The organism is Brucella tritici, assembly GCF_902825325.1.
Taxonomy (GTDB): domain Bacteria; phylum Pseudomonadota; class Alphaproteobacteria; order Rhizobiales; family Rhizobiaceae; genus Brucella.
In genome coordinates this window covers 1-115,343 of record NZ_CADEAR010000004.1, presented here as the reverse complement: position 1 = coordinate 115,343, position 115,343 = coordinate 1, and the positions used below count along the sequence as shown (strand labels likewise).

Below are 115,343 nucleotides of genomic sequence, written 5' to 3'. Positions count from 1 at the left end.
GATGAGAAGGAAATCGAATATCTGCTGACTGCGGTGAACCGCTATTTCAAGGAAAAGCTCAGGCGCGAAGACGTGCTGCATTCCTTCTCCGGTGTTCGCCCGCTGTTCGACGACGGCAAGGGCAACCCTTCCGCCGTCACCCGCGATTATGTCTTCGACCTCGACGAAACCAACGACGCGCCGCTGCTCAACGTCTTTGGCGGCAAGATCACCACGTTCCGCGAGCTGGCGGAGCGCGGCATGCATCGCCTCAAGCACATCTTCCCGAAAATGGGCGGCGACTGGACGCATGGCGCACCGCTTCCGGGCGGCGAAATCGCCAATGCCGATTATGAAACCTTCGCCAATAGCTTGCGCGACACCTATCCGTGGATGCCGCGCACACTCGTCCATCATTATGGCCGCCTCTACGGTGCGCGCACGAAAGAAGTGGTTGCAGGCGCGCAAAACCTCGAAGGTCTCGGTCGCCATTTCGGCAGCAGCTTCTATGAGGCGGAAGTGCGCTATCTGGTAGCGAATGAATGGGCGAAGACGGCAGAGGACATTCTCTATCGCCGTACCAAGCATTACCTGCACCTGACCGAAGCCGAACGTACCGCATTCATCGCATGGTTCGACAACGCAAATTTTACTGCCTGAGGAAGCCATGGCTCTGACGCTTTCGCTGAACACCAATCCACTGGTCAACCGCTTTGCAGAGCCGGACGACCTGATCGAAACCGTGGCGCGCGACCTGCGCCTGCGTGACCTCCAACTCACCCACGAGTTCATCAATCCAAGCTGGCAGGCTTCGACCATTCGCCGCCTGACGCGCGACATGGACAAGGCACTGCAGCGCACCGGCGTTCGTGTCACCTCCGGCATGACCGGCCCCTATGGCCGTCTCAATCACTTCGGCCATCCGGACGCAGAAGTGCGCCGCTATTATATCGACTGGTTCAAGACCTTTGCCGACATTATCGGCGATCTTGGCGGCAAGTCGGTCGGCACGCAGTTTGCGATCTTCACCTACAAGGATTTCGATGACGCTTCGCGCCGCGAAGAGCTTATCAAGATTGCGATCGATTGCTGGGCGGAAGTCGCCGAACATGCGAGCAGTGCCGGTCTCGACTATGTCTTCTGGGAGCCGATGAGCATCGGGCGTGAATTTGGCGAGACGATTGCCGAATGCATGAAGCTTCAGGACCGCCTCACCGCTGCCGACATGGCAATTCCGATGTGGATGATGGCTGATATCGACCATGGCGATGTGACTTCCGCCAATCCGGACGATTTCGATCCCTACGCCTGGGCACGCGCCGTGCCGAAAGTCTCACCGATCATTCACATCAAGCAGAGCCTGATGGACAAGGGCGGACATCGTCCGTTCACCGCCGCGTTCAATGCCAAGGGACGCATCCAGCCAGAACCACTTCTGAAAGCCTTTGCCGAAGGCGGTGCGGTGGACAATGAAATCTGCCTTGAGCTGTCGTTCAAGGAACGCGAGCCGAACGACCGTGAAGTCATTCCGCAGATTGCGGAAAGTGTGGCTTTCTGGGCTCCGCACATTGACACCGGCGCTAAGGACTTGAAGATATAGACAATTTAAGGAACCGGACCGCTTTCAATGGCAGATGCTGACGATTCACTGGCGCTGCGCGCTGCATGGCTTCACTTCGTGGCGGGCATGACCCAGTCAGCCGTTGCGAAGCGCCTTGGTCTGCCGTCCGTGAAAGCGCATCGCCTTATTGCCAAAGCCGTCGCGGACGGTGCGGTGAAGGTCAGTATCGACGGTGACATAACCGAATGTATCGACCTCGAAAACCGCCTCGCCGATATGTACGGCCTCGATTATTGCGAAGTTGCCCCTGACATTGGCGAGGAGGGCCTGCCGCTCATGGCGCTTGGTCATGCGGGTGCGGATTTTCTGCGGCGCGAGATCGAGCATGGCGACCATGAAGTCATCGGCATCGGCCATGGCCGCACGCTTTCGGCCGCAGTCAACTATATGCCCCGCGTGGTAGCCAACGACCTGCGTTTCGTGTCGCTGCTCGGCGGCCTGACACGCAATTTTGCCGCCAACCCGCATGATGTGATGCACCGCATCGCCGAAAAGACAGGTATGCCCGCTTATGTGATGCCGGTGCCCTTCTTCGCCAACACGGCAGAAGACCGCGAAGTGCTGCTCGCACAACGCGGTGTCACCACCGTTTTCGACATGGGTTGCCAAGCTGAACTGAAGATCGTCGGCATCGGCACAGTCGATGCGCAGGCGCAGCTTGTCACATCCGGCATGATAGAACTGGCTGAAGTCGAAGAGATCGCCAGCCTCGGCGGTGTTGGCGAAATGCTCGGCCATTTCTTTGACGCCAATGGCCAGCGCCTCGAAACAGCGCTGACCGCCCGCACCATCGCTGCATCGGTCGAAAACGCGGATATGAGCCGAATTGTGGGCCTTGCCGGTGGAATTTCCAAGGTGGAAGCCATCCGCGCCGTGCTGAAAAGCGGTCGTCTTTACGGCCTCATCACCGATGAGCGCACGGCAAAAGCGCTCGTTGAACAGCCGAACGGAAAATAACATAATAACATTTTTATAATAGATTTTTTTGTGATTTTGTGATCTAACTTCACGCGATAAATGTTCCGCCAATGAGATCGGACGAGAGCGTGAAGCGCGACGACAGAAGACAGGCGATAATAAACCTTCTGATCGAAAATCAGGCCGTCGATCTCGACGATCTGGCGGATCGGTTTGCCGTTTCCAAAATGACGATCCATCGCGATCTGGATTCGCTGGAACATACCGGCGTGCTGCGCAAGGTACGCGGCGGAGCGACGATCGATACCGGTACACAATTTGAAAGCGATTTCCGCTTCCGCGAACGGCAGGACGGCGAAGCGAAGCAGAAGATGGCCCGTACCGCGCTCCAACTTGTCGAGCCGGGTATGACGGTGATGATCAACGACGGCTCCATGGCCGCAGTTCTCGGCGGTTTGCTTCTGGAAAAACGCCCGCTGACGGTCATCACCAACAACGCCGTCATCATTGATGAGCTGAAGGGTGAAAGCGGAATCAATCTCATCGCGCTCGGTGGAACCTATTCAGCCAAGTTCAATGCGTTTTTCGGCATTCTGACAGAAAGCGCCCTGTCACATCTGAGTGCCGATATCGCCTTCATTTCCTCGCCTGCAGTCAATGGCAAGCTCGTCTATCACATGGATGAGAATGTGGTGCGTACAAAGCGCGCCATGACGGCGTCCGCCGCCCGCACCTGTCTTCTGGTCAATCACCAGCGGTTCGGACGCCCCGCACTGCATGTCATGGCTGATCTTTCCGATTTCGACGCGATCATAACCGATGCCTCCCCCGACGCGACTGTACTGGCCGATCTCGAACAGGCTGGCATTGCACTGACCATCGCTGACGACTGCGCATAAACCTAAAGGACGAAAATTGAGCATGACCAAATTCTGGATTGGCACGAGCTGGAAGATGAACAAGACGCTGGCTGAAGCCCGCGTTTTCGCCGAAGCGCTGAAAACTGCCGATGCGAGCCGGTCGTCGGACATCCAGCGCTTCGTCATACCGCCCTTTACCGCCGTGCGCGAAGTGAAGGAAATTCTCTCCGGCACATCCGTCAAGGTGGGCGCGCAGAACATGCATTGGGCCGATCAGGGTGCATGGACCGGCGAGATTTCGCCGCTGATGCTCAAGGATTGTAATCTCGATATTGTCGAACTCGGCCACTCGGAGCGCCGCGAACATTTCGGCGAAACCAACGAAACTATTGGCCTGAAAGTGGAAGCCGCCGTGCGTTACGGTCTGATCCCGCTCATCTGCATCGGTGAGACACTGGAAGACCGTGAAAGCGGACGCGCGGCGCAAGTGCTTGAAGAAGAAGTACGCGGTGCGCTTTCCAAGCTCTCCGATGCGCAGAAGCAGGCCGAAATCCTGTTTGCCTATGAACCGGTCTGGGCCATCGGCGAAAATGGCATCCCGGCATCGGCGGACTATGCAGATGCGCGACAGGCGGAAATCATTGCGGTTGCAGAAAGCGTGCTTGGTCGCCGCTTGCCTTGCCTTTATGGCGGCTCGGTCAATCCGGGCAATTGCGAAGAGCTGATCGCCTGCCCGCATATCGACGGTCTTTTCATCGGTCGCTCGGCATGGAACGTCGAAGGCTATCTCGACATTCTGGCCAAATGCGCCAACAAAATTGCATCCAAATAAGGAGTAACGTCATGAAAGTAGCAGTAGCAGGCGACAGCGCCGGCGAAGGTCTGGCCAAGGTTCTCGCTGATCATCTCAAGGATCGCTTCGAGGTTTCGGAAATCTCACGCACGGACGCTGGCGCAGATGCATTCTACGCCAACCTCTCCGACCGCGTGGCTTCCGCGGTGCTCGATGGCACCTATGATCGCGCCATCCTCGTTTGCGGCACCGGCATCGGTGTATGCATCGCGGCCAACAAAGTTCCCGGCATCCGCGCCGCGTTGACGCACGATACCTATTCGGCAGAGCGCGCAGCGCTTTCCAACAATGCCCAGATCATCACCATGGGCGCCCGCGTCATCGGCTCGGAAGTGGCCAAGACCATTGCCGACGCCTTCCTCGCTGAGACCTTTGACGAAAATGGCCGTTCGGCTGGCAATGTCAACGCGATCAACGAAGTCGACGCAAAATACAACGCACGTTGATCTTCAACGCATGAAACAAAAAAGCGGAGGGTTTCCCCTCCGCTTTTCTTTTGCCGTATCGACAGAATTTAGCTGAACTTCGGATCCAGCGAACCATCGCGATAGCGCTTTGCCATTTCGGAAAGCGGGATCGGACGGATCGAGGCAGCATGACCGGCAGTGCCGAACTGCTCGAAGCGCTCCTTGCAGAGCTTGGTCATCGCGGCCATCGCAGGCTTCAGGTATTTGCGCGGATCGAACTCGCTCGGATCTTCCTGCAGGACGCGGCGGATCTGGCCGGTCAGCGCCATGCGGTTGTCCGTGTCGATGTTGATCTTGCGCACGCCATGCTTGATGCCACGCTGGATTTCCTCAACCGGAACGCCCCAGGTCGGCTTCATCTTGCCGCCATACTTGTTGATGATTTCCTGCAGCTCTTCCGGCACAGAAGACGAACCATGCATGACAAGATGCGTGTTCGGCAGCTTGCGATGGATTTCCTCGATCACATTCATGGCGAGGACGGAACCGTCCGGCTTGCGGCTGAACTTGTAGGCGCCATGCGACGTGCCCATGGCGATTGCCAGTGCATCGACCTTGGTTTCGCGCACGAATTTCACAGCTTCATCCGGATCGGTCAGAAGCTGGTCGTGCGACAGTACGCCTTCCGCGCCGTGGCCGTCTTCTGCATCGCCCATGCCGGTTTCGAGCGAACCCAGAACGCCGAGTTCCCCTTCCACCGAGATGCCGCCAAGATGCGACATCTCGCTGACCTGACGCGTGACGGAAACATTGTAGTCCCAGTCGGCAGGCGTCTTGCCGTCAGCCTTGAGCGAGCCGTCCATCATGACGGAGGTGAAGCCCGCCTGGATGGCGGTCATGCAGGTGGCGGCTTCGTTGCCATGGTCGAGATGCACGCAGACCGGAATATGCGGATAGATTTCCGTTACCGCATCCATCATGTGACGGAGCATGATGTCGTTTGCATAGGAACGCGCACCGCGCGAAGCCTGCAGGATCACCGGCGCATCGGCGGCATCCGCCGCTTCCATGATGGCAAGCGCCTGTTCCATGTTATTGATGTTGAATGCCGGGACGCCGTAACCCTGTTCAGCGGCGTGATCGAGCAATTGCCGCAGCGTAATGCGCGCCATTTCTAGCCTCCTAGAGCGCATCCCGAAAAGTGTGAAACGGTTTTCGGAACAAGATGCGCGTAAAAACAAATGGATGGAGCATTTCCAATGCTCCAGACGATGTCAGATCAGGTTATTTCGCGAAATATTCGCCGAGGATATCCACCTCTTCGGCCACGCCGAACACCAGCGCACTGCGCTCGTGATAGGTTTGCGGGACAATATCGAGAATGGATCTCGAACCGTCGGTCGCCTTGCCACCCGCCTCACGGGCGAGGAAAGCAATGGGATTGGCTTCGTAGACGAGCCGCAAGCGGCCCTTCTCATAGCCGGGGCGGCTGTCATTCACATAGAAGAACAGGCCGCCGCGCTGCATGATGCGGTGCATGTCGCCCACCGCAGCACCGAGCCAGCGCATGTTGAAGTTACGCCCGCGCGGACCATCCTTGCCAAGGAATGCATCGTTGACATAGGCTTGCATGCCAGCGGACAAATGCCGCTGGACGGATGCGTTGAACGCCAGATCGGACGTGTGTTCCGGCAGCGTCACATTGCGGCGCGTGATATGGAAAATCCCGCTTGCCGGATCGAATGTCGCGAAAATCACGCCCTCGCCGACCGAAAAGCCGAGATCGACCGAATTGCCGTAGGAAACATAACCGGCTGCAATCTGGCGGTTGCCGGGCTGCAAAAACGGCTCCGCCGTATCTGCCGGGAAAATCGAGAAAATCGTGCCAAGCGGGGCACCTAGGCCCACATTGCCCGAGCCATCGAGCGGATCGATGGCGACAGCGATCAGCCCATCGGCCTTGCCTGCTACGGGAAGATCCGCTTCCTCCGAAAGAATGGAGGCCGCACCTCCCGCGATCAGCAGCTCAACGAACAGATTGTGCGAACCGACATCGATGCACTTCTGCTGGTCCTGATCGCTATTGACGCCGACAAGCTTGCCCGGATCGCCAGGAAGCGAACCGCGTGCGATGCGACCGGCAAGCCGCGCTGCGCCAGCCAGAATAGCCTTGATTGCATCGGCGGTCGCAAGGCGCAGCGCGTCCTTGCCAGCCCAGTTGTCGAGATAAGCGCCGACAGCTTCGGCTTCCACGCGATCGCTATCGCCAACAAGAACCAGCGGAGAAAAATTGCCAGCCACCGTCATTTGCCCTGCTCCAGCAAGAATTTGGCGCGGGCGATAATCGCCTCGGCCGTGATGCCGAATTTTTCATAGAGCACCTCGGCAGGTGCCGAAGCGCCGAAGCCATCCATGCCGATCACATCGTCTTCGCTGTCGACATAACGCGTCCAGCCGAACTTGCCTGCGGCCTCGACGGCGATGCGCGGCGCATCGCCCAGAACGCCCTTGCGGTATTCCTTGCTCTGCTTTTCGAACAGATCCCAGCTCGGCATGGAGACGACCGCTGTTGCGATGCCTTCTTCAGCAAGCTTTTCGGCAGCCTTCACAGCGAGCGACACTTCCGTGCCCGTGGCAAGCAATGTGATCTGGCGTTCGCCTTTTGCTTCACGCAGTACATAGGCGCCACGCGCGGAGAGGTTCTCGCCATTGTCGGTGCGCAACTGCGGCACGTTCTGGCGCGAAAGGGCCAGCACCGAAGGCGTATGCGGATCGGAAACCGCCACAGCCCAGCATTCCAGCGTCTCAATCGTGTCTGCCGGGCGGAAGACGTGAAGGTTCGGCATGGCGCGCAAGCTGGCCAGATGTTCGACCGGCTGGTGCGTCGGACCGTCTTCGCCGAGACCGATGGAGTCATGCGTCAGCACATGGATGACACGCACACCCATCAGCGCCGAAAGGCGGATGGCGTTGCGGGCGTAATCGGAGAACACCATGAAGGTGCCGCCGTAAGGGATGAAGCCGCCATGGACCGCGATACCGTTCATGGCTGCGCCCATCGCAAATTCACGCACGCCGTAGCTGACATAGCGACCGCTGTTTTCCGGCGTGAAATCGCTGTCGACGGCAGGAACGCGGGTGAGGTTCGAATGGGTAAGGTCAGCCGAGCCGCCGATCATTTCCGGCAGGGCTGCCGTCAGGCTTTCAAGCGCGATCTGGCTTGCCTTGCGGGTCGCAACATTCTGCGGCTTGTCGAGGAGACGTTGCTTGGCATCGCCGACGACCGCTGCAAAGCCTTCCGGCAGAACGCCAGCAATACGACGGTCGAATTCGGCGCGTTCGGTTGCAGGCAGCGCATCGACGCGCTTTTGCCACGCTTCACGCTCCAAAACGCCACGCGCACCGGCTTCACGCCAGGCATTGAGCAAGGGGCCGGGAATTTCGAAAGCTTCCGCCGTCCAGCCGAGCGCTGCCTTGGTGGCGGCATTTTCAGCGGCACCCAGCGGCGCGCCATGCACGCCGCTCGTACCGGCGCGATTTGGCGAACCATAGCCGATGACAGTCTTGAGCGCGATCAGCGTCGGGCGGTCGGCTTGAGCCTTGGCGCGCGTCAGCGCCGCATCGATGGCATGATGATCGTGACCGTCGACCTTCTCAACATTCCAGCCACAAGCTTTGAACTTGGCTGGAATATCGTCGGTGAAGGCAATTTCCGTGCTGCCGTCGATGGTGATGCCGTTATCATCATAGAGCAGGATCAGCTTGCCGAGGCGAAGGTGACCGGCAAGCGAGATCGCTTCCTGTCCCACGCCTTCCATGAGGCAGCCGTCGCCGCAGAACACATAAGTGCGGTGATCGACAATATCCTTGCCGAACTGGCCGGCGAGCGCGCGTTCGGCGATTGCCATGCCGACCGAGCTGGCGAGACCCTGACCGAGCGGGCCGGTGGTCAGCTCAACGCCTTCTGTATGACCATATTCCGGATGACCGGCGGTCTTCGAACCCCACTGGCGGAAGTTCTTCAGCTCATCGATGGACACGTCCTTGTAGCCCGCCAGATAGAGCGCACTGTAAAGCAGCATCGAGCCATGGCCGTTGGAGAGCACGAAACGGTCACGGTCCGCCCAGTTCGGCGTCGACGCATCGAATTTCAGGTGCTTCGAGAACAAAACGGCTGCGGCGTCAGCCATGCCGAGCGGCATTCCCGGATGGCCGGAATTGGCAGCATCGACGGCATCGATCGAGAGAGCGCGAATGCAGTTGGCGAGTTGCAGCATATCTGATACGGGCGGGGCGAAATTCATCGGCGGCAACCTCCTTGCCAAAAGCAAAGCCTTGAGCATGTCCGGCAAACGAAACCCGGTTCGGTGCCGATATGCGTAAAACAACTAAGCCAGAGCGCATTGCGCTCGTGCTGCCTGAGATTTCGCAGTCCTTTTAAGGCCAGCCTCTCAGGCACCAATTGCGGTAACACCGTTTCAAAAGCATAACAATATGGCCATAACATTATAACGATTTAAATGTGATATTGAGTGTGATTTTTCTTTCCACACCCTTGTTTTTGGCCGTTTAGAAAGGGCGAATCGCAGCTTCAGCGCCGCGACTCACCTCCCAAAACGCAAAAAAGCAATCCGTGGATGACCACGGACTGCTCCTTATAATAGTATCGAGATGAGGCGGATTACGCACCGGCCATGCGCTGGCGCCGCTCACGCAAAAGCATCGGACCGTATTCGAGAACATAAAGCCCGAAAGCGCCCATCCAGAGCAAAGCCGATGCGGCGAGGATGGTATGGAAGAAATTCGGCATGACTTCCGCCAGCGGGCGGATCAGCGCGGCGGCGACCAGGCACAGATAGGCAATCTGCGTGACGGGCGAGGCCGTCAGCTCGCGTCCGGTATGGCCTCGCGTCGCCCGCGTCATGACCGCCAGCATCATGCAGCCGATTGCGCCGACAGTCACGACATGCAAGGCGGAATAGGGGTTGAGGCGATCAATGGCGGAAAGACCGATGGCGATGAAACCGAGCGGGATGAAGGCATAGGCGACATGAAGAACCAGCAGCAGCTTTTCCCTCGCCACAGACCATCCCCGCCAGCGGTAAAGCCGCACGATGTGAAACAGGGCTGCGATCCACGCCAGCACCGCCGTTATCGTCTGATCAGGAGCGGCGATCCAGCCGATGCAGGCAGCCACCCCGACAAGAATGCTGAAACCATCATAGCGGTTGAACGGCACCGGAAAGCGTATCCGCCCCATCTTGTTGAGCCAGTTGCGGGTGAAGCTTGGCACAATGCGCCCACCGATCACCATGACCAGCAGGACATAGGCACTGACACCAATGCGGTTGGCCAATGCCACGTCGCCATCGGTCAGGATCAGATAATGAAAGACGAGATTGGCAACCATCACCGTTGCCACGCCGACCAAAACCTTCAGGTTTTTCCACTGGCGCCCGGCAATGATTTCCCGCGCGCAGATGAAAAGCAGCAAGGGCAGAAACAGGCCTTCGACCGCAACGGCGAACCGTATATCGACAAGATCAGGCTCCAGAAACACGAGCCTGCCCGCAATCCACACCCCGAAGAGAACCGCAAGCGGCATCCCCGACACCGGCAGACCGCCGGTCCAGTTCGGAATGGCTGTCAGCAGGAACCCTGCCAAAACGGCGGAGGAGAAGCCAAACACCATTTCATGGGCATGCCAGTTCAGCCCGCCATAGGAACCGCCGAGCGGCATTCCAAGCGTCAGCGACAATATCCAGAAAAGCATGGCCAGAACGGCCCATATGGCTCCGCCCAGAAAAAATGGGCGGAAGCCATAGCTGAGGAGGACGGGACCAGTCATTTTCAGTCCACGCGGCATACCTTTTTGATCGGATGGCATCGCAGCAGGTACTGCCTGCAGGCTTGGCTGTCTGGTCATGATGTCCTCGTCATGTAGCCGGTTCAAGTTCGGCTCATCGAGAGTTTTCGGTCAATCTTATTTGGCGCTGGCGATGACCTTATCCAGCCGCTCCTGAACGATCTTCGGCTTCTTGGCAGAAACGATCTGGTCGAGATTGGCCGGGTTGTCACCGACAGCGATGAGCGCGATCATGCCCATGGCATAATGCGGTGTGCACTTTACCATATATGCGCCGGGATGGGTAACCGTCAGCACATAGTTCTCATTGATCTTGCTTTTGAATTTTTCGGCACCTTCGGGGATCATGTCCTTGATGGACTCGACATTGTGCCCTTTGTCGATCGGTATGAAAGTGATCGTGTCACCGGGATTGGCCTTGATATAGGCGGGTTCGAAAACCATGGCGCCTTCGGCACCCTTGTTGAGCATGTGAACTTCGATATTTTCGGCAAGGGCTGGGGCCGCCAGCACCGAAAGAATGCCTGCTGCAGCAAATTTGATCGCGAGGTTACGCATTTTCGTCCTGATCTCCATCGATTGGCGCACCTGCCGTCTCGGCTTTGACACGCCACGTCACGGGATGTAGACCTGTCGTCTGCCAACCTCTTTGATCTGGATCAAACAGGTGAAGTTATTCCTGATAATGACGCTCAAATTACAATAGAAGCCAAAAGGAGCGCCTCAGCGCTCCCTTCGACTATGGTTTCAGTTCTTGGCCGCAACGACCACGACTTCGATCAATCGCTTCGGGTCGCCCAGATCGGCGATGCCAATCGTGGCGCGGGCGGGAAGGTCGTCCCCATCCAGCCATTCGAGCCAGGCTTCGTTCATCTCTTCCTTCTTCGACATGTCGCTGATGTAGATGCGTGCCGAGACGAGCTGTGTCTTGTCCGAGCCGCATTCGGCAAGCACGTCGTCCAGTTTGGCGCAGACTTGCTGCGTCTGTTCCTTCATGCCGAGCGAAATATCGGACGCCGCATGTCCACCGACGAAAATGAGACCGTTATGCTCCACTGCCGCATGCATGATGCGATGCTTCCGGTAACGCGTTACCATAATTATACCTCTCTTACAGAATTGAATTTCAAATGAGATGACCCGTCACGCAGGCGCGTAACGAGAAAGATCGACGGCGAGCGGCGCGTCGGTCAGAAGGTCGGCCAGCAGTCTGCCTGCGAAAGGTCCGATGGTGAGCCCGGCTGCGCCGAGCCCGTTTCCGACGGTCAGACCCGAGACGCCCGGCACACGGCCCAGGATGGGCTTCATGCTCCGGGATGCCGGACGGAAGCCAATGCGTGTTTCGATGTGGGTCGCGTTTGCAAGGCCAGGAGCCACTGCCAGCCCCGCATTCAGTACTTCAGCCTCCCCACCTGCCGTTACGCGATAATCAAAGCCTGAATTATCTTCGCGAGTAGCGCCGATCACCACGCGGGAATCGTCGAATGCCAACAAATAATGGCTGCCCATGGGCAGGAGCACCGGCCAGTTCGAAGTCTGGACACCCGGCAGACGAAGATGAATGATCTGCCCCTTCTGCGGTTCAACCGGATGATCGAGACCCAGCGGATCAAGTATCTGCGAAGCCCAGGCACCGGCGATCACGACGATTTCGTCTGCCTCAACCACAGTACCGTCGCCTGCAGAGCAAACCGGCTTGCCGTCCTTCAAAACGAGTGAAACCCGATCCTGTCGCACTTTCGCACCAAGAGAGGCCGCAGCGCGCAACATGGCTGCTGCAAGCAGCCGTGCATCGACGCGAGCTGCACCCGGAATGAAGATCGCTTCCATATCGTCGCGCAGTGGCGGAAATTTCTCGCGCGCCGCTGCTGCGCTCAGATGCTCGACCGTGCCTGCCTCCGGAACATTGGCGACCCGACGCGCTACTCGCTCGGCGGCAGCTTCGAATTCCTGCCTGTCTTCGGCGACGACCAGACCGCCGACCTTGCCATAACCGAGATCGGTTTCGCCGAATGATTTGAGCCCTTCCACCAGCGCCGCATAATAGGCCGCGCCTGCGGCATACATATCGTAAAAGGGACCATCCTCAAGTTTGGTTGCCCACGGACATACGATACCGGCACCGGCGAGCGTGGCCTTGCCTTCATGCTGGGCGTCGACGATTTCGACGTCGATGCCCTTGCGGGCGAGATGGTAGGCCGTGCTTGCACCAAGTATGCCCGCACCGATAATCAGGACTTTCATATCTGCTCCCGTATCTGCTCTCATGCGAATGCGCAGTTTGAGGCGGCCCCCAGCGAAACGTGTCGGGAACTGCCTGACTATTCAACTATTCCACGGTGACACCGGAGAACCGGCTCGTCCCGAAAATTGCGGGCTCGAAACCCTTCACATTTTTGGCAACCGTCGTCAGCGTGTCGGCACCGCCGAGAATGACCGCAGGCGCTTCCTCGTAGAAACGTCTTTGCGCCTTCTCATAGAGCTCGATGCGCTTCTCCTTGTCTGTAACGCGGCCGGCCTCATTCATCAGGCTGATAAATTCCTTGTCGCACCACGCGCCCACATTGGACGGACTTGGCTTGCCCTCGGAATCGCAGATGAAATAATTGTTGGGAATCTGGCTCGGGTCGGGGAAATCATAAATACCGCCAAACATCGCGACCGGCGCTTCGCCAGCCCGCGCGCGCTGGATATATTCACCCCATTCAAAAGAGACGATTTCCGCCTTCACACCGATCTTGGCCCAGTCGGCTTGGATCATTTCCGCAGCACGGCGACCATTCGGCATATAGGGCCGATAGACCGGAACGGCCCAGACCTGCGTTGAAAAACCGTCTGGATAACCGGCTTCCGCCAGAAGCGCCTTGGCCTTTTCAGGATTATATTCGTGTGGTGGCAGATCCTTGGCATGTCCCCAGAGGACCGGCGGGATCAGCGCTCCCGTGGATACACCCATGCCGCTATAAACCGCTTCAACCAGCGCGGGGACATTGATTGCTTCAGCAAGAGCAGTTCGCACGCGCTTGTCCTGAAACTTCTCGTCACGGAAGTTGAAATCGATAAAGCCGGTCGAGGCCACCGGTGTCTGCTCGAGTTCAAGCGTTTCGCTCTTCTCGATCGTCGCGCGATCCGCAAGATTGGGGTAAAGCGCAATCTGGCACTCGCCTGCAAGTGCACGTTGCAGGCGCACCGACGCATCCGTGCTGATCGCCATAATGAGTGCGTCGACCATCGGTGTGCGGCTTTTGTCACCGATAGCCGCCCCCCAGGTTTCCTTGAACGGCGCAAGCCGCACGATGGCATCCTGCTGATAGGCCTGCAAGGCGAAAGGGCCTGTCCCGATGGGGTCCATATCGAAAGTCTGCGGCGTTCCAGCCTTCAGGAGAACATCGGCATATTCCGCCGAGGTGATAGCGAGCGACTGGTGCGCCACAACGCCGACAAAAGGTGCCAAAGGCTCCTTCAAGGTGAAGGCGACAGTGTAGTCGTCGATCTTCCTTACCGATTGCAGAGTGTTGGCAAGCTTGGTGTTGAATGTGACGTAGTTGCCGCCATTGATTTTGGCGTAGGGGTTCTCCGGACTCATCATCCGGTCGAAAGTGAAAACCACATCATCCGCGTTGAAATCCCGACTTGGCGTGAACTGCGCATTGGACTGCCATTTGACACCCTTGCGCAGCTTGAACGTGTAGGTACGACCGTCATCCGAAATCGTCCAGCTTTCGGCAAGCGAGGGTTCCAGATCGGAACTGTTCGCCTTCACCGAGACGAGATTGTCGTAAATATTGCCAAGAACGTTCGATGTGGTGCCGTTGCTGCTTAGCTGCGGATTGAAGATTTCCGGCGATCCCTCGACGCAAACCGACAATATTCCCGCATGAGCGGGAGCTGACAGCGACAGGGCCAGCATCGCCGACCCCAATGTGGAAGCAAAGGCCGATGGACGGGCCAGTCTCATGCGCATTCCCCTTTTTATGAAACGAACCGCCTGGCGGCCCGTCGTGCTTTCTTGCAGGGAGAAAAGCGAGACAGGGTATAATTGTCAAATATCAAATTATCCTATCATTATAACCAAACCTCATATTGTCGATTCCAGACGAAAGCGCCTGCATGAACATCCGCCAACTCGAAGCATTTCACAACACGATAGAAACCGGGTCGGTTACGCTTGCTGCCGAACGGATGCGGATTTCGCAACCAGCTGTCAGCAAGCTCCTGCGCAGTTTTTCCGATACCTGCGGTTTCCAGCTTTTCATTCGCTCCGGCGGGCGCCTGACACCAACGCTCGAAGCACGCATGCTCGCTGTCGAGGTCGCCAAGATGTTTTCCGGTACGGCGCGGGTGGCGCGGCTGGCCGATGCTGTGCGAAATCAGGAGTGGGGCGAGATAACGCTCGTCGCGCCGCCGGCGCTCACCACGCGGTTTCTGGCGCAATCGCTCGCGCCGCTCCTCGCCGACCAGCCGGATATCCATTTCACCATGCGCAGCCTGCCCTCCCCACGCATCATCGATCTCGTTGCCGCACAACAGGTTGATATCGGCCTCAGCGTGCTGCCATTTGAACACCCGAATGTCGAGACTGAACGCCTCATGCGGTTTGAAATGGTCTGCGTGCTGCCAGCCGGTCATCCGCTTGCCGACAAGGCCGTCATCGATCTGGAAGACCTCGGCAGCGACCCCTTTGTGTCGCTGGCCCGAGACGATTGTTCGTTGATGACCATCGACCGCGCCTTCCAGATCAAGGGCGTGCAGAAGAGAAACCGCATAGAAGTTCCACTTTCCGAGACGGCCTGTTGCTTCGTGGCCAATGGCGTGGGTGTTTCCATCGTCCCTTCCTTTGTTGGCCTCGATTTTGGTCCCGATATGCTGATCAGGCGACGCATCGTGCCAGAAACGACCATCGATCTCTGGCTGCTTACATCCAAAAATCATCCACGCTCGCTCGCGGCCAACAAACTGATTGATTTTCTTCGCCAGGCTGTCGCACCATTTGATGCACGGCGGTAAGGAGACCGCCCCTTCCACGCCAGCCCTTTTGCCGCAGTCTCCGCCCCGCCTGTGCGGCATGACAACCCTGCATGCATCTTGTATGCATTTAACGAACGATATTCGCCTACACTCGGCCCACCCCTAAGAACTGCGTCCAAAGAATTGCGCCCAAGAATTGGATAGGAATGACAGAATGAGCGACACCATTTCGATTTCGACAGAAGAACTCGCCAAGCTTGTGCGAGAAATCCTGCACAGAACGGGTTTCAGCGCCGATCATGCCGCAGCCATTGCCAAGACGATTGTGGCGGGTGAACGCGACGGCTGCAAATCGCATGGTGTCTACCGTATCGAAGGCTGCCTGCGCACGCTGAAGAGCGGCAAGGTTGTCGCCGATGCCGTCCCGGTCGTCACGACCGACGACAGCGCCGTCGTCCGCGTTGATGCCAAGGGCGGCTTTGCCAATCTAGCATTCGAGCGCGGCACGCCTGCCCTCGTCGAGAAGGCACGCAAGCTCGGTATCGCAGCGCTGGCGATCAACGACTGCACCCATTTCGCAGCCTTGTGGCCTGAAGTCGAAGCACTTGCCGAACAGGGCCTTGCGGCAATGGCCATGTGCCCGAGCTATGCCACCGTGGCGCCAGCAGGCGGAACGAAGCCGCTTCTCGGCACCAACCCATTCGCCTTCGGCTGGCCTCGCTCCGGCGATTACCCTTATGTGTTCGACTTTGCCACCAGCGTTGCCGCGCGTGGCGAACTGGAACTTTACCGTCGTGCCGGAAAGCAGCTACCCGAAGGATGGGCCGTCGATGCGGACGGTAATCCGACGACCGATCCTGAAGCCGCCCTTGCAGGAGCAATGCTGCCGTTTGGCGGGCACAAGGGATCGGCCATCTCCACGATGATCGAGCTTTTGGCCGGTGTGATGATCGGTGATTTCACCAGCCCCGAGGCGCTGGACTTCCTTGGCACGACGACGCTTGCGCCGCGCCACGGCGAACTCATCATCGCCTTCGACCCTGCCCGCATGGCAGGTGGCCGCGGCAACCCGCAGGAGCGTGGCGAAATCCTGATCGAAGCGATTGCCGGACAGGGCGCACGCCTGCCGTCACAGCGCCGCTTTGCCGCCCGTCGCGATTCACTGGCCAAGGGCATTGCGCTCACCGCAGCCGAGATCGCGTTGTTGGAAAAACTGAAGGAAAAGGGTCTCGACGCAGTGTCATGATCCCAAACAAAAAGGCGCCGGAATTCGGCGCCTTTTTGTTTTATCTGTGAAGGGTCAGGACCTAGATTTCAGGCGGCGTATTTCGCCGCTGCGCCGCCCTGCTTGTTCCAGTCGGCATACCAGGTCTGGAAGAGCTTCAACTGGGTTTCGCAATAGCCGCGCTGGCTATCGGACAGCTTGTCCGTCTCGTTGAAATGCAGTTCATATTCCGGATTGCCGGTCAGAACCATCATATGCTTGTAGAAGAGAACGAGGTCCGGGCCTTCATCGAAGGATGACAGTACGTCCAGTGCGGCTTCCAGTTCCAGCGCCAGCTTGCGCGCCGCGACATCGCCTGTGGCGGCCGCCTTCGACAATGCCACGAGATGCTGGACTTCCTTCGGCAGCACATTGCCGATGCCGGTGATGGCACCGGTTGCACCGCAATTGACGAAACCGTGGAAAACGCCGGTATCGACACCGACCATCAGGGTTACATTGTCATCGGCGCTCGTGATGTTTTCGGCTGCGTAACGCATGGCTTCCGCACCGCCGAATTCCTTGAAGCCAATGAGGTTCGGATGTTCCGCACGCAGTGCGAAGAAAAGGTCGGCGCGGGTCGCAAAGCCGTAATACGGGCTGTTGTAGATAACGGCTGGCAGATCAGGAGCTGCCGCAAGGATCGCCTTGAAATGGGCCTTCTGCGCCGAGATCGACGACCCACGCGAGAGAACGCGCGGAATGACCATCAGGCCCTTCGCGCCAACTTTCTGCGCATGGGCCGCGTGGGCGGCGGCGATCTTCGTGTTGACAGCGCCGGTGCCGACGACGACGGGCACGCCTGCCTTGGCAAGCGCTTCGACGCCAGCCATGCGTTCCTCGTCCGAGAGAAGCGGCCAGTCACCCATGGAACCGCAATAGACAACCGCAGACATGCCCTTCGCGATCAGTTCCTTGCCTTTGCGGACCAGCGCATCGAAATCCGGCGTGCGGTCGGGCTTGCAGGGGGTCATGAGGGCCGGAATGCAACCGGAGAAAATGTTAGAGGTCATAGCGTCGTTCCTTGGACGTTTTTCCTTGAGCGTTCTTCACGCGGGCTGGATCTACAATCGGTCTGCCGAACCTTGTATTGAAATCAAATATACACTTTGTATTTTTCTTGTCGACCAAAATTTTTGTTTGAGGTAGGATTGCTTGACTGGATGCGCATTTCCAGCAAAAGTGCGAAGCGGTTTTGCGTTGGATAATGCGTAAAAACAAATGGATAGAGCATTTCCCACGCTTCAGAGGATAGGAAGCGCTCTATGCTGAAACTGGTGTTTGGAGCGCAGTTTGCCGCGCCGTACCTATTTTCGGGTCGCCAAAACATCACGACTGAGGACAGACAAGATCATGGACAAAGACGACGCAAACCAGACAGCCGACCGGAAGAAGGGTTCAGGTGTCAAACTGGTTTACGACGTGCTGCGCGACGAGATTATCGATCTTTCGCTTGCGCCGGGTAGCCCCATTGATGAAAACCAGTTGGCCGAACGCTTTTCCATGTCGCGCACGCCTATACGTGAGGCTTTGGTGCGGCTGGCAAGCGACGGCTTCGTAACCACGCTGCCCAATCGCTCGACCGTTGTGTCCAATATCGACTTTCTGAGCCTCCCCGCATTTTTCGACGCGGTAACGCTGATGTACCGCGTAACGACGCGGCTTGCCGCCCGCAACCGGACCGACAGGGACCTTGAAAACATCCGCGCGCATCAGGAAGCTTTTGCCCGCGCCGTCCGCTCACAAAACGCGCTGGAAATGATCGCGACCAACCGCGATTTTCATGCGGCTATTGCGGAAGCGGGGCGCAATCCCTTCTACACCACCTTCTTTTCGCGGCTTCTCGATGAAGGGCGCAGGCTGTTGCGCCTCTATTACCAGTCTTTCGCCGACCGCCTGCCCGAGCGTTACGTCACTGAGCATGAAGACATGATCCGCGCCATTGAAGAACGGGACGTGGATACCGCCGACCTGCTTGGCAAGGCGCATGGAGACCAGATCGTCTATCAGATCCGCAAGCTGATTGCGGAAGACCGTCGCGATCAGCTCGATTTATAGAGCAGCAATTCCGGCGGAAAGACCGCCGTCAAACGGCTTCCGGCAATTGCCGTAATTCCGTCAGCCGGTCGAACCACCCAAGCGTTGCCTTGCTATCCGCCGCCAGAAGGATACCGCAGTCACCGGCAAAGTCGTTCCATCCGTCGACATAGGTTTCCCGCACCACCGTCAGCACCGGAATCTGGCGCGCATATGCCGTTTCGATGATGGCGCGGAAACCGTGCCCTTCCGTCTCGCCCTTGCCGAAACGGTTGAGGATCAGAACATCGGCGCCGTCATCCAGTTCCGCCAGAAGCGAGCCTGCTACATCGGCAAGGGCCGCCGGGTCGAGGCGGCATCCCTTCGAACCCGAGCCGAGCGACTGCGAGATGATCTGCGTCACGCCGGTGCCTATATGCTTGATCTCGATATCGCGACAGCATTCATCCGTGTTCTTTTCGCGGTGCTGAAGAAAGCCCACAACGTGCAGTCCAGCCTGTCTGGCCCGATGTGCCACGCCTGCCAGAAGCTGGTCAACCGGCTCGTCCTTCGCGGCCCGGATGGCCGCAAGCGTCGGTACACCGCTCATCCATCCGCTCCCTCATTCGAAAGCAGATCGATACCAGTGATATCGGCATCTGCTGCGAGGATCGCGATATATTGCGACACGGCCTTCGACCAGGTGGAGGCTTCCAGCCACCCGGCAATCCTGTCGGCAACATAGTCGAACGGGAGCTCTTCGCCTTCGATGCGGCGATCAAGGCGCACAATGTGAAAGCCAAAGCGGCTTTCAATAGGCGCTGGCGTTATTTCGCCGGGCGTGAGGCGCTCCAGCGCCCGTTCGAATTCAGGCACTGTGCTGCCGCGTGTGAGCTGGCCGAGATTGCCGCCTTGCGCGCCCGAAGGGCAGGACGAGTATTCATGGGCGACCGAAGCGAAGGTGGCAGGCTCGGTAATCACCGAGGTAGCCAGATAGGATGCCGTCGTGCGGGCCTTCTCACGCTCGCGCTGGTCGGTCGGATCGGCGGCGATCAGGATGTGACTTGCCTCCAGAATGGGCGCACTGGTGAAGCGATGGCGGTTTTTTTCGTAGAAGCGCAAGGCTTCCTCGCGCGTGGCGGAAGGCACCTCGACCTCCCGTTCAATCACCATGCGCACGAGGGCATCTTCATCAGTCTCGCTGCGCCCCTCCGCATCTTTCTCGCTTTCTGGCACGATGCCGGTTTCCCTTGCGCGCTGCAGAAGAAGTTCACGCACGGCAAGCGCCCGGGCGGCAGCAAGCAGTGCCGCGCCGGGATTTTCCGACGGATGGTTTTGTGCCTCCGTCAGAATGTCGGTTTCGTTGATCGCCACGCCATTGACGGACACTGCATCGAAAACCGGGCGTGGTTTTGGCGGCACCCGCGTATCCGGCTCCTGATAGGTCGTGTAACCGGTGTTATGATCATGGGCGTGGGCGTGGGCGCCCTGATGCTGTTCAGACGGCTGTTTCCGGTCAAAAAGTGTCACCATGAGCCTTACTCCGCAGGAATACGCATATGCGAGGGCTGAGCCGTATGGTTGCGCTCACGCACGACCTGATAGCCCGGACGCCAGATGTAGCGGACCGGCGCACTCAGCATATGCACAAGCCGCGTGAACGGGAACAGCAGGAAGATGGTCAGCCCCAGGAAGATATGCATCTTGAAGATGAACGACGCATTGGCGATGTAGCTGGATGCCGCCGGATTGAAGGTGAAGATACCTTGTGCCCAGTTCATGAATGTCACCATTTCGCCGCCGTCGATATGCTGCAACGAGATCGGGATGGTGCCGAGCCCCAGCAGAAGCTGCAACCACAACAGAATGATAATCAGCGTGTCGGATGGCCGCGAGGACGCACGAACGCGCGGATCGAATACACGGCGATGCACAAGCATGCTGGCGCCAACGATTGCCATCATACCGGCGATGCCACCCGCCACAACGGCGAGAATCTGCTTTGCCTCATGACTGACGCCGAGCATGTCGAAAACCCAGATCGGCGTCAGCAGGCCGACCAGATGGCCAGCGAAGATAAACAGCACGCCGAGATGGAACAGAACCGACCCCCACATGAGCTGCTTGCGCCGCAAAAGCTGGCTTGAGCCGGAACGCCAGGTATAGGGCTCGCGGTCATAGCGGAAGATCGAGCCGAGCACGAGCACGCTCAGTGCGATGTAGGGATAGATGCCGAAAAGAAACGTATGGAGGTAAGCCATCTTCCGTCTCCTATATATGTGATGGGTTGGACGGGTTGCCGGGCTTGCGCTGTGCTGCACGCATCTGCATGCGCAACCGGTCCGGGCCGCAGGAATTTTCGCCTGCATTGCCGCCAAACGTTACCGCTTCTTCTTCCCATATGCGGTCGAGCGCGGCCAGATCGTTCGGATCATCTTCTTCTTGCCGCAGCAACTCCCCGACGAGATTCTTGTCCGGCTTGGCATTGGCTACATGAAGCAGCGCCGCAAAGGCGTTGGCATAAGGCGACTGGCGCTTGCGCAGACGCTCACCGATGGCCGCTGTAATATGGCCGGTCTGAGTGAGAAGATCGTGGATTTCCTCTGGCGAGCGTGTCGACAGGAATTCGAGGAACAACGGCAGATAGTCCGGCAGTTCCTTGGCATCGACGACAAAGCCATTCTCGTCATACATCTTCATGAGATCGACCATAGCCTGGCCGCGGTCGCGGCTTTCACCATGCACATGCTCGAAAAGATGCAGCGACAGCGAGCGCGTGCGGTCAAAAAGGTGCACGTAACGTTCCTGCGCCTCGTAGAGATCGCAGTCGCAGACATAATCGACAAGGCTGTCGAGCAGCCTGCGGATGCCGGGGGAAAGCTTTTCCCCGGCCAGTGCTTTTTTCAGTTCCTCGCCGCCGAGTTGCAACTCTGCGGTCGGATAGGAAAGCAGCAGCGAAATGATTTTCAGGGTCTTGTTCATTACACCTGCTCCCGGAAAATATCCGTTGGTGTCTGGACGACCTTCTGGCGCTTGGAGCCGAACAGGTCTTCGGTCGACGTTCCACCCGAACAGCCATTGCCGAAAGTGAAGCCGCAGGAGCCGCGCACGTCATAGGCATCCTCGGTGATTTCACGATGCGTGGTCGGGATGACGAAGCGGTCCTCGTAATTGGCAATCGCCATGATGTGGTACATTTCCTCGATCATCGCACCGCTCATGCCGACGCGATCGGCAATCGCCTCATCGATAACGCCATCAACAGTCTTGGCGCGCATATAGGCACGCATGGCGAGCATGCGTTCCAGCGCCGAGATGACCGGCTCTTCCTTGCCTGCTGTCAGAAGATTGGCAAGGTAGCGGACCGGAATGCGCATGGAACGGACATCCGGCAGCGGACCATCCATGCCGAGCTTGCCAGATGCAGCAGCAGACTGGAGCGGCGAGAGCGGCGGTACGTACCAGACCATCGGTAGAGTGCGATATTCAGGATGAAGCGGGAAGGCGATCTTCCAGTCCATCGCCATCTTGTAGACCGGCGAATGTTTCGCCGCTTCCAGCCATGCTTCCGGCACGCCGTCCTTGCGCGCCTGCTCGATCACGGCAGGATCGTTCGGATCGAGGAAGATATTGAGCTGTTCTTCGTAGAGATCCTGCTCATTAGCCGTGGACGCAGCCTCCGAAATGCGGTCGGCATCATAGAGCATCACGCCCAGATAACGGATGCGGCCCACGCAGGTTTCCGAACATACGGTCGGCTGACCGGCTTCAATGCGCGGATAGCAGAAGATGCACTTCTCGGACTTGCCTGAACTCCAGTTGTAATAAATCTTCTTGTAGGGGCAACCGGAGACGCACATGCGCCAGCCGCGGCACTTTTCCTGATCGATCAGGACGATGCCGTCATCCTCGCGCTTGTAGATCGCACCCGACGGGCAGGCCGCAACGCAGGTCGGGTTGAGGCAGTGCTCGCACAGGCGCGGCAGATACATCATGAAGGTGTTTTCGAACTGGCCGTAGATTTCCTTCTCCACGCCTTCGAAATTGTAGTCCTTCGAGCGCTTGGCGAACTCGCCGCCGAGAATTTCTTCCCAGTTCGGCCCCCATTCGATCTTTTCCATCCGCTCGCCGGAAATCAGCGAGCGCGGGCGGGCGGTCGGCATGGTCTTGCTTTCGCCTGCCGTCTGGAGATGGCCGTAATCGAAGTCGAACGGCTCGTAATAGTCGTCGATTTCAGGCAGGTCCGGATTGGCGAAAATCTTGGCGAGGATGCGCCACTTGGAGCCCATCTTCGGCTCGATCTTGCCGTTTTTCTTGCGGACCCAGCCGCCGTTCCACTTCTTCTGGTTTTCCCATTCCTTCGGGAAACCGATGCCGGGCTTGGTCTCGACATTGTTGAACCAGGCATATTCCACGCCTTCACGGTTGGTCCAGACGTTCTTGCACGTCACGGAGCAGGTGTGGCAGCCGATGCACTTGTCGAGATTGAGCACCATTCCAATTTGCGCACGGATTTTCATTCTGCTGCCTCCTTCGCTGCGGAGCTCTGGTTGCCTTCTTCAAGCGGACCTTCCATCCAGTCCACTTTCTCAAGCTTGCGCACGACCACGAACTCGTCGCGGTTGGCACCAACGGTTCCGTAATAGTTGAAACCATAGGACTGGTGGGCATAGCCGCCGATCATATGCGTCGGCTTGGTGATGATGCGGGTGACGGAGTTGTGAATGCCGCCGCGCTGGCCGGTGAGCGGCGAGCCGGGCGTGTTTACGATCTTCTCCTGCGCATGATACATGAAGACGGTTCCGTCCTTCATGCGCTGGGAGACGACCGCACGGGCCACAATGGCGCCATTGGCGTTGTAGACTTCCACCCAGTCATTATCGACGAGGCCTGCCCTTGCGGCATCAGGCTCCGAAATCCAGACAACCGGCCCGCCGCGATTGAGCGTCAGCATCAGGAGATTGTCCGTATAGGTGGAGTGGATGCCCCATTTCTGGTGCGGCGTGATGAAGTTCAGCACCAGATGCGGCTTGCCGTCCGCCTTTTCACGGATTGCCGGGTTGACCGTCTTGGTATCGATCGGCGGGCGATAGACGCAGAAGCCTTCGCCAAATGCACGCATCCACAGGTGATCCTGATAGAGCTGCTGACGACCGGTCAGCGTGCGCCACGGGATCAGCTCATGGACGTTAGTATAGCCTGCATTGTAGCAGACGGTTTCGGATTCGATGCCCGACCAGGTTGGCGAGGAGATGATTTTGCGCGGCTGCGCAACAATATCGCGATAGCGGATCTTCTCGTCTTCCTTGGGGATAGCGAGATGCGAATGGTCGCGTCCTGTGAACTTCGACAGCGCTTCCCATGCCTTGACCGCCACTTCGCCGTTGGTTTCCGGCGCGAGCGACAGAATGACCTCGGTTGCGTCGACGTCGGTATAGATGCGCGGACGTCCCTCGCTTGCCCCTGGCTCATGAACCTTGCCGTTCAGATTAGCGAGCAGCTCGACCTCGTGTTGGGTATTCCATGAAATGCCCTTGCCGCCATTGCCCAGCTTGTCGAGAAGCGGTCCGACGGAGGTATAGCGCTTGTAGAGGTTCGGATAATCGCGCTCCACAACCACGACCGATGGCATCGTCTTGCCGGGAATCGGCTCGACTTCACCCTTCTTCCAGTCAAGAACATCCTTCGGCTGCGCCAGTTCGCCCGCCGTGTCATGCAGGGTCGGCACAAGAACGATGTCCTTCTCGACGCCCAGCACTTCCGGTGCCACTTCCGAGAACTTCCGGGCGATACCCTTGAAGATTTCCCAGTCGCTGCGCGCTTCCCATGCCGGGTCGGCTGCGCTCGACAGCGGATGGATGAAGGGATGCATGTCGGAAGTATTGAGGTCGTTCTTCTCGTACCAGGTGGCAGTCGGCAGAACGATATCGGAATAGACGCAAGTTGTGGACATACGGAAATCGAGCGTGACCAGAAGGTCGAGCTTTCCTTCTGGAGCATTCTCATGCCACACGGCCTCGCGGCTTTCCTGTGCGCCTTCCTGACCCAGATCCTTGCCGAGCAGGCCGTTCGAGGTACCGAGCAGATGCTTCAGGAAATACTCATGCCCCTTGCCCGACGAACCGAGCAGGTTCGAACGCCAGACGAACATGTTGCGCGGCCAGTTGGCCTCATGGTCCGGGTCTTCGCAGGACATCGTGACGGTGCCGTTCTTCAGCGCATTCGCGATAAAGTCCTTTGGCTCCTTGCCCAATGCGGCGGCCTCTTTGGCGAGTTCCAGCGGGTTCGTCTGGAGCTGCGGAGCGGAAGGCAGCCAGCCCATGCGTTCGGCGCGGATGTTATAGTCCATCATCGTGCCGTCCCATGCACCCTCGGGGGCCGTAGGCGAGAGGATGTCCTGCACCTTTACCGTCTCGTAGCGCCACTGGTCGGTATGCGCATAGAAGAACGAGGTGGAGTTCATGTGGCGCGGCGGACGGTTCCAGTCGAGCGCGAAGGCAAGCGCTGTCCAGCCGGTCTGCGGACGCAGCTTTTCCTGCCCCACATAATGGCTCCAGCCGCCGCCGGACTGACCGACGCAACCGCACATCACCAGCATGTTGATGATGCCGCGATAATTCATGTCCATATGGTACCAGTGGTTGAGACCGGCACCGAGGATAACCATCGAACGACCGTTGGTCTTTTCGGCATTGGTTGCGAATTCGCGGGCGACCGCGATGATCTGGTCGCGCGGGACGCCCGTGATTTTTTCAGCCCAGGCCGGAGTGTATGGCAGGCCCTCGTCATAGGACTTGGCGGAGTTCTCGTCGCCAAGCCCGCGATCAAGCCCGTAATTGGCGGCAAACAGGTCGAACACTGTCGCTACCATGACGTCGCCGCCCTTGATCTTCAGCTTGCGGGCCGGAACCTTGCGCACCAGCACACTGTCATGGTCCGTGCCTTCAAAGTAATCGTGCTCGCGATTACCGAAATATGGAAAGGCCACATCGGCAACGGCATCATGGCTGTCCTTGTCGATGAAGCTCTTGGCAAGTTCCACATCCTTGCCCTTGCCGTCCTTTTCTTCAAGGTTCCACTGGCCGTCGTCACCCCAGCGGAAACCGATGGAACCCTGCGGCGCGACATAGGCGCCCGACTTTGTGTCGAAGGCGACCGTCTTCCAGTCGGGATTGTTGCCTTCGCCGAGATCGCCCTTGAAGTCGGACGCGCGCAGGAACCGATCCGGCACATAGCGGCCGTCCTTCTTCGAGAGCATGACCAGCATCGGGAAATCGGAATATTTACGGCAGTAATTCTCGAAATAGGGTACCTGCCGGTCAATGTGATATTCGCGCAGGATGACATGGCCGAGCGCCATGGCCAGCGCGGCATCGGTGCCCTGCTTGGGATGCAGCCACAGATCGGAAAACTTTGCGGCTTCCGAATAATCCGGCGAGACCACGACCGACTTGGTGCCCTTGTAACGCACTTCCGTATAGAAATGCGCATCCGGCGTGCGGGTCTGCGGTACGTTGGAACCCCAGAGCATCAGAAAACCGGCATTATACCAGTCAGCCGATTCCGGCACGTCGGTCTGCTCGCCCCAGGTTTGCGGCGAAGCGGGCGGCAGGTCGCAATACCAGTCATAGAACGACATGCAGACGCCGCCGAGCAGCGACAGGTAACGAGAACCGGCCGCATAGGAAACCATCGACATGGCCGGGATCGGCGAGAAGCCGATGACGCGATCCGGTCCGTAAGTTTTGGCCGTATAGGCATTGGCCGCAGCGATAATCTCGTTGACTTCGTCCCAGGTTGCGCGAACGAAGCCGCCGAGACCGCGTACCTTCATATAGTCGGCGCGCTTGGCAGGGTCCTGCTGAATTGCGGCCCAGGCTGCGACTGGCGTTTTCACCGCACGTTCCTTGCGCCACAGCTTCAGGAGGCGGGAGCGGATCAGCGGATATTTCACGCGGTTGGCCGAATAGACATACCAGCTATAGCTTGCCCCGCGCGAACAGCCGCGCGGTTCATGGTTCGGCAGGTCGGCGCGCGTGCGCGGATAATCCGTCTGCTGGGTTTCCCAGGTGATGATGCCGCCCTTGACATAAACTTTCCACGAGCAAGAGCCGGTGCAATTCACGCCATGGGTGGAGCGGACAATCTTGTCGTGCTGCCAGCGCTTGCGATAGGCCTCTTCCCAGTCACGGTTTTCATTGGTCGTGACGCCATAGCCTTCCGAGAAGGTGCCGACATTCTTGCGCGCGAGAAAATTCAGGCGGTCGAGGAGTAGACTCATGATTTTATCCTCACTTTATTTCTTCAGGCAGCAGCAGCGGCTGTCTTGTTGCGGCGCTCGACGTCATAAAGCAGACCGCCTTTTCGGGTGTAGACGCCCCAGGTGATAATGAGACAGGTCACGTAGAAGATCAGGAAGGCCCAGAGTGCTGCTTCCGGTCCGCCGGTCATGCTGATCGAGGTGCCGTAGCCCTTCGGGATGAAGAAGGCGCCGAAGGCAGCAATGGCCGAGGTGAAGCCGGTGATGGCCGCAGATTCCTTGTCCGCTTCATGACGGCGTTCTTCCGGGCTGGCATTAGGCATCAGCCGCACCATTTCCTTCGACATGATCGCCGGGATCATCTGGAAGGTGGAGGCATTGCCGATACCGGTTGCGAAGAACAGCAGCACGAAGGAAGCAAAGAAGCCCCAGAAAGCATTCGGCTGATCCTTGATACCGACGAAATACAGCACGCCTGCCACGCCGATCATCATCAGGACGAAGGCCCAGATGGTCACGCGCCCGCCGCCGTATTTATCGGCAAGCCAGCCCGAACCCGACCGCGACAGCGCGCCGACCAAAGGTCCAAGGAAGGCGAACTGAAGCGCATTGACCTCGGGGAACAGGATGTTGGTGAGCAGCGGGAAGCCAGCCGAATAGCCGATGAACGAACCGAACGTGCCGGTGTAAAGCCAGCACATAATCCAGTTGTGCTTGCGGCGGAAAATCACGGCCTGATCGGCAAACGATGCTTTGGCCGAGGCGATATCGTTCATGCCGAACCAGTTGGCGAAAGCAGTGATGACGATGAACGGCACGAAGATGAAGCCGGCGTTCTGGAGCCAGAGCGGGGCTTCGCCTGATGCGGTCGCGACCATTGCCGGATCACCGCCAAGCTTGCCGAAGATACCGGCAGTGATGACGAGCGGAACGACGAACTGCACGACGCTGACGCCGAGATTGCCGAGGCCAGCATTGAGCGCCGCCGCATTGCCCTTCTCATGCTTCGGGAAGAAGAACGAGATGTTGGACATGGAGGAGGCAAAGTTGCCGCCACCGAAGCCACAGCAGAGCGCCAACAGCAGGAAGATGAAGTAAGGCGTATTCGGATTCTGCACGGCATAGCCGATACCGATGGCCGGAATGACCAGCGACCAGGTGGTCAGTGTGGTCCAAAGGCGGCCGCCGAAGATCGGCACCATGAAGGAATAGAAGATGCGGAAGGTCGCGCCCGAGATGCCGGGGAGCGCCGCCAGCCAGAATAGCTGGTCGGTCGTGAACTGGTAACCCACCAGCGGCAGCTTTGCCACCACCACGGACCAGACCTGCCAGATGGCGAAGGATAGGAGAAGTGCCGGGATCGAAAGCCACAGGTTGCGCTTGGCGATCTTCCTTCCCTTCTGTTCCCAGAAGGTCGGATCGTCCGGACGCCAGTCGGTGAGAACAGAATCGCCCTTTGCAGGTTTGACTTCGGCCTTCTTGAGCCCCTGCAGTTCGGCAAAGGGCGGAAGCTCTTCCGTCGTCTTGCCTTCGGCTGCACGCTCCATCTGGCGGATCGAGACATGCATCCACGCAAAGGAAACCGCGACGATGACGAAGAGCAGCATGAAGCAGCTTGTCCAGAGGCCGGTCTGGTCCAGAAGCACGCCGAACAGGATCGGCAGGATGAAGCCGCCAAGACCGCCGATCATGCCCACCAGACCGCCGACGGAGCCGACATTGCCCGGATAATAGACCGGAATATGCTTGAAGACGGCGGCCTTGCCCAAGGCCATGAAGAAGCCGAGAATGAAGACGGTGATGGTGAAGCCGATCACACCCATTTCGGCATGGAAAGCAAGCGGACCGTTATCGCTCTGGATGACGTAATCCGTTGGTGGATAGGACAATACGAATGTCGCGACCAGCGAAACGGCGAAGGTCCAGTACATGACCCGGCGCGCGCCATAGACATCCGAAAGATGCCCGCCATAGGCGCGGAAAAGGCTGGCCGGGACAGAGAAGAACGCCGCGATGATGCCCGCCAGACGGATATCGACGCCATAGACATGGATCAGATACTGCGGCAGCCACAACGCGAGAGCCACGAAAGCGCCGAAGACGAAGAAATAGTAAAGCGAGAAACGCCAGACCTGCACGTTCTTGAGCGGTTCCAGCTCCATCAACGTGCTGGCTGGCTTTTCACCTGTGCGCCGACGCTCGACCAGAACCGGATCGTCGCTCGTGGTGAAGTAGAAGATCAGTGCCATGACGACCATCGCGGCCGCCCAGATTTCGGCAACCGCATGCCAGCCGAATGCGACCATGACCATTGGCGCAAAAAACTTCGTCACCGCCGAGCCAACATTGCCCGCGCCGAAAATGCCGAGCGCCACGCCCTGCTTTTCAGGCGGATACCAGCGCGAGACATAGGCAACACCGACCGAGAACGACCCGCCCGCCACGCCGACGCCGAGTGCTGCAATCAGCATCTGCGGGTAGGTGGTGGCATAGGTCAGAAGCCAGGTGGCAACCGCCGAGACCAGCATGGTCAGCGTGAAGATGGCGCGGCCACCATAGCGATCCGCCCAGATGCCCAGGATGACACGGATCAGCGACCCGGTCAGAATAGGCGTACCGACGAGCAGGCCGAACTGCGTTTCGCTCAGGCCAAGCTCGGATCGAATTTCAATGCCGATGATTGCGAAGATGGTCCAGACCGCAAAACAGACTGTGAATGCGGTCGTACTCATCGCCAGCGCGGTAGTCTGCGCCCTGGGATTTTCCCCTGCGACATGTTGCATAGGCGTACTCCGAATTGAATACCATGGAAGGTTTCGCTTGCACTTATGCGTCGACTTTCAGATGAATACATTGATTAAGATCAATATCGCCGGACTATTCAAGTTGAATTTAGGATATTCGTGAGTTAACGCCAAAAATAGATTTAGTTTGTCTGAAGTATTGATTAATACGCATTGCCTAATTGATATTAATCAAGCATAATAGGCCAACAAAAACTTGATCCTAAGAGGGAGGTTTAATGCGGAAGGAAGATATCGACGCGCTGAGAAATCTGCCGCTTTTCATGGATATGGCAGATGCCACATTCGAGCGGATCATGCGTCCGAGCTTCGTGCAGTCATTTCCACCGCGCACGACCTTGATCAAGGAGGACGAGCCTGCGGACTTTCTGTTCGCGATCCTCGATGGCCTCGTGCTGATGTCGGCGAAATCGGATGACGGCGAAACCGCGCTGGAGATATTGCGCAACGACGATATTTTCATTCTCGCCGCGGTTCTCAATGACGACGTGTGCCTGCAGACTGCGCAGACACTGACGCCCACCCGCGTGTTGATGGTGCCCTCCAGCCTTGTCCGGGATTTGATGAGCGAGGATCTAGGCTTCATGCGCGCCGTCGTTTTTGAAACCGCACGCTCCTATCGCCGTCTGGTCAAGGAACTGAAGGCACAGAAGCTTCGAAGCAGTGTGCAGCGCCTCGCCAACTGGATCGTCAAGGAATCGCTGTTGAACAACGGCGCGGAGGTCGTGATGATCCCTTATGAAAAACGGACGCTTGCCGCTTATCTCGGCATGACGCCGGAAAACCTGTCGCGCAATTTTGCGACGCTTGGCTCGCATGGCGTCAGCGTGCAGGCCTCCGCGATCAAGATCACGAACAAGAACAGGCTGCTGCAATTTGCTGCCCCTTCCCATCTGATCGACAGGGAAGAACCGACACGCACCGCCGACAGGGTATGAGACCGGCTTTCATCGTCCTGTCAAACAGAACAGCTATCCGGTGACTTTCCTGATCGAACGGATATCCGTCATGAAAGCACCTTTTGTTGCACTGTTTCTTGCCCTCGCCACCAGCGCCTCAGCACAGGAAATGCAGAAGCCGGAACTTATCGGCGCTATCACGCTGCCGACCGGCTTAAAAATTGGCGGCATTGAATTCGGTGGAATTTCCGGCCTCGATTACGATCCGCGAGAGGATGTCTATTACGCCATTTCCGACGACCGCTCGGAAAACGCACCTGCGCGCTTCTACAAGCTCAAGCTCGCCATCGACGGTTCCGGCGTGCAAAGCCTTGATATTCTGGAAACTGTCACGCTTCTGGACAAGGCCGGCAAACCATTTGGACTGAAGGATGTGGACCCTGAAAGCATCCGTTTCAACGGGGAGACAGGCACGCTCTACTGGTCGAGCGAAGGCGATAGGAATGGCAGGCCTTTTATCGGCGAAGCAAAGACCAACGGCAGCTTCATTCGCGAATTTGCTTTGCCGGAAGCCTACATCCCCGACGAGAGCAAGACACGCGGCATCCGCAACAATCTGTCTTTTGAAAGCCTGACCATCACACCGGACGGAAAGACGCTTCTGGCGGGAACGGAAAACGCCCTGATACAGGATGGAGACAAGGCGACGCTCGACCACGGCAGCCGTTCACGCATCATCGCCTTTGACCTTGCCTCGAGCAATGTGACGGCAGAATTTGCCTATGACACCGACCCGATCTTCACCAAGGCGACGCTGCCGCCCTTCTGGAACGATAACGGCCTGTCGGAATTCATTGCCGACGGAAACGATCTCCTCACTGTCGAGCGCTCCTTCGCCATGGGCGTGGGCAATCGCATTTCGCTTTACCGCGCATCCTTCGACTGCACCAGCAATGTGAAGAATGTGCCCTCACTGGCCAATCAGTCGGTGGCACCGCTCGGCAAGAAACTTCTCCTCCAGCTCAACGAAGGCGATTTCGGCCTCGACATCGACAATATCGAGGCCGTCACCTTCGGGCCGATGGTTGACGGCAAGAAAACGCTGATCCTCGCTTCCGACAACAACTTCAACCACAGTCAGGTTTCGCAGTTCATCACTTTGAAACTCCCCTGACAGGACATCGTCTCACGTCCAGAAGTAACGCACGATGTGAAAGAAGACAGGCGCCGAAAAAACGAGGCTGTCGGCACGGTCAAGCATCCCGCCATGTCCTTCAATCATGTGTCCCCAGTCCTTCACGCCGCGATCACGCTTGATGGCGGAAGCGACCAGCCCGCCGAAAAAGCCCATGATGCAGGAAGTTGCAGCAAGTGCACCCGCCTGAACCGGCGAAAACGGCGTCAGCCATGCAAGACCTGCCCCCAGAAGTGAGGCTGCAGCCACTCCGCCCACAAACCCTTCCCATGTCTTGGATGGCGATATACTGGGCGCGATCCGATATTTTCCGAACAGCTTTCCGAAAATATATTGCAGCACATCGCTGCCCTGCACCGTGGCCACCAGAAACGCGATCAGCAGCAGCTTCTTGCCATCGAAACCGGGAATATCCAGCGTCATCAGCGCGGGCACATGGCTGATGCAATAGACCGAGAGCATGATGCCCCACTGCTGTTCGCTGATGCGCTCCAGAAAGCGCGACGTGTCACCGGAAAGTGCTGTCAGAACCGGCATGGCGAGGAAGCAATAAACCGGGATGAAGATGGAATAGAGCCCGTACCAGTCGATCCAGATCAGATAATATTGCACCGGGATAACCAGCAGGAACATGCCGAGCAGCACGTGATGGTCGGCGCGGCGTGTTTGCGTCAGCGTTGCATATTCACGCAACGCAGCAAACGAGATCAGCGCAAACAGCACGATCACGCCGCCCTTGCCGAACAGGAAGGCGATGCACATGGCGCCAACCATGATCCACCATGCCTTGATGCGGGCATTGAGATTGACCAGCGTGGATGACAGCGGCTTCGGGGCGCGCCAAGAAAGAACACCGGCAACGGCGCTTGCCGTTATCAGAACGCCCATGAGGCCAAGGAATAATCGGGTTGTTTCACTCATGAGTGATTACCATTCTGAGGCTGAATATCGAGAAGGCTCTGGCGAGCGCGGGCGAGAAATTCCTTGCGGTCCTCGCCGTCGCGAAGCTGCACCGGCGCACCAAAAATCACGCGACACAGCAGCGGCACCGGCAGCATTGCGCCCTTGGGCAACACACGCGACATGTTTTCGATCCAGCAGGGCACCAGCTCGACATCAGGACGCGACAGCGCCAGATTATAGATGCCGGAACGAAAGCGCAGCAGCGCTTCATCGGTCATGTTGCGTGTGCCTTCGGGAAAGATGATGAGCGAATGGCCATCGGCCAGCGCTTTCAGCATCACTTCCATCGGGTCTTGCGTGCGTTCCACCCAGTTGCGCTCGACAAGCACGGTGCGCAACAGAACTTCCGCCATGAACTGGCGCACGCGGTTGCCCCGCCAATAATCGGCACCAGCGACAGCACGGGTGCGCGCGCGTTCTTCCTGATCGAGACAGGAGGAAAGCAGGATAAAATCGCCGTGGCTTGTATGGTTGGCAAAATAGATACGCTGATTGCGCGACGGACCAGTGCCGCTCCAGATTGGTCGCACGCCGGTTATCCCGCGCGACAGGATTGCCAGAAACGAACCGAAAATCGATTGCACCTGATGGCGAACCAGTTCCCGCATGTCACAGCCCCCATCCTAATGGCTGCCCCAATGGCACTGTGGCCAGCAGAATGAAAAGCACAATACCAAGCCCCATGAAGAAACACAGACGCCCCATGATCCGTCGCGAGCCTTCCATCCTTTTCGCAAGTGGACGGACCGTGCCGTCATTGGAGCGCAAACCCATGCGCTCAAGAATGCTATCTACCTCACCCAATCCCGTTTCACCGGAACCGGCGATCAGCTTGAAAAGCGCAGCATCGAACAGAAGATGCGCTGCAATACCCAGCACGATCAATGCGCTCGCCAACAGCAGCGGCCAGATCAGCCAGAAAGCCAGATCATGCACCGGGCGCATGAAGGGCCCGGCCGCAAGCAGCACGACGGCGACCGCGATGCCGAGAACGGCATTGCGGCGCAACACAATCGCGATGGACGTTGCCGGAGAATTCATGCCACCCCCTCGGCACGATGCAGATGGACAGGCCAGCCCTTGGAGCGGATCAGCGTTTCGGCCTCACGCACACTGGCGACGCGGCCAGTAGAGACGAGCCACGCGACTGCAACCGCGGCGCTGCGCTGAAAACCAAGCGCACAACAGATGAGCACCGGACCATGATGGCGCGCAGCTTCAACGGCATCGGATGCCAGTCGCACTGTTTCGGATGACGGCGCGACCAGATCAAGCGCGCCAAAGCTTTTCCATTCAATTGAATGACTTGGCAAATGGCGTGGCGGCACCATTTCAGCGGCAAGATCAACGACGGCAGCAAAGGGGGAAAGCTCCGCTGGTTTTGGATACCGTCCAAGAAACACTCCGTCGGCAAGTTCGACATGCGGCGGCAGCTTGCGTGTCCAGAACCGCACGTTCAGTCGGGCAAAAAGCCGGTAGGGCCAAAGCAGCCAGCGGCTTGCGAGGCTGACCGATCCATCTGTCTGTTTCTGGAAAATGCCGGCACCGGCACCGAGATAGCCAAGAGCGACGACGGCAAGTGCCGTCGCGGGCCAGAGCCAGAAAATCGCATAACCAGTGATGGACAAGCCGTGGATTGCCAGAGCCAGAAACGGGACTGCACCCGCCAGATAACAAAAACCGATTCGTTTGGCTCTCGTATCAAAGTTGAAACGAAAGCCCGCGAGCGGCGAAGGACCGCTGCGCGGAAAAAGCCATAGGGCAAACAGGCCAAGCAACGCGCCTGCCGGAATATCGACCGCGTGGTGCTGATAGGTGGTGAGCACCGACAGACCGATCAGCAGACACCAGACATGCCAGACCACGCGCATGGCGTCGCCCATTATGCGGCGCATCTGGTCCCAGATGATAATCAAGAGCGCAATATGCAGCGATGGCGCCTGATTGAAGGGTTTGTCGAAGCCGCCAAGCACATCGAACATGAAACCCGGAAGCCCGGCTGTTGCCGGTTTTACGAAAGTTGCGGTCAACGGAAAAGCGACAAAGCAGAGAACAGCGACGATCTGCGCGGTGAGATAGCGCTTTGCCAGCCGGTCGACCTGTTCCGGGCTGTCATTGACGAACAGCGCAATCGCATAGAACAGATTGACCGACCAATAGGGAATGATGCTCCACGCGATGAAGGGAACATGGTGTTCCCACTCGAAAGCAAGGTTCGGTACGTGACTTTGCTGCGATGCGAACCAGTTCGCCGTACCGTAGGTCAGATAGAAAAAGGGGCCAAGAAACAGAAGCCAAAGGACCGCGCGGCGGATCACTGACCACCGTGAAGATCCATCCACTTCCGTTAATTGCGTGGTCACGCTTCGCCGTCTCCAACGCGTTCTGCAATCGATACGGAAAAAATGCCCCACTGATCGACGCGCTGTTCGAGCTTGCGATAGCCTGCCTTCTCGACAAGCTGGTCCATTTCGCCCTGCGTGCGGCGGCGCATCACCCATGCCTCGCCACCGCGATGCGAGGTCAGTGCCCGCGCGATCATTTCAAGCTGCGGATGCCATGGCTGGTTGGTGTAAATCAGCAATGAGCCGGGTCTCTGCACGCGGGCAAGCCCCGACAGCGAACGATTGATCAGCGCATTATCGGGGAAGAGTTCATAAAGACCGGACACGATGGCGAGGTCCGGCTTAGGCGTGACCGCCGCGAGGGTTTCCGCATTGAAAGCGTCGCCCTCTTCCATATGAGCGATGGATTCCAGCCCGCGATCCCTGATGAGCTTGTTGCCTGCCAGCACATTGATCGGCGAATAATCCCGCAGGTGAATGCTGTCCGGCATTTCGTCAGCACGCACCACCGCATCGATGACATAACGGCCATGGCCGCAGGCAATGTCGAGAATATTGGTCGAGCGGCCCTCGCTTTTGAGCCGTTTGATCGCCGCACCGATCAGTTCCTCCAGATGCACCTTGCGCTGCCGGATGCCTTGCCAGCCGATGGCTTCCAGAAACTGCTTGTCGATAAGCTTGCCGCCCGGCCCGAGGCCCCGCGCTTCATTCTCATAAACGTAATCGAGCGTGGAACCGGAATCGAAGCCCGTGCGCTTGCCGACTTTCAACCCTTCCGAAAACAATGCGCCGAAGGCTATCGAAGCGCGTGTCGACGCCCAGTAAAGCCCCTGCGCGGTCAGAAGCGGCAGCGGGCTGGACAGCCGGTCAGCCTCGTCGCGCGTGTGGCCAGCAATATGCGCTTCGGTCAGATCAGCGCGCTGCGGCTTTTCTGCAAAACGAGCCTCGATGAAATCATGGATGCGTTCGATGGCCGGCTTGCGATCCCGCTCGCCCAGCGTGTCGTGGTAGAAGCCTTTCAGCACATGCCGCTCCTTGATGCGGCTGCCGAGATTCTCGAAGAAGCGATGTTGCGGTGCGGTACGCACGACAAAATCGCTACCGGAAATGAGCAGTTGCGTCGGAACGGTGATCGCCCGCGCATCGTCCACCACGCGCTTTGCCGCCTCATAAAGCTGAAGCAAGATATGCGATGCGATGGGCCGCGTGATCAGCGGATCGGTGCGATAGGATTCGATGCGTTCCGGATCATGAGTTAAAAACTGTGGTTTGACGTAGGAATTGACGTAGAACGTGCCCTTCAGCTTCTGCCACAGGCCGATGCCCTCCTTGGCGAAGGGCACATAGAGCTTGATGTCGAAGGCAGGTGAAGCCAGCACCAGCGCCCGAATATTCGGCGCATAATCATGCACCCAGGCAGCGGCCAGCACCGCGCCAACACTCTGCGCGATAATCGCCACATCTTCGATGGCGGTGCCGGTTTCCTGTCGGATATGGGTTACGAAACTATCCAGGTCACGGATCGACGCACCGAATGAGGGCGAGAAGCCACGCACGCCCGGCGACTGGCCGTGGCCGCGCGCATCCCATGCGTAGAAGGCGTAGTCGTCCAGCCCCAGCTCATCAACGAGGTGCGCGACGCGTCCGCTGTGTTCATGACCGCGATGCAGGAGGACAATCACGCCTTTCGGCTTGTCGGAGAGTGATGGCCAGAAACGGTAGAATAGCGACGTGCCGTCATGGGTGACGAACTGGCTTTCCTGCGCCGCGCGATGCCGGTTTGTAGCGTGCTCGTTCATGCCATCCCCTCTCCAGATGTTTCCTCATGGGACAATTGCCCCCAATTTCTATTGAGTGAAACCAAATGTTTGAATAAACGAGCTGGAGCGAACCGCAAATAGCTGTTCAATACTTATTCTTCGTTTCCCAAGAGATTCTTGATGTCGGTTTATCAACTCAAGTCGCGTTTCCAGAATTTACTGCGGCCTCTTGTCGTGCGACTTGCCGAAGGCGGTGTAACGGCCAATCAGGTTACAGTCGCTGCCGCGCTCGTCTCGGTCATACTTGGCGCTTTTCTGGCGTGGAGTGGAAAGGCGGCATGGTTTGCACTCGTCCCGATCTGGCTGTTCCTGCGCATGGCGCTGAACGCCGTCGACGGAATGCTGGCGCGTGAACATGGGCAGAAATCGACGCTCGGTGCCTATCTCAACGAGATTGGCGATGTCGTCTCCGATGCCGCGCTGTACGCACCGTTTGCGATCATCGCACCTTTGTCAGCGCCCTGGATTTTTGCGATTATACTGCTGGCCACCCTGACGGAGTTTACAGGCGTTACCGGTGCGTCCGTGGGTGCGAGCCGCCGCTATGACGGTCCGATGGGCAAGAGCGACCGCGCCGTCGTCTTCGGCGTACTCGGCGCCTGGATCGCTATTGACGGCGGCCTCCCGGACTGGATTTTCTGGCTGCAGCCGTTCCTTTGCCTGCTTCTGGTCGTAACCACTGCCAAGCGCATCGCAAACGGCATAAACGAGACAAAAACCTGGTAAAAGAGGTTAAATCCAGCCTTCCGGCACTGGTATTGACGCAATTGGGGCCTATGTTGGTCCATTCAATTCCAGCTCAATCGGAGGCCATGCCAATGAAGAAAGCTAACGCTGCTTTTCTGCTTGCGGGCATATTCGCATTCTCATCCACGTTCAGCCCGGCGCTGGCTGCCAGCAATGGCAGTTCGAAGCAACGGGCGAAGGAAGTCACCGCTGTCGTCAATGCCGTCGCGCAGAAAATGCCCGACCAGCCGATCAATACGGTGATGTATATCCGCTCCAATAATTTCGAGGTTCTGGCCGGCGACTGCACCGTGCGTGCGCACATCGTCTCATCGGACCACAAGGCGAAAAGTACCTCTCCCGACAGGATCAAGGTCCGGCTCAACAAGCGGCGCTGCGCGCGCTAACTATTCTGGCTCCAGAGTTTGGCAAAGCGATATTCTATGCCGAAGGGAAAGCCGCACATTTGCGCGGGTGGTTTGGGTTATGTGACAGCGTTAGCAACCGTCAGCTATAGCGCTGAGCAGATCGTGCGGAAGCAATTTGAGACAGCGTGGGATCGGCGTGGGCGGCCTTGTTATCGCCTCCGCTGAACGCCCGTTCGGTTAAGAACGCCCGATTAAACTGTCACCCAAACGGTCCCACTCATTCTCCTTTCCGGTTGGAATGATCACTCTCCAGAGGATCACGTATCGAATGTCGCCAGCGTGCGTAACAGGGTTGAGAAAGTGAGGGAGCGGTTCGCGTCAGACTGGCTGTCGCTGATGCCGTCGTTTCGCGACAGCGACTTGCGGACATTGCTCGGACTGTAGCCAAAATGCTGCGTGAATGCCCGCGTGAAATTGGCTGCCGTATCGAAGCCAAACAGCTGCGCTATGTCGGACACCCTGCGGTTTTCGGATGCATCCGCAAGCATCTCATGTGCTGCAAGCAAACGCTTCTGGCGAATATAGTTGAGCACCCCGCCCGAGCCTTCGAACAGCTGATAGAGATGTGTGCGTGAGATGGCGAGCTCCTTGCTCAGTGCATCGGGCGTGAGTTCACGGGAGGTGAGATTTTTCTGGATGAAGCGTCTGGCCTTGGTCATCAACCCCAGAGAGGCCCCGAGAGACGCATTGTGTTCGCTCGCATCGTTTTCCTTTACCAAAGGGGCGATCGTGTCAAATACGATCTGGCGCAGGGCGTCGCGCAGCTCCGGCAGGTCTTCGCTTCTGATATGGTCAAGTCCCGCCTGGATCGTCGATACGAAATCGATCAGCAGCTTGGCGCGATAGCCTCCGAGCGTCGCATTGTTGCACGCTTCCGGCATACCGCCCAGACCGGCGAAATGATCGACCGGAATGATCAGCAGCACCACGTCCGTTGCCAGCGCACGACCGCGAAACGGATAGCCAAACGAACGGATATTGATCATGCCGGGCTCGTTTTCCGCCACACGATCATCCACCGCCGTCCATGTGCGACCGCTTCGCAGAAAACTGATCTGCCAGTGATCAATCGGGCTGAAACGAACCTTTTCCGCTGTACGTTCATAGCTGAATGGAGGAACAGTCTGTTCTATCAGCAGCATGCCGCGCAGATCCCAGACTTTCTGGGTAACGGCAAAACCGTCTTCGGCGTTCACACCATCCGGCATCCGCACATCATAGAGGGGAGCCACGTGCTGTTGCCATGTGGGAAACTGTGCGCAGGGTTCCAGCTCTTCGGTCGTAAAGACCAGCGGGGTCAGAATATTGGTGCTTCGGGCATCTTCTCCAAGGGGCGCGAGTGGAACGCGCACTGACTGGCGGCGCTCCACAAAATCGGGCTTCAGATCACGCGAGGCCTTGTCGCTCGGGGATGTCACGGCAACTCCCTAAACCAACCCGGAGGCTCGAGGCGCGGTAATGGCGAACCAAGCCCTGCGTCGATAGTAGCATTTGCACGTATAAAATCAAAATAAGCTGGAACACTATCAGCCACGTAACCGTTCAGACCGGTAGCCGACGTTTCCACTTACGCGCCGACAACCCCGCTTTCCCGGCCTCTTCCCAGATTTGACCGGAAGTGTCGGAGCGCGCAAAACGGTCTCTGAAATGAGTTGATTGCATCCCATTTGATGAAAATTTTCATGAAAATCCGGCCAGAATATTAAAACGCATCCGATAGAAAGCACGGTAATAACAACCGGAGGCAATCGCATGAACAATGTATTTGCATATGCCGTACGTCGCGAAGGCTTGAAATGGGCTGCCGCTATCATCGTTGGACTGTCCGCTTCATTTTGCCTGACGGCAGGTGCAGAAGCCAAGGACACACGCAAGCAGAAAAGCGCAACAGTTTCCGTTTATCTCGCCAAGTTCGAGGTTGGCAGTCAAGCTCGCTTCAACAAGCCCGCATCCGCGAAAGTCATCAAGGTTTCCGCATCGCAATATGCGACCGGCACGTCCTATGTGTGCACGCCAAGCGGCTTCGGGCAGAAATCTCGCTGCTTCATCCGTGACTAGAGCGCGATCCGGCCGGCGTGGAACGGCTTCCGGGAGGCGCTCCAAGGCATACCGGCTCGCCAGAACTCGATACTGATCAGCGAGCCGGCATGCGTGCCCGGCGATCATCTCGCCTTGGCTTTCATGATTGCCAGCCCCTTGCTGATACGGTCACCGCGCAGGAGCTTGGCTGCCTCATCGGTCGGGCGTGGGGGATTGTTGCGAAAGACATACCAGCTACCGCCCAGCGAGCGCTTCTGATAGATGACGCCGTCCTGCTCGCGGTGGAGGAAGCAGGTCGTATCGCTGCTGCTCCCCGTCTTGCTGACCCAATAGGCCTGAAGACAGAGCTTGCCGCTGTCGGTGGCATACCAGCGCCCCTGTGCGTAGGACCAGGCCCTGCCCTTCTGCGACCAGGCGATGAAACGATGTCTGTCGGCTGAGAAATAGCCACCTCCATCCTTCCATTTCCATGTTCTGCCGGAGTAAAGCGCCTCAAGCGCCTTGGCTGAGAGCGGTGACGCCGCAGCAGCCTTGATGGCAACCGGATCTTCGGTCTTCGGCTTCGGCGCCGCATCGGCGGCGCCTGCCAGAAGAAGCACGGACAGCGCCGCAGTGACGGTTCTCAAACGGATCGAAAACATTGTCGTATTCCTGTTCAGACGTTAGAGCATGATTAAAATGGAACGGACTCGCATCTCCGGATTAATCAAGCGGATGGTTCGCAACCCGCCAGTCAGGCCGCCCGACACCACGTGGCCACGGATAGACTTCGCGGTCATTGAAGTAGACGGCCGCTGTAAGTTTCGGGAATTCGGGCTGCGGCTTGTTGGTCTCCTGTGCCCAGGCGCGGACATAGGTATCGCTTCCCTCATAGCCGAGTTCGGCGATGACAATCGGCTTCTTGAAGCCTGCGACCCGGTCATATCCGGGCTTAGCCCGTTCGACGAAGGTGGATGCGCGTCCGAGTTCCAGCATATCGTAGGTTTCGTAGCCGAACACCGACAGACCGATCACATCGACATAACCATCGCCCGGATAATAGGCCTCAAGCCCCTCTTCGCCCTTCGGCGACCACATATATTTGGCGTGCGGCAGTGACTTGCGGCAGACGCTGACGACATGCTGATAGGCGCGGATATAACCCTGTGCCGGCCAGTAGGACCAGGTGAACTGGCCAGCCTTGTCCTCCATTTCCTGCGCCCAGCGAATGGTGACCGGGCTCTTCAGCTTGGAAGCGGCAGAGCAGACGGCCGCCATGTTTGAATCGTAGCGGCCACGCACGATTCCGCTCAGAAGATCATCCGGCGCAACGCGCCAGTCGCGAGCCCATGACCAGGGTTCGATGGTGATCAGCAATTCGCGGCCCCGTTCCTGCGCATAGGCATCGGCGGTCGACAGGCTGGTCAGGTCCACATCTTCCCAGGGCAGGAACAGATGCTCGATACGGGAATTGGGATCGTTGGTGAAATCCCCGTGCGGATCATAAGCCCCGAACGTGATGGATTGCGGGGTTATGACCGGGCGCTTGTCATGGAACATGTTACGGGTATCGACATTGGCGCCCGAGACACCGCTTGCCGCGTAAACAGCGGTTGAAAGCATCCCACCGCAAAGAATGGCCGTTGCTATTTTATATGAGGTTTTCATCGCCGCCTCCTTTATTGCGTTGGCGATTGCGCGACGGGCAGCGCCAGATTCAGCGCTTCCGTTTTTGGCGTTATTGTTTCGATGGAGACGAGCTTGCGCGCTTCGTCATCCTTGTTTCCGCCAGCGTGGCGGAAGACATACCAGACACCGTCCGGTTCGCGTTTCTGATAGATCGTCCCATCGGCAATGCGGTGGGAGAAACAGGTCTTGTTCGGGAAGACGCCTTGATCCAGATGCCATTTCGCATCGAAGCACATCTGGCCCGACCAGGTGATCCGCCAGCGGCCTTCAGCCCAGGCCTTGCCCTTGTCGCCATCGACGCGGGCGGTGAATCGGCGGTTCTGGCTTTCCATCCGGCCAGCGCCATCGGCCCATTGCCAGTTCTTGTCACGATAGAGCACGTAAAGCTCTGCAGGTGTCATCACACGGGCGTCCTCGGGCAAGCCATCCGCCGTAGCCGTTGCTGCACCGGCTGGCGTGCCGAGCCCGGCCAGCAGGACAAAGAGCGTGAGAACGCCTCTGCTCCTGTCCGTGCGCCAGCCATACCGGGACCGTTGGCCTTCAAACATCGAATGTTTCATTTGAACCTCCCACGACCTTCAGGTTGCGCGCACCCGCCAAGGGTTCTTGCGATTGACGGATGCGCGCGTGCGGCAGAACGTTTGTTGGTCTTGTTTCCTGCCGCTGTTGAACGGGACGACCGATCGTCGAAATCCGGAAGCCCAGATTCTCGGCAATTGTCGGTGAAAAGACATTACGCAGATCGACGAGCACCGTGTCCTGCATGACCTGTTTCATCCGAACGAGATCAAGCTTGCGAATGCTGTCCCATTCAGTCACGACCACCGCCGCATCGGCTGTGTTCAGACATTCATAGGGATCGTCGCAAAACTCGACATCGCTGAGAAGACAGCGCGCATTCTCCATTCCAGCCGGATCAAAGGCCCGAATTCTGGCGCCGAAACGCTGCAAGGTTTCGATAAGCGGAATGGACGGTGCGTCACGCATATCGTCCGTATCGGGCTTGAACGTCAGACCGAGAACGGCAATCGTCCGGCCTTCGACACTACCGCCGAGCGCATCCAGCACCTTCAGCGCCATGCGACGCTTGCGCGCCTCATTGACGGTAACCGTTTCCTCGACCAGCCGCAGGGCGACCCCGTGATCCTGGGCAGTGCGCAACAGCGCAATCGTATCCTTTGGGAAGCAGGAGCCGCCATAGCCAGGCCCCGCATTGAGAAAGCTGGTGCCAATACGCTTGTCCAGCCCCATGCCGAGCGCCAGCTCGGTGACATCGCTGCCGACTTCCTCGCACAGATCCGCCAGTTCATTGATGAAGGTGATCTTGGTGGCGAGAAAAGCGTTGGCCGCATACTTTATCAGCTCCGATGTCCGGCGCTGCGTAATCACGATTGGCGTCTTTCCAGCTTCGAGCGGCGGAGCATAAAGGGCGACAAGCACGGAACGTGCGCGCTCGTCCTCCACGCCGATGACGACGCGATCAGGCTCAAGAAAATCGCGGATAGCCACACCCTCGCGCAAGAACTCCGGATTGGACGCAACGGAGAATGTGCCGGGTCGGCGAACCGAGCCGATGATCTTTTGCACCACATCGCCTGTGCCGACCGGAACGGTGGACTTGACCACAACGACGCTATAGTCGTCGATCAATGGTGCAAGCTCGCGAGCCGCCATATAGACAAAGGACAGGTCCGCATCGCCGTGTCCCGCACGCGCTGGTGTACCGACTGCGATGAAGACAAGCTCCGCGCCCTTGACCGCTTCCGCCAGATTGGTCGTGAAGCTGAGTCGGCCAAAGGCGAAGTTGCGTTCCACCAGCTCATCCAGCCCCGGCTCGTAGATCGGCACAATGCCGCGCTCCAGCCGGGCGATCTTCTGGGCGTCCTTGTCGACACAGACGACCTCGTGTCCCCATGCTGCGAAACACGTGCCACTGACCAATCCGACATATCCCGTACCGATAACAGCGATCTTCATAATCGTCGCGCCTCTTTCGCCTAGTTCTCTGTGCTGGCAGTATCCGTACGCCAGCGTGGATTGAAAATTGTCCGGTGGAGATCGCGTCCGCCCACACCGGCACCGGCGACCGAGAAGCGATCGTCAAATATCGTGAAGCTTTTCGTGCCCCAGCTCAGCGCCTCGATACCGTCGCGTCCACGTTCAACAGTCGTGAAGCCGGTCAGTGCCACCAGCGCGGTAAAGCTGCATGCCAACACCGGTCGATAGAGGCGGCTCGTCATCCGCACCTGATTTTCGCGGGTGTGCTGAATCACGATCATCGCCAACAGGAACAGGTAGGAACACGCATTGACGATGGCGAAAATGAAGAAGCCCCGCGTTTCATGGGCATCCCTGACGACGAACACCGGCAGGATGGAGAGACCGGAGATCAGCGCATAGGGAGCAATCACCCGCAGCGGCACCGGATCCACCTCGGATGAGCCTTTGGGCGTGACACGAAAATCGACAAAGGAACCGGTCAGCCAGTCGCGGAAGGCTGCGAAGGTGCCAGCCAGAGCCCAGGGCCACCGTGCCAGCAGGAACAGCATCGCTTCCCAACTGAAAATCCTGCCGTCGACCGGACGGAATGTCTTGCTCGACCGCCACCAGAATGCCAGCGCCAAAGTCACGAGCGATAGTGGCAAGAAGTGCATAAGGAAGGCGGGATAGGTAACGCTGACGAAATTATCGCCATAAGCCAGAATGACTATCGGCAGAACGAATGCCAGCGCCAGAAAGAATGCATAGAGAGGATACCAGAGCTGCGAGAACAGGAACTGGAGCTTCAGGCGCAGCGGCAGCCGCCCGATCAGCTTCGGCGTATATTGCAGCAGAATCATCACAAGGCTGCGCGACCACTGGAACTCCTGCGTCACGAGATCGGCGAAGGTGCGCGGGCCGTCACCATGGGCGATGGCGTCCAGCGCATGAACACCACGCCAGCCATACGCGTTCATGAACAGGGTCGTGGAATGATCCTCGGCCAGTTCCGGCCCAAGTCCGCCGATTTCCTTCAGCGCTGCCGTCCGCACGGCATAGTGCGAACCGATGCAGAGCGGGGCAAAGCCGCCATTGTAACCGGCCTGCAGCGAGCCATGCATGCTGGCTTCCACATAGAGACGTCCGCGCGCCGACCAGCTTTCATGCGCATTGCGATCACAAATGCTCGGTGCGGAAACATAACCGACAGCCGGATCGGCAAAAGGCCGCAGGATATTGAAGAGATAGCCCGGTTCAGGCACATGGTCGGCGTCGAGCTGCGAGACGAAATCATAGCGCTCATAGCCATAGTGATCGTAGAAGAAAGCAAGATTGCCTTCCTTGCACCGGGTACGGCGCGGCCAGATCTGCCGATGATAGTCGGCGCGGCCCTTGCGCGTGGAAACGAACACGCCATGCTCACGACACCAGGCAAGCGTCGAGGGCGAAGGGTCCTCATCGGCAAGCCAGGTATCGTGCGGCACATCCTGCGCCAGCATGGCGCGCAACGTTTCAGCCACCACCTCGAAGGGCTCTGACGGAGCCTTGGTGACGACCATGGCGACGCGGCTTCCGGCAGGAATGCGAAGCGGGCCGGTCGGGCGCGCTGCATGGAAGAAAACCGTGATGAAGTAAAGCGGCAGGATCGTGATCCACGCCAAGAGTGCCGTCACCAGAATGGAGCCGAGTAGATGATTGTGCTTTGCGCTGATGAACCACCATTGCCAGAAATAGGCGATGGCGAGGGCCCACAGGACAATGCCCACCACATATTCCGCCCGCTCGCGGCCAGTGAAGATGGGGGCCAGCAATGGTTCCGTTTCGCCTGTATCGCCATCAACGGCTGGATGAAGCTCGCGCCGTGTCATGTTCGTATCTCCAGACCAAAGAAGGGCGCGGCAGTGCGGATGATCGTATCGAGATCGGAATGGAGCGTGCGAAAGCCAAGCTTTGCTGCAGCTTCTGCCGGATCGGCATAAAGCACCGGCGGATCGCCTGCCCGGCGCGCACGCATTTCGACAGGCACCGTGCGTCCGGTCAGCCGGTCTATCGCATCCACGATTTCCTTGATGGATGTTCCGCGCCCGGTTCCCAGATTAAGGATGAGATTGTCGCCGCCATTCAGAAGATGCTCGACTGCAAGCACATGTGCCCGCGCCAGATCGACCACATGGATATAATCGCGGATGCAGGTGCCATCCGGCGTATCATAATCGTCGCCGAACACTTCGAGACAGTCCGCCCTCCCCGCCGCAGCCAGCATGGCGCGCGGTATCAGATGGGTTTCGGGATCGTGCTTTTCGCCCAGTTCGCCATCCAGATCGGCACCGCAGGCATTGAAGTAGCGCAACGCCGCATAGGGCATGCCATAGGCGGCCGAATAATCGGCCAGCATATGTTCCGCGATCAGCTTTGTGCGGCCATAGGGATTGATCGGATTTTGCGTTTCGCCTTCGCGGATCGGCAGCACATCAGGAATACCGTAGGTGGCACAGCTCGATGAGAAGATGACCGGGCGCCCGCCTGTCAGGCGACTGGCTTCCAGAACGGATTGGATGCCGCCGACATTGTTGCGATAATATTTTGCCGGATCCGTGACGGATTCACCCACATAGGCCGAGGCCGCAAAGTGGATGATGGCTGCCGGATCAAAGGTCCTGATTGCAGCAATGAGCTGCTCCTGCGAAAGCGTATCGCCTTCGACAAAATCACCCCAGCGCACGGAAGACCTGTGACCGGTCGACAGGTTGTCATAGACGACCGGGGAAAATCCGCTCCTATGCAGAAGCTTGGCCGTATGGCTGCCAATGAAGCCCGCGCCACCGGTAACGAGTATGTTCTGCCGGGTCATCTTGCCACCTCGAAAAGCTCACCAGAGGGTCTGGCCAACTGGCGTTCGAAATAGGCGATCGTCTGCTTCAGCCCTTCGACAAGTGCTATCTGTGGTTCCCAGCCAAGCTCGCGCTTTGCCAGCATGATGTCCGGACGCCGCTGGCGCGGATCGTCGGTGGGCAGCGGACGATAGACAATGCGCGACGCCGAACCGGTCAGCGCAATGATCTGTTCGGCCAGCTCGCGGACAGTGAATTCTCCCGGATTGCCGAGATTGACGGGCTTCTGAATCTGGCTGTTCATCAACCGGCTGAAACCTTCGATAAGATCTTCGACATAGCAGAAGGAACGGGTCTGCGAGCCGTCGCCATAGATGGTGATTTCTTCGCCCTTGAGGGCCTGTACGATGAAGTTCGACACGACACGGCCATCGTCGGGCCGCATGCGCGGGCCATAGGTATTGAAGATGCGCACGATACGGATATCGACGCCATACTGCTTGTGAAAATCGTAAAACAGCGTTTCGGCTGAGCGCTTGCCTTCGTCGTAGCATGACCGGGGACCGAAGGAGTTTACATTACCCCAATAGGCTTCCGGTTGCGGATGCGTTTGCGGATCGCCATACACTTCCGACGTCGAAGCCTGGAAAATCCGGGCCTGATAATGCGCTGCCAGCTCAAGCAGATTGAGCGAGCCCATGACGCTCGTCTTCATCGTGTGAACCGGATCGGCCTGATAGTGCGGCGGCGATGCCGGGCAGGCCAGATTGTAGATCTCGTCTACAGGCAGATCGATCGGATGGACAATATCGTGGCGCACAAAGCTGAACGTGTCATAACGCAGCAGATTGCGGATGTTCTCGAGCCGTCCCGTCGAAAAATTATCGACACAGATGACAAAGTTTCCTTCGTTCAGAAGACGCTCGCAAAGATGAGAACCGAGAAATCCTGCACCGCCTGCTACGAGAATACGCCGTGTTGCCATGCGATCCGCAGATATACACAATGATCTAAAGTTTATACTCACGAGATCCTCCAACGCTATTACTTCACTTGCGCTATCTGGTAAAATGCAAAGCAATTCCGTCCGCGCGTTCGAATTGAAGCGCACTGGTCAATGTTTCTTTGCTTGCTTTACTAGATGATTGAAGATAGCGGCGCCGGAGACATGAGTCGTTAGCGTAGAATCCGGAATCTTATCCTTGCGTCCATTTTTGACGCCATGCAGTACCGCTCGCTGACGAACCTATTCACAAGGTTTGATATGGATTAGCTTTTCCGCGGCCTTGCCCAGCTCGATACATTTTTGCCCTGAGCAGAACGTCCAGCCCCCGCCTGTCTTGCCGGAGGCGGCGAGGACGATTTCCCGGCGTGGAGGAATGGCTGGGTGATAAACATACCAGCCATTCTTGAGAACAGCATCTGCAGGCGGGTCCATGCCAGCGCCGGAGCCTTTGATGCGCGCCTCGGACAAGACCAGTCCCTGCGACGTAACATTCCAGGACTCCTGCCACGGCACTTTCTCAACGCTGTGCGTCCATGAGAGCAGAAAGCTTGTGGCGGCGATTTTGAGTGCGCCGCCAGCCGTTGCAATGCAGACTGCCATCAACCTGATGACGCGACGACGGAAGGTCGCGATCTCCAGAAATGCCAGACAAGAAAGGCCGCACAGGCCGCAAAGCCGAGCTCATCGCTAAAGGGATAGGTGGCGAGCATCAGAGCAATGGCAACGAAAGCCCATATGCGTTCCCACATCTTCAACGGTGTTCGAAGATGGCCGATGGCGGCCGCTCCCCAAAGCAGAATGCTGAGCAGCGCCTTGATGAACATATAGACGAAGGCGGGCCAGAAACCGAATTTTTCGGAAAGAGGCCCGCCCTCCTGAAGCATGATAACCGGCTCGTACACTGCCATGAAGGGCACTGCAAAACCCGCAACCGCGATCCGGATCGCCTGCATGCCGATCTTCATGCCGGACTCTCGCGCAATCGGCGCCGCTGCAAAAGCTGCGAGCGCGACAGGCGGAGTGAGGTCGGCCATGATGCCAAAATAAAAGACGAACATATGCGACACCAGCAGCGGCACTTCGAGGTGAAGGAGCGCCGGTCCAGCTATCGAGGATGTGATGATGTAATTTGGAATGGTCGGAATGCCCATACCGAGCACGAGACAGGCCAGCATGGTCAATACCAGCGAGAAGAAGAGCGAGTTTTCTCCTACACTGACGATCACGCGTGCGAAAGTTGATCCGGCACCAGTCAGCGCCAGAATGCCGATGATGACGCCAACCAGCGCACAGGCGATGCCCACAGGCAGCGCATTCTTGGCACCTTCCGCGAGGCTTTCGAGGCAAAGGTTCAGCGTTGCACGTCCGCCGCGCACCAGAAAATTTATCGCGACCAACAGCGCAACGAGGCAGATGATCAGTGTGATGCCGCGCAGGACATAGCCGAATATATTGAAGGTGGTGCCGAAAGCCGCAGCCGACATGACGCCGAGCGCGACCCAGAACAGCACGCGCAGCGGCATCGACATGGAGCCGGAAACCGGCACACCGAGGATGATGAGCGCGGTCAGGCTGAGGCCAACCGTGCCTGCAAAAAGTGGCGTATAGCCCGAGAAAAGCAGCCATACCAATGCGACCAGCGGCAGAACCAGAAACCAGCGCTTTCGGATTGCTTCAAGCGCGCTTGGCATTTCGCTTTTATTGAGGCCCTTCATCTTGAGACGACGCGCTTCAAGATCAACCATCACGAAGACAGTTATGAAGTAGAGAATTGCGGGAACGATTGCCGCCTTGACGATCTCGACATAGGGCAGGCCGAGCGTTTCAGCCATGATAAAGGCAACCGCGCCCATGACCGGCGGCATGATCTGGCCGCCCATCGAGGCCACTGCTTCGACACCACCGGCAAAGGCCGGGCGAAAGCCGGAACGCTTCATGAGTGGAATGGTGAACGCGCCTGTCGTTACCACATTGGCGACACCGGAACCGTTGATCGTCCCCATGAGTGCGGACGAGATTACCGAAACTTTTGCTGGCCCGCCCCGCGACGCGCCGACCGTTCCCATGGCAATGTCGTTGAAGAGTTGGATCATGCCAGCGCGTTCGAGAAATGCCCCGAACAGGATGAAAAGGAAAATATAACTCGATGAGACATAGATCGGCGTGCCGTAAATTCCCTCTGTTCCCAGAAAGAGAACCTCGACCACCTGCTCGAAATCATATCCGCGATGATTGAATGGATGCGGCAGATATTGCCCGAACAGACCGTAAGCCAAAAAGATCGCGCAGATGAGCGGCAAGGTCCAGCCCATCATCTTTTTGCCCGCCCAGAAGACGAGACCGACCACAAGAATGCCTATCACGATATCGAGCGTATTGGGTTCGCCAGCCCGGATCACCAGATCTTCGTAGAAAATCCAATGGTAAAGACTGAGCGCGAAAGCGACAATGGCAGCCAGCCAGAACGCCGCTCGCTTGGCAGCGACCGTACTCGCATTGGCATAGAGGCCGAAGAGAAGCAGAAGCAGAAATCCGACATGGATGGAGCGGACCACCTGACTTGGCAATGGTGAATAGGCAGAAGTCCAAAGCTGGAAAACCGAAAAAGCCACGGCGATGGCAAACAGGATTTTTGCGCCTGCGCCGACACCCCAGGCGGGAATATGCTCAGCCGATTCAACGGCGCTGTTCTCGCTCTGCGTCATGAACGAACCTTCATCAGATTATGCAAGTTGAAATGAACAGTTACGGGAGCGATCCGATTGACAGGGATCGAGCGCCGTCGGCCGGAAAAGGACGATACCTGTGAAATGTCACTCGGATATCGTCCACTGGGCAGGACTGCTGCCAGCCTATTCGATGCCTTTTTCCTTATAGTAACGCAACGCGCCGGGATGAACCGGGACAGGTGACACTATGGTGTTTTTGTCGAGCTTGATTGCCTTTGCCGATGAATGGGCGGCAGTCAACTGGTCAAGATTCTCGAACAGCCCCTTGGTCATCTGGTAGACTAGTTCCTCATCCATATCGGGACGAACGATCAGATAGTTGATTACGGAGGCCGTTACGACATCCTTATCCTGCCCGCTGTAGGTATCCGCCGGGATCGTGTTGACCTGATAGGGCGCGCCGATCTTCTCGATGACGTCTGCCGGAACCTCGACAACGTTGATGTCTACCGAATTGGCAAGATCACGCAGCGAGGCAACGCCAAGCCCGGAGGATTGCAAGGTTGCATCCAGTTGGCGATTTTTCATGAGTTCGACCGATTCTGCAAAGGGCAGATACTCGATCTTGCCCAGGTCGTCATAGGAAAGTCCGGCTGCCTCTAGAATGGTTCGTGCATTCAGTTCGGTCCCGGATTTCGGTGCTCCGACGGAAAGCCGCTTTCCCTTGAGATCGGCCAATGTCTTGATGCCGGATTCCTTGGAGGCGACGATCTGAACATAATTCGGATAGATCGCTGCAAGGGTGCTCAGATTGGTGAGCTTCTTTTTAAAACCGGCTGCTTCATTTCCTTCATAGGCATCGCGCAGGGAATCGCCCAGCGTGAACGCAACTTCGCCGCGACCGCTGTTGATGAGATTGATATTCTCAATGGATGCTTTTGTTGCCTGCACCGAAGGGCGCACGTCGGGAATGCCCGAATAGATTTTTTCCATCGCAACGCCCAGCGGATAGTAGACACCGCTGGTTCCGCCAGTCAGAATATTTACAAATTCCTCGGCTTTCGCTTGCGCCGCGCCCCAAACCAGCCCTAGCGCAGTCGCCAGAGAAACAGTTGTTTTCCGATTAAAGATTTGCATATTTCCTCCTCACTCCAATAGATTTTGCCATGGCGCCATGGCCGAGCGGGAAGTTCTTGCAGGTTACTCCCCCACTGTATTTCATCACGTCCTCCCACGGGACTGTGGAAACGCTAACGCATTCTGGATAAAATCCCAAATGTTTTTGGTCGCTTTTTACGGCGAATTTAGTTTTCAATATTTATTGCGTCCAACTGCGGAAGAAAGAGTTTATTTCTGCTGTGCCAAAGAACGAAATAAAAAGAAAAAATCTATGGCCAGCCCGATCCTTAGAATTACACTGTGAATTTCTCTCATCCTAAAATTTAATTATGGAAAAATCATCGGTAAGCTTGCGCGATACTATCAAAGAACCTCACCAGATAGAAAACCATATAGGCTTGGCCACGGCACCGGAAGCCGCAGCCAATATCTCACATACAGACTTCAGACACCTTCTTTTAGTGAACAAACGGCAAGTCCACTTCGCATAGGCGAAAGCCCATTCACTCAAGCCTCAACCCTATACGGCCATTTCCAGTTACGGATTTCAGGCATATCCTCACCATGTTCTCTCACGTATTTTTTGTGAAGCGTCAGTTTGTCTACAAATCTGGCGATCAAAGGTTCTGCGACATCGCCACCGAGTGGCAGTCGCCTGATGGCCTCAATGGCTAGATGAAACCGATCCAGCTCATTCAAGACCGTCATATCAAAGGGCGTGGTCGTCGTCCCTTGTTCGATAAAGCCGCGCACATGGAAATTCGGGTGATTCCTACGCTTATAAACGAGCCGATGAATGAGATATGGATAGCCGTGATAAGCGAAGATCACCGGCCGGTTGGTCGTGAAAATCCGATCAAACTCCTCGTCAGCAATGCCATGGGGATGCTGTTGTGGCGACTGAAGAACCATTAAATCCACGACATTGACTACCCGGATACGCAGATGCGGCAACGACTGCCGCAGAAGATCGACTGCCGCAAGCGTTTCCATCGTCGGAACATCGCCCGCACATGCCATCACGATATCGGGTTCCAGACCATCCTCAGTTCCGGCCCAGCTCCATATGCCGAGACCGGCTTCGCAATGGCGGATGGCTTCATCCATTGACAGCCACTGAGGCTCCGGCTGCTTTCCCGCAACAATTACGTTCACGCGATTCCAGGTTTTCAGGCAATGATCGCCGACCCACAGCAGCGTATTGGCATCGGGTGGAAAATAGGCACGGATGATATCGGCGCTTTTATTGGCCACTAGATCGACAAAACCAGGATCCTGATGGGAGAAGCCATTATGATCCTGACGCCACACGTGCGACGTCAGAAGATAGTTGAGGGAAGAGACAGGCTTTCGCCATTTCAGCTCCCGGGCAACCTGCAGCCATTTTGCGTGCTGATTAAACATGGAATCAACGATATGGATGAAAGCTTCGTAGCAGGAGAAGAAACCATGCCTGCCGGTTAGCAGGTATCCCTCCAACCAGCCTTGGCATAAATTCTCGCTCAACACCTCCATCACGCGACCATCCGCAGAAAGATGATCGTCTATGTCGAGCGTTTCAGCCATCCACACACGGTCACTGGCATCGAAAACCGCACTGAGGCGGTTCGACGCGGTCTCGTCCGGGCCGAACACGCGAAAATTTTTCTCGGGCTCATTCAGCTTGAGCACGTCCCGCAAGTATTCACCAAGTATCTTGGTCGATTGCGCGTCGATGGCGCCCGGTTCATTGACGTCAACGGCGTATTGACGGAAGTCAGGTGTGTGAAGTTCTTTACGCAGCAATCCGCCATTTGCATGTGGATTAGCGCCCATGCGCAGTTCGCCTTTCGGCGCAAGTGCACGCAGTTCTGATTTTAACGCGCCATTTGTGTCAAACAAATCCTCCGGATCATAGCTCCTCATCCATTCTTCGAGAATCTTGCGATGCGCATCATTCTCACGGCAGTTAGCGACAGGCACCTGGTGCGAACGCCAATAGTTCTCGACGATGAGCCCATCAACTTTTTTCGGACCGGTCCAGCCTTTTGGACTTCTGAGGATGACCATCGGCCATCGCGGCCGTTCAGGAGACTTCAGATCAGCGTTTTTCTTAATTTGCTCGATCCTAGCGAAGATCGTATCGAGCGTCGCCGCCATTTTCTGATGCATAGCCTTCGGCTCGCTACCCTCAACGAAGAACGGTTCATAACCATAGCCCTTGAATAGATCGGCCAGATCATTGTCAGAAAGGCGGGCAAGGACAGTGGGGTTTGCGATTTTATAGCCGTTCAGGTGCAGGATCGGCAGAACAACACCGTCACGCACGGGGTTGAGAAATTTGTTCGAATGCCATGAGGTGGCAAGCGTTCCTGTTTCTGCTTCTCCATCACCAACCACGCAGGCGACAACCAGGTCCGGATTATCGAATGCAGCGCCATAGGCGTGTACCAAAGCATAACCAAGTTCTCCGCCTTCATGGATCGAACCAGGTGTTTCCGGCGCGACATGGCTCGGTATACCACCAGGAAAGGAAAACTGCCGGAACAGCTTGCGCATACCCGTTTCGTCTTCGCTAACCTCGGGATATATTTCGGAATAAGAGCCTTCGAGATAAGTGTTCGCAACCATGCCCGGCCCGCCATGGCCGGGGCCGCAAACGTAAATTACATTGGCATCTCGATCCTGAATGATGCGATTGAGATGAGCATAAATAAAATTGAGGCCAGGCGTCGTGCCCCAATGGCCAAGTAATCTTGGCTTGATGTGCTCCGGTTCAAGTGGTTTGCGCAGTAAGGGATTTTCCATCAGATAGATCTGGCCGACGGAGAGATAATTCGCCGCTCGCCAGTAGCGGTCGATCAATGAGAGTTGCTTTGGGGCCAAGGGGTCATGGCCAGTCACGTTGTTCATGTCCTGTCTCCAGCACTAATTGTTAAGCCGTCACATTGACAGCGGCTGCGGCGATGTTCTGGATGACCTCGAGTGTTTCCGAGGCGATGACTTGCTCTTCGTCAGTGGGAAGCATAAACGCGGCTGTACGGCTCGCCTTGTTCGTAATCCTAAACGCATTGTCGCTGTTGGCAGCTGCATCGATTTCAATACCGAGCCATGCGAGACGCTGACAAACCGCTGCACGGATTTCCGGCTGATACTCCCCGATTCCGGCAGTAAAGATAAGCGCGTCGATGCCGCCAAGCGTGGATGCAAGACGGCAAATTTCGCCAGCGATACGCAGAGCAAAAATTTCAAGTGCCTCTCGAGCCTGCATCGTGTCACTTGCGAGCAAATCACGTGTATCGCCACTTTGTCCCGAAATTCCTAGAAGACCTGAGCGATGATAAAGCATATCGGACAACAGATCGGCCTGCATGGCTTCCTGTTGTATCAAATGCATAAGCACCCCAGGATCGACGGCTCCGCAGCGTGTCGCCATCGGTATCCCGTCGAGCGTCGAAAAACTCATACTGGTGTCGACGCTTTTGCCGTCAGCTATGGCACATAAGCTCGCCCCACTTCCCAGATGGGCTGCGACGACTTTGCCGTTGGCAAGCTGCGATTCCCACTGGCTGAAATTCCCGATGATCGATTTGTAGGAGAGACCATGAAAGCCATACCGCTTTATCCCACGTTCATGAAGATCGCGTGGAAGTGCAAAACGCCGGACAGTATCCGGGATGGTCTGATGAAAGGCGGTATCAAAGGACGCTGTTTGCATAAGATGCGGAAAGAGTTTCCGGATAGCTTTTATCAACGCGATGCTTTTCGGCTGATGGAGAGGTGCAAAAACGGACAGACGGTTGATAGCTTCGATATGTTCGTCGTCTATCAATACCGGCTTCGCAAATTGGTCCCCTCCGAAAACCACACGATGCCCGACGGCCTGAATCTGTGTCGGATCGACATGCTCAGCTAACTTCGCAAACAATTCTTCGAGAATGGTCGCAATATCGTCAGTGCCTACGGCAGACAGTGCGATGTCCAGATTTTCTGTCTCACCATGCAGCCGAAGATTCAGAGGAGTTTCGTTCAAGTCGATCACACCCCGCGAAACTTTTCGAATCTGTTGCTCGTCGTAAGCGAACACACCGATTTTCACCGTAGAAGAACCGGCATTGAACGTAACAAGCTGCTTGCCCACACGACAGCTCCCTGTGTTCGTGGCTGATGTATTACAACATAGAGAACTATTCCAAGCTGACGATATGCACAGTGCAGATAATCAATCTTTGATCGAGGATGCTCGGTATCCAGTTCTCCTTATATAAGTATAGAGCACCAAGTTCGGCCGCCGGGCACATACATGCATTGTCTCAAATCAACCAATGCTCTTTTTCAAATATCTCCCTCCTCAAAAAGTGATCATAACAGCCATCAGGAAGGCCAGATCCGCTCTCAATGAGTTTAATTGCCGACGAATTGATTTGTGGTAGCGTGATTGGAGCAGTTGTTGGCGTCTCCGTTCGTGAACAGGAGCCTACGGTGAAGCGTTGGGTTGTCCGCTGTCTTGCACTATTGCTGATTGTTTATGCCGCTTATGTCGGCTGGCAACGTCTTACTCCAAAAGACCCTGCTCTATTCCCCACCGATCAAAGCGAGGCCAAGCGGGGAGGAGGCCGTAACACCAACCTCGAACATGCGGTCAAAACCACGGTTGCAAAATCAGGATCGCTGCCAGTACTGCGCAATACAATCGGCACTATAGTGGCTGTGGCATCAACAGCAGTGAATAGTCCGGAGGCGGGTAATGTTGCAGCATTGAACGTCAAGGATGGCGCGATTGTCAAAGCAGGCGATCTTATTGCTCAGCTTGATGACCAGGCGATCCGTGCAAACCTCAGGAAGGATGCCGCTTCCGTTGCCAAGTCTCGCGCCACGCTGAACGATGCCGAAATTCAGCTGAAGCGCACGCAGGATCTGGTACAAAAAGGAGTCAGTACATCGCAGAGCGGTGACGATGCACTGGCCGCGCTGAAGGTTGCGCAAGCGCAACTACAAGTCGATCAGGCGCAACTTGCAGCTGACCAGGTAACGCTTTCACATATGGGCATTATTGCACCTTTCGACGGACAATTGGGTGTCGTTCAGGTTTCCGTGGGTGCCTATCTCGCAGCAGGAGCGCCTGTTGCAACGATTACGCAGATGACGCCAGTTTATGCAGAATTCACGCTTCCCGAAACCGATCTCGCACGTATTCGTTCGACAATGACTGCCGGAATGTTGAAGGCCGATGTGACTGCGATCTCCGCAGATGGAAGGAGCGTCACCGAAAGTGGCCCCGTCAATTTCATCGATAACGCGATTGATCCGAGCAGCGGTACCGTGCGTTTGCGAGCCACGCTAGACAATCATTCCGGCAACTTTTGGCCGGGGCAGTCCTTGCGTGTCTCTGTCGATGCGGGGCAGATCGATGATCTGGTGCTGGTCCCCGATGTTGCTGTCCAACCGCAGGAAAATGGCTCCATAAGCTATGTGGTCAAACCCGACAATTCCGTTGAAATACGACCGGTGACGGTCACTTTGCGTGCCAACGGCATGGCGGGCTTGAGCGCGGGAATTCAGCCCGGCGAAAGAGTGGTTACGGAAGGCCAAAGCGCGCTCTCTAATGGCACCAAGGTAAAATTGGCCGACGCAGAACCGGATACCAAGGTTTCATCCGACTGAACCGAATGAAGGTAGACTGGCAATGAATATTTCCGAGGTCTTCATTCGTCGCCCGGTAGCGACCATTCTTCTGATGATTGGCGGGTTGATAGGCGGGGTTGCAGCTTACTATCAGCTACCAGTCGCGGCATTGCCTGAAGCGGACTTTCCGACCATCAACGTCTCCGCGCAACTCGCTGGCGCATCGCCTGACACAATGGCCTCTTCCGTCGCAACGCCGCTTATCAAGCAGTTTGAGACGATTGCAGGTATCGATACGATCAGCGCCACATCATCGCTTGGAAACACATCGATTACGTTGCAGTTCGACCTGACGCGCAATATCGATGCAGCAGCAGCAGATGTGCAGGCGGCCATTACGCGTGCGCAACGGCAACTGCCGGATAATCTCACCACGCCACCGAGCTATCGCAAGGCAAACCCCGCTGACGCGCCCGTTATCATTCTGGCCCTAACAAGCGACGGCGCGCGGCTGACCCAGATGGATGATATAGCGCAGAACATTATCTCCCCAGCCTTGTCGACTATCTCGGGCGTGGCACAGGCGCAAGTTTATGGTTCGAAGACCTACGCGGTCCGCGTGGAAGTGGATCCTGACAAACTGGATAGCCGAAATCTGTCGCTATCGGGCCTCGGCGATACCATTGCTGCAGCGAATGACCAGACCCCCGTCGGAACGCTGCAGAACAGTTCGCAGGCACTGACGGTTAACGCGAAAACCCAGCGCACGAATGCGGCGGAGTTCAAGGACTTGATCGTTGCAGGCAGTGGTAACCGTATCGTCCGACTGTCCGATGTAGCCACGGTGCTGGATAGCGTGGATAACGTCAATCAGGGTAGCTGGCTGGATGGGAAACAAACGATCGCTCTGGCTGTTCAGCGTCAGCCCGGTTCGAATACTGTGGCTGTTGTCGATGCGATCCGCGCCAAGCTTCCCGAAATCGAGACGGCGCTGCCTGCACAGATGCATATCGCGGTCGTCAACGATGCTTCAGCATCTATCCGTGCAGCAGTGGCAGATGTTCAAACGACACTGGCCATAACCATCGGCCTTGTGGTGCTGGTGATCTTCCTGTTTCTGGGGCAGTTCTGGGTGACAATGATCCCAGGGCTTGCGGTCCCGCTTTCTCTAGTCACGACATTTGCAGCGATGTATGCCCTCGGTTTTTCCATCGACAATATTTCGCTATTGGCACTGACATTGGCAGTGGGATTGGTCGTCGACGATGCCATCGTGATGCTTGAGAATATCGTCCGTCACGTGGAGGAGGGACTAACCCCTTTTCAGGCAGCTGTTGTCGGTAGTCAGGAAGTGACAGGTACAATAATTTCCATGTCGCTGTCACTGGTTGCCGTCTTTCTGCCGATCCTTCTGATGGGCGGTATCGTCGGACGGGTGTTGAACGAATTCGGCATGGTGGTCACGCTGGCAATTCTGTCTTCGGCGCTGGTCTCGCTGACGGTCACGCCCATGCTTGCTGCCCGTCTGCCGCACACGCAGGCAGAACCTGGACGCATTGCGCAAATGTTGGACCGGGTGACGGCAGGTTACGGACGCGCTGTCGGCTGGTGTCTCCGACATCGACTTCTGGTGATGTTGCTTTTCGTGCTGAGTTTCTTTGGTTCGGTATGGTCGTTCATGACATTGCCACGCAGCTTCTTCCCACAGGAAGATACGGGACTGGTGACCATCTCAACCCAGGCCAGACAGGACATCTCCTATCAGGGCATGAGCGAATTGCAGAAGCAGGCGGCCGCCATCGTTTCTGACAATCCTGCGGTTGAGCATGTTACGGCGTCACTTGGAAGTGGGCCGGGTGGTTCGACATTCAATACAGGCTCCATGTTTGTACAGCTTAAAGCGCGAGATGCGCGCCCGCCGCTGGACCTGACGCTGAGTGAACTTCGGAAGAAACTTGCCGGACTTCCGGGGCTGACTGCATATCTCACCCCAGTACAGAGCTTGCGCTTTGGCGGCCGTAGCACGCAAAGCCAGTATCAGATCGTTTTGCAATCGCTAGATGCCAACGAAGCACGCTCCTGGTCGCAAAAGCTTGGCGACGCGATGAAAGCAGAGCCGAACACTTTCGTTGATGTCGCTTCCGACCTGCAGGACAATGCGTTACAGGCCCACATTGATATTGACGACGACAAGGCGGGAAGCCTCGGCATAACGTCGGAAGCAATCCGCAAGACGCTGGAAGCAGCTTATGGGACACTCACGGTGTCGCAGATACAGACGACTGGCAATAGTTATGATGTCATCATCGAACTTGACCAGAGCAGGCCTTGGGATGAGACGATGCTGGGCGCACTTCGTGTTCCATCCGCGTCAGGCGTGCTTGTTCCGCTCGCAAGTTTTGCGACGATCTCCCGGACGAATGGTCCGGTAACGGTCAATCAGTCCGGTCAGCTCGCTTCTGTCACGCTCTCCTACAACCTGCCAGCAGGTGTTTCTCTTGGCACAGCGACAGATCGTCTGGAAAGCCTGCGCAACGAGATCGGCATGCCGGTTTCCGTTACAATGCGTGCGTCCGGTGCGGCGCAGATTTTTGCTCAATCGACCGGAAACATGGGGCTTCTCATCTTCGCGGCGATCGCAACGATCTATATCGTTCTGGGTGTTCTTTACGAAAGTTTCGCCCACCCGCTGACAATCCTGTCCGGTCTGCCATCGGCGGCTTTCGGCGCGCTGGCGACATTGCAGCTTTTCGGGTTCGACCTTTCGATCATAGCGCTTATAGGTCTTCTCATGCTGATCGGCATCGTGAAGAAAAACGCGATCATGATGGTGGACGTCGCCTTGACATTGAAACGGGATGAAAATCGTGCACCGGACGACGCCATCCATCTTGCCGCCATTCGACGGTTTCGTCCGATCATGATGACGACTTTCTGTGCGCTTCTTGCGGCGGTACCCGTTGCACTCGGTCATGGACAGGGTTCCGAACTGCGCCAGCCGCTTGGGATTGCGGTTATGGGCGGTCTGATCTTAAGTCAGGTGCTGACGCTGTTTATCACACCGGTCATTTTTGTGGAGATTGACCGACTGGCAAGCAGTCGTTGGTTTAGGCGGAAGAAAACTTCAACTAAACAAACGTCAAATACAAATGCCTTCAGGTGAATGGGCCTACAAATCCAGTCAGTTTTGAGGTGCGGGAGCAGCAGTGACTAGCGAGTAAGCCCAGATTACACAAATTCAGTTTAAGTTTAACAGTTAGAACTGCCCTGCAACAAAACCTGCGTAACCGTCGTCCAGCGTCTTGGACAAGATCGCCGAATAGTCGGCGAAGGACCGATCATCGAGGCGTATGCGCCCGAATGAGGGATCTGCGAACTGTTTTATCGGAACAAGCGCAAGCGGCGTTGAAACCGGTGTCAGATGTGCACCTTGCCCGGCACGCAATGTCGTCAGGATACCAAACATTTCACCTGTAATGCTTGGGCGGGAGAGCACGGCCATGCGGTACTGACCGGATGTATTCGTGACGAGATAGATGTGCCCTGAAAGATGCGGAACGGAGACTGTACCCTGTTGCGAGAATGAAACATCGGAACGTTCCCGCTCACAAAAATTGAGATGCCCGACATCGAAATCCCAACCGATTTCCGTGGTGTAAGCGAAGATGGCCTTGTCCTCGCCAAAGGACGGACGCAAGGTCAGGTAATCGCCTTCAAGCCATGAAACCGAGGCGCGCGAATAGGCGCCCAATTCTTCCGCTGCGTGGCTGTTGCCGTTCCTGGCCAACGAGACGGGAGTATCACCTGCCTGTTCGCGCAGGGCGACACCCATTGCCTGTTCAAGCCGGATGATCGTTGCAAGTGTGAAGGGCCTGTGGCCCGACAGCGCTTTTTCCAAAGTCGAAAGACTGATCCGCGCTTCATCGGCCAGAAGCTGGCGCGAAATTCGCCGCCGGGCAATTTCCTCACGAACCCGTACGGCAACGCGGGCATTGAGCTGGTCGGGAAGGTGAGAGTCCTGATCGGACATGGCATATCCTGAATTGCGTACTTTTCTTCACAATTCCACACATATGCGTAACCGGCAAGGCGGTTTGCGGAAAGTGACGGCTGAAACTTGGCAAAGCTTACGCTGGAGTGGAAACAGTGGCTCCAGCGACAATGGCTCCAGTTCTTCGAGGTGAACAAGGAGCACGTCATGTTACCCGCGATAAGTCTTACAAATCATAACAATAGGCGCCGGATACTCTCCCGCTTCTGCTCATTCGTCTGGTTCTGCAACATGGCGCTACTGCCTGCGCTAGCCGTCATCTTCTGCCTGTTGCAGATTGTGCAGGCTCGTGCAGAAACACCCGCTCTCGTCACGCCGAACGAGGTTCAATCCGGCAGTCTTTTGCTTGAGACAAGCGAAGCCGAGCGTTATGTCGAAGCGCCTCGGATCGCAACGGACGTCAATCTCGATGTGAGTGGGCCGACGGCCCGAGCCCGGCTGACGCAGGCATTCGAGAACCCGACCGATGGTTTCGTTGAAGCCCTGTATGTTTTCCCATTGCCGGAAGAAAGTGCGGTCTATTCGCTGAAGATGGTCATCGGCGATCGCGTGATTGTCGCTGAAATCAAGGAGAAGCAGGCAGCGCGCGCAATATATGAACAGGCGAAAAGCGAAGGCAAAAAGGCCACGCTGATCGAACAGCAGCGGCCCAACGTGTTTACCAATGCGGTTGCCAATATCGGCCCGCATGAAAAAGTCGTCATCCAGATCGAGTATCAGCAGGCGGTGCGGCTTTCCGATGATCGTTTCTCGCTGCGTGTGCCTTTGGTCGTCGCACCACGTTACAATCCGGACAATGCCTCACCCGTTGTCCAGGAAGTCGAAATGAAAAACGGTTGGGGCAAGTCGAGCGATAGTGGCAAGCCCGATACTTACAATTCGCCGCTTAGAACGCCTTTGGCCCCACCGGCTGCCTTGCGAACCAATCCTGTGACCATCTCAGTCAATCTGAAGGCAGGCTTCCCGCTTGGAAAGGTCGAAAGCCTTTACCACAGGATCAGGATCGACGCGACGAACGACACGACACGAGAAATCACGTTGGACGGAACGGCTGCTGCTGATCGTGATTTCGTTCTGGAATGGAGCGCTGTCGCAAGTGATGCACCGCAGGTCGGGCTGTTTCGCGAAAATATCGGCAAGGACGATTATGTGCTTGCCTATGTTACGCCACCGGCTGTTGCCAACGCAAAAAAGGTCCAGCGTGAGGTTATCTTCGTGATCGATAATTCCGGATCGATGGGCGGCACTTCCATTGAACAGGCAAAGGCCAGCCTGGATTATGCACTGTCGCATCTCCAGCCCGGAGATCGGTTCAATGTGATCCGCTTTGACGACACATTGACCAAGTTCTTCGAAGATTCTGTCGATGCCAATCAGCAGAATATCGCGTCCGCCCGCCGTTTCGTAACGAACCTTGAAGCGCAAGGCGGTACGGAAATGCTGCCTGCCCTTCATGCAGCGCTTGATGACAGCCACCAGGGAAATGGATTGCGCCAGATCGTGTTTTTGACCGACGGCGAGATCAGTAATGAGCAGCAATTATTGGGTGCCGTTGCGGCACGTCGGGGGCGCTCGCGTATTTTCATGGTCGGCATCGGCTCTGCCCCGAATTCCTATCTGATGAACCGTGCGGCAGAACTTGGACGCGGAACCTTCACCCATATCGGGTCGGCGGCTGAAGTGGACGAACGCATGCGGGCTCTGTTCGACAAGCTTGAAAACCCGGCTGTTACCGATCTGAAGGCCAATTTTTCGGAAAAGAATGTGAGCATGACACCCTCCCTTCTGCCCGATCTTTATCGTGGTGAACCGCTTGTCATCGCCGCACGAATGGGCAAGGCGACCGGAAGCCTTGTTATCGAAGGCCAGATTGATGGCCGTCCGTGGACAGTCAATCTGCCGCTCGACCAGGCAATGAATGCTGAAGGCATCTCAAAATTGTGGGCACGTCGCAAGATTGACGATGCGGAAGTAGACCTTACCCTTGGCAAAATTACTCAGGACGCAGCCGATGCGCGCATTCTTCGCCTGGCACTGGAGCATCATCTGGTCAGCCGGCTGACGAGCCTTGTGGCTGTCGACAAGACACCGTCGCGACCGGCCAATGCACCGCTGACCCGCGCCGATATTCCACTGCAACTGCCTGCCGGGTGGGATTATGACACGCTGTTCGGCATCCGCGCGGACCGCAATGTCGGGGATCACGCAAGCATGGACATAAATGGGGTGAGCGACGCTGTTCGCAGCCATGAAAGCCCTGCCTCACCATCATCGCCATCGCAGTCGATCCCGCTGCCGCAGACGGCAACGCCAGCGACACTGCTGCTTTTGCAAGGCTTGGGTTTGATGCTGGTTGGACTGTTCGTCTTCTGGTTCTTCCGTCGCAAGGAGAATGTGTGATGCCTATCAATCAGCTTGTTACGGGGAGCGCGCTGAAGCGCTCCCTTCTCCCCGCGCTTGGTATGGTGCTGATTGCGATGGGGCTGGCAATTGCCGGTCAGGGAATCTGGATCCATGCGAAAGCGTTTGCGGCTCAGATCCTGTTGGAAAAGGCCTTTTCCGAAAGCATTGAAACGGGCGCTCCGGTTAAACCCTGGAACTGGGCCGATACATGGCCGGTTGCCCGCATCGAAGCCCCAAGGCTCAATGAATCAGCCATTGCCCTGAAAGGTGCCAGCGGACAGGCATTGGCTTTCGGTCCCGCTCATCTGGACAATACGCCGATGGCCGGCGAACGCGGAACGGCCATCTATGCGGCGCATCGCGATACGCATTTCGCATTTTTGAAGAATATCGAAAAGAACGACCAGATACTTGTCACCCGCAGCGACGGAAAGAAGGTCTCCTATCGCGTCAGCTATATGACCGTGGCGCGGTGGGATGAGGCTAATATCGCTCCAGATAGCGAAGGCCACCACCTCGTGCTGGCGACCTGCTACCCATTTGATGCGATTACACCTGGTCCGCTTCGCTATCTGGTCCATGCGGATATGGAGGAGCCGCATTAGCTAGCACCAACTATTGTTTTTACGAAGACAGATGGCGTGATCGAAGCCCAGATGCGCGCTTCTTCCTGAAACTAAAGGTGGCAAGTAAGTCTAACGCCAGAACTGTGAGTCCCAACGACCACGATCACGGATGTCGTCACCGATATCAAATTTCGGAATCCAATAACGCCGTCATCGAGCTAGAATTAACACCCATTCAACCCCGCCGAGCTTTGGCAGAGAAATGCACAGAGCATCGGCATTAGTAAATCAATTACAGTGCGTATTATGGCTATCCAGACGCCAGATGATAGGCCTGACCGCATAAATATAATGACAGAAAAAAGAAGAATTTCTTCCACAAATACTGACACAGTTATGACAACTGGATCAAAATGTCAGACGAAATAATCATTGGGAGAAAGCTACTTTGGCGTCGACTTCTAAATAAGCCAATGCAAACGGCAAGACCAGCCAAGAAGCAGAAAATTCCTATTTAATATTAGCTCATTGCTGAGGCACCCACAAGACAGCGTCTGGATTGATCCCCAATAGCAGTCCCTGTGCAATTGCTCGCGCCTTCACCTCTCCACTTGCCTCGGGCTCGCGCGAAAGTACCCAGAAATAGCTCCGCGTGGACCCGACAATGATCGACCACTGATAATCGTCTTCATCTATATCAACGACATTATAGCCGCCATAGAAAGGTCCGAAGAACGAAACTTTCAGCGCGCCTTCGTCGGTGGATCGCACAAAACGGGCGGTTCCTGTGGCTTGCGTCCAGCGCGCTTTCCACGGATCAAAGCCGCGATTGACCACTTTTACGGTTTGATCGGAGTTCAATGAATATTCTGCTGTCGTCCGGATCAGGCCGCGCTCGAAACGATTTTCGAGGCGGCCGACCTCGTACCAACGGCCCAGATAGCGCGTGAGATCGAAGGGTTTTACCGGCACGATACCCTTTGGAATCTGCGGCGAGCTTGCCCGCGTCAGTGCATATCCCACCGCCAGCCCTGTCAGACCGAGAGCAAGCGTTCCAAATCTCATCCTCTTCCCTTCCTTTGTTGCATGAAGAGACAAACCGATGTGATGGCGATTGGTTCCGAACCGCAAACAGCGCAGGCTTTCGCAGCGTCATCCAACTGTCATGCAATCAGAATAGAAGCTCCCAATCTATTTGGATTGTGGAAAAATGTTGCATTCCTCGAATATTAAAGCGGATATCGCCGTTCGGGCTGAAGGGCTGAATCTGGCCTTTGGTCCGGCCACTATATTGAAGAATATCGATCTTTCACTGCCGAAGGGACAGACGCTCGCTTTGCTCGGGCCATCCGGTTGCGGCAAGACGACCTTGCTCCGTCTCGTGGCTGGCCTTCTCGCCCCGACGAAGGGCTCGATCACAATCAACGGCGTCACCGTCGCCGATGCCAAGACAGGATCATTCATTCCGCCTGAGAAGCGTCATCTGGGCATGGTGTTTCAGGATTATGCGCTCTGGCCGCATATGACTGTTTTCGGCAATGTTTCCTTTCCGCTCGAAATGCGAGGCCTCGGCCGTGCGGAACGCGAAAAACGCGTTGCCTCGGCACTCGATCGCGTCGGCCTTTCGGGCTTCGGTGAGCGCGCCATCAGCGATATGTCGGGCGGCCAGCAACAACGCGTCGCCATTGCCCGTGCCATCGTTGCCGAGCCGGGACTGGTACTATTCGACGAGCCGCTGTCCAATCTCGACCGCGAACTGCGCGAAAACATGGTCACGGAGATCGGCCAGCTTGTCGCCAATCTCGGCCTGACCGCAATCTATGTCACCCATGACCAGAGCGAAGCTTTCTCGCTTGCCGATCAGGTGGCCGTCATGCGCGCCGGTGTGATCGAACAGCTCGCCGCCCCCGAGGCGCTTGTCGAAGAACCGACGACACCGGAAGTTGCAGATTTTCTGCGGCTCGGCTGTGTCGTGCCTGTGGAGCAGCGCGACAATGCCTACAGGATTGCGCGCACCGAAATCCACATCGCCCATGGCTCTCATGCGGGACAGGCAACGCATGTCTTGTTGCCGTCGCGCTCGGTTCGCAGCGTGCCCGCAAGTGATGCAGCCATTCTAGCAACGGTCCTGCGCTCGCAGTTTCGCGGCGACGGCCATCTGACCACGGTGCGCATCGGCTCCCAGCAGGACGGCCACGAACTGACCTATCTCGACAGCATCCGCCTTTCACCCGGCGTTCCGGTCGGTATTTCGGTCGATGCCAGCCAGCTTCGCTGGTTCTCAAAATAAGACCATCACATCAGGTAACATCTCAGGAGGCACAGATGAAGAAATCCATTCTCGGCGCGGGGCTTGCGCTTGTTACTGCTTTGCTCACCAGCACGGCTGCCTATGCGGACATCACGGTCTATTCGGCAGGCCCTGGCAGCCTGATTGAAAAGCTGGCAGCGGGCTTCACTACCAAGACCGGCGCAAAGGTCAATGTCTTTCAGGCAACGACCGGCAAGGTTATGGCCCGCATCGAAGCGGAAGCTGCCAATCCGGTTGTCGACGTTCTGATTTCCGCATCGTGGGATACGGCAACCGATTTCGCCAAGCGCGACTGGCTGGTCGCCTATACCAGCCCGAACGCCGAAAAAGTGCCGGATTTCCTCAAGAATGAAACGGCGGTCGCTCAAGGCGTTTCTGCCCTCGGCATTGCTTGGAACCCTGCCAGCAAGACGCCGAAGCCCGCCGAATGGGCGGATCTCGCCAAGCCTGAATACAAGGATCTGGTCAACCTGCCGGATCCGGCACAGTCGGGCGCGACCTTCGAGCTCGTTGCCGCCCTTCAGGCACAGCAGGGCTGGGACCTGTTCAAGAATCTGCATGAAAACGGCGCCGCTGTCGCCGGTGCCAATGCAGAAGCTTTGAACCCTGTCCTCCAGGGTGCGAAGGCAGCAGTGTTCGGCGCTGTCGACTACATCTCGCTTGCCGGCAAGGCCAAGGGTGAATCCATCGACGTCATTTTCCCGGCATCCGGCACCGTGATCGCCCCCCGCCCAGCCATGATCCTCAAATGGTCGAAGAACCAGGACGAGGCCAAGCAGTTCATCGATTACATGCTGTCCGATCAAGGCCAGAAAATGGTTGCCGACACCTATCTAATGCCGTCGCGCACCGATATTCCAGCCAATCGTCCACTGATCGGCGACCTCAAAATCCTGCCGGTCGACGCCAAGGAAGTCTATGGCAAGCGCAATGAAACGCTGAAGGAGTTCGGCGCCGCTTTCGCCGTTAGCAACTGATTTTTGAAGGACAGACAGATATGAAGACAGGCAGTGCGGCGGCTGGCAATCCGCTCGGATTCGTTGCGGTCGCAGGGCTCGCATTCATCGTCGCGGTGCCGTTTGTCTTCATTGTCCTTCAGGCAATCTTTCCGCAGTTGGGGAGAGGCTCGCTGGCCGAGCCTTTCCTGCATCTCTCAGCCCTTTTCGAAGACCCGAAACTTTTGCGCATGAGCGGCAATACCGTGCTGCTCGGGCTTTCTGTGGTGGCACTTTCCGCCCTTATCGCCGTTCCGCTTGCGGTTTTCCGGGCGCTCTACAAGGTTCCTTTCGCCGTATTGTGGGACGTGCTGATGCTCGTTCCGTTCATGATCCCGCCCTATATCGCCACACTTGGCTGGATCATGACCCTGCAACCGCGCGGCTATCTTGAACAACTCGCCGGTTTCAATCTGGCTCCATTCCTGTTCTCGGTCGCAGGAATGAGCTTCGTCATGGCGCTGAACACGTTTCCGCTCGTCTATTTTGCGGTGTCGCGCACGATCGAAGCGGTCGGCGCGCGTTATTCCGACGTCGGACGCGTGTTCGGAGCTTCGCCGTGGCGCTCCTTTATTCGCATTACCCTGCCGCTTGCGACGCCGGGTCTCGCGGCAAGCCTCCTTCTGGTTTTCGCGGCCGCCATCGAGGAATACGGCACGCCCGCGGCCCTTGGACGCCGCTCCGGTTTTGAAGTTCTGGTGACGGAAATTGATCTCCGCATTTCCGACTGGCCCATCAACCTTGCGGGTGCTGCCGTCTTTTCACTGGCGCTTGTCTGCCTGTCGCTGGCCGCTTTTCTGGTCCAGCGCTGGATACTGAGACGCCGCTCCTATGTGACGACCGGCGGCAAGCCACAGGCAAAGGACAAACGCCCGCTCGGAGCGCTCACCATTCCCGTGGTGGTTCTGTTCGCCATCGTCGCCTTTGCCGCAACCGGTATTCCTTTGCTGGCCATTCTGGCGAGCGCCCTTTCCAAAACTGTTTCCGGCGGGCTGACCCTGTCGAATCTCGGCTTTAACAATTTCGCCGCCATTGCCGACAACAGCGCAGGTGGCATACGTGCACTGCTCAACAGCTTGTCGCTCGGCATTGCAAGCGCCCTGCTAACGGGATTTCTTGGTGCGGTTGCTGCCTATGCCGTGGTGAAAATGCGTTTCAGTGGCCGCTTCTGGCTCGACGTGCTGACCGTTCTGCCGAATGCCCTGCCCGGCGTCGTTGTGGCAGTCGGTCTCATTCTGGCATGGAACCAGCCCGTGCTACCCGTCTCGCCATACAACACACCTCTGATCCTGCTGCTCGCCTATTGCTGCATTCTTCTCCCGCAGCCGATCCGCTATGCATCGGCTGCCTTTCACCAGATCGGTGACAATCTGGAAGCTGCTGCACGTGTTTGCGGCGCAAACAGCTTCACTGCTTTCCGGCGCATCATGCTGCCGCTGATCACGCCGAGCCTCATAACCGCCATGCTGCTCGTCTTCGCTGTCGCGACCCGTGAGCTGGTCGCGTCGATCCTGGTCGCTCCGGTTGGAATGCAGACCATCTCGATCTTCATCTGGCGCCAGTTCGAACAGGGGTCGGTTGGCCTCGGCATGGCCATGGCATTCATCGCCATTCTCATCACCACGCTTTTACCGTTGGTCCTGATGGGATTGTTGAAGCGCTCCGGCCTCGTTAGAGTTTGACCAACCATTTCCAAACACAAGTATATGGCAGCAAGATTTGCAATCGGCTCTCTATCGTTAAACCTTGCTGCCATCCAACTCATCACGTCTCTGATGAGTAACCGAAAGTTACAGCCGGGTTTTCCGCCGTCTCCACCCAGATGCTTTTTGCTTGCGTATATGCCATCAACGCATCCTTACCGCTCGATCGGCCGTAACCGCTCCGACCGAAACCGCCAAACGGCGACATGACCGAAATGGTTTTATAACCATTGATCCAAAAGGTTCCGGCCCGCACGTTGGCCGCAACACGGTGAGCCCGCGCGACATTCTCCGTCCAGACCGCTCCGGCAAGCCCGTAAGGATTGTCATTGGCAAGCACAATTGCCTCCGCCTCCTCGTCGAAAGGCATGACCGCGACGACCGGGCCGAACACTTCCTCCTTGGCAATCGTCATTGCAGGATCGACACGATCAAGGATCGTTGGAGCATAATAATAACCACCTGTCTCCTCCAGTGCTTCCGGCTTCTTACCGCCTGTTGCTAGCACGGCCCCATCGGCGATCCCGTCACGAACCATCTGGTCAATCTTTGACCATTGCCGTTCATTATTGATAGGTCCAATATGCGAGTTATCGTCATAGGGATCGCCTACGACAATACGGCTCGCCGCATCAGCATAACGCTCTACAAATTCCTGATGAATGGAACGATGCACCAGCAAACGTGATCCAGAAACGCAGCTCTGGCCAGCCCCGCTGAAGATTGCCGACTGCGCGCCAACGATTGCGCGATCTATATTGGCATCTGGAAAAACAATATTGCCCGATTTTCCGCCCAGTTCCAGAATGCAAGGGATCAAATTCTTTGCAGCCGTCGCGGCAATCATAGACCCGGCCTGCGCCGAGCCAACAAAAACGACTAGACCCGTGCACGGATGAGACACTGCAGCCTGTCCGGCAGTGGGACCCTGTCCAGCGATTACGTTGACCAGACCACGCGGCACGCCACCTTGCTCGCACATCAAGCCAAGGATAAGGGTCGAAAGCGGTGTCAGTTCAGATGGCTTGATGACAACGCCGTTGCCTGCACAAATTGCGGGTGCGATCTGCCAGCCACCAGTGAAAAGAGGAGCATTCCATGGCGTAATCTGTGTAACGACGCCAATCGGTTCATGGCGCGTATAGTTGAGATGGCTGCTTGGCACCGGAATAACATCACCATAGAGCTTGTCGCACCAGCCGGCATAATATTCGAACATCTCGGCAACGCGCACCGCCTCGCCACGAATGTCGCGGATGGGACGTCCGGCAGAACGGCTTTCGATTTCAGCAATCAGCGGAGCATGCTCGCGGATACGCCGAGCAATTTCGTTCATCACCCGACCACGCGCAGATGCTGTCAGAGCCATCCACTCTTTTTGGGCGCGAGCAGCACTGTCCATCGCCGCATCGATAATCGCTTGGTCCGCATCCTTGAACGAGGCAAAAACCCTACCGGTCGCCGGGTCTGTCAGATTCTGTTGGGCACCGCTTCCGACAATAATCTCACCATTCACTAAACTGCCGATGACGCCTTTCGGAAAGAAACTCTTGAAAATTTCAGCAATACGCGCGGCTTGCGCATTAGGATCAATTCTAGGTGTCATGGTTCTGCTCTTTACTTTGATGAAACAGGCTGGAAGGCGCCCATACGAGTGAAGTCGTCACTATCCTTGAGATTGCCTGAACCGGCCCAGAGTTTTGCCACGACAGATGTCAGAGGATTGTCCGCACCTACGCGCTCAGCCATTTCCTGTGCCAAACGTACATCCTTACGCATCAACCCCATCGAGAAACCACTGTCGAACCGGTCGTTCATTATCCAAGTCGGGAAATGAACTTCGCTGATCATGGATTTGCCAGAAGCAGCATTCAGAACACGGAGGGCAGATTCGGGGCTTATTCCAGCGGCGAGCGCAAGTTTCAGACCCTCGCTAGTTGTCACCATATGAGCCGCAGCAAGCAGGTTGTTGACGAGCTTCGCAACATTACCAGCACCGCTCGGCCCCACATGCAAAGCCTTGGCCGCCATGGATTCGATAACGGGTTGCGCCAGCGCCAAATCCGCATCGCTGCCACCAATCATCATCGTCAGGTTGCCAGAAGCAGCCCCTGCCGGCCCACCACTCACGGGGGCATCAAGGAAACCATGTCCGAGTGCATCGAGCTTTTGCGCAAGCGTACGACTTACATCTGGTTCGGAGGTCGACGTATCGATAATGACCACACGCCCGCGTCCTTCACTCAGTTGATGGATGTGCGCATTGACTACATTCTCGACATCACGCGCCGTCGGAAGTGAAAAAACCAGAAAATTGGATTTTTCGAATAGCAGGTCGAGTGTATCTGCGGGCATTACGTTCGCCTTTTGCGCCAGCGCCTTACGCTCTGCAGACAAATCAAAGCCGAGCGTAGCGAAACCTTTTTTCGCCAAGGTCTGCGCCATGCCGAGCCCCATACTGCCGAGGCCGACCACGCCGATCACCGGCTTTCCCTCTTGCGCCATTCCACTTCTCCATTGTTCCATCAAGCGACCTTGAGGTCGCTCCCGTTTTGAATGGAAAAGCTCGCACCAAAGCGCGCGATCGCATAGCCGGTTTGCAGACAACGCTGCGTCCCGTGACGAGCAACAGTGATTGGGATGACTTATCTGAACGCCGCCATGTTGTTGGCAAGAAATCCGCTCAAGCGTTCAACTGAATTCGGTAGCCGGCGCCGGGCACCCACCATCAGATGTGCACTTGCTTCAGCCAGTAGCGGGTCGGACAGTTCGCGTATGGCGACAGCCTCACGAGCCAATTCGGTGGAGACGGCAAAGCGAGGTAAAAATGATATGCCAAGTCCTGCAATCACGAAACGCCTCAAAACATCAATTGATGTCGTTTCTACGAGGGGCGAAATCGCGAAGCCCCGATCAGCTGCAACCCGCGTGACCAGTTGGGTAATACCGTGCCCTGGTCCAAGCAGCGCATTAGGCAAACCTGCGCAGTCGGCTAGTTCCAGCCGATCCCTTGCTAATAGTGGATGTTCTGGCGGTGCGACCACGCAGAGTGGCTGTTTCGAGATGGCAAGCGAACGAACCCGGGCGTCAGTCAACGGATTATAGGCAATGCCGATATCAGCGTCACCATTGGCAATCCCGTCTAGAACGCTCTCCGTGCCACCAAGCTGCAGATCATACTGTACATCGGGATAGATTTTGACAAAGGAACCAAGACCATATTGCAAGATGTCAGCGAGAAAGCCTTCGCCACAAAGAATGCGGACCCGTCTCTGCTGCACACCCTTCAGAAAGCCAAGCTGCTCCGTCAGCAAGCTATGCTCTTCCAGAACGCGTCTGCTATGTTCCAGAACCAGCTCGCCAGCTTCGGTCAATATCATGCCGCGTGCGTTTCGCTCGAACAGAGGCAAGCCAATACTGCGTTCTGTTTCGGCGATCTGACGGCTTACTACTGAAGGCGCGACATTCATATGTTCGGCAGCACCTCGGATCGATCCGATCCGAACCACCGCCATGAACGTCCGCAATTCTTTTGCATCGAGCGTTTCCATGGCACTATGTTGCTTAGTTAGCATCACGGATCAATTGACGACAGGAACGACACAAGACAGCATTCAGTTTGACGCCAGTTCGCTTGCGACCAGTTTGATCCAAAAATTTGCGCCTATAGGCAAAAGCGCGTCATTGAAATCGTAATACGGCGAATGCAGACCCGGATTAGGACCGTCACGACGGCTACCAAGCCAGAAATAGCAACCCGGTTTCTCCTGCAGCATAAATGCAAAATCCTCCGCTGCCATACTTGGGGCTGCATCAAGAACTTTGAGACCAAGATCGGGCGAAACAGCCAACTCACGGATTTTGCGGGCATTGTCAGCTGTATTGATCGTCGATGGATAACGTTCTTCATAATCAACACGTGCCGCGCAGCCAAAACCTTCGGCGATTGAAGTGGCAAGCGCGTGTATCCGGCGGGCAATCGTCTCCCCGACCTCTGGTTGGAACCAGCGGGTTGTTCCACGGATGATCATACTTTCTGGAATGACGTTCCAAGCGTCACCGCCATGCATCTGCGTTACCGAAACAACAACAGATTCCAGCGGCGAAACATTGCGACTTGCGATGGTCTGCAATCCCGTGACCAATTGCGCGGCGGCAACCACTGGGTCGGCGCCTTCATGTGGCATCGCTCCGTGCGCTCCCTTGCCGATCAGCTCGATCTCGAACGTTCCGAAGGCTGCCATCATCGCATCATCGCGAGCGACACAGGTGCCAACATCCAGTGCGGGCCAATTGTGCAGACCATAAACCGCATCAACCAGGAAATCCTTAAACAGCCCTTCGCGCACCATCTCGCGACCGCCGCCTTCATTTTCTTCAGCCGGTTGGAAAATGAAATGCACAGTTCCATCAAAATCAAGCTTGCTGACAGATTTTGCTGCAGCAAGAGCCATGGCTACATGCCCATCATGACCGCATGCATGCATTTTGCCTGGAGTCTCCGACACATAGCCGACACCGCTTTTTTCAACGATTGGCAGAGCATCCATATCCGCCCGGATACCGATGGCGCGTTTCGATGTTCCCCGCGTCAAGCTGCCAATCACGCCAGTTCCGGCATAACTGGACCGAACGCTGAAACCCCATAGCTGGAGCTTTTCCGCAATGAAGGCAGCGGTCCGATTTTCCTCGAATGCGAGTTCGGGATGCCGATGCAAATCATGGCGCCAAGTCATCGCTTCCGCTACGTCGGCTTCACTGAGAAAAACGGTCATATGAGAAGTCTCCCTACATTTTCATGGCAGACCCGGTCATCGGGCCTGCCATGAGACGGTTTAACCCGTGATACGCAATGTCAGATCGGCGACCACCACCGAACCAAGGTAGGTGCCGATCATCACGCAAATAGCGACGATGACAATCTTCCAACCAGAGCGACGTGCAATCTCGAATTCATTACGCGTCAACGCCAGTCCTCCATAGGCCAGCGCCGGTGTTGCCAACGCCAGAAAATTCAGTTCCCCTACTTTCGCCAGAACGAACTCCGCCCCCGGGACGCCAGGGATGGTGATAAGGATGGCGATGAGGGAAACCCAGGCGACGCTCGGTAGATAGAATGGCATATAGCGCGCGAGCATTAAGCCACCAATGGATACAGCGTAAAGGACAGCCATGCCAGGCAGGGCTTGTAAAGGCGTAACGCCGGTACCAACCCAGTTTGCGACTAGCCCAAGAAAGCACGCAATAACCAGAAGAAGAGCATTCTCGACGATATCAATTTTGCGTTCGTCGGTGGTCTCGACAGACAAGGTCAGGTTGTCGATCGTATTTTTCATCGATTTAGAAGTCATCTGCCTCTCCCCTTACGCAGCGTCACGATATTCTTCGGGACGGCATTTCTTGTAGAGCCATTCCGTCAGTGGCAGCGCCACAAAAAGACCGACGTAAAGTCCGGTCGCATAAGTGAGAATGTTACTGGCCGCGGCCAAGGCTAGAATGAGGTCTTTCTGTTCAGGTAAGACACTGACCAAGCCACCCGTACAGGCAGCAAGCATGCTGCCGGAACCAACACCGCACGACATCGCGAGCGCCCGGAAGTCAAACAGTCCAAGACCGTGCACGAGTGGCGGCATGAGCGCAAACACAAATGTGCCGATCAACGTACCGGTCGCATAGACCCCCATAACCCCAGCGCCCTCCGGACTATCCAGGCCATATTTATCGGCGATCAGCGCCAGATTGGGTTCGCGATCAATGGAATAAGTCGCTCCGACGGTTTCACGCCCCATGCGCAGCAGAAAAACAGCAACCGGAAAAGCGACAGCAATGGTTCCGAGGTTGCCGATCTCCTGCAAGACCAACGCGGGGCCAGCGGCGATGATATTCTCAATCTGAGGACCAACAGTCGTCCCGAATTTTGCAATGAACGGCATGATGGCGATGGTAATCATCGTACCCGAAAGCTTGACAGAATCCGACTTCAAGACTTTCCCTGTCGCCTTCAAAATATTCGGATTCAGGATGACGCCAAGTGCAAATGCGTAAAGCATCGGTAGAAAGATTACAGCACCGATACCGATGGATATTTTCTGAATGCCAATCAGTTCTGAAATACAGATGATTGCCAGTACAAATGCATGCAACCAAATGTGGCGCATCGCAAACACATTATTCCCCTTCACGCGGGCCTCCTTGTTTTTTCTTCATACGCGCTGCGCGCCAGTATGATGAGTTTAGGCTCCAGTACCAGCCTCAGGGGAAGGAACACAGCGTTGCTTTTGCAACAACACAGGAAATTAGTAGTATGTTCACCGAGCCGGACTTCCATCATCTATGGAGATGGATGCCGTATTCTCTGATCGCTAAAAGCCGGGAGGAGCATTTTGACCAAACAAGCCGTTGTTTTGAAAAGAGAGGAGTGGGCGAGGCGCGACGATGCCTGGTCCGGTCGTGTCGAAGGCAAGAGATTTGGCACCGATGCGTCGATCATATTCTTTTCGACCGATATTGTCGGACATGGCCCCAGATTGCACCGACATCCTTATGACGAAATTTTCATCGTACGCCAGGGAAATGCTCTCTTTATTGTTGGCGATGAACAAATTGAGGCGACAGAAGGGCAGGTCGTCTTCGGCCCCGCAAACATACCGCACAAGTTCATCAATCTGGGTCCAGGACGCCTGGAAACAACCGATGTTCATGTGACCCGATACTTCGAACAAGAAGACCTTGAGTGAATCCGGGCAATGGGAGCCGCAACGGCTTTCCTTCTCATGTTTTAGATCCCATGAGGAGTGAACAGCAGCCGCCACTCTGGCAGAGTGAGGTTGCATCAAAACACTCGCTCAGGAGGAGCAGTTTATGGAACCCGCATCCATTCATCCGACCGCTGTCCGCACTGATCTTGGCGCAATTTTTGTGTCATTGGAACTGAGCCGATCGACCTGGTTGATCACTTCGTTGTCGCCGGGCAGTGGCGAGAAGATGTCGAAGTATGTAGTGGCCGGTGGCAATGTGGCAGAGCTGCTGGATCGATTTGAGCAGCTACAGCACAAAGCGCGTTGAGAACAGGAACGTTGTTTCCTATCGTAACGATCCAAGAGGCAGGATTGGACGGCTTCTGGATACACCGGGTGCTGGAGGCTAATGGTATCGAGAGTCACGTCGTCGACGCAGCTTCGATCGCGACCTCCCGCCGACGTCGGCGGGCGAAGACCGATAAGATCGATGGAGAGGCTCTGACGCGCGCATTGCTCGCGTTCAAGCGCGGCGAGCCACGCGTATGTGCGATGGTCAGAGCGCCAGATCCGGAGGACGAAGATCGGCGTCGAATTTGCCGGGAACGCAAAATTTTGATTGCTGAACGCGTCAGGCATGTCAATCGCATGAAGGGACTACTCTTTGCTCAAGGCGTCAGCGGCTATCAACCGCTCCGTAAGGATCGCCGTCAGCGGCTGGAGGAGCTCCAGACCGGAGATGGGCGCGAGTTACCAAAACACCTGAAGGCTCAAATCAATCGCGAACTCGACCGTCTCGAGTTGCTGCTGGAACAGATTGCTGCAGTGGAGAGCGAGCGGAATTCGCTCCTGTCAACGTATGAGCAGCCAGCGGTTGAGGCAACTTCGCCCGCGGCGATGCTGCTGTCCTTGAAGGGGGTTGGCGCTGAGTTTGCCGCCGTCCTTTGGACCGAAGCCCTGTCCCGGCGTTTTGATAATCGGCGGCAGATTGCCGCCTATGCAGGTTTGACACCAACGCCATGGATGAGCGGGACCATCGACCACGAACAGGGTGTCTCAAAAGCAGGGAACCCCCGGCTGCGCACTACGATGATTCAACTGTCGTGGCTGTGGCTACGCAATCAGCCAGCATCAGCGCTTAGCCGTTGGTTTGTGGATCGGGTCCAGTCGAATGGTGGACGCTTAAAGAAAGCCACGATAGTTGCATTGGCGCGCAAGCTCCTTATCGCGCTGTGGAAGTTTGTCACTGCGGGTGTTGTCATCGAGGGGGCAGTTATGAAGACCATCTGACGACCAAAAAACTGGTGAACATAAAAATCTTCCAGGACCGATCACTCCTGGCGGATCCAGGTGAGCGAACCGCTTCAAAGTCGGGCTTCAAATGCCGCGCTTTAGATTGGTGCCGTTCTCCTGAGCCTTGCCGCTACGCAAGCGGGATGATGGTGCTGCCGGACAAAACGGCGACCGTATGTGAGTTTGAACCGGTGACGGAAACCGGCCGCGTCAAGCAAAATGGCTCAGACCATGGGTTCGACACTAAATCGAAGGGGACAAGCTATGAAACTATGATTGATCTTGACGGCGAAATCCTCATGTGAGCTTTGAACGACAGCAATTGGCATAGTAATGCGATGGTATCTGGGCGGTTGCGCTGGCGCGATAGCGCATGCGGCCTATAACGTGTTCGGTTGATAATTCACGCGACTTCAATCAGTTCGCGGCATTCGAGATTCTCACATTAGCCTTGGCGAACGAAAAGCCGCAATCTTACGATTGCGGCTTTTTCATTTCAGTCACGCTCTCATCGTCAGAGCTGGTTGGAAACCGCTTAAATTATCTATAAAAACTTCACTTGAACAATTCTCCGTTCTGATAATAATCTATATTTCATAGATTCTTTCTAGTTTTATAGATAAAAAGGAATGCAGATATTGAACGCGATCAAAGCGGCTTGGGATATCAATGAAAGAGCATCCAAACTGGATGAAGGCGCGTGGACGCTCGCCAGAGCCCGCCTACTCTATGACCTCCCGTTCAACGACCTTCTTTTCGAGGCACAGAGCCTTCACCGCGCCAATTTCGACCCGAACCGCGTCCAGCTCAGCAAACTGCTCAACATCAAGACGGGCGGCTGTCCCGAAGATTGCGGCTATTGCAGCCAATCGGCGCATCATGCTTCGGGCCTGAAAGCGTCAAAACTGATGAATATTGATACGGTTCTTGAAGAAGCGCAGAAGGCAAAGGATAGCGGCGCGACCCGCTACTGCATGGGCGCGGCCTGGCGCAGCCCGAAGCCGCGCGACGAACCGGCCATCGTAGAAATGGTCAAACAGGTGAAAGCGCTCGGTCTGGAAACCTGCATGACACTCGGCATGTTAAACCCGGATCAGGCGAAGACCTTTGCGGAGGCTGGTCTCGATTATTACAACCACAATATCGATACTTCGCAGCGGTTTTATCCGCAGGTCATCACGACGCGCAGTTTCAATGATCGGCTGGAAACGCTCGCCCATGTCCGTGAAGCCGGAATCAAGGTTTGCAGTGGCGGCATTCTCGGCCTTGGAGAAACCGAAGACGACCGCATCGACATGCTGGTAACGCTGGCAAATCTGCCCGTCCCACCGGAAAGCGTACCGATCAATATGTTAATTCCGATGCCCGGATCCCGGCTGGAGAAAGCCTCGCCCATTGATCCTATCGCCTTTGTCCGCATCATCGCGCTTGCCCGCCTGATGATGCCGCAATCGCATGTGCGCCTGACAGCCGGGCGCAATTCGATGAGCGATGAAATGCAGGCTCTCTGCTTTTTCGTGGGCGCAAATTCGATCTTTATCGGCGACACACTGCTGACCGCCTCCAATCCGGGCGAAGACCGTGACATAAGCCTCATGCGACGGCTTGGCCTGACTGCCGATGCGCTGGACGCCCATGCATGAACAGTGATCCGTTGGCCCGCTATGCCGCCAAACTGAAAAGCCTTGAGCGGCGGCGACATCTGCGCACGCTTTCGGATCATCGCGGCGCGGATTTCAGTTCAAACGATTATCTGGGCCTTGCCGCCTCGCCGTCGATCCGCAAAGCATTGATCAACGCGCTCAAAAACGGCCTTGCCACCGGGGCTGGCGGCTCCCGGCTGTTGCGTGGCAATCACTCGGAACACGCGCTTCTGGAGGCTGAAGCTGCGTCCCATTTTCATGCGCCGTCAATGCTGTATTTCAGCAATGGTTATGCGGCAAATCTTGCAGTTCTCTCAACCTTGCCGCAACGCGACGACCTGATCGTCTATGACGCACTAATCCATGCCAGCGCGCATGAAGGCATGCGGACCGGAAAGGCCGAAACCGTTTCCATCCCGCATAATGATGCGGAGGCATTCGACAAGGCGATCCGGATCTGGCGCAACAAGGGGGGAAGCGGCACACCATGGATTGTGGTGGAAAGCCTCTATTCGATGGATGGAGACTGCGCGCCGCTCTCCGACCTCGTTGAAATCGCCGACCGCCACGATGCCTTTCTCTTCATCGACGAAGCCCATGCCACAGGCGTTCACGGACCGGGCGGGCGCGGCTTTGCGGCGGGGCTGGAAAGCAGACCGAATGTGATTGCGCTTCACACCTGCGGCAAGGCCATCGGCAGTGCCGGTGGGCTGGTCGCAGCGGATCCAATCCTACGCAATTTCCTCGTCAATCGCGCGAGACCCTTCATTTATTCGACTGCGCCCTCACCCTTGCAGGTATCTGCAACACGGCTGGCGCTGAAAACCACGATCGCCGAACAACATCGTCGGCACGAATTGCACCGACTTATTGCTTTCGCCAATGCACGCTTCGCCGATCTCTTCGGCAGCCCCGGCAGCGGCACACAGATATTGCCGCTCATCATCGGCGATGCCGACCGCACCTTGCGCATCGCACACCGTTTGCAGGCCGAGGGCTTCGACATACGCGCCATCCGTCAGCCCACAGTGCCCTCTGGCACGGCGCGCCTGCGCATCACCATTACGCTTAATGTCGATGAATCCACAATAACGCGCATGTTCGAGCGCCTTGCCGCGATCATGGCAGAGAAAATGATATGAACCGCACTTTCATCGTTACCGGCACCGATACGAATATCGGCAAAACCGTCTTTTCTGCGGCCCTCGCTGATGCGCTCAATGCTTATTACTGGAAGCCGGTTCAGTCGGGGCTTGAAGAGGCAACCGACAGCGAAACGGTTGTCCAGCTTGCCAGACTTTCGCCTTTGAAAATAATCCCTGAAACTTGGCGCCTGAAAACGCCAGCTTCGCCGCATCTTTCGGCACAGATCGACGGGGTGGAGATCGATACGGATGCGCTCGAAGTACCGTCGGTCGACGCTCCTCTGGTGATTGAAGGGGCAGGTGGATTGCACGTGCCGTTAACGCGCCGCACGACGTTTGTCGACGTTTTTGCGCGCTGGCGGAAGCCAGTCATCCTCTGTGCAGGGACCGGCCTTGGAACCATCAACCACACATTGCTTTCGCTTGAGGCTTTGGACCGGCGCAATATTCCCGTACTCGGCATCGCCTTTATCGGCGAACCGCAACCCGACACCGAAGAAATCATCCCGCAACTCAGCGACGTGCCCAGACTGGGGCGACTGCCGCACCTTGCAAGGCTTGATCCAGATACACTCCGCCACGCCTTTCGCGAGCATTTCGACATAAAAGTTTTTAACGAGGCTTCCGAATGAGCGAGCATTCGTCTCCTGTCTGGCATCCTTTCACCCAGCACGCCACCGAACCGGCTTTCCGCAGGATCGTCAAAACTGATGGTGCCTATCTACAGGATGAAACCAGTCGTTCGGTGCTGGATGCCATATCGTCGTGGTGGGTGATTACACATGGGCACCGTCACCCAAAGATCATGGCGGCGATCCGGGACGCATTGGACCAGTTCGATCAGATCATCTTTGCCGAATTCACTCACGAACCGGCAGAAAAGCTGGCGCAAGAACTGGTCAAACTCACCCCGCAAGGCCTCGCCCATGTGTTCTATTCCGACAGCGGTTCCACAGCAGTCGAAGTCGCTATCAAGATGGCGCTCGGCTTCTATCACAATAGAAACAAACCGCGTTCACGCATCGCAGTGTTGGAGCATAGCTATCACGGCGATACGATTGGCACCATGTCCACCGGTGCGCGCGGTGTGTTCAACTCCGCCTATGCCCCCCTGCTGTTTCAGGTCGACACCATTCCGTTTCCATCGGTGGGGCAGGAGCAGGAAGCACTCGATGCGCTGGAGCACTTCTGCCGGACTGGCAAGGTTGCCGCCCTGCTCTTGGAGCCGCTTGTTCTGGGTGCAGGCGGAATGAAGATCTATCCTCCTCACCTGCTCACCGAGTTCCGGCGGATCACGAAACAATACGGAACACTGCTGATCGCCGATGAAGTGATGACGGGATGGGGACGCACGGGCACCATGTTCGCGTGCGAACAGGCATCCACCTCGCCAGATATTCTTTGCCTTTCCAAAGGCATTACCGGCGGCGCTCTTCCGCTGGCCGCAACGCTCAGCACGGCTGAAATCTTCGATGCGCATTTTTCGAAAGACCGCAGCCGCACATTCTTTCATTCCAGTTCCTACACGGCCAATCCGATTGCCTGCGCGGCAGCACTTGCAAATATAGAAGTCTGGCAAACGGAACCCGTCGCGGATCGCATCAGGACATTGGGGCAATTGCACTCGGAAAGGCTATCGCGTTTTCAGGATGATCCTCGTTTCACCAATTTTCGCCAGCAAGGAACCATTGCCGCCCTTGATCTCGCGGTCAAAAAAACCGGCTACCTTTCCGATGCTGGGCCGCTATTGAAATCCTTCTTCCGCAAACAGGGCGTGCTTCTGCGTCCGCTCGGCAACGTGATCTATCTGATGCCCCCCTATTGCGTAACGCCACTTGATCTGGACCTTGCCTATGACGCGATTCATGCGGCGGCCGATATGATTGAGACGGCAGCGCGATGAGTATCTCGAGCCGTATGGCGGGTTTCGGCCATTACGTGCCTGACCGCCAAGTTGCTAATGATGAACTGGAGCAGCGTCTCGGACTGGATACTGGCTGGATCGAAAGGCGCACCGGCATTCGCGAGCGGCGTTGGGCGGCACCGGATGAAACTCTGACGGACATGGCTATGAAGGCGGGAGAAATGGCTCTCCAGGATGCCGGTGTCCCGCACAATTCGGTGGCGCTTGTCATTCTCGCGACATCAACGCCCGATCATCTCCTGCCACCTTCCGCGCCGCTTCTCGCTCACAGGCTGGGGCTGGAAAACTGCGGCGGGATCGATCTTGCAGGCGCTTGCTCCGGGTTTCTTTATGCGCTTGTTCTGGCAGACGGCTTCGTCAAGAACTTCCGCAAGCCAGTTCTGGTCGTGGCAGCCAATATATTGAGCCGCCGGATCAGTATGGAGGAGCGTAACACAGCAATTCTCTTTGCCGATGCCGCCGGTTCAGTCCTGCTTGCACCATCGAACGATCCACATGCTGGACTGCGTGGGTCGGCGCTCATGTCCGATGGAGGAAATTACGGGCTGATTTCCATTCCCGCTGGCGAGACAAGAATGACCATGCGAGACGGCAAGGCCGTCTTTACGCAGGCCGTTCGTATGATGTTGCGTTGCGTAACCGACGCGCTTGAACAGGCAAAGCTTACTGCCTCCGATGTGAACAGGTTCTTTCCCCATCAGGCCAATGCGCGGATCATCGACACGGTTTGCGACCAGTTGCACCTGCCTGCCTCGATTGCCGCCAGATCGATCGGCGTGTTCGGCAACTCGTCGGCGGCGACGATCCCGCTCTCGCTATCACTGGCATCGAAATCGCAGCCTTTTCAGTCAGGCGAACGGCTACTTCTTTCAGCCGCCGGTGCCGGCATGCTTGCCGGCGCTGCAGTCTGGGAAATTGGCGATGGTTGAAATCCAGCCATGGCTCGAACTGAAATCGGCATTTCCGTCCTGCCTTAGATGGCTACCAGCGCAGTATCCTCGTCAAACATCTCGGAGAGGCTTCGCAGCAAGTCATCCTTGAAACGCTTTCGTATCTCAAGAAGATTGTTCAGTCCCTTGGCAATGCGCCTGGCATAGCAAAGATCATTAAGAAGCGACCTGAGTTGACAAGCAGCCCCGCAAGACGGACAGCCTGCTGTCGAAGCCCTGGACGTGAAGAAGCGTCCATTTCTGCGTGTACAGTCTTCAATGTTCGCTGTCGTCCGAGCTGTCAGACCCGACCACAGAGCATGCAACCGGAACTGCCTGCGTGCCGGGAACAATCTAGCTCAGTTGAACCACGCGGATTTTGCGAGCGGTTGCCTGCAAAAGTGTGAAAGCCTCGAAACGCTGGTCGTGCCATCTGGCCAACCCGGCATCCGGCCTGTTAACTGCTCCTAGTTCCGACATGGCGTCCATGGCCGATGCAAGATCAGGGTAAGCCCCCGACGCGACCGCACCCAGCATGGCAGAGCCGAGCAGAACAGGTTCGGGCGAAGTGGAGGCGGCGATGACAAGACCGGTCGTGTCGGCAAGCACCTGTCGCACCAGATGCGAACGTGCAGCCCCACCCGAGACGACGATAGTATCGGTCGCGATACCCTTTGCTTTCTGGGCCTCCACGATCTGCCGCGCACCATAGCCGAGGCCGCACAGCCCGGCCAAATAAAGTGCCGTAAGGCTGTCGATCCCGGCATCGAGATCGAGCCCGGCAATGATTGCGCGCGCATCAGGGTCCGCGAACGGTGCACGATTACCGAGGAACTCCGGCACGACGTGAATGTCGCCAATGATGGCAGCTGCCTCTTCTGAGCCTCCCCTCGCGTCGACTTCTGCAGCAAGAATGTCGACCAGCCCCTTGCCTCGGGCGGTTGCCTGCTCTTCCGCTTCCTTCGCGAAAGGATGCATGTGGATCAGATGATCGATAGCTGCACCCGCTGCCGATTGTCCTCCCTCGTTAAGCCACAGGCCCGGAACCATTGCCGAATAATACGGACCCCATACACCATCCACGAAAACCGGCTGTTCGGTGGTCGTCATGGTGCAGGCCGACGTGCCAAACACATAGGCCATGCGCGACAATATCCGGCCCTCCGGACCGCGTGCCCCGACCGTGCCGATCCCACCCGCATGAGCGTCGATCAGGCCAGCGGCAATAGCTGTGCCCGGCATAAGACCGAGTTCTGCTGCGGCCTGTTCGCTCAAGCCGCCAAGACTCTCGCCACCGGGTCGAACGTCCGTACCGATGCGGACAAAATTTTCGTCCGCCAGTTCGCCAAGGCCCACTTCACGAAAAAAGGTCTCATCCCAGCGCTTTTCATGACTGAGATAGGTCCATTTGCAGGTGACTGTGCAGGCCGAACGGGCAAGACTGCCGCAAGATTTCCATGTGAGAAAATCGGTAAGATCGAAAAACTGCCATGCAGCAGCGAAGGTTTCCGGCTTGTTTTCCTTGAGCCACAACAGCTTCGGCGTTTCCATCTCGGGGGAAATGGCGCTGCCAACGTAGTCGAGAACCCTGGCTTTGGTCGCATTAATGCGTTCTGCCTGGCCAACAGCGCGATGATCCATCCACACAATAATATCGCGCGCTGGATCGTTGGACGAACCGACTGCAAGCGACTTGCCACCTTCGCCCAGCACAACCAGCGAACATGTCGCGTCATAGCCGATACCGGCAATGTCCGTCGGATCAACATTGGCAGTCTTGACGGTTTCGCGCACGCTTTCGCAAACAGCCTGCCAGATATTGGCGCTCGACTGCTCGACAATGCTGCCCGCCTCACGCCAGATGGTGATATCGCGCTTGGCCGAAGCAAGCATGGTACCGCTGGCGTCGAAAAGACCGGCGCGAGCACTGCCGGTGCCGACATCGACGCCCAGATAATAGCTGGTCATGGTCGCTCCCATTTACAGATCGAGGCTTTGTGGAAGAATGACCAGATCGCGAATGGTAATGTTGCGCGGGCGGGTCAGCATGAACATCACCGATTCCGCAACTTCCTTCGGTTCCATCAGACTGCCATTAGCCAGCGCTTCATCCAGCTTTGCCTTCGGCCAGTCGCTAATAAGTGCGGTAACCACCGGACCCGGCAGAACGCCACCAACGCGGATACCGTGCGGGGCAACCTGACGGCGAACCGTATGAACGAAAGCCTGAACGGCATGTTTGGATGCGGTATAGATAGGCTCCCAGATGACCGGTACGACACCTGCGACAGAGCTTGTCATGATGATATCGCCGGTCTTTCGTTCCATCATATGTGGCAGAACCGCATGAATGGTGCGGAAAGCCGCGTTGATGTTGAGGTTCAGCATGCGGTCCCATGCATCCGGGTCGCCTTCCCAAAGAGGTCCGCCAATATAGGCACCCGCATTGGCGTGAAATACGTCGAGTTTGCCCGCTTGGTCGAGTATTTGCGGCATCATGGTGGCGACTGATGCCGGATTGAGCAGATCAATGACCAGCGGCCTGGCTTTATCGCCAAGCTCGGCGCATTTTTCATTAAGCGCTTTCTCGTCACGGTCGACGAGAAACACCGTCATTCCTGCTTCTAACATGTGCTTTGCACATTCGAAGCCGATGCCAGAGGCAGCACCGGTAACGGCGCCGACTTTTCCATTGAGATCCTGAGCCATTTTTCAGTCCTTAAAGTTTTAGGCGCGACCGTGCGACTGGCGCGAACGGCGGGCAAGGGAGTCGACAATCACGGCGATGGCGAGCACGGCGCCAGTAATCATGTAGCGAAGCGACGATGACAGATCGAGCAGCGTCAAACCGCTGGCAATCGACTGGATTACGATAATGCCAAGTAGAGCCGACCAAGCACTGCCACGTCCGCCAAAGAGGCTAGTACCGCCGATGACCGCTGCTGCAATCGCGTTCAGGTTGACGTCGCCAGTGCCTGCCTGCTGGCTGGAAGAAGCAAGGCGAGCTGCGGCCAGAATGCCGCCTACGGCAGCCAGAACCGAACAGGTCATGAAAGCCGACATATAGATAAATTTCACATTGATGCCGGCACGGCGTGCGGCTTCGCGGTTGCCGCCGACAGCCTGCATCGCGCGCCCCCACTGGGTACGTGTGAGTGCGTAATTCATCGCGATGACCAGCGCCACGAACAGACCGAACATCCACGGCACACCACGCGACTGATTGAGATAAAACACAGCACCGCCGACAATGACTGTGATGACGATGGCCTTGAGCGCTATCCCGACCGACGACGGCGCTGACAGACCGGCTTCACGGCGGCGCTGCGCGGAGCGGAACCCGGTGAAAAAGATCGCAAGTCCGGCAATCAGTACCAACGCATAGGACAGCGGACGCGGCATAACCAGAAGCTGGCCGAAACTCACGAGCCAGGAACCATAAGGCAGGTTGATCGAGCCGGTATTGCCCAGCAGATAAAGCTGAAGGCCAAGCGCCGCCAACAGACCGGCCAGTGTGGAAACAAAGCTTGGCATACTGAAGCGATTATAGAGGAACGCGTAAAGCAGGCCGATCAACGCACCGGTGCACAACGCCGCCAGCATTGCAAAGCCGACAGGCCAGCCATGATTGACCCAAAGCACGCCGACAATGGCAGACGCAAGTCCGCTGACCGAACCGACCGAAAGGTCGATTTCACCCAGCATCAAAATGCAGACGATACCCAGCGAAATCACGCCGATAGTCGAACAGTCGAACAGCAGGTTTACGAGATTGTTGCTCGACAGAAAAACCGGGTTCAACGTCTGGAAAACGGTCCAGATGATGACGAGACCGATGATGACCGGCAGCGATCCAAGATCGCCCGACCGGACACGGTCGAAGAAATTGCGCAGTGCGCCCGAAACGCCTTCATCGTGGCGCACGCGGGTGTCCTGGCGATCGAGAGGGGTATTTCCGGTTGCCTGGTTCATTATGCTTCTCCCCGATCGTGGATCTGACCGGTTTCATGCTGCGCCTGACGCCGTTCGGCACGGCGGGAAACGGAATTGCTGCTTGCGCCGGTGATGGCTGCAACCAGTTCCTCATTTGAGGAATCCGGGTAGAAAACACCATTGTTTCGGCCAAGCCGCAGCACGACGATGCGATCCGCAACAGCACGAACGTCTTCCATATTGTGGCTGATCATCAAGACACCGAGCCCACGGTCACGGACGCGCTCGATAAGATCGAGAACCTCAGCAGTCTGCGCAACGCCAAGTGCTGCCGTCGGTTCGTCGAGCATAATGAGCTTGGGATCAAGCAACAGCGAGCGTGAGATCGCAACCGTCTGGCGCTGGCCACCAGAAAGGGAGGCGACCGGCTCGCGTACGCTCGGGATACGGGCGGAAAGCTCGTTCAGAAGCTTCCACGCCTTGATCTCCATGGACACTTCATCAAGCCGATAGGGGCTCATTTCGCGGCCAAGGAAAATATTGGCGACCACATCGAGGTTCTCGCACAGCGCCAGATCCTGAAAGACCGTCGCAATGCCGAGATCGAGCGCAACGCCCGGCGACGAAAGCACAACCTTCTCACCATTAAATTCGATACTGCCGGATGTCGGTTGATGGACACCTGCCAGTGTCTTGATCAGGGTGGACTTTCCTGCTCCGTTATCACCGACAAGAGCGACAACTTCGCCCGGAAAGACTTCCAGATCGATATCTGTCAGCGCTGAAACGGCACCGAAATTCTTGGATATGCCGCTTAGACGCAGCACTGGCTGCCGCGACGACGCAGCGGCTTCGTGATCTTGGGACATGATCTCACTTTCCCTGGCATATTGCAGGATACGCCATTGCACATCAAACTGCCCGACCGGATAACCGGCCGGGCGCGTCGTTGGTCAGTTGGTGATGCCAAGCTTCTTGCAGCCGTCAGCATAACGGTCGACGCAAAGCGTTTCTGCGGAAACGATGTTCTTGTCGATAATTTCAGCCTTGAGGTTTTCAGCGGTCACCACCACTGGAACGAAAAGCTTTGACGGAGTGTTATAAAGCGTGGCTTCGGCCTTCGGAGTTTCGCCGTTCAGAAGCTGACCCGCGACGCGCGCGGCTTCTGCGGCAACAATTTCAGATGGCTTGTTGATCGTGTTGTACTGATCGCCCGAAATGATCAGCTGAAGTGCTGCAATCGTCGCATCGTTGCCGGTAACCGGCGGTAGCGGATCAATGCCTGCCGCCTTCATGGCTGCGATCGCACCGCCTGCAGTGCCGTCATTGGCAGCGACAACGCCGACGATCTGGTCATTGAAGCGGGTGATCTGGCCACTAGCCCACTGCTGAGCCTTGCTCGGTGCCCATTCAGGCGTGTCATATTCGGCCAGCGTCTTGTAACCGCTGTCCTTCAAGCCGGCGTGAATACCATTCTTGATGAGACCGGCAGCGGCATCGGTTGGCGAACCGTTGATCTGCAGAACGCCGCCCTTGTCACTCGCGACGCCCTTGTCCTTCAGGTGCTTTACCAGCGATTCCGCAATCGACTTGCCGATGGCTTCATTGTCGAACGACACGTAGAAATCAGACGTCGCATCCGGGATCGGACGGTCATAGGCAATGACCTTGATATCCTGTGACTGGGCGAGTTTGACCAGCGAGGCTGCCGCTGCCGTATCGACCGCGTCGAGCACTATCACCTTTGCACCTTGCGATATGACCGAATTGAACTGCTGCTGCTGCTTGCTCGCATCACCATCGGCATTGAGATAAAGCACCTTGCAGCTTTCGCAGATTTTCTTCATCTCGGCAGCGAAGCCCGGATAGTCGCGCTCCTCATAGCGCGTCGATGCCTGGTCTGGCATTAAAAAGCCGACCACTGCATCCTTCACTTCCGCCTGAGCATTGCCAGCGAAAGACGATAGCACCACCGCAGCAAAGGCTGCCTTACCAAACATATTTTTCATGTCTCACTCCCATTGGGTTTTCAATTTTGTATTTTACACAATCTTGCAGACAAACTTTATATCGCTACTCCACCCCATATGTCCTCCCTATAGCGACCTCCAGTTCCCTGGAGTTCCGGCATTCCGGCGCCGCGTTGCGGCGCACCAATCAAATCGAGCAATGCTGACGGGGCTTGTGACGCATGAAGGGAAGCCGTTCCTGGCTTCGGCATGTGTGCACCGCTCCTCTCGGCATACAATCATGTTGCACCATCGATAGTGCAACGTAACCATCGCTCAACATCCTGCATCTGGTCAAGAGGAAAATGACAGAGGAATAGATTGGATTACGCCTTCCCCTACTTGCAGCAAACGCTATCGCACCGCTAAGATCGGGACCCGACCCAGACGCAAAGCAGGCCTGATGAGCACCCCCCGGAAAGTAACCATTTACGATATATCGGAGCGCGCTGGCGTATCCGCGTCGACCGTTGCTTCGGTTATGAATGGCTCATGGGAAAATCGAAGAATTACCAAAGCAACCGCCGACAGAGTTCGAGTAATAGCGGGCGAACTCGGTTATACCACCAACCTTCAGGCACGCGGGTTGCGCATATCCAATTCCGGCATGATCGGCATGATCTTGCCTATGCTGGACAACCGATACTTCAGCTCCATGGCCGCATCGTTTGAGACGGTGGCGCGCTCACGGAATCTTATCCCCGTTGTAGCCAGCACATTACGCGACCCGCAGCAGGAACGCAGCACCGTGGAAACATTGATTGCCCACAATGTCGACGCCTTGTTGATCGCGGGCGCAACCGATCCGGACAGTGTCGCCGAACTCTGCGAAAAGGCTCATCTGAAACATATAAACGTGGATCTTCCCGGAAAGCATGGCGCATCCGTAATCAGTGACAACTATGACGGTGCCCGCGTGCTGACGCATCAGATTGCCAGCCGCAGGTCTCATCGAACGGAAAACAGCTTCTACTTCATCGGTGGCGTGGATAGTGACCACAACACGCGCGCACGTGTGCGCGGGTATAAGGATGAACTGGCTGCGCTGAACTTCCCTGTTCACTCCGACGCCATCATCACGAATGGTTATGGTCCCGATGACGCCGCGAGAACCATCCGCGATGTTTATAACAAATTGAATGGGTTGCCAGAGGCACTGTTCGTCAACTCGACGAGCCCCTTTGAGGGCGTCGTCAGTTTTCTCAAGACGCTGCCGGTTGACGAGGTCCGGGAGTGCTCCATCGGATGTTTCGACTGGGACCCCTTCATCGAAGTTCTCCACTTCCCGGTTGTGATGGTCCGGCAAAATGTTCAAGCAATGATCGAACGCGCCTTTGAACTTCTGGACGAGCCCGTTCAAACGATCAACCTGCCCGAAATGATACCGACAGAGCTCATTATTCCGCGTGGTCTTTGAACCTCATTCCGAGGATAAGAGAAACATGCCATCCACGCGATCACCGATTGTTTTGTTTTTTCAGATAGATAAGCTGAGCTGTCAGTCCTATGATGAGGATGATCAAAAGACTGCCCTGCGCGCCCAGCAACAACGGGGATTTGAGATCAGTCACAAATGGATGTCCATCTGGTACGCGCCGTAATACCTCGCTTACCGCCGGCACCATTAGCAGGAAGGCAGTCAAGCTTAGAAAGACTGTTTCCAGGTAGCGGGTCGCACGACCGAAGACTGAACTGTAACCGATTGAATAACCGGCAATCAGCAGAACCATCGTCACAGCACCGATAACATAGCTGACCTGCTGGCGTGCAACGAGAAATGTTGTGCCGGCACCTATAAGCATCGAGACAAAATAAAGGCCTCCGGATTTTGACCGGGGCAAAATTCGCCCGTAGCGGACGAACATGTAGATGGCCAGGGGAATGGCAGGCAAACTGCCGATCGTGTGCACCCAGCCTAGCGGGGAAATTCCAAACATAACCAAAGCTCCTGTAAAGTTAACAACCTACTAGTAGATAGGTTTTAGAATAAAACCTTGTTCATTGATCAGGACGGTCGATTAACCATTCAAAAGATACTGATAGCATCCATCCACATTCACCACAGTCATCCTTCCCAAAATTCCCTCACCATTTCGACAACTGGCCGACGAGAAACATCGTCGCGACAGCGACATTCCAGAAACAGGCACGCAACATTTCGATATTCATTCCAGGCATTGCCTGCGCCCGGCATGTTTCGAAATATCAATGCGATGATGGCTGCAAGCTGGATAATGGGGTCGCCGCATTCACCTCCCTGCCAATTGATAGCCTGACTACCGAGCATGATCAGGCTTTGATCGAAATCACTGTGCCGCAGCCAGTCTGCGAAGCATTGGTTCAACTATAAGCGAAAACATCTTCGGATCGCTGTGGGCTCTCGCTGACAACATCCCTCCGTGAACGGTAGCAGCAAAGGCTTCTGCCTCGATGTCAGGGGAGTCGATCAAGCGAATGCGGCCCTGTCTTGCGCCGCGTGTGAGGACTGATGTCAACCATCTCGATAACGATCTGAAATAGTTTTGAATCTCAGAAGCAAGTTCCTGTGGCAATACAGGAATTTCGCTTGCCAGAAGCGCCCCTATACAGAATGGCGCACTCCCGTCTGTGATACACGCACTCCAGTATTGAGTATAAGCCTGCAGTTGCGCCAGCGGATCATCGACTTTGCTCTCGAGATTGGCAAAACCTGCTTCTGTATCTTCACGATGCCGCACGATTAGTGCCTTTACCAGATCGACCTTGCTCGGGAAGTGATGATGGATACTGGCCTTGCGAATGCCTACGACGCTGGCGATATCCGCGTAGCTGAATCCATTATACCCACCCGACATGATCAAGGTTTTGGCGCAAGCGAGAATATCATCGGAAGTGGTGGACAAATTGCTCATACTCAGTACCTACCTTCCAGTAGGTTGAATGTCAAGATAGATCAAAGTGAAGAGATTTGTCACACGGTCGAATTTTACCTCATGCAGAACCCGATCCCGTCGACACAGTTCATATGTTGCAACAGTCCGGGGCAAACGGCACGAAATGGATCGGCTCTGGACTTCGCAAACAGGTTAGTGCCGGAAGTCTTGACCGCGGTCGAGTTTCTGGCTCTGACGTATCGCTGCAATTTCCTGGACCCTGGCGGTCGAAACTGTTTGCTGCAAAATCTTCAACTTGTCCTGAAGCCCCTCGAAGACGGAACGTTGTGCCGGAGGCACACGTTTGACGTTGTCACTGTCGCCGCGCATGATTGCGTTGCGCCCGAATCTGAGATCAAGGGCGCGGCTGACACTGACAAGTTCCCGAAGAATATGCGGTTCGAGCGAACCGGCGAGGGCATCAAGCCGTGCGGTCTTCTTTTGCATCGCAGTTGTGATGCGACGGAGCTCTTCGCCGGCCTCTTCTGACAATCCGGGAATGGCGGTTGCCATCTGCTGACGCTCTGCGGCAATTGCTGTTGTTGCAGTCTTCAGGGCTGAGGCCCAGCCCGATCCCAGCGAGCGGACACTTGCCTGCACATCCGGCACGGCTTCCAGTGCTGTCTTTCGCTCGCGGCCACCGGCCAGAAACCTGTCCCTCAGTCGACTGGAGCCGCGCAGGGCACCATAGGCCGCAGGATCATTGGCAATGGCTGCCGCAATCCGCCCGCCGGCAATGCCTTTCCGGATCAGTGCCTCGATCGTATCGACGGCACTGGCGGGTTCCCGCCAGAGATGAGAGGCCGTTTTGGCAAGTGCTGTTCGGTTATGGCGGTAGTGGGCTGCCGCGGATGCCCTCTCGCGCGCCTCAACCTCGACCGGGGTTGTAAACTGTGTCACGGCGGCAAGCAGCGGCGGTATGGAACGGGCTTCCGGGTCCTGCTCGATATGGCTGGTCGGCCGGGCTCGGGGCGAATTCTGGGTGTTTCGATCCACGGACATCCGGGCTGTCGGATTCTGCACGGGGAATCTTTCGGATTGCCTCTCATGATAAGAAACCTTGCGTTCCCGATCGATTGCCAAACCGAGCGCCGCACCTGCCCGCTCCCACAGCATTGCCACCTGCTGGCGCTTTTGTGACAGCCACGCCAGCTGGCGTCTTGCCCTCGCCCCTGTTTCGGCCACAACTTCGGCAAGTGTGTCGATGCCACGCCTACGGGCAAAGTCCCGCACATGTGCCTGGTAACCAGCCTCACCAGCAAAATCCAGCGTCGTGGTTTTGGCGCCCGAACGCCCGAGGCGTTTTGCCAGTTGCCGGAACAATTCCGGCGTGTGGCTTTCCCCTTCAATGCTTTTGCGGCGGACATCGGTGGCTTGATGCAGCCTAGCCGTCCAGACATTGCGTTCGACCGTGCGTTCCTCAAAGCGCCTTTTGCTCCCTTTCGCATCAGGAACTGCAATTTCTACCTTCACGGTCTCGACGCCATCCTTGCGAAGCGTGACCATATCACCTCTGGAAGCTCCCACAGCCGACAGGGCTGCCGGCAGACCGACACCCCGGAGGCGATGGACCTTCCCGCCCTCAACCTTCACATCAGCATAGGGCGTGTCATTCGTATCCTCATCCCCGGGCCGGAATTTTGTCACCCCGGTTTCGACCAGTTCACCGGTGATCCCCTTCGCGTAATCAATACGGGATCTGTCCTCGCGTTCGGGCCTGAAGTCCTCGCGTGCAGCATAAAGATCAGCCCTGTGACGATGACGGGTCATGGACACATAGGTCAGGTGCCTGTCCATCATGCCGCTGGCAAGCACAAGGGTCCGGTCGACAGTCGCGCCCTGCGACTTGTGGATGGTCACCGCATAGCCGTGATCGATGTTGCGGTAACTGTCCTCGCTCAGAACAATCTCGCTGCCACTGTCGAGCCGGACAGAAAGCAGCGGCGCGCGGAATGCGTTGCCGGTGGAGACCACCGTGCCGAACATGCCGTTCCTGACGTATTGCGGACTGTTTCCTCTTGCACGCGGCTCGAGGAAACGGGCGTTCTCGAGAAAGATGATCCGGTCGCCTGCAGCAAACTCCCGCATGCCCCGCTCCGTCCGGAAGCTGCGGGCAGCATCGAGTGCTCCCTCTTCCCTCATCACCTTGCGCAAGGCCTCATTCAGCCTGTGGACATCCCTGTTGGTGTGCGCCAGCACCAGCAATGCATCACCCCGCAACTGGCCACCACCGTTTAGTGCTGCGATCCCCGTCCCTGGCCGCACGCCCCGTCCAGGCGATGATGGCGTGATCAGTTTCCGCCGCGCATCCGTCCAGTCCCTGACCAGACGGCCGATCAGTTCATCCCGGGTTTCCGCCTCGACCAGATGCCCGCGTCCGGCGTAAATCTCCAGTCCGGCCGCGGTGTCGCCGCGGGCGAAGCGACTTGAGGCATCGCGTGCCCATTGGTCCTGTTGCCGGCGTACACCGGCAAGTTCGGCGGAACCGATCCGTTCCGCGATTGCCCGGAAAGCCGCACCGGCCCCGATCGGCTGAAGCTGCATGGCATCGCCGACCAGAACAACCTTTGCGCCAGCCTCCTCTGCAGCATCCAGCACATGTGCCATTTGCAACGAGGAGACCATGCCTGCCTCGTCAATGACGAGGATGTCACCGCGCATCAGCTGGTCACGCCCGTTATTCCAGGCATGCTCCCACGCGGCAAGCGTTCGCGATCTGATACCGGAACTCTCCTCCAGCCCCTCGGCAGCCTTGCCGGAAAGTGCCGCACCAAGGACACGGTGATGCCCGCTCTCCCAGGCAAGGCGTGCAGCTGCAAGCAATGTCGACTTGCCCGTACCGGCAAGACCGACGACAGCAGCGATGCCGTTGTCGCCCGTCACATGCCGAATGGCTTCAATCTGCTCAAGATCCAGCCAGAACGGCTTCAGCGGATTGTCCCCTTCGACGAAACGCACTGCGCCTGCGCGTCCTGCGTCCGAAATCCCGAACCCCTTCCTCCCCGACAGGATATCGGCGGAACGCATCATGTCATGTTCGGTGCGCAGGATCTGGCGAGTGGTGAAGATTGCCGGTTCCATTGCCTCGCCAGTCGCCAGGCCATTCATCGGGCCAGTCACACGACCAGTCATCGGGTCAGCCTGCTGCGGTTTCAGGAGCACCAGATCAGGAGAGGCCATCAGTCGTGCACGGATATTGGCAAAGTCGACCGGATCATCGACGTAGCGGTGGATGACCCTTGCGATATCCTTCTCGTCAAAGGTGGATCGCTCATTGCCAAGCTGCCTGAGGAGAGGCCCCGGATCGGCAAGCAGCCGGGCGGTCATTTTGTGCCGGCGTGCCAGATCGGCGGGTGCAAAATACATCTCGGCGCCCTTGCGCATCATCGCCGACTTTCCGGGCCCCAAATGCCTCTGGGCAATCCCCTCAAGTCCCTGTTCGGCATGGGAACGACCGTCAAGGCGGATGTCACGGCCAGCCAGTGCCAGATACCGGCTGGCTGTCTGCGCCCAGGCGATCTTCCACGCCTTCATCGTTTCCCTGTTACCCGCCCAACACGTATAAACAATATCCCCGTTATGGCGATTTGATTTTACCTCACGTAGTGGTTTCCCATCGGGTCGGCGAACCGGCATATATTTGGGACCAAACCCTTCTTCGGTCAGCGGCCTCAATGCGGTCATCAGGTGAATATGTGGATTGCCGCCCTTGTCGTGATAGACCCAGTCGGCGATCATACCCTTCGAAGTCAGATTGCCCCGGACGAACTCCTGAACCAAACCGATATTTTCCGCCCGGGTCAGTTCCTCCGGCAGAGCAATAATCAACTCACGGGCAAGTTGTGCATCCACCCGCGTCTCAAATGCATCGACAGCATTCCACAGCACCTCACTTGCTTCAGCGACAGTCTTGCCTTCGATTGCCGACCTCAGCCACGCTGGAATATCTTCCGGCAACGCCAGTTCTTCATGGACCAAATCATCGTCGCCGCCGCGATAGTTAAACAAGGTTCCGGTCTGTTCGTCTCTCATCCGGGTGCGATGACGATAAGAGGCCGCAGAGATAATGTTACGTCCTGCCCCTCTGCTGATCATCTGCGCTCGCACGAACATGATTGCCACGTCTTTCCCCCTGACTGTCAGTCAATACGTGTGAAAGCCCCGGATTAACCGGGCAGCAGACTTGCCACTTCTCCGCCCCCTTTCACGAGTTGCTCCGTCGCATTTGGGGGCTTGAATATGAAAACATCTTTAACTATCTATTTTAAATCAGTCAAATTCACAATCTCTACCGTGTCGAGCAACGAGGACCACAAGATGCGCATTGATTTTCTGAGCAAAATATCCAGATGCGACATTAAAGAATGCCGCATGAACATAAAATTTATGAGCACTATAATCAGCTCACCGTTTGAAACGGCCCGCACGACGGCTGGCCAGGTGAACCCGTTGTCCAGACGGAAAGGATGTTTGAACGAACGACACGTCTTCTTGCAAGACCCACAAGAGCAACGCCTTACAGCAAGGCTTTTTATCCTCTGAAGAGCCAGAATGGCGATACTGGAGCAACGGCGTATGTCCAGCAAGACAATTGATCGGACGACAGAAGCGCGGAGCAAACGCCTGCTGGGGGCAATTGTCGTGCGGGCCGACTTGTCGAGGGTCGACCGGGCATTCCTGTTAGGAGGACTGCTGGAACTGGCCAAACTTTCGCCCGGAACATCCGAATACCGCCGTTTGCGCAAGATTGGCGAAATTGCCTTCAGGTCTGAAGCGTCAGGAGAAAATCCAGGCTCAAACCAGGGAGACCGCATTTGATGGTTAGAGCAATACCGCTCCCGGGTCTGCTTTTCGCTCTGGTGCCGGTCGTTCTGTCTGGCTTTACCTTTTATGTCGCGCATTGGTGTTGGAGCGAACTGGCCGCAGGCTTGCCAGGAAAGCTCCAGTACTGGTTTATGCGTGCTGCGCCTGCACCAGTGCTTCTATCGGGGCCGCTTGGGGCACTGCTGACGGTTTGCTTGCTACCGCTGCACCGGCGCCGACCGGTCGCCATGGTCAGCCTGTTTTGCTTTCTGCTTATTGTGGGTTTCTACACGCTACGCGAGATCACCCGCATCTCCCCTTTCGTAGAAAGCGGAGTCCTGCAATGGGATCAGGCTCTATCATTCCTCGATATGGTTACCTTGGTTAGCGTCGCAGTTGGTTTTGTTGTTTCAGCGGTATCCGTGCGCATCTCAAGCGTTGTGCCCGAAACGGTGAAGCGCGCCCGTCGCGGAATCTTTGGAGATGCAGACTGGTTACCGATGTCGGCGGCGGCACGGCTCTTTCCTGCAGACGGCGAAATCGTTGTTGGCGAGCGCTATCGTGTCGACAAGGAACTCATCCATGAACTGCCTTTCGATCCAGTCGATCCGTCTACCTGGGGGCGCAGCGGAAAAGCTCCACTCCTGACTTACAATCAGAATTTCGATTCAACCCATATGCTGTTTTTTGCGGGATCAGGTGGATTTAAAACGACCAGTAATGTCGTGCCTACAGCACTTGTCTATAGTGGTCCGATCGTTTGCCTGGATCCGTCATCCGAGGTTGCATCGATGGTAATCGAACATCGCCGCAAAAGGCTCGGGCGAGACGTCGTGGTGCTCGACCCCGCCAACCCGGTTAACGGTTTCAATGTTCTTGACGGGATCGAAACGTCGATAAAAAAAGAAGAAGACATCGTCAGCATCTCACATATGCTGCTGTCGGAAAGCGCTCGCCTTGAAAGTTCAACGGGGTCTTTTTTCCAGAGTCAGGCACACAATTTGCTAACAGGACTCCTGGCGCATGTAATGCTATCGCCAGAATTTTCCGGGCGGCGCAATCTGCACAGCCTGCGTCAAATTGTTTCCGAACCGGAGACGTCGGTTCTTGCCATGCTGCGTGACGTTCAGGAAAATTCCGTCTCGACATTTATTCGCGAGACGCTTGGCGTTTTCGTCAACATGACTGAGCAGACATTTTCAGGCGTCTACTCTACCGCATCGAAGGATACCCAGTGGCTATCCCTCGCAAATTACGCGTCCCTTGTCTGCGGTGACAGTTTTAAACCAGCACAAATAGCCGAAGGTGAAAAAGACGTATTTCTCAATATCCCCGCATCGATCCTTCGCTCCTACCCGGCAATCGGACGAGTAATCATTGGCTCGTTAATCAATGCAATGATCGAGGCGAATGGCGCATTCCGGCGACGGGTTTTGTTCATGCTCGATGAGGTCGATCTGCTTGGCTATATGCGCATACTGGAAGAGGCACGTGATCGAGGGCGCAAATACGGAATCAGCTTGATGCTGATGTACCAGTCCGTTGGCCAGCTGGAACGCCATTTTGGCAAAGATGGTGCAGTTTCATGGATCGATGGATGCGCATTCGCGAGCTATGCTGCGATCAAGGCGCTCGATACCGCGCGTAATGTGTCAGCGCAATGCGGGGAGATGACGGTAGAAGTGAAGAACAGTTCACGCAGCACAGGATGGGATAAGACCCATCTTTCCCGAAAATCTGAAAGCATCAATTTCCAGCGTCGACCGCTTATAATGCCGCATGAGGTTACCCAGTCGATGCGCAAGGATGAACAGATCATTATTGTACAGGGGCACCGCCCCATCCGCTGCGGTCGGGCTATTTATTTTCGACGCAAGGAAATGGACATGACCGCCGCAGTCAACCGGTTCGTTAAAACCTCCAAAAGTCAGTAGCCCGTGCAGGCGTCAGGACCAAAACAAAGTTCACCGGATTCGATACGCTCATTGACCTGGTTGAGCTTCAGTTCCGCCAACGAAAGGCGCATTCGCAATGTAGTCTCCCCTTTGGACCCGACCACGATCACCCTTCTGAACTATGGGAGGGACTGTAAAGAACATCGAAGTTTCGACAATAAGTGGCGTGGTTCCTCCCAATGGCAAACTGATGATTATTGCTCCGCTGGATGAGCAGCTTCTTATCGAGGCTCGCATTCTCCGCGTGACATTGCCTACATCCATCCCGGCCAGCCCGCAACGGTCAAGATAACAGCCTATGACTATGCGATATAGGGCAGCTTAAAAAGGGAAGTGGGGAGTATTTCACCCGATACGATTCAGGATGAAATCAAGCCGGAGGAATTCTACTATCGGGCTTTCATCAAGACAGATGCACTTTTTAACAAAAAGTGGCGAACGTTTTTCGATCGTCCCGCGCATGGTAGCTGCCACTGATATCAATACAGGCAGCAAAACTGTGCTGGATTACCTGATTAAACCGTTTAACAGAGCACGCGAGGCATTGCGCGAGCGATGGTCTCGACCATCAGTGGAATGCTGAAAATATAAAGATGGATTCTCTGGAGCCAAACTGCTTCTGTACTGTCCACACCGCACCAGAAAAGCTGGCAGCCTCATTTCACACGAGCCTGAAATCCTGCGTTTGACCAAAAGTGGCGGGATTTGCCAATCGGCTCCCTGACAATATTGCCAGGGAGCTCTGATGCAGATGTTTTTTTGCCGGCTGCGCCGCGGAACGCGCGGCGACTTGCTACTGGATAAACAATCCCACGCCCGGTGCAATCGGCAGACCGAGTTCCATCCAAAGGATAAGGAACAACAACCACGAGACAAGAAAACCGAGTGCGACGGGAATTGTCATCGACGCAAGTGTACCGATACCCGCATCCTTTTGATACCGCTGCAAGAATGCGAGGCAGACCGCGAAATAGGGGCTCATCGGCGTCACGATATTGGTGGAGGAGTCAGCGATGCGGAAAGCTGCCTGGATGAGTGCCGGTTCGAATCCAACCAGCATCATCATCGGCACGAAAATTGGTGCCATCAAGGACCATTGTGCAGACCCCGACGTGATAAACAGGTTCATGACAGTAGCCAGTACGACAAACGACACCAGAAGCGGGATACCGCCAAATCCGCTGGCATCGAGCATGTGAGAGCCGCCTACGGCGATCCACTCGCCCAGGTTTGTCCACTTGAACCAGGCAAGGAACTGCGAAATGGCAAAGAACAGAACCAATGTCGGTGCAAGCTCCTTCACTGCTTCTGCCATGAAGTTTATGCCATCTTGTGAAGTTTTGATTTTACCGACAGTCCGGCCATAGATCCAGCCGAGGAAGAGGAAGAATATGGCAAAAATAGCCACTGCGCTTTCCAGTAATGGTGAAGGCACCAGTCCACCATTTTCATTGCGAAGCGGCGATCCGGCAGGCACTACGGCTGCGACTATGATGGCTATGAGTGCCAGCGTTGCCCAGCCAACGCGCTTCAACCCTTTCAGCTCCAGTTCACTGACAGGATGAACATCGAGCACCACGCTACCACGATAGGTGCCAGCCATGGGTTCAACAATTCGCTCGATAATGAATGCACCAACAATTGAAAGTATGACCGCTGAGGATGCAATGAAATAGTAGTTGTCGATAGGCGATACGTATGCGTTTGCATCGACAGTGTGTGCAGCACTTGTTGTAATGCCTGAGAGTATAACGTCTGCCGGCGTGATCAGCAGGCTCGCATCATAGCCAGCTCCGACAGCTACATATCCTGTCACTGCACCCACCAGAGGATTCCGGCCCATTGCCTGGAAAATCATCGCTGAAAGCGGGATGAGGATTATATAGGCCGCATCAGACGCAACGTGGCTGCACATACCAACCAGAAAAATGACGAATGTAGTCAGATAGCGAGGGGCCTTCATCACGCTGACTTGCATCAGTGCAGCAATAAGACCTGTCTTGTCCGCAACTCCGATGGCAAGCATGATAACGAGCACCACACCGAGTGGTGGAAACATCACAAAATTCTTGGCCACGGTGGTCAGAGCAAATACCAGTCCTTCGCCAGACACGAGGCTTTTGACGGTGACGCTTGCGCCGGTTTTCGGATTTACTCCTGATACGCCGTAGATTGCCAGAACCCATGATAAAAGCGCGACGACAACACAAAGAGATGCGAAAAGGATGACGGGATGCGGCAGTTTATTGCCTGCCCGTTCGATCGCATTGAAAAAACGTTGCATATTAATTCTTCCCTTCCAGGCCCTGTACTGTCCGATCCGCACCTTGTAATGCGGTTCCTCCCGACAGCGCAGGGTCGGCTTCATGATGAATGGCTTCAAGCAGAGGGGTTAAACCGCAACCTGAAGCCGGCTTTTCAAGGATTTGTTTTGAGGCGCTGTTCAGCTATTGCGACGAACATGCCTGCCGCCACCGGCAATATCTCGTCGCGATAGTTGTAATGCGGATGGTGGAGGTAGGCGCTATCTTCACCGTTACCGACAAAGAAGAAGCAACCGGGAATCTTTTCCAGATAGAATGCAAAATCCTCCGCACCCATCGTGGGCAATTGATGCATGAAACCGGCGTTTTCAGCGCCGAATCTCTCGACAGCAACCTTTATTGTAAAGTCCGTTTCATCGCTGTCATTGACAACAGGCGGAATCCGCATTGTCTGTTCTAGTCTGACGCTTGCACCATAGGCCTCGCAAGTCTGCGCAACGACCCGGCGAAGTTCCCTGTCGATTGTCGCTGCAGCCTCAGGCGAGCCATCGCGCGTGTTGATCATCATTGTTGCCTGGCCTGGAATGACGTTGTGACTATTGCCGCCATGGAACTGGGTAACCGTAACGACACCTGAATCCAGCGGTGACACGCGTCGAGCAATGACACTTTGCAACGATTGAATAACTCCTGCTCCGATAAATATCGGATCGATGGCCAGGTCGGGGCGGGAAGCATGACCACCCTTACCCGTTATGGTGACCTCATAAAGCGAACTTCCACCCATCGCAGGTCCGGCCTTGGCAAAGACCCGCCCTAATGGGTAACCGGGCCGGTTATGATAACCAAAAATGGTCTCGACCCGGTCCAGTGCACCTTCTTCGATCATGCGTGCAGCCCCAAGGCCGCCTTCTTCTGCTGGCTGGAACAACAGCGTAATCCGACCAGAAAGATGCTCGTGATGCCGCGCAAGTTTGTCCGCCGCCAACAACAGCGAAGCAGTATGCCCGTCGTGGCCGCACGCATGCATTTTGCCGGGTGTCTTCGAAGCGTAAGTCAGGCCTGTTTCTTCCTGGATAGGCAATGCGTCCATATCGGCACGAAAGCCGATTGAGGAACCGGGGCGCCCTGTATCAAGGATGGCAAGTACACCCGTCTGGGCGAGACCGGTTTTGACCTCATAGCCGCGCTGTTTCAGGAATTCAGCGACCAGATCACTCGTTGCATGTTCCTCATACTTGAGCTCGGGATTGCTGTGCAATTGTTGGCGAATAGCCGTTGCATCGGCAATGGCCTCACTGGTGAAAACAGACATTAAAACCTCCCTGAAAGCGAAATATCGGGACGTTAAGGGCCCTCGATCCTCAGTTCAGGCTTGATATCAAGCGGATAGACATGCCACAATTTCATAAATTAGTTCATATCGTTGCGTTTTTGGCAAAGCAGAAAGGCCGTTATGCAGCACATTGCCTTGCGCTATTTTCTGGAGGTAGCCCGAACAGGCTCGATAACCGAGGCCTCCGCACAGTTGAACGTCTCGGGTTCAGCGATCAGTCGCCAGATATCGCGACTGGAAACCGAGCTTGCTGTGGAACTGTTCGAACGCAGACCGCGCGGGATGGTTTTGAGCCCGGCAGGCGAACTGCTGGTCAAGCATGTCAGGCGTATCGCATTGGATACCGAACGCGCTTTGGCTGACGTGCGGGAAATGCGCGGACCACAGCGCGGGCTAGTGCGTGTCGCAACTTACGAGGGCTTCGCAGTCGACCGCCTGGCGCGTATCATTGCTGATTTTCGTGCGCAGTTTCCGGGCGTTCTTTTTCATGTGTGGGTGGGAAACTCGTCAGAAATTTGCGAACGCGTCAATGAAGGCAACGCTGATATCGGCATTACCTACAGTTATTCCGCACCTGCCGGGGTGAAAATAGAGCGTATCGCCAGAAGGCCAATGTACGCCCTGATTCCACGCTCCCATCCGCTGGCCCGGCGGAAACAGGTTACACTTGCAGATCTTTCAACAGAACCGATGGCCATGCCTGACAAGGGTCGAACCCAGCGCCAGCTCATCGACACCGCTCTGGCTACCAAGGGACTGGTAATGGATCCCGTTTTTTCCACCAATTCCATGGCAACTCTGAAAGTATTCGCCTTCGCTGCGGAAACGATTATGTTTTCCAGTTCAGCCGGCAGCAAGGACAATACCCTTCCGGAAAACATTGTTGCCATTCCTGTAGTTGACGAGACCATGAAAGCCAGTGTGCTGCAAATTGTAACCATGCAGGGACGAAACCTTCCGCGAAGCATTGCTGCATTTCTGGACTTCCTTGGTCAATCGGTGATTGAGCGCTGATCGTGGCTGGAGCATTAGATTACAGTCAAACCGAGATTGAAGTTTGCACGATACTCTGCGCCGATTTTGTGCTGGAACTGCCTTTTGCGAGGCAAAGTGCTTGCATCCTTGGCTGGAGCAAGAAAGACGACACCCATGAATTTCAGGCCCAGCTTTCCATCTCGTCGCGAAAGTAAATCTCCGTAGCCCTGAAAGATCCGTCAATTCGCCTGCATTGAACCACGATATCAATGGCAATCTTAAGTGACGAAAGCACTTCGACGCGCTCAAGAGCACGTCCCGCCTCCGATTCTTTGACGAGGGTGGCGAGTTGCTCGAATGCGAGTTGTGTCGATCCGGCATGAACGGTGGTGATCGAGCCGGGATGTCCCGAGTTCACGTTTCGGATATAATAAAATGCAGTACCATCCCTCAGTTCCTGCAAAAGAATACGGTCCGGTCGCATGCGAAGACAGGATTCCAGAAGCTCGCAGGGGCCGACCCCGGATAGCCCCTGCCCGCCCTTCGAATAGAACAGACGGACATGATTGGGCTGAGGAATAACCAGCTCTGGTGTGTCCTCGATCGAAATCACTCGTTCGTGATGGGGGATGTGTTTGATCAGGGCCTTTGCAAGGGTTGTTTTGGCAGAACCCGTAGCGCCGGAAATTACGACATTCTTACGAGCAATGACAGCGTGCTGCAGAAACAACTTATACTCGCCGTTGCGATATAACTCCGCCAGTTTGGTTTCTGGTCCTGAACAGGCTGCGCTTGTGCTTCTCGCTTCGGAAAAGAAGCCATTAGCTTCCAGGTCCTCAAGCGCGAGGTCCACCGATGAAGGCTTGCGGATCGTGATGCTGACCGTGGCATTCGTGGTAGCAGGCGGTATGACGATTTGAATGCGTTCATCGTCTGGAAGCGTCGCCGAAAGAATTGGCCGCTTTTCATCGATAGACTGGTTCGAGAATGTAGCAACGGCCCTTGCAAGACGCATGAGCCTTTCGAAGGTCAGACCCGGTGCATCATGGGAGCACCATCCATCGGGTCCTTCTGTCAGTACCTGCCCAGGCTTATTGATAATCACTTCATAAAGCGACCTGTCCTGGAGAAAGATTGCAATTGGTGACAACAGTTCGCGAACGACTGCCGCATTCGTGCTGTCCATCCTTTACTACCTTTACTTCGTCACCACTTTCGCTTCCGGCTTGAAATCACCCAACACAGCCCGATCGAAGATGCGGTTCTTCGGTTCGGTAACGCGAAGGCGATAAACATCCGAAAAATCGAGATCACGAGCCACGAAGATGGAGACGATCTCGCCCTGGTGCTTGTTTAGCGTTGGGGGAATATCGATCGACTTCTCGACTGCGATTGCCGCTGCTTGCTGACCGGCACTCATGGTGTCTTGAGCTTCGACACCGCTATTCTGCAGACGACTGTTGGCATAGCTGGTTGCGTCGCCCACAATCGACAAAAGCAACGCGCTTCCAAAGCGTTCCCACCAATGCCTATCGATGTGGCCATCGAAGCCAGAGCGTCCAAGCGCGTCGGTCGCGGGAGATGCCAGCGTGATGATCACGCCTTCGGGCGTCTTCGCTCTATTCCACAAAACGAGCAATCGTTTCTGGCCACGCTGAAGCCCTCCGCGGTACTCTCCAACGACCTGCGTCCCTTTCTTCATCAATACCACCCTGCCATTGTCGGAAAGTACGTCTCTATCAATGACGCAACTCGTGAAACCTGGTTGATCGGAAGCGAGTGCGGTCTCGAGCACGCAAGGAATGGAGTTTCCCATCGCGACGATGAAATTACGATTGCCAAGCGTTCCTGCGCGTGCGCCTTCAAGACGTGTCGGTCGCAATAGACTATCGAACCGTTGCTCATCGTTGCTCACCTGGCCCTGGCTCATCGCGTTGCTATCGAGCGGCAAGAAGTTGCCATCTATCGATTGTGCCGGATTGTCACCGGCTTGCCGTACCGGTGACTTACCCTGTTCCCGGCTATAGGCCAGAACGGGTGCCCGACGTGCGGAATCGAGCAGCTTGTCTTCTATTTCCGGAACTGGCTCCAATGTGGGTGTTGGAAGCACCGTCTTTGGCGCAGGCACAGGCGCAACTGGCTCCACCTTCTCCTTTGCTGGCTCAAAAGCGTTGGTTTGGCGAATGATCACACGCTCAGGGTCGGTACGTTGATCCTTGTTGTCCTTTCCGGAAGTAGACCAGATGGCAAAGCCGATAAACGCCACTACTGCGAGTGCAATCGCGCCGCGTTTGACAACCGGATTGCTGTCGATGCGCTGATCGGTGATCGTCTCGGTGCGCTCACCGGGGATACGGGCTTCTTCTTCGTCTGCCATGTTTTCCCCCTTTATTGTTCCGCGGGATCGGATCTCGTGACACGTTCTACGGAGGGTGACGTGGTGTTGGTATCCGGATTGATGCCGACGCGGCTGTAGGCTTCGTTGAAAACACACAAAACGTCCTTGCCGCGGCGCAGGATGAACTTACTGCTGATCGCGTGAACCAAGACTAGGTTGCCGTCGACAGATTTCGACACCAGGCTTTCTGAGCCATCCGGGTTTTCGATATAGATTGCCGGCATTTCCTGATTGCCCACGAAAGCGAAAGTCGTGATCTTGCCGTTATCGTAGACGGTTTGCGGTTCGAGCGACTGGGGCCCCTGCGCCGAATAGCGCCAGTTGCGAGGCCCATAGGCTTCATGGAGGGCCAGCACATCGTCAGCTTCCCTGGCCTTGGCAGCGCGTGCACGTGCCGCAGCTTGCTGTCGTCGCGCGTCTGCTTCATCTGCAGGATACCGGAATTTCACATAGAAGTAGGTATTCTGGCCTACCTCAACGGTTCCGTCTCGCGCAGTCAATTCCATCTGGTAGCTGCGCGTGGAACCGTCACGTCTGGTCGTTACTACGGAAATATTGGTGACCGGCTGTTTTTCGCGCGGCTTTAGAAACAGAATATTGCCGGCTGGTGCAACTTCCCAGGCAACGCTGTTGCCAAGCGCGACATGGGCGATCTCTTCGTCTGCAGCAAACTCAACCTGGACAGAAGATCTTAACGAACCAACGATCCTGGTGATGTTGAAGGGCTGATAATTGACGAAGCGGACGCGGCTATCCTGCGAGGCACTGTGCGGAATTTCGAGGGCATGCCCCGGAAAGGCGGCACCTGAACACAGTGCAGATAAAAGGAGTGTCTGTCTTATCAATTGATCGCCTCCGGATCCGAACGATATTCGCTAACCGCAAAGCCAAGCGGGTTCACAAGACGATCCGTGGAGGACATGGGTGCATTGGCGTAGGCATAGGTCAGGCTTGCGATCCAGTGTGTCGTCCGGACTTCATCACCTCGAGTGACGGTGCGCATATAACGCACGGACGCTACGTTCTGATTTATAAGCGAGATTGAAGCGATCCTGATTTTGGTCGTCGCCGCACGCCCATAGATGACTTGCGGCGAACCTGGATTGCTACCGCGATAGTGGCTCGCAAAGCGATCCTGCTCCGCTTGCGTAGAGAGGAGCGCGACCGTCCTGAAATTTGTCTGTGCCTCACTCCAGACATAACCTTCGCGGGCACGAACATATCTCGCTGCAAAATATTTTGTCACCGCTTCATCGTAAGTCCCGGCGGTTGACGTCAGCGCCGAAACCACATCGACGATACCGGTCGAATTGTCGACACGAACAACAAAGGGCTCCACCGTCTTCAATGGTGTCAACGCAGCAACTGCCAGGATCGAGACGACCGCAACCAGACTTGCTGCCAACGCGATAGACCACGCCAATCGGTTCGATCGCTCTATCTGGATCATCCGCTCCTGGTCAAAACGGCGCGCTTTTTCGAAGTAGGATTTGAGGCTTTCAGTCGTAACCATCTCCTCACCCCGCGCAAGAACGATGCGATGCAGCGATATCGAGATGGGCAAACGCCGCAGGTTCTTTGCCCTGCTCAACGTAAGGCAATGCTGACATTGATGATCTTGTATCCTGGCGATGGGGTTTCAGGTTTCGGTTTTCATCCCATTCCCACATAGCGCGATTGAGCGGACGGCGGGTCTGGCCATCGCACTTCGGCAAGGGATAGTTCAACGATGCGCAGCCGGCAAGCAATGTGGCCAGCGCAACGGACCAGAAAAATCTGTTCATCGGGAAAAACCTCTTCTTTTCGATAACGTCATGTGTTCGCGCCTCTGGGGCCAACCGTTCGCCCCACGAGACGAACAGTGCGTTTAAGGGCGCGCCCGGTGCATCTGGTGCTTCTGGTGCTTCGCGCAAGCATACCCTCATGAGCATCACGCGCTGTGCTGTAACCATAGGCAAGCGATGCGCCTCCGGCAGCGAGCGCCGAAGCAATATGTGGGAGTTGATAAAAAACGTAGAGTGCGGCGATCCCGATTGCGCAAAGGGCAATCGGACGCATGAGGACGTCGGAATAGGCATCGATGGCAGTAAAGGTGGAATCGATACACGAGATCAGCAACGATCCCACCGCAACGACGAGGACTTGCAGAATGACGAAATTGACGAGTTGTCCGATCCAGGCCTCGGTGAAACGCCTTGTGGACTGAAACAGAGCCAGTGCAACGAAGATGGGCCCGACCGCCAGTATGATTGCCAATGCCAGACGCGCATAAAGCGAGACGACATAGCCAATGCCGGCAACCAGAAAGCTCACCGCGATCACCAAAATTCCTGCAACGCCTGTAACAATATCGATGGGCCAGGAAGCGCGCGACCAGATGTCGGTGGCGGACGCCTGTCCCTTGTCCAGAAGACTGTCAAAAGTGCTGGCACCTGGAGCCGGACCAGAGTTGAGTGCCCCGGCAATTTCATGCGGGAGCACATTGAAGAAAACGTTCGTGACGTAGGTCTGGTAATCGCCGGCGTTCTTGACCAGCGTTACGATAATCGCGAGCTTGATCGCCCGGAACACGAATTCGAGGATCGGCTCGCTAACCGAGCCGCGCAGTACCAGATAACCATAAAGCACGATGTATAGGGTGACGGCAGCGGTCAACGGGCCTGTTATCCATTGTGCGATGTTCAATGTTCCATCCGAAACAAACGTTTCCAGTGGTTGTTTGAACTGCCCGTCGATAAAGTCGAACACCTGATACATCGCATCAATTCCCCAACGTTTCGCGCATCTTGCGTAGCCTTCGTTTTCCGTCCGCCGCTTCGGCGTTCACACACCCTGGCGTGCCGCGCAGTTGGCCCGGATCATTGCGGCATTCAGCAAGGATGCGGTTGAGCAGCGTCTCGTCCGCCATCAGCACCTCAACGGGAAGGGTTGGATTTCTTTCTTCAGAGCAGCCAGTCGCACAGACAAGGACAGCAATCGAAACAAGCCGTTTCATTGCAATACCGCTTTCATCGAATCCATGCGCTTGCGCCAGTCTTCGGCCTTGCGTTGTTCGTCGACCCGGGTTTGTGTGCGCTGAAGCATTTGCAGACCTTCCATTCGCAAGACATCTGTCTGGAGGAATGCCTGTTCGGCCTGAAGCCGGGCCTGGAGGTCAGCGATCTCCTTGGCATCGCTGGCGGAAGATATTTTCTCTCGCAACTCATCGATCCCGTCGATGCGTTTGGTAGCTACATCGTAGATCTGCTGACCTATACTCATCTGCCCGGCATTATTGTTCTGAATGCGCGATAACTCCTTTGCGTAGTAATCGTCGGCGTCGGTCCGATAACGGGAATTGCCTTCGAGAAATTTTGAAGCAGATTGTCCGATCGAGCCTGATCCGTCGCCCTTGAACAAGCTTTCAATGGCTGCGAAATCTGGAGGCAACGCCTTGCGAATGACCGGATCGTTAAGAACGCTGGCAACATCGGCCATGTCGGTCAGTTTGTTGAGCGAACCATAAAGTTGCTGCGCCTGCTCGATCTGCTGATGGAGCGCATCGAGTTGCGATTTCAGTTGCGCGATACTCTCCATGTGCTTGAGGATTGATGTTCTGTCGATGACAGGGATTCCTTCACCGCTCGCAGTCCCGGCTGAGAAGATCAGCGCCGCAACAATGGCCACGCACTGAATTCTATTCGCAATCATCAGCTTGCACTCCTTCTTTCCTGGAAAAGGGGTATCCAGTTTTCAAGCCCGTCGCCGACTTCACTTCGAATTGCGTCTGCAAGTTCGACATTGGCAGTCCGACCGGAAAGAATGGCGAGTTCATCGTCAAAGCCGTGGAGGTTCAATTCGGCGACGACGCTGTTATGACCTTGCTTGAGAACGAAGCGGCGGCTTTCGACACTGAGTTCGCGTGCGATCAGCTCGTATTCACGTTCTGTCAGTTTGAAACCATCGACGTAGTCGGCATGGCTTCCGCGTGCGTTCGGAAGAAAAATTTGCGTTGGGCACTGCTCTATGATGGTGTGGGCGATCGATGAGTTGATGGCGTCACGAGGACTTTGCGTCGCAAAAAGCATGAGACCATTTTGCTTGCGGATCGTCTTGAGCTTGTTCTGTGCAAGGTCGAGGAAGGCGTCATCCTGCAAAGCCTTCCAGAACTCGTCAATGACGATGACAATGCGCCTACCGTCGATGAGTTGCTCCACGCGATAGAAAAGATAAGCCATCAAAGGCGAGCGGATTTCCTCATTATCGAGGAAGTCGGTCATGTCATATCCGACCAGTTTTCCACCAACCCCGAATTCTGCGAATCCGGTTTCCTCATTGACATTGTCGAAGACCCAGCCTAGCGGCCCTCCGCTCTCCCATCGGCGCAACCGGGCGGCGATACCTTCGGGGGTCGTATTGTCGAGGAAAGTCCGGAGCGCACCGATCGTACGTTGTTCCACCGGAAGATCCGCAAGCCCATCGATGGCGGTGGCAATGTCGCGCAGTTCGGTGACAGACAACTGACCCGACAACGACCCCACCAGCTTTCCGATCCAGTCCGCGAGGAAGATCTTGTTTTCTGGCGTCAGGTCGAGTGCCTTAAGTGGCGCACAACCGGTGGGCTTTCCGTTTTTAAGCGGATGATAGGTGCCACCGGCGGCACGGATGTAGAGATCGGCGCCGCGGTCCTTATCGAAAAAGACCACGTGCGGATCGTGCTTTTCAAGCTGGGACAACATGAAATTGAGCAACACGGTCTTGCCAGCGCCCGAGGGCCCGCAAATGAAGGCGTTGCCGAGGTCACCGTAATGGAAATTGAAATAGTATGGCGAACCGGATGCGGTTTTGAGGAGCGCGATGGCAGCCCCCCATTCGTTGTCGTCCTTCTGGCCGGCCGGATAGGAGTGGAACGGCGACAGTGCTGCGAAATTCCGTGAGGTAATTGCACCGGAACGCGCGCGATACCTGAAATTACCAGGGAGTTGAGCCCACCACGCAGCTTCGAGACCAAGGTCTTCGCGCGCGACAACAGCACCGCCATTGGTGAGGCCAGCGCGTGCTTTGGCGAGATGATCGCCCAGTTCTTTCACTGAAGAGCCAAACACTGCCAGTGACAGATGATGCTCGCCGAGAACAAAACGGTTGGATTCCAGATCGTCCATGGCATCGTCGAGCTCTTCGATCTGCGAAGCAGCCTTGTCACCGCTGCTGAGCATCTGGTTTTGTTTGCGACCCATAATTGTGCGGGCGTCGGCCTTCGAGACGAAGGAAAAGGATTGCGACAAAATCAGCTCGAAGGGGCTAATCAGGACAATATCCAACATGCCCGGCTTCGTGGTAGCGGGATATTCCTTGAGACTCAGCATCCCAGTAAAACGGCTTTCAGCCTCGTGCCGGATTTCGATTGTCTCCCGACCGAAAATAACACGATCAGAATAGATCGCCGAGGCAATGCGTCCCTCTGTGAGCGGGATCGGCTCCCTTCGTCCGCCGACGAGTTGATGCAAGACTTCGCACGGTTCGGAAAAAAGCAGGCCATCGGCATTGTACAGCGATAACACTCGCGGCTCGAAGCGTTTCAATCCTGCTGTGATGTCGACCACCTTGTCGCGGAGTTGTTTAAGTGCCTCGTGGTCGAATTCGATATCGCCGTTGCGCGCACGGACCAGACGCGAAAGCAGGTTTGCCGCTTTTTCGGCAGGATCGCGCAGCGGTGACCAGATGATCGTCAGATATAGATCATTGCGAAAAAGATCTTCGCTCACCATTCGCTGGCGATAATTTTCGTTGAGTTGAGCGGAGAATTTCGCTTTAAACCGTCCATCGGGATAGGTCTTGTCACGCCGACGGATCAGATGGGTCCATAGTGCGAGCCGCTCATCGGCGATGTTCCTGTACAGCGTGTTGATATCGCGGTGCAGAGCGTTGATATCCAGAACATCTGCAGTTTCGAACGAAACGCCTTCAAGTGCAATCATCACCATGAGCGAACGCGAGTTCAAGGCGATTGTCGTTTCATCGACGTGACGCACGTAAGGAATAAAAGTTTCGGGACCGAGCTCTCGGGATTTGAAGATTGCGGTATCAGGCAAGACCGAGATCCCTTTCGTCGAAGCGGCGGGAGAGTCTGAGCGGCGTGACCGAGCCACCACCCCACAGGGAGGTGTTTCGCGACCGGCCACGCGTCTCGACCCAGGCTACGGCGATACGAAACATGTTGTGATCGTGCTTGACGAGCGCGCGGAAGATGCAATGAAAAACCACACCTACGAGCGCATAGACAACAGAACCGGCTGCGAGATAGAAAATCGTCGTTGCGATGACGTTCATGCCCATGGCTTCCATGGTGACACCTGCGAACATGGCAGGTCGGGTACAGGCGATGAACAGTGTATCTTCCTCAAGCACAGGCTTTGAGATCGACATTGCCTCAACTCCCGACAATCGTGCTGACAAGCTCGGAAGAACCGGCTATCACGCCGATTCCGATGATCCAGTAGCCAGCCCGACGGAGGTCCATGTAACCGAACATCCAGGCGACTGCGATCAGTATGACCGCGATGGTCGCGATCAACTTGAAGATATTGCCTGTGAGGAGATCGACGATGTTCTGAAGGATGGACTCGATGCCTGCGGCCTGGGCGAAGGCCGGTTCGACCAGGGTTGCGAAAATTATGGTCGTCATAATGGCGGACGTTGCAATCGAGCGCATACGGTAACCATAGGTCATTTCATTCTCCTCCACGCTGGTTCTGGAAAACGAGGACCGACGACTGACGCCTGGACTTGAAGACATCCCAGGAAGGCGCGGTGGCGTCGGAGGTGGCCTTCCGGCCGAGATTCTCTGCGACAGCGTTTGATGTAGCATCGGCCCATTCTTCGCGCTGTCCATCTTGACTGTTGCCGACACTCAACGTCGCGCTCGTTGATTTTAGCCGTTCAATCTCACGTTGAACCTGACTGTCATATTCGGCGGATGAACCGGCAGAGATATCTCCGCCACCGTAAAATGACTGAAGCATGATCTTCCCAGCTTCGGTTTCATCAGCACCGGCCTGGATCGCGCGACGATAGGTGCTGTCAAGCAGTGTCGCGGTCGCTTTCAGATTGAGGCACGGATCGAAAGCTTCCGCGATCGTGAGGTTGAGCCTACTGAGGTCATCAAGACCTAATCCCGCGAGACCAAGCTGAATGTCCTGATGCCCGGCGGCCAGGGCAGCGGCGACTTCTATCGCCTCGGCTTTTGAGGCCGGCTGTTGCTTTAAAGGGGGGCCGTTATTGATGCGGATGTTAAATGGTTCGAAACGGCTTTCGAGGCTGATAATACCGGCAAGCGTTTCGGTAGCAACGGACGGCGCGCAGTTGTGGGCAAGATCGACAAACGATACGGGCATGACTAGAACCACACCCTCTGCTTGCCGACACCGTCGATCGTAACATCAATGTAGTTAGGTTTTTCGCGAACAAGAGGTCGAGCAGTTTTATGGCCCATACACTGAGGGTAGCCTTTTTCGTACTGCCATTTGGCATCAACGAACAGGCTATCGTCATTGCGAAGCTGTTCGCTGCGATGTTTGCACAGGCTGCTGTTTACAGCCTGCGCCGAAGTGGAGACGCAAGACACTACGCGTCTGCGATCAGCGTAAGAAACGGTAAGGCGATAACCGTCATTACAATAATACGGTTCGTAGCGAGGACGTGAGCTCTCAAACCCTGCGCTGCTGCAGGTTGGAAACGACTTGCCTCTGGCAAGCCACCGCCATAGCTTTTGCACCGGTGGACGGCATTGTGCATATTGCGTGGCCCCACCGGAATTGGATAAGCACAAGATAACTTTACAACCCCAGTCATCGGCACGAGCGTTTTGACTGGAACCGAGATATAATGCACCGAGTCCGAAAACTGCGATGGTACCATGAAAGAGAAAGTTGCTCATGCCTCCTATCCTCCGATTGTTGTTGGGCAAGTTGTCAGAACTCGTTGCGCCTCAACTCCCTTACTATACAAATAATCCATAGTTAAAAAAATGGCAAGCAATTTAAGCGAACGATGGCAAAACCAGGCGCTGGCTCTTTTTGGCCTTCGGGAAATTCTGGAAAAACCGATTGAAGATGAATCGCCGCAATCGCGTATCAAACAGATCGGAATGCTGAATGTACTGTACATGATGCATCAGGCTCATGAGCCACTAACCCTTTCATCTATCATGAAAATTACCGGATTGACGCGCGGCGGCGTTATCGAAACGGTCGAACAGCTGGTGCAACGTGGCATCCTCACCGAGACGCTTGGACGCAATTCGATGGGTCGGGGAACGGCGAGGCAGTTTGAATTCGCACGCAACGTATTCGAGCAGATCCGATCCACCGGCGCAGAGTAATTTAACTTATAAGTATATTATAAGTTAAATGAATTTTGGTCCCGACTATCCATTTGAAGGGCCTACCTTTGATTACTCTTGTCGAAGCAAGAGGGAACGGATTTCTCGATGAAGCCCTCAACGCAGAGCAATAAGGGATCGCCAATCGGAACACTGACAAATCGGAAGGGCTTCCTTTATGTGACCGATGAGCGACAGCCGCTCACAGTGCGTCGATCATCTCACTTGAACGCGCTTCCTTCTCAAAAATCCAGTCAAACCCCACCTGTGGTCCCCTTTTGCTGAGAGTGAGGCCGATAGTGAGGAGAGACCGTATTCCAACGAAAGTAACCAAGTCCGACGCCTCCACCCGAAGGTGAAGGCCATTTGTGAGGGGTCGCAGAAACGCGTAACCGTCGCCAAAACCGATGACGCTCTCACGACCAATAATGTCGATCGACACAAATTGTGCACTGAATTCGGTGTGTAGAAATTTGCCTGCCTCATCGGGGTTCGAAACGAGGACGAACGCTTCAGCACGGTGTTTATACGCAAGATTTTTCATCATAGAGCCTGAGTTTTTCACCTTCCGACGCGCAGAGCACCTTTCTCCATTACGGTCGCTGAACTGCTTGCACCTCTGCAGTTGCCCTCACTAAACCAACATATCGATCAGTTACGGCTGATCGTCATGCAATGTCCGTCGTCGAATGATTTGAGACTATTTGTGCTTTTGAAGATTGGAGTTTCCGGCTCGGTTTGGGGTTTGATTTAAGCGGCTTTGGCTTGGTGGTTCAAGCGGCGTTTTTTGATCGTGTCTCGTTTGATCCTTTCGCGTTCGAGCAGGATGGTCTGTCCGCGTCCGAAGTAGACGTCGGCGGGAGTGAGATTGTCGAGGCTCTCATGGTAACGGCGATGATTGTAATGCTCAACGAAGGCTGCAATCTGGGCTTCGAGGTCCTCCTTGAAGAAGTAGTTTTCAAGCAGGATGCGGTTCTTCAGCGTCTGGTGCCAGCGTTCGATTTTCCCTTGCGTCTGCGGGTGGCCGGGAGCGCCGTGAACCTGGTCGATCTTGTATTTCTCCAGCCATTCGCCGAGATCGGAGGCGACGTAACACGAACCGTTGTCCGACAGCAGACGCGGCCGGTGCTCAACCTTGACCTTGTCACAGCCTGAGGCGGCCAATGCAAGATCGAGTGTATCGGTGACGTCATCCACCTTCATGCTGGTGCACAGCTTCCAGGCGATGATGTAGCGGGAGTAGTCATCGAGGATGGTCGATAGGTAAAACCATCCCCAGCCGATGACCTTCAGGTAGGTGAAGTCGGTTTGCCACATCTCGTTCGGCCTCGTGGTCTTGTCCTTGAACTCGTCATTGGCCTTGATGACAATATAGGCTGGCGACGTGATCAGGTCGTGAGCCTTGAGTAAGCGATAGACCGAAGCCTCTGATACAAAATAACTTTCCGTATCAGTGAACTTCACCGCCAGTTCACGCGGTGACAGGTCGGCATGATCGAGCGCCAGTGCGATGATGCGATCCCGGATATCGTCAGGGATACGATTCCACACCCGCGAAGGTGCGGACGTCCGGTCTTCCAGCCCCTCGAC

Annotated in this window: 100 protein-coding genes and 2 pseudogenes (1 of these 102 running past the window's edge); 35 read left to right on the top strand and 67 right to left on the bottom strand. The window is 56.2% G+C overall.

Annotated elements, in window-relative coordinates; genetic code table 11:
* The 6 genes from HWX93_RS07190 to HWX93_RS07165 all read left to right on the top strand — a co-directional run.
* Positions 1-639: the 3' end of a glycerol-3-phosphate dehydrogenase gene (locus tag HWX93_RS07190; RefSeq protein WP_109986729.1), read on the top strand. Its footprint begins 870 nt before the window's first position; only the last 639 of its 1,509 coding nucleotides appear in the window; the start codon falls outside the window, past its left edge; the stop codon is at positions 637-639.
* Between the two features lie 7 nt (positions 640-646).
* Positions 647-1,579, top strand: a complete 933-nt coding sequence (locus HWX93_RS07185) for a sugar phosphate isomerase/epimerase family protein (protein WP_109986728.1) — start codon at positions 647-649, stop codon at positions 1,577-1,579.
* Between the two features lie 27 nt (positions 1,580-1,606).
* Positions 1,607-2,557, top strand: a complete 951-nt coding sequence (locus tag HWX93_RS07180) for a sugar-binding transcriptional regulator (RefSeq protein WP_109986727.1) — start codon at positions 1,607-1,609, stop codon at positions 2,555-2,557.
* Positions 2,558-2,646: 89 nt separating this feature from the next.
* Positions 2,647-3,417: a DeoR/GlpR family DNA-binding transcription regulator gene (locus HWX93_RS07175; protein ID WP_109986726.1), complete on the top strand. Its 771-nt coding sequence runs from the start codon at positions 2,647-2,649 to the stop codon at positions 3,415-3,417.
* Between the two features lie 22 nt (positions 3,418-3,439).
* Complete coding sequence (locus HWX93_RS07170) at positions 3,440-4,210, top strand: triose-phosphate isomerase (RefSeq protein ID WP_109986725.1); 771 nt, start codon at positions 3,440-3,442, stop codon at positions 4,208-4,210.
* A gap of 11 nt (positions 4,211-4,221) precedes the next feature.
* A complete protein-coding gene (locus HWX93_RS07165) occupies positions 4,222-4,677 on the top strand; it encodes an RpiB/LacA/LacB family sugar-phosphate isomerase (RefSeq protein WP_109986724.1) in 456 nt (151 codons plus the stop codon).
* A 68-nt stretch (positions 4,678-4,745) separates the two neighbouring features.
* Here the strand turns inward: HWX93_RS07165 and fba are convergent, their stop codons facing one another.
* From fba to HWX93_RS07125, 8 genes are all read right to left on the bottom strand, one after another.
* Positions 4,746-5,810, bottom strand: coding sequence for a class II fructose-bisphosphate aldolase (gene fba / locus HWX93_RS07160; RefSeq protein ID WP_109986723.1), 1,065 nt, complete (start codon positions 5,808-5,810; stop codon positions 4,746-4,748).
* 112 nt (positions 5,811-5,922) lie between these two features.
* Positions 5,923-6,945, bottom strand: a complete 1,023-nt coding sequence (locus HWX93_RS07155; RefSeq protein ID WP_176036975.1) for a class 1 fructose-bisphosphatase — start codon at positions 6,943-6,945, stop codon at positions 5,923-5,925.
* A complete protein-coding gene (gene tkt / locus HWX93_RS07150; protein WP_176036974.1) occupies positions 6,942-8,942 on the bottom strand; it encodes a transketolase in 2,001 nt (666 codons plus the stop codon). The genes HWX93_RS07155 and tkt overlap by 4 nt, the downstream gene beginning before the upstream one ends.
* 377 nt (positions 8,943-9,319) lie before the next feature.
* Positions 9,320-10,564 carry an NnrS family protein gene (locus HWX93_RS07145; RefSeq protein WP_109986720.1) on the bottom strand — a complete coding sequence of 415 codons (1,245 nt, stop codon included), beginning with the start codon at positions 10,562-10,564 and terminating at the stop codon, positions 9,320-9,322.
* Between the two features lie 57 nt (positions 10,565-10,621).
* Positions 10,622-11,062: a pseudoazurin gene (locus tag HWX93_RS07140; RefSeq protein ID WP_109986719.1), complete on the bottom strand. Its 441-nt coding sequence runs from the start codon at positions 11,060-11,062 to the stop codon at positions 10,622-10,624.
* A 189-nt stretch (positions 11,063-11,251) separates the two neighbouring features.
* On the bottom strand, positions 11,252-11,602 hold the full coding sequence (locus HWX93_RS07135; protein ID WP_109986718.1) for a RidA family protein: 351 nt from the start codon (positions 11,600-11,602) through the stop codon (positions 11,252-11,254).
* Positions 11,603-11,647: 45 nt separating this feature from the next.
* Positions 11,648-12,748 (bottom strand): NAD(P)/FAD-dependent oxidoreductase, encoded by a 1,101-nt coding sequence (locus HWX93_RS07130; RefSeq protein ID WP_176036973.1) that lies wholly within the window; start codon positions 12,746-12,748, stop codon positions 11,648-11,650.
* A gap of 85 nt (positions 12,749-12,833) precedes the next feature.
* Positions 12,834-14,462 carry an ABC transporter substrate-binding protein gene (locus HWX93_RS07125; protein WP_176036972.1) on the bottom strand — a complete coding sequence of 543 codons (1,629 nt, stop codon included), beginning with the start codon at positions 14,460-14,462 and terminating at the stop codon, positions 12,834-12,836.
* Between the two features lie 152 nt (positions 14,463-14,614).
* Here HWX93_RS07125 and HWX93_RS07120 point away from each other — a divergent pair, with 152 nt between their 5' ends.
* Together HWX93_RS07120 and HWX93_RS07115 are read left to right on the top strand one after the other, a co-directional pair.
* Positions 14,615-15,511: a LysR substrate-binding domain-containing protein gene (locus tag HWX93_RS07120; RefSeq protein ID WP_176036971.1), complete on the top strand. Its 897-nt coding sequence runs from the start codon at positions 14,615-14,617 to the stop codon at positions 15,509-15,511.
* 175 nt (positions 15,512-15,686) lie between these two features.
* On the top strand, positions 15,687-16,718 hold the full coding sequence (locus HWX93_RS07115) for an Ldh family oxidoreductase (RefSeq protein WP_109986714.1): 1,032 nt from the start codon (positions 15,687-15,689) through the stop codon (positions 16,716-16,718).
* A gap of 68 nt (positions 16,719-16,786) precedes the next feature.
* Here the strand turns inward: HWX93_RS07115 and HWX93_RS07110 are convergent, their stop codons facing one another.
* Positions 16,787-17,749, bottom strand: coding sequence for a dihydrodipicolinate synthase family protein (locus HWX93_RS07110; RefSeq protein ID WP_109986713.1), 963 nt, complete (start codon positions 17,747-17,749; stop codon positions 16,787-16,789).
* Between the two features lie 340 nt (positions 17,750-18,089).
* Here HWX93_RS07110 and HWX93_RS07105 point away from each other — a divergent pair, with 340 nt between their 5' ends.
* Positions 18,090-18,794 carry a GntR family transcriptional regulator gene (locus HWX93_RS07105; protein WP_109986711.1) on the top strand — a complete coding sequence of 235 codons (705 nt, stop codon included), beginning with the start codon at positions 18,090-18,092 and terminating at the stop codon, positions 18,792-18,794.
* 28 nt (positions 18,795-18,822) lie between these two features.
* Here the strand turns inward: HWX93_RS07105 and HWX93_RS07100 are convergent, their stop codons facing one another.
* From HWX93_RS07100 to HWX93_RS07070, 7 genes are read right to left on the bottom strand one after another with little or no spacing between them, the layout of a single operon-like run.
* Complete coding sequence (locus HWX93_RS07100; protein WP_109986710.1) at positions 18,823-19,362, bottom strand: DUF2478 domain-containing protein; 540 nt, start codon at positions 19,360-19,362, stop codon at positions 18,823-18,825.
* The gene (locus HWX93_RS07095) at positions 19,359-20,285 is read right to left on the bottom strand and encodes a peptidylprolyl isomerase (protein ID WP_176036970.1); all 927 of its coding nucleotides are present in this window, start codon (positions 20,283-20,285) and stop codon (positions 19,359-19,361) included. The genes HWX93_RS07100 and HWX93_RS07095 overlap by 4 nt, the downstream gene beginning before the upstream one ends.
* 5 nt (positions 20,286-20,290) lie before the next feature.
* Positions 20,291-21,013 carry a respiratory nitrate reductase subunit gamma gene (gene narI / locus HWX93_RS07090; protein ID WP_109986708.1) on the bottom strand — a complete coding sequence of 241 codons (723 nt, stop codon included), beginning with the start codon at positions 21,011-21,013 and terminating at the stop codon, positions 20,291-20,293.
* A 10-nt stretch (positions 21,014-21,023) separates the two neighbouring features.
* On the bottom strand, positions 21,024-21,734 hold the full coding sequence (gene narJ, locus HWX93_RS07085) for a nitrate reductase molybdenum cofactor assembly chaperone (protein ID WP_109986707.1): 711 nt from the start codon (positions 21,732-21,734) through the stop codon (positions 21,024-21,026).
* On the bottom strand, positions 21,734-23,272 hold the full coding sequence (gene narH / locus HWX93_RS07080) for a nitrate reductase subunit beta (protein ID WP_109986706.1): 1,539 nt from the start codon (positions 23,270-23,272) through the stop codon (positions 21,734-21,736). Before narH ends, narJ begins: the two co-directional genes overlap by 1 nt.
* Entirely contained in the window at positions 23,269-27,033 is a 3,765-nt protein-coding gene (locus HWX93_RS07075; RefSeq protein ID WP_109986705.1) for a nitrate reductase subunit alpha, read from the bottom strand. Before HWX93_RS07075 ends, narH begins: the two co-directional genes overlap by 4 nt.
* A 23-nt stretch (positions 27,034-27,056) precedes the next feature.
* Positions 27,057-29,795 carry a nitrate/nitrite transporter gene (locus tag HWX93_RS07070; protein WP_109986704.1) on the bottom strand — a complete coding sequence of 913 codons (2,739 nt, stop codon included), beginning with the start codon at positions 29,793-29,795 and terminating at the stop codon, positions 27,057-27,059.
* A 239-nt stretch (positions 29,796-30,034) separates the two neighbouring features.
* On the opposite strand from HWX93_RS07070, the gene HWX93_RS07065 reads away from it, so the two are divergent.
* Together HWX93_RS07065 and HWX93_RS07060 are read left to right on the top strand one after the other, a co-directional pair.
* The gene (locus HWX93_RS07065; protein WP_109986703.1) at positions 30,035-30,754 is read left to right on the top strand and encodes a cyclic nucleotide-binding domain-containing protein; all 720 of its coding nucleotides are present in this window, start codon (positions 30,035-30,037) and stop codon (positions 30,752-30,754) included.
* A gap of 70 nt (positions 30,755-30,824) precedes the next feature.
* Entirely contained in the window at positions 30,825-31,889 is a 1,065-nt protein-coding gene (locus HWX93_RS07060) for an esterase-like activity of phytase family protein (RefSeq protein WP_109986702.1), read from the top strand.
* 12 nt (positions 31,890-31,901) lie between these two features.
* Here HWX93_RS07060 and HWX93_RS07055 read toward each other — a convergent pair whose 3' ends face one another.
* The 5 genes from HWX93_RS07055 to HWX93_RS07035 are packed head-to-tail and all read right to left on the bottom strand — an operon-like array spanning position 31,902 to position 37,017.
* Positions 31,902-32,831: a phosphatidate cytidylyltransferase gene (locus HWX93_RS07055; RefSeq protein WP_109986701.1), complete on the bottom strand. Its 930-nt coding sequence runs from the start codon at positions 32,829-32,831 to the stop codon at positions 31,902-31,904.
* The gene (locus HWX93_RS07050) at positions 32,828-33,481 is read right to left on the bottom strand and encodes a lysophospholipid acyltransferase family protein (RefSeq protein ID WP_109986700.1); all 654 of its coding nucleotides are present in this window, start codon (positions 33,479-33,481) and stop codon (positions 32,828-32,830) included. Before HWX93_RS07050 ends, HWX93_RS07055 begins: the two co-directional genes overlap by 4 nt.
* Position 33,482: 1 nt before the next feature.
* A complete protein-coding gene (locus HWX93_RS07045; RefSeq protein ID WP_109986699.1) occupies positions 33,483-33,914 on the bottom strand; it encodes a hypothetical protein in 432 nt (143 codons plus the stop codon).
* Complete coding sequence (locus tag HWX93_RS07040; protein ID WP_109986698.1) at positions 33,911-35,236, bottom strand: phosphatase PAP2/dual specificity phosphatase family protein; 1,326 nt, start codon at positions 35,234-35,236, stop codon at positions 33,911-33,913. Before HWX93_RS07040 ends, HWX93_RS07045 begins: the two co-directional genes overlap by 4 nt.
* Positions 35,233-37,017, bottom strand: a complete 1,785-nt coding sequence (locus HWX93_RS07035; protein WP_109986697.1) for a bifunctional alpha/beta hydrolase/class I SAM-dependent methyltransferase — start codon at positions 37,015-37,017, stop codon at positions 35,233-35,235. Before HWX93_RS07035 ends, HWX93_RS07040 begins: the two co-directional genes overlap by 4 nt.
* Positions 37,018-37,158: 141 nt before the next feature.
* On the opposite strand from HWX93_RS07035, the gene HWX93_RS07030 reads away from it, so the two are divergent.
* On the top strand, positions 37,159-37,764 hold the full coding sequence (locus tag HWX93_RS07030; protein ID WP_109986696.1) for a CDP-alcohol phosphatidyltransferase family protein: 606 nt from the start codon (positions 37,159-37,161) through the stop codon (positions 37,762-37,764).
* 92 nt (positions 37,765-37,856) lie between these two features.
* Positions 37,857-38,171, top strand: coding sequence for a hypothetical protein (locus HWX93_RS07025; protein WP_109986695.1), 315 nt, complete (start codon positions 37,857-37,859; stop codon positions 38,169-38,171).
* 278 nt (positions 38,172-38,449) lie between these two features.
* Here the strand turns inward: HWX93_RS07025 and HWX93_RS07020 are convergent, their stop codons facing one another.
* Positions 38,450-39,610 carry a helix-turn-helix domain-containing protein gene (locus HWX93_RS07020; RefSeq protein ID WP_109986694.1) on the bottom strand — a complete coding sequence of 387 codons (1,161 nt, stop codon included), beginning with the start codon at positions 39,608-39,610 and terminating at the stop codon, positions 38,450-38,452.
* A gap of 334 nt (positions 39,611-39,944) precedes the next feature.
* Between HWX93_RS07020 and HWX93_RS07015 the strand changes: the two genes are divergently transcribed.
* Positions 39,945-40,250, top strand: coding sequence for a hypothetical protein (locus tag HWX93_RS07015; protein WP_109986693.1), 306 nt, complete (start codon positions 39,945-39,947; stop codon positions 40,248-40,250).
* A 104-nt stretch (positions 40,251-40,354) separates the two neighbouring features.
* On the opposite strand, the gene HWX93_RS07010 is transcribed toward HWX93_RS07015, so the two are convergent.
* From HWX93_RS07010 to HWX93_RS06955, 12 genes are all read right to left on the bottom strand, one after another.
* Complete coding sequence (locus HWX93_RS07010; RefSeq protein WP_109986692.1) at positions 40,355-40,873, bottom strand: DUF995 domain-containing protein; 519 nt, start codon at positions 40,871-40,873, stop codon at positions 40,355-40,357.
* Between the two features lie 61 nt (positions 40,874-40,934).
* Positions 40,935-41,879 carry a glycoside hydrolase family 26 protein gene (locus tag HWX93_RS07005; RefSeq protein WP_109986691.1) on the bottom strand — a complete coding sequence of 315 codons (945 nt, stop codon included), beginning with the start codon at positions 41,877-41,879 and terminating at the stop codon, positions 40,935-40,937.
* Positions 41,880-41,890: 11 nt separating this feature from the next.
* Complete coding sequence (locus HWX93_RS07000) at positions 41,891-42,448, bottom strand: DUF995 domain-containing protein (protein ID WP_419190778.1); 558 nt, start codon at positions 42,446-42,448, stop codon at positions 41,891-41,893.
* Complete coding sequence (locus HWX93_RS06995; protein ID WP_109986689.1) at positions 42,441-43,877, bottom strand: UDP-glucose dehydrogenase family protein; 1,437 nt, start codon at positions 43,875-43,877, stop codon at positions 42,441-42,443. Before HWX93_RS06995 ends, HWX93_RS07000 begins: the two co-directional genes overlap by 8 nt.
* 20 nt (positions 43,878-43,897) lie before the next feature.
* Positions 43,898-45,748, bottom strand: a complete 1,851-nt coding sequence (locus HWX93_RS06990; protein WP_235969077.1) for a glycosyltransferase family 2 protein — start codon at positions 45,746-45,748, stop codon at positions 43,898-43,900.
* Positions 45,745-46,731 (bottom strand): UDP-glucose 4-epimerase GalE, encoded by a 987-nt coding sequence (gene galE, locus HWX93_RS06985; protein ID WP_109986687.1) that lies wholly within the window; start codon positions 46,729-46,731, stop codon positions 45,745-45,747. Before galE ends, HWX93_RS06990 begins: the two co-directional genes overlap by 4 nt.
* Positions 46,728-47,696, bottom strand: coding sequence for a UDP-glucuronic acid decarboxylase family protein (locus tag HWX93_RS06980; RefSeq protein WP_109986686.1), 969 nt, complete (start codon positions 47,694-47,696; stop codon positions 46,728-46,730). The genes galE and HWX93_RS06980 overlap by 4 nt, the downstream gene beginning before the upstream one ends.
* Before the next feature lie 261 nt (positions 47,697-47,957).
* Positions 47,958-48,317 (bottom strand): DUF1850 domain-containing protein, encoded by a 360-nt coding sequence (locus HWX93_RS06975; protein WP_109986685.1) that lies wholly within the window; start codon positions 48,315-48,317, stop codon positions 47,958-47,960.
* Positions 48,317-50,422, bottom strand: coding sequence for a TRAP transporter permease (locus HWX93_RS06970; RefSeq protein ID WP_176036969.1), 2,106 nt, complete (start codon positions 50,420-50,422; stop codon positions 48,317-48,319). The genes HWX93_RS06975 and HWX93_RS06970 overlap by 1 nt, the downstream gene beginning before the upstream one ends.
* A 147-nt stretch (positions 50,423-50,569) precedes the next feature.
* Positions 50,570-51,523, bottom strand: coding sequence for a TAXI family TRAP transporter solute-binding subunit (locus HWX93_RS06965; RefSeq protein WP_109986683.1), 954 nt, complete (start codon positions 51,521-51,523; stop codon positions 50,570-50,572).
* Positions 51,524-52,012: 489 nt separating this feature from the next.
* Positions 52,013-54,397, bottom strand: a complete 2,385-nt coding sequence (locus HWX93_RS06960) for a phosphoketolase (protein ID WP_109986682.1) — start codon at positions 54,395-54,397, stop codon at positions 52,013-52,015.
* A gap of 22 nt (positions 54,398-54,419) precedes the next feature.
* A complete protein-coding gene (locus tag HWX93_RS06955; protein WP_176036968.1) occupies positions 54,420-55,625 on the bottom strand; it encodes an acetate/propionate family kinase in 1,206 nt (401 codons plus the stop codon).
* Positions 55,626-56,155: 530 nt separating this feature from the next.
* Between HWX93_RS06955 and HWX93_RS06950 the strand changes: the two genes are divergently transcribed.
* Both HWX93_RS06950 and HWX93_RS06945 read left to right on the top strand, forming a co-directional pair.
* Positions 56,156-57,148 (top strand): efflux RND transporter periplasmic adaptor subunit, encoded by a 993-nt coding sequence (locus HWX93_RS06950; RefSeq protein ID WP_235969084.1) that lies wholly within the window; start codon positions 56,156-56,158, stop codon positions 57,146-57,148.
* A 22-nt stretch (positions 57,149-57,170) separates the two neighbouring features.
* Positions 57,171-60,272: an efflux RND transporter permease subunit gene (locus tag HWX93_RS06945; RefSeq protein ID WP_176036967.1), complete on the top strand. Its 3,102-nt coding sequence runs from the start codon at positions 57,171-57,173 to the stop codon at positions 60,270-60,272.
* 93 nt (positions 60,273-60,365) lie between these two features.
* Here HWX93_RS06945 and HWX93_RS06940 read toward each other — a convergent pair whose 3' ends face one another.
* Complete coding sequence (locus HWX93_RS06940; RefSeq protein ID WP_109986679.1) at positions 60,366-61,139, bottom strand: helix-turn-helix domain-containing protein; 774 nt, start codon at positions 61,137-61,139, stop codon at positions 60,366-60,368.
* Between the two features lie 168 nt (positions 61,140-61,307).
* On the opposite strand from HWX93_RS06940, the gene HWX93_RS06935 reads away from it, so the two are divergent.
* Both HWX93_RS06935 and HWX93_RS06930 read left to right on the top strand, forming a co-directional pair.
* Positions 61,308-63,560: a marine proteobacterial sortase target protein gene (locus HWX93_RS06935; RefSeq protein ID WP_109986927.1), complete on the top strand. Its 2,253-nt coding sequence runs from the start codon at positions 61,308-61,310 to the stop codon at positions 63,558-63,560.
* On the top strand, positions 63,560-64,168 hold the full coding sequence (locus HWX93_RS06930; RefSeq protein ID WP_176036966.1) for a class GN sortase: 609 nt from the start codon (positions 63,560-63,562) through the stop codon (positions 64,166-64,168). Before HWX93_RS06935 ends, HWX93_RS06930 begins: the two co-directional genes overlap by 1 nt.
* Positions 64,169-64,654: 486 nt before the next feature.
* On the opposite strand, the gene HWX93_RS06925 is transcribed toward HWX93_RS06930, so the two are convergent.
* Positions 64,655-65,194 (bottom strand): lipocalin family protein, encoded by a 540-nt coding sequence (locus tag HWX93_RS06925; protein WP_109986677.1) that lies wholly within the window; start codon positions 65,192-65,194, stop codon positions 64,655-64,657.
* A gap of 145 nt (positions 65,195-65,339) precedes the next feature.
* Here HWX93_RS06925 and HWX93_RS06920 point away from each other — a divergent pair, with 145 nt between their 5' ends.
* From HWX93_RS06920 to HWX93_RS06910, 3 genes are read left to right on the top strand one after another with little or no spacing between them, the layout of a single operon-like run.
* On the top strand, positions 65,340-66,419 hold the full coding sequence (locus tag HWX93_RS06920) for an ABC transporter ATP-binding protein (protein WP_176036965.1): 1,080 nt from the start codon (positions 65,340-65,342) through the stop codon (positions 66,417-66,419).
* A gap of 35 nt (positions 66,420-66,454) precedes the next feature.
* Positions 66,455-67,417: an ABC transporter substrate-binding protein gene (locus HWX93_RS06915; RefSeq protein ID WP_176036964.1), complete on the top strand. Its 963-nt coding sequence runs from the start codon at positions 66,455-66,457 to the stop codon at positions 67,415-67,417.
* Between the two features lie 20 nt (positions 67,418-67,437).
* Complete coding sequence (locus HWX93_RS06910) at positions 67,438-69,117, top strand: ABC transporter permease (protein WP_176036963.1); 1,680 nt, start codon at positions 67,438-67,440, stop codon at positions 69,115-69,117.
* Between the two features lie 82 nt (positions 69,118-69,199).
* On the opposite strand, the gene HWX93_RS06905 is transcribed toward HWX93_RS06910, so the two are convergent.
* The 6 genes from HWX93_RS06905 to HWX93_RS06880 all read right to left on the bottom strand — a co-directional run bounded on the left by HWX93_RS06905 (position 69,200) and on the right by HWX93_RS06880 (position 75,296).
* A complete protein-coding gene (locus HWX93_RS06905) occupies positions 69,200-70,744 on the bottom strand; it encodes an aldehyde dehydrogenase family protein (RefSeq protein WP_176036962.1) in 1,545 nt (514 codons plus the stop codon).
* Between the two features lie 11 nt (positions 70,745-70,755).
* A complete protein-coding gene (locus HWX93_RS06900) occupies positions 70,756-71,745 on the bottom strand; it encodes an NAD(P)-dependent oxidoreductase (protein ID WP_328700163.1) in 990 nt (329 codons plus the stop codon).
* A 38-nt stretch (positions 71,746-71,783) separates the two neighbouring features.
* Positions 71,784-72,689 carry a LysR family transcriptional regulator gene (locus tag HWX93_RS06895; RefSeq protein WP_176036960.1) on the bottom strand — a complete coding sequence of 302 codons (906 nt, stop codon included), beginning with the start codon at positions 72,687-72,689 and terminating at the stop codon, positions 71,784-71,786.
* Positions 72,690-72,752: 63 nt separating this feature from the next.
* Positions 72,753-73,913, bottom strand: coding sequence for a M20 aminoacylase family protein (locus HWX93_RS06890; protein ID WP_176036959.1), 1,161 nt, complete (start codon positions 73,911-73,913; stop codon positions 72,753-72,755).
* A gap of 60 nt (positions 73,914-73,973) precedes the next feature.
* Positions 73,974-74,489: a hypothetical protein gene (locus HWX93_RS06885; protein ID WP_176036958.1), complete on the bottom strand. Its 516-nt coding sequence runs from the start codon at positions 74,487-74,489 to the stop codon at positions 73,974-73,976.
* Between the two features lie 12 nt (positions 74,490-74,501).
* Complete coding sequence (locus HWX93_RS06880) at positions 74,502-75,296, bottom strand: DUF3100 domain-containing protein (RefSeq protein WP_109986668.1); 795 nt, start codon at positions 75,294-75,296, stop codon at positions 74,502-74,504.
* Positions 75,297-75,521: 225 nt separating this feature from the next.
* Between HWX93_RS06880 and HWX93_RS06875 the strand changes: the two genes are divergently transcribed.
* The 8 genes and pseudogenes from HWX93_RS06875 (at position 75,522) to HWX93_RS06840 (ending at position 82,809) form a co-directional block, all read left to right on the top strand.
* The gene (locus HWX93_RS06875) at positions 75,522-75,875 is read left to right on the top strand and encodes a cupin domain-containing protein (protein ID WP_109986667.1); all 354 of its coding nucleotides are present in this window, start codon (positions 75,522-75,524) and stop codon (positions 75,873-75,875) included.
* 124 nt (positions 75,876-75,999) lie between these two features.
* Positions 76,000-77,165, top strand: a pseudogene (locus HWX93_RS06870) (IS110 family transposase).
* Positions 77,166-77,311: 146 nt separating this feature from the next.
* A complete protein-coding gene (locus HWX93_RS06865) occupies positions 77,312-77,473 on the top strand; it encodes a hypothetical protein (RefSeq protein ID WP_176036957.1) in 162 nt (53 codons plus the stop codon).
* Positions 77,474-77,833: 360 nt separating this feature from the next.
* Complete coding sequence (gene bioB, locus HWX93_RS06860) at positions 77,834-78,811, top strand: biotin synthase BioB (RefSeq protein WP_419190777.1); 978 nt, start codon at positions 77,834-77,836, stop codon at positions 78,809-78,811.
* Complete coding sequence (locus HWX93_RS06855; RefSeq protein WP_176036956.1) at positions 78,808-79,953, top strand: 8-amino-7-oxononanoate synthase; 1,146 nt, start codon at positions 78,808-78,810, stop codon at positions 79,951-79,953. The genes bioB and HWX93_RS06855 overlap by 4 nt, the downstream gene beginning before the upstream one ends.
* Positions 79,950-80,588 (top strand): dethiobiotin synthase, encoded by a 639-nt coding sequence (gene bioD, locus HWX93_RS06850; RefSeq protein WP_176036955.1) that lies wholly within the window; start codon positions 79,950-79,952, stop codon positions 80,586-80,588. Before HWX93_RS06855 ends, bioD begins: the two co-directional genes overlap by 4 nt.
* On the top strand, positions 80,585-81,859 hold the full coding sequence (locus tag HWX93_RS06845; RefSeq protein ID WP_176036954.1) for an adenosylmethionine--8-amino-7-oxononanoate transaminase: 1,275 nt from the start codon (positions 80,585-80,587) through the stop codon (positions 81,857-81,859). Before bioD ends, HWX93_RS06845 begins: the two co-directional genes overlap by 4 nt.
* Positions 81,856-82,809 carry a beta-ketoacyl-ACP synthase III gene (locus HWX93_RS06840; protein WP_176036953.1) on the top strand — a complete coding sequence of 318 codons (954 nt, stop codon included), beginning with the start codon at positions 81,856-81,858 and terminating at the stop codon, positions 82,807-82,809. Before HWX93_RS06845 ends, HWX93_RS06840 begins: the two co-directional genes overlap by 4 nt.
* A 354-nt stretch (positions 82,810-83,163) precedes the next feature.
* On the opposite strand, the gene HWX93_RS06835 is transcribed toward HWX93_RS06840, so the two are convergent.
* The 5 genes from HWX93_RS06835 to HWX93_RS06815 form a co-directional block, all read right to left on the bottom strand.
* The gene (locus HWX93_RS06835; protein WP_176036952.1) at positions 83,164-84,777 is read right to left on the bottom strand and encodes an FGGY-family carbohydrate kinase; all 1,614 of its coding nucleotides are present in this window, start codon (positions 84,775-84,777) and stop codon (positions 83,164-83,166) included.
* Positions 84,778-84,789: 12 nt separating this feature from the next.
* Positions 84,790-85,518, bottom strand: coding sequence for an SDR family oxidoreductase (locus HWX93_RS06830; RefSeq protein ID WP_006468282.1), 729 nt, complete (start codon positions 85,516-85,518; stop codon positions 84,790-84,792).
* Between the two features lie 18 nt (positions 85,519-85,536).
* Complete coding sequence (locus HWX93_RS06825; RefSeq protein ID WP_109989862.1) at positions 85,537-86,781, bottom strand: sugar ABC transporter permease; 1,245 nt, start codon at positions 86,779-86,781, stop codon at positions 85,537-85,539.
* On the bottom strand, positions 86,781-87,611 hold the full coding sequence (locus tag HWX93_RS06820) for an ATP-binding cassette domain-containing protein (protein ID WP_109989861.1): 831 nt from the start codon (positions 87,609-87,611) through the stop codon (positions 86,781-86,783). The genes HWX93_RS06825 and HWX93_RS06820 overlap by 1 nt, the downstream gene beginning before the upstream one ends.
* 84 nt (positions 87,612-87,695) lie before the next feature.
* Positions 87,696-88,742, bottom strand: coding sequence for a sugar ABC transporter substrate-binding protein (locus HWX93_RS06815; RefSeq protein WP_235969083.1), 1,047 nt, complete (start codon positions 88,740-88,742; stop codon positions 87,696-87,698).
* A 490-nt stretch (positions 88,743-89,232) separates the two neighbouring features.
* Here HWX93_RS06815 and HWX93_RS06810 point away from each other — a divergent pair, with 490 nt between their 5' ends.
* Positions 89,233-90,168, top strand: coding sequence for a LacI family DNA-binding transcriptional regulator (locus HWX93_RS06810; RefSeq protein WP_235969075.1), 936 nt, complete (start codon positions 89,233-89,235; stop codon positions 90,166-90,168).
* A gap of 40 nt (positions 90,169-90,208) precedes the next feature.
* On the opposite strand, the gene HWX93_RS06805 is transcribed toward HWX93_RS06810, so the two are convergent.
* The 3 genes from HWX93_RS06805 to traA form a co-directional block, all read right to left on the bottom strand.
* The gene (locus HWX93_RS06805; RefSeq protein WP_176036951.1) at positions 90,209-90,688 is read right to left on the bottom strand and encodes a hypothetical protein; all 480 of its coding nucleotides are present in this window, start codon (positions 90,686-90,688) and stop codon (positions 90,209-90,211) included.
* A 369-nt stretch (positions 90,689-91,057) separates the two neighbouring features.
* Positions 91,058-91,642, bottom strand: a complete 585-nt coding sequence (locus HWX93_RS06800; protein ID WP_109989857.1) for a TetR/AcrR family transcriptional regulator — start codon at positions 91,640-91,642, stop codon at positions 91,058-91,060.
* Between the two features lie 174 nt (positions 91,643-91,816).
* Positions 91,817-95,785 (bottom strand): Ti-type conjugative transfer relaxase TraA, encoded by a 3,969-nt coding sequence (traA, locus tag HWX93_RS06795; protein WP_176036950.1) that lies wholly within the window; start codon positions 95,783-95,785, stop codon positions 91,817-91,819.
* A gap of 453 nt (positions 95,786-96,238) precedes the next feature.
* On the opposite strand from traA, the gene HWX93_RS06790 reads away from it, so the two are divergent.
* The 3 genes and pseudogenes from HWX93_RS06790 to HWX93_RS22960 form a co-directional block, all read left to right on the top strand.
* Positions 96,239-96,481, top strand: a complete 243-nt coding sequence (locus tag HWX93_RS06790; RefSeq protein WP_176036949.1) for a conjugal transfer protein TraD — start codon at positions 96,239-96,241, stop codon at positions 96,479-96,481.
* On the top strand, positions 96,481-98,400 hold the full coding sequence (gene traG / locus HWX93_RS06785; protein ID WP_176036948.1) for a Ti-type conjugative transfer system protein TraG: 1,920 nt from the start codon (positions 96,481-96,483) through the stop codon (positions 98,398-98,400). The genes HWX93_RS06790 and traG overlap by 1 nt, the downstream gene beginning before the upstream one ends.
* 148 nt (positions 98,401-98,548) lie before the next feature.
* Positions 98,549-99,004 (top strand): annotated as a pseudogene (locus HWX93_RS22960) (secretion protein HlyD); the annotation flags it as partial.
* A 210-nt stretch (positions 99,005-99,214) separates the two neighbouring features.
* Here HWX93_RS22960 and HWX93_RS06780 read toward each other — a convergent pair.
* Both HWX93_RS06780 and HWX93_RS06775 read right to left on the bottom strand, forming a co-directional pair.
* Positions 99,215-100,705 (bottom strand): AbgT family transporter, encoded by a 1,491-nt coding sequence (locus HWX93_RS06780; RefSeq protein WP_176036947.1) that lies wholly within the window; start codon positions 100,703-100,705, stop codon positions 99,215-99,217.
* A gap of 134 nt (positions 100,706-100,839) precedes the next feature.
* Positions 100,840-102,000, bottom strand: a complete 1,161-nt coding sequence (locus HWX93_RS06775) for a M20 metallopeptidase family protein (protein WP_176036946.1) — start codon at positions 101,998-102,000, stop codon at positions 100,840-100,842.
* A gap of 141 nt (positions 102,001-102,141) precedes the next feature.
* Between HWX93_RS06775 and HWX93_RS06770 the strand changes: the two genes are divergently transcribed.
* The gene (locus tag HWX93_RS06770; RefSeq protein ID WP_176036945.1) at positions 102,142-103,035 is read left to right on the top strand and encodes a LysR family transcriptional regulator; all 894 of its coding nucleotides are present in this window, start codon (positions 102,142-102,144) and stop codon (positions 103,033-103,035) included.
* Between the two features lie 142 nt (positions 103,036-103,177).
* Here the strand turns inward: HWX93_RS06770 and virB11 are convergent, their stop codons facing one another.
* From virB11 to HWX93_RS06705, 13 genes are read right to left on the bottom strand one after another with little or no spacing between them, the layout of a single operon-like run.
* Complete coding sequence (virB11, locus tag HWX93_RS06765) at positions 103,178-104,182, bottom strand: P-type DNA transfer ATPase VirB11 (protein WP_176036944.1); 1,005 nt, start codon at positions 104,180-104,182, stop codon at positions 103,178-103,180.
* A 12-nt stretch (positions 104,183-104,194) separates the two neighbouring features.
* On the bottom strand, positions 104,195-105,373 hold the full coding sequence (gene virB10, locus HWX93_RS06760) for a type IV secretion system protein VirB10 (protein ID WP_151612669.1): 1,179 nt from the start codon (positions 105,371-105,373) through the stop codon (positions 104,195-104,197).
* Positions 105,374-105,384: 11 nt separating this feature from the next.
* Positions 105,385-106,239 carry a P-type conjugative transfer protein VirB9 gene (gene virB9 / locus HWX93_RS06755; RefSeq protein WP_419190737.1) on the bottom strand — a complete coding sequence of 285 codons (855 nt, stop codon included), beginning with the start codon at positions 106,237-106,239 and terminating at the stop codon, positions 105,385-105,387.
* On the bottom strand, positions 106,236-106,907 hold the full coding sequence (locus HWX93_RS06750; RefSeq protein ID WP_025091594.1) for a virB8 family protein: 672 nt from the start codon (positions 106,905-106,907) through the stop codon (positions 106,236-106,238). The genes virB9 and HWX93_RS06750 overlap by 4 nt, the downstream gene beginning before the upstream one ends.
* 4 nt (positions 106,908-106,911) lie before the next feature.
* Complete coding sequence (locus HWX93_RS06745; protein WP_176036943.1) at positions 106,912-107,178, bottom strand: hypothetical protein; 267 nt, start codon at positions 107,176-107,178, stop codon at positions 106,912-106,914.
* 28 nt (positions 107,179-107,206) lie between these two features.
* Entirely contained in the window at positions 107,207-108,151 is a 945-nt protein-coding gene (locus HWX93_RS06740; protein WP_176036942.1) for a type IV secretion system protein, read from the bottom strand.
* A 4-nt stretch (positions 108,152-108,155) separates the two neighbouring features.
* Entirely contained in the window at positions 108,156-108,389 is a 234-nt protein-coding gene (locus HWX93_RS06735) for an EexN family lipoprotein (RefSeq protein WP_029928323.1), read from the bottom strand.
* Positions 108,386-109,084 carry a P-type DNA transfer protein VirB5 gene (gene virB5 / locus HWX93_RS06730; protein ID WP_176036941.1) on the bottom strand — a complete coding sequence of 233 codons (699 nt, stop codon included), beginning with the start codon at positions 109,082-109,084 and terminating at the stop codon, positions 108,386-108,388. Before virB5 ends, HWX93_RS06735 begins: the two co-directional genes overlap by 4 nt.
* On the bottom strand, positions 109,084-111,465 hold the full coding sequence (locus HWX93_RS06725) for a VirB4 family type IV secretion/conjugal transfer ATPase (RefSeq protein ID WP_176036940.1): 2,382 nt from the start codon (positions 111,463-111,465) through the stop codon (positions 109,084-109,086). Before HWX93_RS06725 ends, virB5 begins: the two co-directional genes overlap by 1 nt.
* Entirely contained in the window at positions 111,458-111,799 is a 342-nt protein-coding gene (locus HWX93_RS06720) for a type IV secretion system protein VirB3 (protein WP_176036939.1), read from the bottom strand. The genes HWX93_RS06725 and HWX93_RS06720 overlap by 8 nt, the downstream gene beginning before the upstream one ends.
* 4 nt (positions 111,800-111,803) lie before the next feature.
* Positions 111,804-112,103 carry a TrbC/VirB2 family protein gene (locus HWX93_RS06715; RefSeq protein WP_006472033.1) on the bottom strand — a complete coding sequence of 100 codons (300 nt, stop codon included), beginning with the start codon at positions 112,101-112,103 and terminating at the stop codon, positions 111,804-111,806.
* Position 112,104: 1 nt separating this feature from the next.
* Positions 112,105-112,767, bottom strand: a complete 663-nt coding sequence (locus HWX93_RS06710) for a transglycosylase SLT domain-containing protein (RefSeq protein WP_176036938.1) — start codon at positions 112,765-112,767, stop codon at positions 112,105-112,107.
* A 2-nt stretch (positions 112,768-112,769) separates the two neighbouring features.
* Complete coding sequence (locus HWX93_RS06705) at positions 112,770-113,309, bottom strand: hypothetical protein (protein ID WP_176036937.1); 540 nt, start codon at positions 113,307-113,309, stop codon at positions 112,770-112,772.
* Positions 113,310-113,399: 90 nt separating this feature from the next.
* Between HWX93_RS06705 and HWX93_RS06700 the strand changes: the two genes are divergently transcribed.
* A complete protein-coding gene (locus tag HWX93_RS06700; protein WP_036578746.1) occupies positions 113,400-113,753 on the top strand; it encodes a hypothetical protein in 354 nt (117 codons plus the stop codon).
* 202 nt (positions 113,754-113,955) lie between these two features.
* Here the strand turns inward: HWX93_RS06700 and HWX93_RS06695 are convergent, their stop codons facing one another.
* Positions 113,956-114,300: a hypothetical protein gene (locus HWX93_RS06695; RefSeq protein WP_176036936.1), complete on the bottom strand. Its 345-nt coding sequence runs from the start codon at positions 114,298-114,300 to the stop codon at positions 113,956-113,958.
* 203 nt (positions 114,301-114,503) lie between these two features.
* The coding region (locus tag HWX93_RS06690) for an IS3 family transposase (RefSeq protein WP_176036935.1) at positions 114,504-115,343 on the bottom strand (840 nt) is incomplete at its 5' end.

Excerpts from the sequence above, each read along its gene's own strand:
- HWX93_RS07185 (WP_109986728.1), top strand. The coding sequence starts at position 647 with ATGGCTCTGACGCTTTCGCTGAACACCAATCCACTGGTCAACCGCTTT.
- HWX93_RS07180 (WP_109986727.1), top strand. The coding sequence starts at position 1,607 with ATGGCAGATGCTGACGATTCACTGGCGCTGCGCGCTGCATGGCTTCAC.
- HWX93_RS07170 (WP_109986725.1), top strand. The coding sequence starts at position 3,440 with ATGACCAAATTCTGGATTGGCACGAGCTGGAAGATGAACAAGACGCTG.
- HWX93_RS07165 (WP_109986724.1), top strand. The coding sequence starts at position 4,222 with ATGAAAGTAGCAGTAGCAGGCGACAGCGCCGGCGAAGGTCTGGCCAAG.
- fba (WP_109986723.1), bottom strand. The coding sequence starts at position 5,810 with ATGGCGCGCATTACGCTGCGGCAATTGCTCGATCACGCCGCTGAACAG.
- HWX93_RS07155 (WP_176036975.1), bottom strand. The coding sequence starts at position 6,945 with ATGACGGTGGCTGGCAATTTTTCTCCGCTGGTTCTTGTTGGCGATAGC.
- tkt (WP_176036974.1), bottom strand. The coding sequence starts at position 8,942 with ATGAATTTCGCCCCGCCCGTATCAGATATGCTGCAACTCGCCAACTGC.
- HWX93_RS07145 (WP_109986720.1), bottom strand. The coding sequence starts at position 10,564 with ATGACCAGACAGCCAAGCCTGCAGGCAGTACCTGCTGCGATGCCATCC.
- HWX93_RS07140 (WP_109986719.1), bottom strand. The coding sequence starts at position 11,062 with ATGCGTAACCTCGCGATCAAATTTGCTGCAGCAGGCATTCTTTCGGTG.
- HWX93_RS07135 (WP_109986718.1), bottom strand. The coding sequence starts at position 11,602 with ATGGTAACGCGTTACCGGAAGCATCGCATCATGCATGCGGCAGTGGAG.
- HWX93_RS07130 (WP_176036973.1), bottom strand. The coding sequence starts at position 12,748 with ATGAAAGTCCTGATTATCGGTGCGGGCATACTTGGTGCAAGCACGGCC.
- HWX93_RS07125 (WP_176036972.1), bottom strand. The coding sequence starts at position 14,462 with ATGAGACTGGCCCGTCCATCGGCCTTTGCTTCCACATTGGGGTCGGCG.
- HWX93_RS07120 (WP_176036971.1), top strand. The coding sequence starts at position 14,615 with ATGAACATCCGCCAACTCGAAGCATTTCACAACACGATAGAAACCGGG.
- HWX93_RS07115 (WP_109986714.1), top strand. The coding sequence starts at position 15,687 with ATGAGCGACACCATTTCGATTTCGACAGAAGAACTCGCCAAGCTTGTG.
- HWX93_RS07110 (WP_109986713.1), bottom strand. The coding sequence starts at position 17,749 with ATGACCTCTAACATTTTCTCCGGTTGCATTCCGGCCCTCATGACCCCC.
- HWX93_RS07105 (WP_109986711.1), top strand. The coding sequence starts at position 18,090 with ATGGACAAAGACGACGCAAACCAGACAGCCGACCGGAAGAAGGGTTCA.
- HWX93_RS07100 (WP_109986710.1), bottom strand. The coding sequence starts at position 19,362 with ATGAGCGGTGTACCGACGCTTGCGGCCATCCGGGCCGCGAAGGACGAG.
- HWX93_RS07095 (WP_176036970.1), bottom strand. The coding sequence starts at position 20,285 with ATGGTGACACTTTTTGACCGGAAACAGCCGTCTGAACAGCATCAGGGC.
- narI (WP_109986708.1), bottom strand. The coding sequence starts at position 21,013 with ATGGCTTACCTCCATACGTTTCTTTTCGGCATCTATCCCTACATCGCA.
- narJ (WP_109986707.1), bottom strand. The coding sequence starts at position 21,734 with ATGAACAAGACCCTGAAAATCATTTCGCTGCTGCTTTCCTATCCGACC.
- narH (WP_109986706.1), bottom strand. The coding sequence starts at position 23,272 with ATGAAAATCCGTGCGCAAATTGGAATGGTGCTCAATCTCGACAAGTGC.
- HWX93_RS07075 (WP_109986705.1), bottom strand. The coding sequence starts at position 27,033 with ATGAGTCTACTCCTCGACCGCCTGAATTTTCTCGCGCGCAAGAATGTC.
- HWX93_RS07070 (WP_109986704.1), bottom strand. The coding sequence starts at position 29,795 with ATGCAACATGTCGCAGGGGAAAATCCCAGGGCGCAGACTACCGCGCTG.
- HWX93_RS07065 (WP_109986703.1), top strand. The coding sequence starts at position 30,035 with ATGCGGAAGGAAGATATCGACGCGCTGAGAAATCTGCCGCTTTTCATG.
- HWX93_RS07060 (WP_109986702.1), top strand. The coding sequence starts at position 30,825 with ATGAAAGCACCTTTTGTTGCACTGTTTCTTGCCCTCGCCACCAGCGCC.
- HWX93_RS07055 (WP_109986701.1), bottom strand. The coding sequence starts at position 32,831 with ATGAGTGAAACAACCCGATTATTCCTTGGCCTCATGGGCGTTCTGATA.
- HWX93_RS07050 (WP_109986700.1), bottom strand. The coding sequence starts at position 33,481 with ATGCGGGAACTGGTTCGCCATCAGGTGCAATCGATTTTCGGTTCGTTT.
- HWX93_RS07045 (WP_109986699.1), bottom strand. The coding sequence starts at position 33,914 with ATGAATTCTCCGGCAACGTCCATCGCGATTGTGTTGCGCCGCAATGCC.
- HWX93_RS07035 (WP_109986697.1), bottom strand. The coding sequence starts at position 37,017 with ATGAACGAGCACGCTACAAACCGGCATCGCGCGGCGCAGGAAAGCCAG.
- HWX93_RS07030 (WP_109986696.1), top strand. The coding sequence starts at position 37,159 with ATGTCGGTTTATCAACTCAAGTCGCGTTTCCAGAATTTACTGCGGCCT.
- HWX93_RS07025 (WP_109986695.1), top strand. The coding sequence starts at position 37,857 with ATGAAGAAAGCTAACGCTGCTTTTCTGCTTGCGGGCATATTCGCATTC.
- HWX93_RS07015 (WP_109986693.1), top strand. The coding sequence starts at position 39,945 with ATGAACAATGTATTTGCATATGCCGTACGTCGCGAAGGCTTGAAATGG.
- HWX93_RS07010 (WP_109986692.1), bottom strand. The coding sequence starts at position 40,873 with ATGTTTTCGATCCGTTTGAGAACCGTCACTGCGGCGCTGTCCGTGCTT.
- HWX93_RS07005 (WP_109986691.1), bottom strand. The coding sequence starts at position 41,879 with ATGAAAACCTCATATAAAATAGCAACGGCCATTCTTTGCGGTGGGATG.
- HWX93_RS07000 (WP_419190778.1), bottom strand. The coding sequence starts at position 42,448 with ATGTTTGAAGGCCAACGGTCCCGGTATGGCTGGCGCACGGACAGGAGC.
- HWX93_RS06995 (WP_109986689.1), bottom strand. The coding sequence starts at position 43,877 with ATGAAGATCGCTGTTATCGGTACGGGATATGTCGGATTGGTCAGTGGC.
- HWX93_RS06990 (WP_235969077.1), bottom strand. The coding sequence starts at position 45,748 with ATGACACGGCGCGAGCTTCATCCAGCCGTTGATGGCGATACAGGCGAA.
- galE (WP_109986687.1), bottom strand. The coding sequence starts at position 46,731 with ATGACCCGGCAGAACATACTCGTTACCGGTGGCGCGGGCTTCATTGGC.
- HWX93_RS06980 (WP_109986686.1), bottom strand. The coding sequence starts at position 47,696 with ATGGCAACACGGCGTATTCTCGTAGCAGGCGGTGCAGGATTTCTCGGT.
- HWX93_RS06975 (WP_109986685.1), bottom strand. The coding sequence starts at position 48,317 with ATGGCAGTCTGCATTGCAACGGCTGGCGGCGCACTCAAAATCGCCGCC.
- HWX93_RS06970 (WP_176036969.1), bottom strand. The coding sequence starts at position 50,422 with ATGACGCAGAGCGAGAACAGCGCCGTTGAATCGGCTGAGCATATTCCC.
- HWX93_RS06965 (WP_109986683.1), bottom strand. The coding sequence starts at position 51,523 with ATGCAAATCTTTAATCGGAAAACAACTGTTTCTCTGGCGACTGCGCTA.
- HWX93_RS06960 (WP_109986682.1), bottom strand. The coding sequence starts at position 54,397 with ATGAACAACGTGACTGGCCATGACCCCTTGGCCCCAAAGCAACTCTCA.
- HWX93_RS06945 (WP_176036967.1), top strand. The coding sequence starts at position 57,171 with ATGAATATTTCCGAGGTCTTCATTCGTCGCCCGGTAGCGACCATTCTT.
- HWX93_RS06940 (WP_109986679.1), bottom strand. The coding sequence starts at position 61,139 with ATGTCCGATCAGGACTCTCACCTTCCCGACCAGCTCAATGCCCGCGTT.
- HWX93_RS06935 (WP_109986927.1), top strand. The coding sequence starts at position 61,308 with ATGTTACCCGCGATAAGTCTTACAAATCATAACAATAGGCGCCGGATA.
- HWX93_RS06930 (WP_176036966.1), top strand. The coding sequence starts at position 63,560 with ATGCCTATCAATCAGCTTGTTACGGGGAGCGCGCTGAAGCGCTCCCTT.
- HWX93_RS06925 (WP_109986677.1), bottom strand. The coding sequence starts at position 65,194 with ATGAGATTTGGAACGCTTGCTCTCGGTCTGACAGGGCTGGCGGTGGGA.
- HWX93_RS06920 (WP_176036965.1), top strand. The coding sequence starts at position 65,340 with ATGTTGCATTCCTCGAATATTAAAGCGGATATCGCCGTTCGGGCTGAA.
- HWX93_RS06915 (WP_176036964.1), top strand. The coding sequence starts at position 66,455 with ATGAAGAAATCCATTCTCGGCGCGGGGCTTGCGCTTGTTACTGCTTTG.
- HWX93_RS06910 (WP_176036963.1), top strand. The coding sequence starts at position 67,438 with ATGAAGACAGGCAGTGCGGCGGCTGGCAATCCGCTCGGATTCGTTGCG.
- HWX93_RS06905 (WP_176036962.1), bottom strand. The coding sequence starts at position 70,744 with ATGACACCTAGAATTGATCCTAATGCGCAAGCCGCGCGTATTGCTGAA.
- HWX93_RS06895 (WP_176036960.1), bottom strand. The coding sequence starts at position 72,689 with ATGGAAACGCTCGATGCAAAAGAATTGCGGACGTTCATGGCGGTGGTT.
- HWX93_RS06890 (WP_176036959.1), bottom strand. The coding sequence starts at position 73,913 with ATGACCGTTTTTCTCAGTGAAGCCGACGTAGCGGAAGCGATGACTTGG.
- HWX93_RS06885 (WP_176036958.1), bottom strand. The coding sequence starts at position 74,489 with ATGACTTCTAAATCGATGAAAAATACGATCGACAACCTGACCTTGTCT.
- HWX93_RS06880 (WP_109986668.1), bottom strand. The coding sequence starts at position 75,296 with ATGCGCCACATTTGGTTGCATGCATTTGTACTGGCAATCATCTGTATT.
- HWX93_RS06865 (WP_176036957.1), top strand. The coding sequence starts at position 77,312 with ATGATGGTGCTGCCGGACAAAACGGCGACCGTATGTGAGTTTGAACCG.
- HWX93_RS06855 (WP_176036956.1), top strand. The coding sequence starts at position 78,808 with ATGAACAGTGATCCGTTGGCCCGCTATGCCGCCAAACTGAAAAGCCTT.
- bioD (WP_176036955.1), top strand. The coding sequence starts at position 79,950 with ATGAACCGCACTTTCATCGTTACCGGCACCGATACGAATATCGGCAAA.
- HWX93_RS06845 (WP_176036954.1), top strand. The coding sequence starts at position 80,585 with ATGAGCGAGCATTCGTCTCCTGTCTGGCATCCTTTCACCCAGCACGCC.
- HWX93_RS06840 (WP_176036953.1), top strand. The coding sequence starts at position 81,856 with ATGAGTATCTCGAGCCGTATGGCGGGTTTCGGCCATTACGTGCCTGAC.
- HWX93_RS06835 (WP_176036952.1), bottom strand. The coding sequence starts at position 84,777 with ATGACCAGCTATTATCTGGGCGTCGATGTCGGCACCGGCAGTGCTCGC.
- HWX93_RS06830 (WP_006468282.1), bottom strand. The coding sequence starts at position 85,518 with ATGGCTCAGGATCTCAATGGAAAAGTCGGCGCCGTTACCGGTGCTGCC.
- HWX93_RS06825 (WP_109989862.1), bottom strand. The coding sequence starts at position 86,781 with ATGAACCAGGCAACCGGAAATACCCCTCTCGATCGCCAGGACACCCGC.
- HWX93_RS06820 (WP_109989861.1), bottom strand. The coding sequence starts at position 87,611 with ATGTCCCAAGATCACGAAGCCGCTGCGTCGTCGCGGCAGCCAGTGCTG.
- HWX93_RS06815 (WP_235969083.1), bottom strand. The coding sequence starts at position 88,742 with ATGTTTGGTAAGGCAGCCTTTGCTGCGGTGGTGCTATCGTCTTTCGCT.
- HWX93_RS06810 (WP_235969075.1), top strand. The coding sequence starts at position 89,233 with ATGAATGGCTCATGGGAAAATCGAAGAATTACCAAAGCAACCGCCGAC.
- HWX93_RS06805 (WP_176036951.1), bottom strand. The coding sequence starts at position 90,688 with ATGTTTGGAATTTCCCCGCTAGGCTGGGTGCACACGATCGGCAGTTTG.
- HWX93_RS06800 (WP_109989857.1), bottom strand. The coding sequence starts at position 91,642 with ATGAGCAATTTGTCCACCACTTCCGATGATATTCTCGCTTGCGCCAAA.
- HWX93_RS06790 (WP_176036949.1), top strand. The coding sequence starts at position 96,239 with ATGTCCAGCAAGACAATTGATCGGACGACAGAAGCGCGGAGCAAACGC.
- traG (WP_176036948.1), top strand. The coding sequence starts at position 96,481 with ATGGTTAGAGCAATACCGCTCCCGGGTCTGCTTTTCGCTCTGGTGCCG.
- HWX93_RS06780 (WP_176036947.1), bottom strand. The coding sequence starts at position 100,705 with ATGCAACGTTTTTTCAATGCGATCGAACGGGCAGGCAATAAACTGCCG.
- HWX93_RS06775 (WP_176036946.1), bottom strand. The coding sequence starts at position 102,000 with ATGTCTGTTTTCACCAGTGAGGCCATTGCCGATGCAACGGCTATTCGC.
- HWX93_RS06770 (WP_176036945.1), top strand. The coding sequence starts at position 102,142 with ATGCAGCACATTGCCTTGCGCTATTTTCTGGAGGTAGCCCGAACAGGC.
- virB11 (WP_176036944.1), bottom strand. The coding sequence starts at position 104,182 with ATGGACAGCACGAATGCGGCAGTCGTTCGCGAACTGTTGTCACCAATT.
- virB10 (WP_151612669.1), bottom strand. The coding sequence starts at position 105,373 with ATGGCAGACGAAGAAGAAGCCCGTATCCCCGGTGAGCGCACCGAGACG.
- HWX93_RS06750 (WP_025091594.1), bottom strand. The coding sequence starts at position 106,907 with ATGGTTACGACTGAAAGCCTCAAATCCTACTTCGAAAAAGCGCGCCGT.
- HWX93_RS06745 (WP_176036943.1), bottom strand. The coding sequence starts at position 107,178 with ATGAACAGATTTTTCTGGTCCGTTGCGCTGGCCACATTGCTTGCCGGC.
- HWX93_RS06740 (WP_176036942.1), bottom strand. The coding sequence starts at position 108,151 with ATGTATCAGGTGTTCGACTTTATCGACGGGCAGTTCAAACAACCACTG.
- HWX93_RS06735 (WP_029928323.1), bottom strand. The coding sequence starts at position 108,389 with ATGAAACGGCTTGTTTCGATTGCTGTCCTTGTCTGTGCGACTGGCTGC.
- virB5 (WP_176036941.1), bottom strand. The coding sequence starts at position 109,084 with ATGATTGCGAATAGAATTCAGTGCGTGGCCATTGTTGCGGCGCTGATC.
- HWX93_RS06720 (WP_176036939.1), bottom strand. The coding sequence starts at position 111,799 with ATGTCGATCTCAAAGCCTGTGCTTGAGGAAGATACACTGTTCATCGCC.
- HWX93_RS06715 (WP_006472033.1), bottom strand. The coding sequence starts at position 112,103 with ATGACCTATGGTTACCGTATGCGCTCGATTGCAACGTCCGCCATTATG.
- HWX93_RS06710 (WP_176036938.1), bottom strand. The coding sequence starts at position 112,767 with ATGCCCGTATCGTTTGTCGATCTTGCCCACAACTGCGCGCCGTCCGTT.
- HWX93_RS06705 (WP_176036937.1), bottom strand. The coding sequence starts at position 113,309 with ATGAGCAACTTTCTCTTTCATGGTACCATCGCAGTTTTCGGACTCGGT.
- HWX93_RS06700 (WP_036578746.1), top strand. The coding sequence starts at position 113,400 with ATGGCAAGCAATTTAAGCGAACGATGGCAAAACCAGGCGCTGGCTCTT.
- HWX93_RS06695 (WP_176036936.1), bottom strand. The coding sequence starts at position 114,300 with ATGATGAAAAATCTTGCGTATAAACACCGTGCTGAAGCGTTCGTCCTC.